The following is a 115,343-nucleotide window of genomic DNA, read 5'->3' on the forward strand; positions in this document are numbered from 1 at the left end:
CAGCGTCTTGGATAGGTTGGACATATCTTCAAAGCTCTTTACCCGCTTCACATAAAGCCAATCAAACAACTGTCCGCCTCGAAATGCGGGCTCTCCGTTGTCTTTCATCCATTGTTGAAGCTGTTCGAGCGTGTAGTCATATATGCATGGTTTCATTTCATCACACCTGTACCTTATAGTAGGGCGGCTCTATGTTCTGAACGCCGCCATCGATTTATTTTACCACAAACGCCCATGTTCAGCCATAAGCGCCGCTTAAGAGCGTTTAATCATCCTTGCAATGTAAAAGCCGTCACTGTCAAAATGCTGAGGAAGCAGCTGTGCTTGTCCTTCGAAATGCTCATCGATCACACCGGCCTTCCTAAGCTGATCCAAGATCGGTTCCGGCCAGCCCGGATCTAATTCAAATTCAGAATGCGCCTGAAGAAAGTCGGCAATCTGCTTCTCGTTCTCGTCTCTCTCAATCGTACAAGTGCTGTACACGAGCACGCCGCCTGGCCGCACTAAATCGCATACTGCATTCAGCAGTCGATGTTGTACAGCAGCAATATCAGAAACATCACCTAACGTTTTGGTCCATTTGATTTCGGGCTTACGTTTAATGACGCCAAAGCCTGAGCACGGCGCGTCCAAAAGCACGGCGTCCATCGAATTCGGCTTAAAGCGATCCGCAAGCTTCAGCGCATCCTCGGTAATCGCCTCTACGTTGCGAAGCTTAAGACGTTCGGATTGCGTGACGATCAAATCTCGTTTATGAGCATGCAAATCATTCGCCCATACCTTGCCTTTGCCCTCCATCAGCTCCGCCAAGTGTGTGCTCTTGCCGCCTGGCGCAGCACAGCAGTCCAGCACCTGCATGCCTGCTTTCGGCGCTACAACCTCCGCAACGAGCATGGAGCTCTCATCCTGCACGGACCATAATCCGTCGCGGAATCCGGCTGTATCCGCTAGATTGCCACCGCGTTCAACCGCAATGCCCGCGGGCGCAACAGCCGACGGCTTCGCATCGTAACCGGCTTCCATTAGAAGCGCAATAGCATCCTCGCGGCTTCCCTTTAACGAATTGACACGCACGCTTGAATGAGGATGCGCATTGCCTGCAGCGCATATCCGTTCGGCTTGGTCTGCACCATATGCGGATACCCAGCGGCTTACCAGCCATTCCGGATAAGAATGGCGCAATGCGATTTGGACAATTGGATCGGCGTGCTTAATCGCAGACGCCTGAAGCTCGTCCCGGCCTCGGTCAATGCTGCGAAGCACGCCATTCACCATGCCGGAAATCCCGGAGTGGCCGCGCTTCTTCGCAATTGTAACCGCCTCGTTAACCGCGGCATGCGCAGGTATCCTATCCAAATACAGAAGCTGATAAGCACTCATTCGGAGCAGCTGGTGAACCCAAGGCTCAAGCTTGTTCAAGCCTTTGGAAACAAACCGGCCAAGCCAGTAATCGAGTGTGGCTTGACGCTGGATTGTCCCGTATACGAGCTCTGTGACGAGCCCGGCATCTGCTCGCTGCAGTCCCGCGTCCTGAAGGGTGCGGTTCAACTGCAGATTGCTGTAAGCTCCTGTCTGCGCAACCTTGACCAGCGTATCCATAGCCAGCTCCCGCGGGGATTTCGCCTTGCGGCTGCCCGCCTGCTGCGAGGCTTGTACGGCCTGAGCCGGTTTGTTCCCGGAAATAGGACGCTTATGTCCGTTTTTCGCCTTCGGCTTGGCGTTTGCAGACTGACTGCCCTGATGATTCAGGTTCTTTTTATGTGTTCCACTATCCGTCATGCCGCACCTCCGCGCCTAACAAAGTGTCCGTTTCAAGACGCGCGCCCTTCAACCACTCTGCGGCATTCATCACTCGCTTGCCTGCTGGCTGAATCTCCTTCAATAAAAGAACGCCATCGCCAGTCTGGACATGAATGCCCTGGCTGTCTGCTGCAAGCACAGCTCCGGGTGCTGCCGATCTAATCGGAGTCTGAGATTCCGCTTCGGCGCACGCCCATATTTTGAATACCTCGCCGTTCAAATAAGTGAAGGCGCCTGCCATCGGAGACAAGCCGCGAACCTGATTGAAAACCTCACGAGCTGATTTGGCCCAATCGATAAGCTCGTCCTCACGCGTTAGGTTTGGCGCATAAGTTGCCTGTTCATGCTGCTGCGGAATAGCTTTCGCCTCTCCCGACATGATAGACGGCAGCGTTTCTCTCAGCAGCTCTGCGCCAGCGAGACTTAGCTTCTCGAACATCGTACCGGAAGTATCCTCATCCGTAATCGGAAGCTCGACGACACTAATCATATCGCCGGTATCCAGACCTTCGGCCATATACATAATTGTAACGCCTGTAGAGCTTTCTCCATTAATGATGGATCTCTGGATAGGCGCTCCGCCGCGATATTTCGGAAGCAAGGAGCCATGCACATTAATGCAGCCAAGCCGCGGGATATCGAGCAGTGCCTTAGGTAAAATTTGACCATAGGCCGCCGTTACGATCAAATCCGGCTTCAGCTCCGCGATTGCAGCAACAGCATCCGCATTGCGCATTCGCTCCGGCTGCAGCACAGGCAGATTGAACGACAACGCCGCTTCCTTTACAGGCGGCGGCGTGAGCGTTTTTTTGCGGCCCTTCGGCCGATCAGGCTGCGTGACAACGGCAACGACATTGTACTGCTGCTCAAGAAGCAGCTTTAAAGAGGGAACGGCAAAATCCGGCGTTCCCATAAATACGATACGCATGAAGCTATTCGCCGCCTTTTCTAGCTCTTTCCGAAATGTCGTAGATGCTCTCCGCCAAATCGGTAAACAAAATGCCGTTCAAATGGTCGACCTCATGCTGGAAAGCACGCGCAAAATAACCTGTTGCCTCGACCGTAAACGACTGACCGCTGCTGTCTTGGCCTGTAACTACGATACGGTCCGCACGCAATACGTCACCGTTAAGATTCGGAATGCTCAAGCAGCCTTCTGGACCAAGCTGTTCGCCTTCCTGCTCCACAATAACAGGATTGACCATTTCCACCAATCCATTCTCATCGCCGACATCTACCACGATAACCCGCTTCGAGATGCCGATTTGAGGCGCGGCAAGGCCTACTCCCTCTGCGTCGTACATCGTCTCTGCCATATCTTTAAGCAACTTCTGCAAATTTGCGTTGAACTTCGTTACTTCCTTTGCCAGTTCCCGCAATACCGGGTCCGGCTCTTTCACAATTATACGGATACTCATTGTATTCCCTTCCTTTACGATCATTAAAATAGTAATAGCTATTTATAATATAACTTGTGGATCCACGTCAATACTGAATTGCACAAGACGCTGCGGCGGTCCGCCCGTGAATGGCAAGAGTGCTTTACGGACAAGCGCGGAAGCATCGATGCTCCCCCGATATTTTATCACACATTGAAAACGGTAGCGATCTTTGATTCTTGAAATCGGCGACGCCACTGGACCAAGCACTTCGAGCGCTCTCCCAAAGCCGCTGCTAAGCGAAATCAGAACCCCTTCATTCTCGGCAATCTCACGCAGCTCAGATGCAAAGCCCTCGCTGACGGTAGACAGCAGCGGCAGCTGCTCATGCGACATCGTGACAAGAATCAGCCTGCAGTATGGCGGATATCCCATTGCGCTGCGATGGCGAAGCTCCTCGCTTACGAATGCTGCATAATCATGCTGCTGCGCTGTAACGACGGCATAATGCTCAGGCACGTAGGTTTGAATAACGACCTCGCCGGGCAAATGATGCCTCCCCGCCCGTCCGGCAACCTGGGTGAGCAATTGAAACGTGCGCTCGGCTGCGCGGAAATCAGGCAGATTAAGGGATGTATCCGCTGCGATAACGCCGACAAGCGTGACGTAAGGGAAATCAAGACCTTTTGCCACCATTTGCGTGCCTAGCAATACATCTGCCTTCCGGTCGCCGAACTGCTTCAGCAGCTTCTCATGCGAATTTTTTTCGGTCGTGGTATCCACATCCATCCGAATGACCCTAATGCCAGGAAAAAGCTTGGAGAGCTCCTCCTCTACCCGCTGGGTTCCGGTTCCGAAATAGCGGATATGCTCGCTTTGGCAGGAAGGACAAGTCGCCGGCGCCTGCTCTGCATGGCCGCAATAGTGGCAGCGCAGCGCACGCGATTTCTGATGATAGGTTAGCGAAATATCGCAATGCGGACAAGCTGCCGTGTAGCCGCAAGAGCGGCACATCACAAAGGTCGAATACCCTCTTCGATTAAGCAGCAGCACAGATTGCTCACCTCGCTCCAGCCTATCGGCAAGCGAGCTGTGAAGCAAGCGGCTGAACATGGAACGATTGCCTTCCTTCAGCTCCTCGCGCATATCGATGACCGTGACAGGCGGCAGCGGCCTCCCGCCTACACGCACTGGCATAGGAAGCAGAGCCGGCTCACGTCCTTCATCCTTAGCTGTCAACGGCCTGCTTGCCGCTGCGAATGACTCCAGGGAAGGCGTCGCGGAGCCGAGTACTACCGCAGCCCCGTGCTGTCTTGCCCTACGAACGGCAACGTCGCGCGCATGATATTTCGGACTCTCCTCCTGTTTGTAGGAAGATTCATGCTCCTCGTCAATTATAATAAGCCCAATGCGCTCAAAGGGTGCAAATATAGCTGATCGCGCCCCAATCGCGACCTGCACCTGACGGCTGCGGATTTTACGCCACTCGTCGTAACGCTCCCCGTTAGAGAGCCTGCTGTGGAGCACAGCCACAGCATCGCCGAAACGTCCCTTGAAACGTTCCACCATCTGGGGGGTTAAGGAGATTTCCGGAACCAATACGATCGCTTGCTTTTCCTGCTCCAAACAAAATTGGATGGACTGCAAATAAACCTCAGTCTTCCCACTCCCCGTTACGCCATGCAGCAGCATCGTCTTCGGCTCGCCCGCATCAACGGCTCTTATGATACGGTCATATACCTCGTTCTGACCCTCGGTCAATGCAAGCGGCATCGTTCGATCAAATTCCCTCCCTGCATAAGGGTCGCGCTGCTGCTCAACCTCTCTCAATTCAAGCAGTCCTTTCTCAGCCAGCGAGCGGACGCTTGCTGCCGAGCCTCCCGCTTCAGCAAGAAGCTGCTGAAGCACCATTGGCTCTCCTCGCTCCAGCATAAAAGCAAGAACTTCGCGTTGCTTACCCGCACGCGCCGGCAATGCCGCTAATTGTGTACGGACCTTCCCTACATCATCGGGCAAATAAACGGTGAGCACCTTGCGAATAGCCAGCCGATCCCGCACCTTCGTATGCTCAACCAGTACCCCTTCACGCAGCGCGGACTTCACTGACTTTGCGTACTCAGGGAAACGCTCGAGCAGCACATCCAGCTTAACCAGCTGGCTGCCCATCCACTCAGTCATGGCAAGCGGCAAATCCTCGCTAGCCGATTCCGCGTCTTGAATGCACACGAGCCTTTCCGCCTTGCCCTTCAAGGCTCCCGGTATCATTGCCTGCAGCGCTGTTGTCCAGGAGCAGCAATATTTCTCGCTCATCCATTTCGCCAACTCGATCAAGTCAGGAAGCAGCGGGGGCACATGATCGAGCAGCTCGGCAATCGGCTTCAGCCGCTTCGAATCGAAATCCGACGTATCGGCCAGCTCAGTCACGAATCCTTGCAGCACGCGCCCTCCGAAGGGTACGCCGACACGGCTGCCTACCTCGATCCAGTCGGCAAATGCAGCAGGCACCTCATAATCAAACGGCCGATCCGTCTGGCGGCTCGGCACGTCTACAATGACTTTGGCAATCATTTGCTGCTCCCTCCAGCAGCGTTCATCCGCGCTTCGATCAGCTCAAGCAAGCGGGTCGCAACCTCGCGCTTCGACAGCAGCGGCATTGAATCCACTAGCCCCTCCGAGCTGTATACTTGAACGATGTTCGTATCACCGTTGAAGCCAGCTCCGTCCTTGGCTACATCATTGGCTACGATAAGGTCGCAATTCTTACGTCGAAGCTTGTCCATTGCATACCGCTCCACTTGGTCCGTTTCCGCCGCAAAGCCGACTAAAAATTGATGCTGCTTCCGCTGTCCCAGCGTTTCAAGAATGTCGACCGTACGTTCAAGCTCCAGTACGAGCTTTTCGCCCGTTTTTTTCAGCTTCTGACCACTGATCTGAGCTGCCCTGTAATCCGCGACCGCCGCAGCTTTGATGACGATATCCATATCCGCGAACCTGCCAGTCACTGCCTCCAGCATTTCCTGCGCCGATTCTACGCGTATTACGTTCACCCCTGAAGGAACAGCAGCCGTTGTTCTTCCTGCAATTAGCGTTACATCCGCTCCCATCAGCTGCGCGGCTTCCGCAATCGCAAATCCCATTTTGCCTGACGAGTCGTTTGTCAGAAACCGGACCGGATCCAGTCTCTCCATTGTACCGCCAGCAGTAACGAGTACGCGTTTGCCTTTCAGCTTGGCTCCTCTGCTGAACCAAGAGCCGATTGCTGCCACAATATCCTCGGGTTCTGCAAGCCGGCCTTTGGCTACATAGCCGCAAGCGAGCTGACCTGTTCCCGGCTCAACAAACATCACCCCGCGTGCTGCCAGCAGCTCTAAATTGCTGACAACCGCAGGATGCTCATACATATGTACATTCATAGCCGGAGCAATAAGTACAGGACTTGTTGCTGCCAGAAGCGTCGTGCTCAGCATATCATCGGCATGGCCTCCGGCCAGCTTGGCAATGGCATTGGCAGTAGCCGGAGCAATTACGATTAGATCTGCGTGGTCGGCCAAATGAATATGCGAGACGACAGCAGGGTCACGCTCGTCAAACGTATCGATATGGACGGTATTGCGAGACAACGTTTGCAAAGTAAGCGGCGTGATGAACTTCGTTGCCGATTCGGTCATAATGACATGCACGATTGCTCCTGCCTGAACCAGCTTGCTGCAGAGCGCCGCTCCCTTGTATGCCGCGATTCCGCCTGTGATGCCAAGTATAATCGTTTTTCCTTTTAGCATGGAGTATCTCCTATCAAGCGTAAACGGCTAAAAGCCACTTTGAATACATAAGTCCGTTCCGCATTAAACTGACGAGCCCGCTAGGAAGCTGGCTTATCATTTGTTATTTTAAAAGGGCAAATTCGTCTAAGCCAGGCGGCATCGCTCACCAATCCTTGCGCTCTCTCAAGCTCGTGATTTGCGCAACGTGATGCTTGCCGTGCCAAGCTACGTACCCTAAGAAGTAAGCTAAGCCGATCTGGCTTCCCTTCTCTGGGTGGTAGAACATTTTATCAAAGTCGGCCGTCTCCAACGAGCGCAGCAAAAGCACCAAGCGTGCATGAATGCCTTCCACGATTGAAAGGCTGATTGCAGATGACGCTTGGAGGCTGTCGGCGGTTTCGGCCCAGCGCTCTTCATTAAAAGGCTTGATCGTCGGATTATTCTCCGTAAGTGCGAGCTTGAAGCGTGAAAAATAATTCATCGATGCATCCGCAAGATGATGTGCGACCTGCCTAACGCTCCAGCTGCCGCTCCGATAAGAAGTATCCAGCTGTTCATCGTCCAATTCCGCTAAAGCAGCGCTGAGCTGACCAGGCAGTCTCTCGATGTCGATAATCCACTGTTCACGATGTTTATTGGTCATTCCCTCGAACGAGTACCTGCCAATCGGATAACGTAATTTGTCCATTCCGTTCCCTCCTGTTCATTCGTCCATGATACGCAATTCCCATCAACTATCATAACATAAGCGGCATCAAAATCTAACCAAACCCCATCGTTTTCGAACAAAAAAAAGCGGGAGGCTCCGCATTCCAAATCGGCTGCGCCCCTCCTATGCGTGCTTCAACCGGTGTGCCATCGCATAAAGCTCAGCAATATCAAAACGCCCGATTTCCTCAAACCTTCTTACAGCTTCGTCGATCGATACCACTACTACAATTGCAACCTGCTCGCCATCCGGCGGGTTTAGCGGCTTTCCTGTTAGCTTGACCTCACCGTACCCAACCAACCTAACGAAATTCGGATGCGGAATATGCGGCCGATAAGGCTCGTTTGCTGAGGAATGACAATTGAAGCACCCAAACAGCGTATAATCCGTCAGTTCTGCTCCCAGCTCCTCCAGCACCTCTCTCACCAATGCATCATGATGATGCTCGCCCGGCTCGAGCGTTCCCCCTGCAAGCTCCCATCGTCCGTCCTCGAGCTGCATGACGACATACCCGTCTCCAACCGTTGGTATAATACTAATATTGCTAACCAGCGCAATGTCCACCTCATAATTTTGCGAAAAGCAGTTTTCGACTGCTCCCCAAACGATGCACTTGGATAATGCAGGTGCATTTTCTATAGCAGCATGTTCATTCATGTATCTCAACTTCCTTTTTTCAAATTACAGCTTCTAAATTATCGCTGCTGAATATCGTTAATCTGATTATGACATTCCCTTAGTTTATCAAATCTGAAGCCGATATTCATAATTATACATGTGAAAAAGAAAAAAGAGCGGCTCGGCTATAAATGCCGAGCGGCTCTTTCGTTGCGCTGATCATTATTCTCCAATCAGCATTGCTGTAATTTCCTCTGCTTGCGCTAGAATCGACACGGGATCAAAGTACCAGAAACGGTCAGCGGCCAGTTCGTGAACACGGTTGTTTTTTACAGCAGCCAGCGAGTTCCATATTTCTGTTTTCTTAAACTCGTCGTTGCCGGTCTCTGAGAACAGCAGAATATGGTCGCCTGCATAATCAGGAAGCAATTCGAGCGAAAGCTCCTTCCACTGCGTATCGCCGAACAGCTCGCTGCGAATGCGTTCAGTCGGCTGAAGCTGCAATGCGCCGTATATGGCTTGTCCGCCCCTGCCAAAGTTATCACCGAACGTATATGTCGTTTTTCCGCCTGATTCAAAAATGGAGAACGTTTCATCCTTGCTTACTTTTCCAGAAAGTTTGCCTCTAAGCTCCTCTATCTTCCCATCGTAAGCCGTTAACCAAGCTTCAGCTTCCGCCTGTTTGCCGAGCAGCTCCGCAATTCCTCTCATCTCGGCATGCACGCCCTTGAACGTGGCATTCGTGCCGAATGGAATCGCGACAGTAGGGGCAATTTTGGAAAGCTGGTCGTAGACATTCGCATCCTCTGTCGCCGTAATGATTAGGTCGGGCTCAAGCGATACGACTTTCTCCAGGTTAATAGCGCTTCTTTCGCCAATTCCTTCAATTCCCGCTGCCAAGTCCTTTGTGTAAGGATTATCTATATAATATTGGTCTGCACCGACAGGCTTTACGCCAAGCGCGAGCATCGTCTGCAAATATTGATCCGCTACAATTCGCTTAGGGCTCGCCGGTATTTCCACGTCACCGTTAATCGACTTGTATATCCGTGTGGCATTCTCATCCACAGCCTCTGTCGGGCTAGCGGATGGCGATGGCGATACGGCAGCATTGTTTGTTTGGTTTGGCGCCTCATTTGTACCTGCATTATTCCCGCCGCAGGCCGCCAATAAGGTAATCAATGAAAGTACAATCGTCCCCAGTCCTAATCTCTTTCTCAAGCTTTGCATCCTTCAGTTCCTCTTTCCATCTGTTATTTTGATGCGAATGATTACCATTCTCATGCAATAACAGTAACAGCTCGCGAAGTTATGCGTCCATAGCTAAATGTGATGTTCTCACGACCACTACGAGGTGCTCTTTGAAATAACATGGACGATGTCCTTTAGCTGCTTCTCTGTCGAGGCCGGATCAAATCCATAAAAGGCATGTCCGTCAATGCTATAAATATGATTGTTTTGATAAGCGGGAAGCAGCTGCCAGCAGCGGCGGTTTATGATATTTTGTACTTTGCGCCGTTCCTTAAGATCCTTAGGCAGGACGATGAACATATGATCAGCTGCAAAAGAATGAACCTCCTCCGTTGGCGCCTCCACATATCCAATTCGGTGTGAGCCGTTCTCCATCATACTAAGCGGCGGTGCAAACTGCAAAGCATCGTATAATAGATGGGACGCCCTTCCCCACTTGTCACCAAACACATAGCTGGTTTCGGCTCCAAGCTCGATCACGACCGCCGTCCCCCGTTTGCCAAGGCAATGATCCAATTCACGACTCGCGTGGCCTGCAAGCTCTTCAAGCCGCTTCAGGCAATCCTTGGCTGCGATAGAGCGGTCAACAATCTCTGCAATACGCATAAACTGCTCATCCCAATTCATTTGTTCAAATGGCAGCGACACTAGCGGAGAAATACGCCGCAGCTCCTCCGAGCTTTCCTCGTTCGAAACATAATTCAAAATCAAATCAGGAGATGTCGGGTTAATCGCCGCATACAAATTTTTCGGTACATTCTGGAATAAATGAATCTTGCTTCTTGCAGCTTCCTGTCCGAACAGGTCTAGAGTCCAATTGGAGATAACGGCTAGAGAAGGCATGACACCAAGCGTAAACAGACTAGCCGAATAGTTGTAGGATAACGTGGCGATTCGTTTGGGACGTTTCAAATAAATAGTCGGAGCGTCCCCTGTTATCTGCTTAAAGCGGCGGCTCAAATAGAAGCCATCCTTGTATCCCACGCTCAGCGCAGTCTCATACAAGTCTTTTTTGGAAGTGAACAGCTGCTCCTGAGCGGCACGGATACGAAGCTCGGTCACATACTCTTTAAACGTCTTCCCTGTATGGCGCTTGAACACACGCGAGAAATGCTCCGGACTCACACACGCTCGCTTCGCTTCCGCAGCCCTAGTCATCTCTCCAGCGTAATTCTTTTTAATATAGTCCAGCGCCTTTTCTATCCATTCCGACCCTGCAGCTTCTTTCTCTATCCCTGAATTTGGAATTGCCTGCCTTTCACTCGGACTTCCATCCTCACCTAAAAAGCGCAGCGATTCAGGCATGATTCCCGCACGCAGCTGCTTTCTCCATTGCTCAGCTGCTTCCAGCGTCAATTCACCGATATTCGCAACCAATCGATGCTTCGGTTTGCCGTTCACATCGCGGTAGGATTCAACAATTTTATAGTAGTCATGCTGCTGCTTACTATTTTTCCGCTTTAACGGGACTTTTTTCAAAAACAAGATTCGTCCTCCTCTGATAGGACTACAGACTTGCCAAGACCAAGCCTAACTATCGTCCCCGCTATACATGTTTTCCTTGGAATGCGATGAAGCCCGCTCACAATTGATAACTATTATCAATTATAAAGCAAGAGGCCGCTGCGGGGAAGCGGCATTTATGATTCGGAAATTAATGACTAATAAACTGAAATATGCCAATAAACAGGAGGATACCTATAAACACAATAACAAAAGCAATGGCAAAGCTTGCCATGCCTGAACGACTGCCCTTGGGTTGTGATTTTAACAGCTCCACCTGCTCCTCAAGCTTCTCCAAGGATCGCTTCATTTCTTGAATTTCCTTTTCACTCGCCATTCCGCATTCCTCCTATCCCATTAAGAGCAACATTAAACTACACGCGCTTGTCCACGATATGCTTACTATTTTGGATATCTTTTCTGAGCAGCCTCATTTCCTCGTTAAGCTCCACCATTTGTTTGGTTAGCTTGGAAGAATCAATCGCTCCGCGAATAACAACGGACAATAGCAGCATCGACACAACCAAAAAAATAATAGCAATTAGCAAGGGTTCCATATTTACCTCCTATGTATCATTTTTAGACGAACATGCGTGAAGCTTGTTTCCACTATTTTAACAAAAGTCATTGAATACGAGAAGTTATCGCGCTGTAATAAACAGAAAAGGAGCGCATACTGTCACCAGTAAGCGCCCCTGCCCTAAATAAAGATTATTTAAAAACTGCTGTCTAGTCCTCTTTTGTAGCGAGGTTTTCCACTTGGAGAATGTCGCCGTAAATTTCTTCTAGCGCAACGCCAACATACTTGCGGGACCGCGGATTTTTCAATTCCGATTTGTCTCCGTTACGAAGCATGCGAGCACGTCTGGAAGCTGCTACCACTAGCGTGTATTTACTGTCAACCTTTTTCACCATTTCATCAATGGACGGATATAACATCGTTCATTCTCCTCACTCATGCTTTCTCAATTGCGGCGACCATACCTGAAACGTACGGTAAATATCTTTCTCTTCGGCAATGCTCGGCTATCATGATGCTGCGAATACGATCGCATGCAGCATCTATCTCATCATTCAATACCGCATAATCATAGTGGCCAAGCAAGTTCATTTCATCGACCGCTACAGACATGCGATTATTGATCGTATCCAAAGATTCGGTACCACGGCCCGTTATACGCTGCTTCAGCTCATCCAAGGATGGTGGCAATAAAAATACGAAAATGCCCTCAGGGAACTTTTGCTTCACCTTCAGCGCACCTTGAACTTCGATTTCCAGAATGACATCCTTGCCGCTTGCTAGCGTACGCTCCACGAAATCTCGCGGCGTTCCGTAGTAATTACCAACATATTCAGCATGCTCAAGAAGTGCGTCACGCGCAATCATATCTTGAAACTGCTCACGGCTTTTGAAAAAATAATTGACTCCATCCACTTCACCCTGACGCGGCAATCTAGTCGTAGCCGACACGGAATACACCAGCTCAGGTACCTTATTACGAAGAACGGAACATACCGTCCCTTTGCCAACCCCAGAGGGGCCTGACAGTACAATTAACAATCCCTTATCCATATGACTCCCCGTACTATTCGTCGTTATCGTCGTCCTTAGTGGATAAGCGGTGCGCAACCGTTTCGGGCTGAACAGCCGACAATATCACATGATCGCTATCCGTAATAATAACAGCTCGCGTGCGTCGTCCATATGTAGCATCAATAAGCATATGACGGTCGCGGGCTTCTTGAATGATTCGTTTAATCGGAGCTGATTCCGGGCTTACGATTGAAATAATGCGGTTTGCAGATACAATATTGCCGAATCCGATATTAATGAGTTTAATAGCCAAGCCTGGTTTCCTCCCCCGCCTACGGTCTACCCTGTGCATCTGTCTGCAAGTGTGTAATGACTAGTATATATTTAGAAAATGTGAATACGACAAGTTTGCGTTCTTGCCAAATACCGACAGAACTACTGCACTATTGTTGACGAAAAAAGCGCCTTGCATACTTCCCCGCTTAGACGAATGCACCTACCGCTGCCGTTTGTAAACGGCCTGTCCTTGCCATGCTATGAAAGTGTGGCAACTGTATCCTTGCTTTATTTTAATTGATTTTTCGTCAACGAACAAGCGAAAATGCGAAAACAAGCAAAAAAGGCTCGTTTTCGCATCATTTCTTCACAATTTAGCTACATACGCTCTGTTTTCTGCCAAACATACTGTGTAAGCTGTACGCCCATATCATAAAACATAAACGGAGTAATTAAATAAATGCCTTTGAAATGCGGCAAAGCAGCATCAAGCAGCTCCTTGGCAATCTGAACGCCTTCCGCTCTGCCAGCTTCTCCTTCAAGTCCTGCCATTCTAGCGCGGACCTCGTCCGACAGCTGAATTCCCGGCACCTCGTTGTGGAGGTATTCGGCATTTCGTCCGCTTGCAAGCGGCATAATGCCGATAAATACGGGGACGGACAAATGTTTCGTCGATTCCGCTATTCGCTCGATAAGTGCCGGATCATATACGGGCTGCGTCATAATATAGTCCGCGCCCGATTTGATTTTGCGCTCGAGCCGCTGAACAGCCTTGTCCAAATGCTTCACATTCGGATTAAAAGCAGCTCCCACGACGAATTTGGCTTTCTGCTTCAACGGCTTGCCGGAGAAAGCCGTTCCGTCGTTCAACTGTTTGATCATCCGAATCATCTCGAAGGAGGTCAAGTCATACACGGAGCTTGAATCCGGCAAATCGCCAAATCGAGCCGGATCACCGGTCACCGCGAGCACATGATCTATATCGAGCGCATCAAGCCCCATCATATGGGACTGCGTTCCGATCAAGTTGCGATCGCGGCAAGCGATATGCACGAGCGGCCTAATGCCGACCTTCTCCTGTAAAAGCGCAGCAAGCGCGATGTTGCTCATTCGGGTTACGGCAAGCGAATTATCGGCCATCGTGACCGCATCCGCCTTCGCTTCTTTGAGCGCGGCTGCTCCGTCCATAAACTTGCGAATATCCAAATCACGCGGTGGATCAAGCTCCACGATAACCGTATGACGCTTATTAACAAGATCTACAATGGAGGGTTCCTGTATGGCTTGTTTGCTAGGAATGACGTCCAATTCAGCCAGCTTCTCAGCAGGCTTCACAATAATCTTTTCGAAAACAGGCAATGGTGCTGGCGGTTGTCCAATTTGCGGAACATAGTTGTCAAGTGCAGCGGCAATCGCTTGGATATGCTCCGGCGTCGTTCCGCAGCAGCCTCCAATTAATCGTGCACCGCGATCAGCAAAGCGCAGAGCGGATTCTGCAAAATATTCCGGGCCGGCGGAATACGTATATTTGCCGTCAATGTAATCTGGAATGCCCGCGTTCGGATATACGGACAATGGCAAGCCTATAGGGCCTGTTATCGAATCGATCGCTCGCATAATACCGTTGGGACCGCTTCGGCAGTTAAAGCCGACGACATCGGCGCCTTCTTCCTGCAATTGGTCGAAAGCGCTCTTCATGCCATTGCCTTCCTGTGTCCGGCCAACGTCCTCCACGGCAAATTGGCAAATAACAGGCACGTTCGAAGCCGCTCTTGCGATGCGAAGCGCAAGCAGCATCTCATCAAGGTCATAGAACGTTTCGAGCAGCAACCCGTCAACGCCTTCTTCAAGCAATGCATGCATTTGGCGCTGATAGGCTTCGATTACTTTTGCGGTACGCAGGTTTTTAAGCTTCCCGTCGCGAATGGAGCCGACGGCGCCAACGACGTAGGCATCCTCGCCAATCGCAGCGCGGGCAACACGCACGCCAGCGCGGTTGATGGCATCCATCTCGTGCTCCAAGCCGTATTTGGAAAGCTTCTCATTATTAGCTGAAAACGTATTCGTCTCGATAACGCGTGCACCAGCCTCATAATAGCGGCGGTGGATATTCTCAATCACATCTGGACGAATCGTATTGAATTCTTCATAAGAAACGCCGACAGGGAACCCCATCTGATACAGATAGGTTCCCATCGCGCCGTCCCCGGTCAAGATACGCTGCTGGAGCGCTTCCCTTAAATCCGGTTTCATTTTATTCATTCCACCCATCTTACGTTGCTCTTAGATACTGCCACGGTATGATACAGCCGCAGGGCCAGACATATAAACATGGTTATCCGATTCATTCCATTCAATGAGAAGATCTCCGCCTTTTAGGGATACAGTAGCGGTGCGATCTGTCGCGCCATTCAGCACCGAAGCCACGACCGTTGCGCAAGCGCCTGTGCCGCAAGCAAGCGTCGGACCTGCTCCGCGCTCCCATACGCGCATGTCCGTATGCGTACGAGAATTGACCGTTACGAATTCTACGTTAATTTTGCGCGGGAATAACGGATGTGTCTCTAGCTTAGGGCCCCACGTATTCAGATCGAAGCTGGCTGCATCTTCCACATAAATGACACAGTGGGGATTGCCCATGGACACCGCGGTGAAACGGAATTCGCGACCGTCTACCTCGATTGGATGTTCGATTACGCGTTCAGCGTCAATCGTTGTCGGCACCTGCAGCCCGTTCAGGATAGGCTCGCCCATATCGACGCGGACAGAGGCTACCTCGCCGTTATCAACGGTAAGCTGAACCTTCTGCGCGCCTGCTCCCAACGTTTCAATCGTAATCTCTTTTTTATCGGTTAGTCCATTATCATATACATATTTGGCCACACATCGAATGGCATTGCCGCATTGCTCAGCTTCGGAACCGTCGGAATTAATAATGCGCATCCGGAAGTCCGCGATTTCCGAAGGAAGGATATAAACAAGGCCGTCTGCCCCGATACCGAAAAACCGGTTGCAAAGCCTAACAGCCAAATCGGCTACATCCGCTGGCAGCTGCTGCTCGCCTGCGATGACTACGAAATCGTTTCCTAAACCGTTCATTTTTGTGAAATTCATATGAATGCCCTCTCCTTGCCACATCTCTTGGTATGTTATTGCTATGATTTATTCTTCATAGCATACCGCAAAGCAAGGAGAAAGGCTATTCATAATTTGTTTAATGATTTGTATTTATTTGCTATCTTGCCGCGGTTTGAGGCCCGATCGGCCATTTCGTTTTGTTCTTCTTTTTGCTTGAAGTACCGAGCACGCTACCAATTCCCATTAGGAACGTCGGAATTCCTGCTGCGACAAATACGAGACACCATTCACGGAAGTTAAGCGGAACCGTTTTGAATATGGGCTGCAGCGCTTCGATATAAAGGACCCCGATCATAAGAAGCAGCGAGGACAGCACGGCCAACACCAAATATTTATTTTGAAACGGATTCCGATGAAAAATCGAGCGTGAGCTCCGGCAGTCGAACACATGTATTAGCTGTGCCATGACTAACGTTGCGAACGCGACAGTCTGTGCTTTCATAAGCTGCGCGGCGCTGCCAGGCGCATCATGCAGCGTTATCCAAAATGCGCCAAGCGTGCAGACACCGATGAGAATACCGCGGCTAATGATTTTCCAGCCCAATCTGCGGGAGAAAATACTCTCTTTAGCCGAGCGGGGCTTTTGCTGCATAAGATCCTTCTCAGCCTGGTCAACGCCGAGCGCCATCGCCGGCAAGCCATCCGTAACGAGGTTAACCCACAAAATTTGGATGGGGACCAGCGGAAGCGGAAGCCCGGCCATCATTGCTAGGAACATAACGAGAATTTCCCCTACATTGGAAGCCAGCAAATAACGAATGAATTTACGGATATTCTCATAGATTCCCCGCCCCTCCTCAATTGCCGCAACAATCGTAGAGAAGTTGTCGTCGCTCAGCACGAGCGCTGAGGCTTCCTTCGTAACATCCGTGCCTGTAATCCCCATTGCAATGCCAATATCCGCCGCTTTGATGGCTGGCGCGTCATTCACGCCGTCCCCAGTCATCGCAACGACATGACCTTGGCGCTGAAGCGCTTTGACAATCCGCAATTTATGCTCAGGAGAAACTCTTGCGTAGACATAAATATTGTCGACTAAACGATCAAGCTGCTCATCGTCCATCGCTTCAAGCTGCCTGCCGCTCATCGCAATGCCTCCGCGCGGCATAATGCCGAGCTGCCCGGCGATTGCTTCAGCCGTTAATTGATGGTCTCCTGTGATCATCACCGTTTTGATCCCGGCTCGTCTGCAGGTCGCGATCGCTTCCTTTACCTCGCGGCGCGGAGGGTCGATCATTCCGGTCAATCCGACGAATACGAGCTGACACTCCGCATCCTCTTCCGTCTCGCAAGCATCGCCAGCCCGTAAATCACGATAGGCAAGCCCCAGAACACGAAGCGCTGACTGTGCCATCTGTTCGCCAGCCTCGGCGCATTTCCGTTTAAGCGTAGAGGTAAACGGAACGACCTTCCCTTCCCACAGCACATAAGCGCAATGATCCATTAGCAGGTCGGGAGCGCCTTTCGTGCAGATGAGCCGGCCGCCTTGGTGCGATACAACGACGGACATTCTTTTTCTTTCGGAATCGAAAGGAAACTCCTTCTCCCGTTTGTACAGCTGCTCAAGCGACTTTGCTGAAGAGCCAAGCTTAGCGGAAAGCACCGCCAATGCACCTTCCGTCGGATCGCCTTTAAGCATCCATTCCTCTTTGACTTCTTTGCTCTTGCGCTTGCCTGTTTCAACGGCCTCTACCTTGACGATTTGAGCGTTGTTGCAAAGCGCGCTTACTTGAAGAAGCCGTTTAATCGCTTGATCATGCTTGATGTCGAGCGCATTGCCCGCTTCATAGATAGCGCCAGTCGGATCATAGCCTTCGCCGCTTACCTCAAGCTGCCTGCCTCCCAGCCATACATGCGTGACGGTCATTTTATTTTGCGTCAGGGTGCCTGTTTTGTCCGAACAAATAACCGAGGCGCAGCCGAGCGTCTCCACCGATGGCAGCTTGCGCACGATAGCCTTCCGTTTAATCATTCGCTGAACGCCAAGCGCAAGCGCGATCGTAACGATTGCCGGAAGGCCTTCGGGGATAGCAGCTACGGCCAAGCTGACGCCCGCAAGGAACATGCCGTAAGCAGGCTGTCCATGAAGAATGCCCGCAATGACGACCATGATGGTCAAGCCGATCGCCACGACTATCAAAATTTTGCCCAGCTGTTCCAAACGATGCTGAAGCGGCGTCTCCATCGACTCCGTCTGTTGGATAAGTCCAGCGATCTTGCCCATTTCCGTTTCCATGCCTGTACGAATGACAACGGCCTTTGCCGTTCCCCTCGTAAGCATCGTACCCATGAAGCCCATATTTCGCTGATCGCCAAGCGGCAGGTCCTCATCTGCAATCGCCGCGGAATGCTTGCCAACCGGAACCGATTCCCCCGTCAGAGCCGACTCCTCTACATAACAGCTATTCGCTTCGAGAAGCCGTACATCCGCAGGAATCCGGTCCCCGCTTTCCAAATAAATGAGATCGCCTGCGACAAGTTCCTTGGCAGGAACCGTCTGTAATTCCCCGCTTCTGTATACCTTTGCTGTCGGCGCCGAAAGCTCCTTGAGCGCTCGCAGGGAACGCTCTGCCCTGAATTCTTGCACAAAGCCAAGCACCGCATTGAGACCGATAATGGCTACGATTGTGATGGCGTCCAAGTACTCGCCGAGAAGTCCTGAAATTAAAGTTGCTCCCATCAGCACAAGCACCATGAAATCTTTAAATTGATTGAGGAAAAGCAAAATCGGGGAAACCCGCTTGCCCTCTGTCAATTCATTATGTCCATTCTTCTCCAGCCGCTGCGCCGCTTCCGACGTCGTCAGCCCCTGATTCGGGGAGCTGACTAACACGTCAATCAGCTCACTCGTTCCCATTTGATGCCATTTCATTTGTTCCATGGAATAACTCCCTCCCGTAATATGCCGAGCCAAGGCAGACAAGAGCCCATCGGACAGCCTTCTAGGGTAAATGTATTCGGACAGCCTATAAAATATCCCTGAAAAGACTTAAGTTTTTGGCTCAACTATGGCATGATAGAGAAAGACTTACCAAGAAAGCGAGGAACTTACACCATGGCTTTAGACGGCATCGTCACCCATGCCATTACGCAAGACCTGCAGCGCTGCATTGGCGCGCGTATACATAAAATCCACCAACCTACCAATCACGAGCTCGTATTCAGCATTCGGGGAGCAGGCATGCAGGGCAAGCTTCTGCTTTCTGCCAACCCTACTTATCCCCGCGTACACTGGACGACAGGCACGTACGTCAACCCGATGGAAGCGCCTATGTTCTGTATGCTGCTTCGGAAACACTGCGAGGGCGGACTCATTGAATCGATTCGACAAGTGGGTCGCGAACGCATTATTCATATTGAGGTCAAGCATCGGGATGAGCTGGGCGACTTATCGAACAAAACGATCATCGTCGAGATTATGGGTCGTCACAGCAACATTATTCTGATGGATCCGGCTACGGGCATGATTCATGACGGCATCCACCATGTTACGCCTGCCATCAGCAGCCATCGGATCGTATTGCCCGGCAGTACCTACACATCTCCACCGGAGCAGGGGAAGATCGATCCCCTAACGATTGAGACCGAGCAAGCCTTTCTGGATGCGCTGAGCGACAGTGACGAGGAAGCGCCCTTGTACAAAAGGCTGGTAGAGAAGCTTAGCGGATTTAGTCCTTTGCTGGCAAAGGAGCTTGTGCATCGCGCGCATGCTGATCAAGATGAAGACGCTCCTCATACGCTGACCGAGCTGTGGAACAGCTACAATGATTTCATTCAGCAAGTGAAGAGCAACCAATTCACGCCGACTATAAAAACCAATTCGGATACAGGAAAATCGTTTTTCTCCATTACAGAGCTGACGCATATAGAGGGCGAAGCCGAACTATTCCCAGATATCAGCGCCTGCCTTGAAGGCTTCTATGGCAACAAAGCCGAGCGCGATACGGTTAAGCAGCGGGCAGCGGATCTTATTCGCTTCGTTCAGAATGAGAAAGCAAAAAACATCACCAAAATCAAGAAGCTTGAAGATACGCTTGTAGAGGCAAAGGATGCCGAAAAATTCAGAGTGCTGGGCGAGCTCCTTACAGCCTACATGCATCAAATCAAACGAGGGGATACCTTCATTGAGCTGATCAATTTCTATGATGAAGAACAGGCAGTCGTGAAGATCGATCTTGATCCGCAGCTCACCCCGTCGGATAATGCACAGCGTTATTTCCGCCGATATACCAAGCACAAAAATAGCTTGTCTATCGTAGCCGAGCAAATGGAGCTTGCACGCACCGAAATTGCCTATTTCGAATCGCTGCTTCAGCAGGTCGATAACGCTTCGCTTGGCGATATAGGTGAAATTCGGGACGAGCTTGTAGAGCAGGGCTACATGAAAGAGCGCGGACGACGCGGACCGAAGAAGAAAAAAGTGCTGAAGCCAACTTTGTTATGCTTCACGTCCTCCGAAGGCGCCGCAATATTTGTGGGCAAGAACAACACCCAAAACGAATATTTGACCAATCGGCTCGCTTCCCCCTCGGATACATGGCTGCATACCAAGGATATTCCAGGTTCACATGTGGTCATAAGAGGCGGCGACTTCGGCAACGCTACCCTCGAGGAAGCCGCAATGCTTTCCGCACATTACAGCCAGGCACGCGATTCCAGCTCAATACCGGTCGATTACACAACGATTCGACATGTGCGCAAGCCAAACGGAGCAAAGCCCGGCTTTGTGATTTACGACAATCAGAAAACCTTATTCGTTACACCGGATGAGCGGCGCATTAAATCGCTTCCTTGTGTATTGAAATAGCATCCTTTTATTCCTCCAACGCAAAAACACGGCGGCTTATTCCCAAGGAATAAGCCGCCGTGTTTTACTATCGGAACACCTTCGTCAACTTTCGATTTCAGCTATTGCAAACGTATGAATACCCCGCTGGAATGCCGCGATAGCCGTTGCACATCCCATATGGCTGAACAACTTCATAGCGTGTCTCCCCATTGCGGATAAGCTGGGGAGACACGCTTGCGCTTGGACGCTTCTTCTATCGTATAGGCCTAGATGTCCTCCCGCGCGCTCATCCAAGATGGCTGTAGCTGCCTAAGCACATCTGCGCTTACAGTACGGCTGCCTACTGCACCATGAAAAATGATACCCTCTCGGGAACCATGGAAGTCTGACCCGCCTGTAACGATCAACTGATAGCGGTCTGCTAGCTCTGCATATCGGCGCTCATCCTGAGGACCATGGTCTGAGTGATATACCTCTATGCCTTGAGCCCCATACTGTATGATCTCCTCAACCAATGCATCATTTCCATACAAGACCGGATGCGCAATTACGCTCGTACCGCCTGCCTCTCGTATCCAATCGATCGCCTCGAATGGTTGCAATCTCGGCAGATTGACGTAAGCTGCGGCTCCAGCGGCCAAATAACGATCGAATGCTTCTCTCATATTCGATACTGCTCCTTTGGCAATAAGCGCTGCCGCGATATGAGGACGGCCAATGCTGACAGCAGCGGATTGCAGCTCGCTTCTCGTGCGATCACCATGCGCTGCAGTTATCACATCCTCCATAGTAACAGCAATACCGAGCTCTCTCAGCCTGTCCACGATCATTACATTTCGACGGTCTCTCAGTCCACGCAAGCTCGCAAGCCGCGAAAGCCATGATTGATCTTCATTATTCGTATAATAACCCAATATATGAATATCAACGCCAGCAGCAACCGTGCTCACCTCAACGCCGGGAACAACGGTGATGCCGAGCCTTTCGCCTTCGGCAACAGCTTCCTCGACGCCAGCAACCGTATCGTGATCCGTAATTGCAATCGCCGCAAGCCCAGCTTCCTTTGCCAGCCGCACGTTTGAAGCAGGAGCATGCATTCCGTCCGACGCTGTCGTATGCGTATGCAAATCGGCAAGTCCATTTGCTATAGCCATTGTTGAAGATCCCTCTCTCTCAAAAAGGACAAAAAGGTTACGGCTGAAATTGGCAAAATGGCAGATTTCAAATAAATGGAATAAAATTGTCTTTGGAATTTCGAGTCCGATACTTTAATCATTCGAATTAAATCGAGTGCAACCTCATGCTTGACCGATGAGGAAGAAATAATCGAAATGCCTAAGCCCGCTTCAACCGCTGATTTCACGGCTCCCGTACTGCCAAGCTCCATTACGATTTTCATCGACGCCGGGTCTATATTTTTATTTCTTAATTGCTCTTCCATAACAAGTCTTGTTCCAGAACCTTGCTCGCGCAGAACGAAGGGATAAGCCATCGCCTCCTCCAATGTAACCGATTCCCGCTCCGACAGCGGATGAGACTTAGACACGATCAGTCGCAGTTCATCGCTCATCACAGCTTCCATATGCATATCAGGATGGTTAATCGGCGCTTCAATTAGCCCAAAGTTAAGCTGGTGACTAAGTATATCTTCCATAATTTGCGAGGTGTTCATCACCTTCATGCTAATCGAAATATGAGGATATTCCTGTCCGAAAGGCCCGAGCAGCCTTGGTAATATATATTCGCCGATTGTCAGGCTTGAACCAAGCTGAAGCCTGCCCTTCAATTGTTTCGTGAATGCGGACATCGCTTGATCTGTATCTCTTATCAGATCGATGCTTCTCTGCGCATATGGCATCAGTGCCCGTCCTGCTTCAGTGAGGTCGATTCGTTTCGTCGAGCGTTGAAGCAGCTTGGTGCCGAAATAATCCTCCAGCGACTGCACCTGCATCGTAACTGCCGGCTGAGTCATATGTAAAGATTGAGCCGCAGCCGAAAAACTGCCACGTTCTGCAACCGTACAAAAAATGTGCAGCTGATGAAAATTAAGCGCCATGTGTCGACCATCCTTTCTTCTGGTAATTATTATACTACAAACCCTGTATACAATCTGCCAAGATCAACAAAAAGCATGCAATCTTTTTATGATTGCATGCTCGAATATGATATCATCAGCCTTCATTATTTGCGTTTTCTGCTGCTTTTTACAAGCGTCATGCGCCGAGAGTGGCGGAGCCACGAATAGTATGATTTCAGATCTCTAAGCTCAATGGTCTCAGACATGCGGCCCAGGAAAGTTACGATGATCATCTTATGTAAGGGAGTGCCGGTAATGTCCGTTTCCGTCATCGATTCCGCGAATTCAGCAACAAATACGAGGTCATCGTCAATTAAATAAACATCCTGCTCGTTGCGGTAATAAGATTCGATACGACCTTGCTTCAAGCATTCCCACAAAAACTCGGCAATATCTTCGAAGCCGGTTTTCTCGCTTTCAATCCGATCCAGCCAGCGGCTCTTGGCGTGGTTTGTGATGACGATATCTGCTACTTTCTTATCACCGAGGTCAATATAAAACGACTCATAGGTACTCCATCTTCTCGTCATTCTATCTTTCACTTCGCATCGCACTCCTTCCCAGGACCCAGGTCTTTTATACCATGAATTTAATTCCATTCTATCACGATTGTCCGAGATTTCAACAATAAAATAAAGTCCGACCATATTTTACAGTTTTTGGTGTAAAAATTATAAAAAAGACACTTCTCCATGTTTATGAACACGGAGAAGCGTCTTTTATAACAATGAATAAAATATTTACCTTATTGCATGACCACTCTGAATGCTGCAGCATGCAGACACTATTATTTAGAGGCTATAGAATCTCGTTTTGTCTTCACTGTCCTTGCTGTATTCGGTCTTGATTTCGTTGCGATAGGAGCGTTCAATCTTCCTTACGTAAGTAAGCTTGCCCATCTGCCGCACAGCCTCTTCCGATCGTTCGGCATTCATATACATCACGACGTAATGCATCTTGCGAGACATATAATGGACGGTGCCAAATCTCTCTAACGACCTTGCTGCTTTCAAATCGCTTACCCACACAATGTAACCTGTTCGTTCCGGTAGCATCCTTTCCCTCCTAAAAGGTTTGCATCGCAAACCTGCATCAATCGCTTTTGCTTCCTAATAATAAGATGCTTGGAAATTAGCTGCAGCCGCCACTGCCGCAGCTGCAAGAACCACCGCTGCCGCAGCTTCCGCCGCCGCCAGCTTTTTCATTGCCAGGGACCTTTATATTGTCCGACACCGACTCTGCGATCGTACGGGAAACCTCATACAGCATTTCATCTACGACCTGCTCGGCAGCCTTGAAGCGGCGAACGCTCTCAATTTCACTGAGCTCGCGTTCAATTAGCTTCACTTTATCCTTGGCTTCGTTATAATCAGGATGAAAGCGCCCAAAACGCTCACACTCGACAAAGAGCTCTTTCGCTTTAGCGAAGCGTCTCGTAACCTGCTTGACTTGCTCGTCTTCGTTTACAGCGGTCTTCCAATATAAATACTCGGCAACTTCCGCCGATTGATTGATCCAATCTCCAAGCTCATAGGCGCAAAGCAGCAGCGATGCCATATCGAGAGAAGTAACGCCGCCTTGCGGTTGCTCCAACTGAATAGCCGTTAAACCTTCAGCAGTTGGCATTCGTCCACCTCATTTCATTTCACTACATTCTACACTATCATATCATAACCACTTAACCAATAGATAGAAATTATATTGGGCTTTCCTGACCAGGTATAAGCAGCCTCATTTCTTCCCACATGTCCGGTGTCAACCGAACAGACTCTCTTGGCTCGTCTCTCAGCAAGCCTATAACTGCCCATTCATTGCCTTGCTGTTCAAGCTTCTCAGGGACAAAGGCACACAGTCCTCGGTCCATGCGCAGTTGGATCGGCGTTTGCCATTGCAGCGCCTGTTCAATAAGTTCCCTTCTAGTAGAGTGATGATATGCGCGCAGCTGCTTGGTCCACATGGCTGGGACTCTGTCCAGCTGTGACCAAGCGTGCAGCGATTCTTTCTCCAGATGAGCGTTAAGCTCAAAATGATGAAGCGGATACGGCTCATATATAAATAACGTTGCTTCATCGTATCGTTCTTCTGCCAAAGAATAGCCACCTTCTGGATCATGCTCCAGATCCTCCGTAAAAGCAGGGTAAGCTTGCAATCCCGCATCTTGACCCTTCTCGGATATCAATGCTTTGCGCGCCGGGTAGCCCGCCTTTTGAAGCAGACGCCTGAGTTCGCTCAATTGAGATTGCTCCACGATAAAATCCTTTAATCCAAGCTTTTGCTTTAGAAATGGAGCCAATTGCCTATCGTTTGAAAGATGTTCCGCAACCTGCTCGTCCTCGCATCGAAGCAGCAAAACCTCGGCGAAACCCGTACGGCCTGCTCGGCTAGACCAGGTTTCGAGCAATGCTTCAACGGTAGGAGGTAATTTCCCCCCGCCTGAAGCCGCTTCAAGAAAACGCTGAATGGACGCGCGCGTCCTGCCTCGCTCTACTGCTCGCGCAATGGATGCCGCTTCAAGCCGGTAAACCGCTGCCTGCTCCTCTGATTTTTTTTCTGCGATAAGTTCAAGCTCCCACCTGACCTTGAATGAGCATTCTGGGTCAGCTATGATTTCACCGCTCGGCAGTACGGACAAGCATGCTTCGTCTTCTAAAGTTTGCTCCAATTGGTGAAATCGCAAAGGTGCTTCTTCCTTCCAGCGGAAAAACAGCTCGGTGCCGTTCGATCGCCGGCTTTCCACAACGTCAAGCCACCCCAAGCTGTGCCATAGCTTGCACCATTCTACCGACGCCGGCGCAAGCTCGCTCCCCGCAAGCCATCTGTCCAAACTCAAATTCGAGTACCATACCCCTGGCTGCAAATCCAGCATGGCTGCGGCGCAATTAGCACTCCCTCCTCCTGCAGGGAGCAGCAGCTCTATGCACCAATTCATCAGCTGGCCTTCGCGAGATGCCCTGCTCAGCTCAAACCATTGCCGAAGCTTACCGGTATTCCAGTTCATGCTGCCGTTTTCGATGGATAATAAGTCTAACGCGGCGCCTGCCTGCAAAAGGAAGGCAACTGGAAGCGGATATGCATCCGGATGTGCCCATTTCAGCTGAAAAGCGGCAAGCGCACGTTCTTCAATGGATACGGTCTGCTCCAGCTTGGCCACTATCTTCTTAGGCAGCACGCCCTGTACAGTAAGACCTAATCCGCTTCTTCCAAGCTCAGCGAAAGCACCGAGCAGCTGAATGCAGAATGGTCGTCGATAGGCATACATGCTGCCATCAACTAATCGCTCCTTTTCCTCCGTGCTCAGCGGCTGCGGCTTATAAGGAAATAAAACCGTCTGCCAGACCGTGAAACATTCTGCCGCCATAAAATAGTGGCTCTCACCCCATACTTTCTTAACAGACAATAGGATGCCCGCTTCCTCAAGCTCGCTAATGCCCAGCTGACATTCCGCACCGGATAACGAGGTGCCTGCGCGCAGCATTTTGACGAGCTGCTCCCGTTCCACAGGAACTGCTGCATATTGGCGGACAAAGAGCTTGATAACCTCTAACCCGTAATCTGTCAGTCTTCCAGTTGCTTCTTGAATGGCTTCTTGACTAACCGCTGCTATCTGCCATGCGATGCCCTTATGTCTTGCTTCTATCCACACCGGCGTTTGAAGATATCCTTCCAGCCGATCAGGGGAAAGCTTGGATAATAGCTGCTTCATCCTCATTGGGCGGCTGCCTCCTCATGCGTGTCTATCATTTCCGGATAGAGCAGCCGTTCATAGGGATAGCCCTGCTCCAGCATAAACAGCTGCCGTTTCATAGCGAATTCCATCTCTTTTGTCTCGTCTGTTACAAGCGTGAAAAACCATGCTTTATTCATTCCTGCTTTTGGACGCAGCAGCCTTCCAATCCTTTGTGCCTCCTCCTGCCTAGAGCCAAAACTTCCCGAAAGCTGAATCGCTACGGAAGCATCAGGCAAATCTACGGCAAAGTTAGCGATCTTAGACACAATAAGCACAGGGAGCTCCCCCGCTCTGAATCGGTCATAGAGCAGCTGGCGCTCCTGTTGCGGGACTTCTCCGGTAAGCAAAGGTACACCAAGCTTAGCCGATAACGCATGAAGCTGATTTAAATATTGTCCAATGATAAGGGTAGGTTTACCCGCATGCTCCCTTAGCAGCTGCTCAACAATCGAAAATTTAGCCGGATTCTCGGCCGCCAGACGCAGCTTGGATCTCGCGCTTGCTTGTGCATATGCTGCAGTTGATCTCCTGTGCAAAGGCACCCTTATTTCCGTACACGCCACTGCAGCGATGTGAGACGCTGCTTCAGCCGTTTTCCATTGCATATCATATTGTTTGGGCCCAATTAGAGAATAAACATCCTCCGCGCAACCGTCCTCACGCACAAGCGTTGCGGTCAGCCCAAGCCTTCTGGTCGCTTGTATATCCGCAGTCATACGGAACACGGGCGCCGGAAGCAGATGTACCTCGTCGTAAATAATGAGCCCCCAATCGCGTTCGGTGAACAGCTTCATATGAGTAAAGGGCATTTCCTTTGATTTGCGGTGTGTCAATATTTGATAAGTCGCAATGGTAACCGGCCGAACCTGTTTCAGCATTCCCCCATATTGACCAACCTCAGCATCCTGCAAGGACGTTTTATCCAGCAGCTCGTCCTTCCACTGTTTCACCGAGGTCGAATTGGAAGTAAGAATGAGCGTCGCTCTCCCTAAGCGGGCCAGAGCTGCAATTCCAACTATCGTTTTGCCAGCCCCGCAGGGCAGAACAATAACGCCGCTCCCGCCCTGAACGGTTCCTTCTTTGTAGAACTGCTCTACGGCAGCCTGCTGGTAGTCCCTAATATCAAATCTCCTGTCGCCAAGCGTGCGCTCCCTAAGCTGAACCACGAGCTCCTCACCGGCATGATAACCAGCCAAATCTATGACCGGGTACCCAAGGCGCGTCAGCTCCTGCTTCAGCGTCCCTCGACAATACTCAACTAGCAGCCATCGTCCATCAGACAAAGGCTCCTTAATAAGCGGCACGATAGAGGCATGCTGGTACAGCTCATTCATAATCGCCATGTCGCCTTGCAGCACGAGCTTTCCCGAATCGTTAGACAACCAAAGCTTGCCGTACCTGCCCATCAGGCGCCGAATCAATGATTCCGCTTGATAGGGCAGTCCGAATCTGCTGTAAGTCGTAAGGAAACTTACGATGCCCTCGGCCTCCATCCCGGCAGACGCTGCATTCCAAAGCGTTAATGGGGTCATTTGATAAGTATGAATATCACCAGACCTGCGAACAGCATCCATAAAGAGGACGAGCTTCTCTCTGGCTTTTTGGGCATCAGGTTTCCGCTCATCAAGCAGCACCATGAGATCCGATTGGACAATTAACGGCTTATCGTTAGATTCCTGCATCCTAGTCTTCCTCCTCTGAACATAGCTCTCCTCATCCTAGTATGCAAAAATTAACACTTTTTTATGCTCGATTCACTGCCTCGTGAGCGCTATATTATACGGCGAAATGTGTTATAGTAAATAAGAAGTTCTTATATTCACCGCAAATCGGGCTGGAGGTAACATCTATGAAAAGAATTATAATCATTCTCCTCATGCTCATTTGCATGCCGCTAGCCGGTTGCTCGGCCATTTCCGGCATTTCCTCGAATGCTGTTCAAGTGAATCATTGGTATCAAGTAACTGACTTTATAGATGGTGATACCTTCAAGATCCAAGCAGGCTCCGAAGAAACGACGATTCGATTGCTGTATGTGGATACACCGGAAACACATACGCCGAACAACGAGCCTGAAGCTTTTGGCCTTGAGGCTTCAGCATTTACAAAGGATCTCCTATCCGAATCGCAGGAGATTAAGCTAACCTTCGACAAAGAGCAGAAGGACCGCTTCGAGCGTACACTTGCAGTTGTTGAGCTTAAGGATGGCCGCATTTTAAATGAACTGTTGCTGGAAAGCGGACTCGCAAAGGTCCTCATCGTTGAACCTAATGTCAAGATGGAAAACGCATACAAGCAGCTGGAGCAGCAAGCCAAGCAAAACAAAAAGGGAATTTGGAGCAGCTCATCCGAGATTGCACATACAGAATTCCCTGTCAAAAAGGCAGCAAGAAGCGGAGTCATTGTCGAGGTGGACAAACAAGCCGAACTTGTTACCATAACCAATACAACCAGCGATGACATTCAAATGAACGGGTGGAAGCTCGTCAGTGTGCGCGGCAACCAAACGTATCCCTTCGGTGCTTATTTGCTAGAGGCGAAGCAGACCGTTGTCATTACCTCTGCAGACGTTTTAAGCCCGTCCGAATACGACTTGCTTCAGTGGGGAGCCACAAATATTTGGAATAATAAGCAATCCGATCCAGCGGAGCTGTACAATCAATATAATGAGCTCGTGTCCGTATGGGAGGATAATTAGCTTCATAGCATAACCAACAAGCGTAAACGGCTGTCGCCGTCGTCTGTGGCAAAAGCAGTCGTTTCGCGGAGATATATAAGCATATTTATAGGTGAAAACATATAAATTCTTATATACAAAAAGACTGCCGAATGGTGTGTATACACGCCTCCGGCAGCCTTTTTTGGTTAAACATTCATTTCCATGCTGTTCGCGTAATCCTCCGCCAATCCGATCAACAGTCTGGCTGCACGCTTCATTGCCCTCTCGTCGATATCGAACTTGGGATGGTGATGGGCATAGGTAGCGCCGCAGCTCTCGTTGCCCGCTCCTACGAACATAAAGCATCCCGGCACCTTTTCAAGGTAATAGGAGAAATCCTCCGCAACGGTGATCGCCTCGGAACGAACGACCGCCGCCTCGCCAAACAACCGCTCACCGACCTTAAAGAAGCGCTCAGCCTCCCTGTCGTCATTGACAACAGGCGGGTATCCAACTCGCATGTGATACTCGTATTCCGCGCCATGCATTCGGCAAACATGCTTGACAATCGATTCAAGCCGGTCATGAATCATCCATCTCGTCTTATCATCGAAGGATCGAACCGTTCCTTTAAGCCTGCAGCGCTCCGCAATGACATTATTGGTCGAGCCGGCTTGAAAGGAACCGATAGTCACGACTGCAGGATGTAGTGGATTGACATTACGACTGACGATCGATTGTACCGCCTGTACGAGGCTTGTTCCGACCAGAATGGCGTCTACAGCTTGATGAGGCAAGCCGCCATGACCGCCTTGTCCGATAATTTCGATGACGAACTCATCAGCAGCAGCCATAAAAGGACCCGGCTTTGACGCAATTAATCCATGCGCAAGCGGCGTCCACAGATGGACGCCGTAAATCACATCTGCGCCGTCCAGCGCTCCATCCTCAATCATTGGTTTTGCTCCGCCAGGCGTTACCTCTTCGGCTGGCTGGAACAGCAGCCTGCGCTCCCCGATTATATTGGAACGATTAGATGCGAAATACGTCGCGATGGCCAGCATCGTGGCTGTATGCGCGTCATGTCCGCACGCGTGCATCACGTTCGGTACCTTTGAAGCATATTCGCACTTTTTCTCGTCTTGTATCGGCAGCGCATCGATATCAGCCCTCAACGCGATAACCGGTCCTGGCTTTTCGCCTTTTATGACTGCAATAAGGCCATGACCGCCAACACCTGTCTGAACCTCAATGCCAAGCTCTTTCATTTGGCTGGCAATCCAGCTTGAAGTTACCCGCTCATGAAAAGAAAGCTCGGGATATTGATGCAAATGCCTGCGCCATTTAATCATAGTAGGCAACAGCTTCTCTAACTCTAGATCTACGATATCCTCTGTCTGCAAATCGCAAACCCCCTTACCATTTTTGAAACGACATTGCTGCCTTGCCCCTACCCTGTCACGTCACCACCCTCACAGGATCATGCTTCCAAGTGTAAGATATCCATACAGCTAGTTTAACAGAAGATCGGCATTATTAGGAAGCATGAGCGCTTTCGAATCACCGGGAATGTTACTTTTCTTCAAAATGTCACTTTTGGCAAGCCGAAGCGGAGGGAGTAAGGGTTGCGCTTGCTGGGGAAACATACTATCATGAGAAAAGAATGTACAACTCTGTCTTTTGAAATGGAAGCATATGCTTGCAAAGTCAGTTTTGCTTCACAAAACCTTTGGGAGGAACTACCATGATTATTGAAAATACCGGATTAAACGGTGTTAAAAGCGAACTTGACCACTTAGACGAATCCGCTGAAAAGGTTGGCTTTGTCCGTTGGCAGTGGGAATATTATCGCGCTACATACGACTTGAAACTAGAGGATCGCGCCAGCGGTTCCGATTATTACTTGAGAATTACTACTCGCGCAATCGAAGGTAAGCTTGAATCGCCTCATGCCGTGTTGATTATTGAATCCGTCTACATCGGCCGCTCTACTTTCCCGCATGGTCTTGAATATGAGTCTCCGGTGCCTCAGCCGATCATGAACACGGCAACACAACGACTTCAGCAATTGAAGCAACTGCTAGCGTAACGGCGGGCACATGAAAGCCACGCAGAACGGTAGCCGTGGAAGACCGGACTTTCTGCTTCTCATTTTAACCCTTCTGCTCGTTGGCTTCGGGCTTGTCATGGTGTTCAGCGCAAGCTCCGGCGTAGCAAAGGTATCGTATGATGATTCACTGTACTTTATTAAGCGCCAGTTCATATGGGCTGGCCTCGGTACATTCATGATGCTTTTCATGATGAATCTGCGTTACCAGGTGTTTAAGAAATCATTTATGCTGTTGTTTATTCCGGTTATCATTTTGCTGATGATCGTTCCTTTTAGTCAATCCGTTAATGGCGCGCGCAGCTGGTTCAACATCGGTTCAGTCGGTATTCAACCGACTGAGGCTGCTAAGCTCGCGCTCATTCTGTATCTAGGCGCATTGATCTCCAAAAAGGATGAAAAGTTCCGCGATTTCAAAAAAGGGCTTTTGCCCGTCATCGTCATCGTTGGTTTCATATGCATGCTGATTATGTTGCAGCCGGACTTAGGTTCTTGCCTCGTGATCGCATCATGTGCCGGCATTATGATATTGGCAGGCGGCGCGAACTTAAAGCATATCTTCTTATCCGGCACGGTAATTGCCGTACTGGGCGCCGTTATCGTTAGCATCTGGATGGCTATAAAACCTAAAAGCTGGCAGTACAGAATCGACCGATTCACTGCCTTTACCGATCCGCTTGCCGATCCGTTAGGCTCTGGATGGCAAATGGTTGCGTCGCTGCAAGCACTTGGACATGGTGGGTTAACCGGGGCAGGCTTCGGTGAAAGCGTCCAGAAGCTGCATTATTTAAAGTATGCATACAACGATTTCATCTTTTCCATCATCGGCGAAGAATTCGGCTTTATTGGTAGCACATTGTTTCTGCTATTCTACTTATTGTTTTTGTGGCGCGGTCTTATCGTCGCGCTGCGCTGCCCCGACCAGTATGGCACGATCGTTGGCGTCGGTATTGTTGGCCTATTTGCAATTCAAGCGTTTATTAATATTGGCGGCGTTACGAAAGCCATTCCTATGACGGGCGTTACGCTTCCATTCATAAGCTACGGCGGCTCATCGCTGCTTATTTGCCTCATGTGCATGGGCGTATTGTTAAGCGTATCCAGGGAATCGAACAAGGCAGACAGTAAAAGCACGAGTACGGGCAATAACCGCCGCGTGCCGTCCACAACTAAAAGGACCTCTTCGTTATAGAGAGGTCCTTTTTGTTGTGGATGCACGTTCAAATCGGCTATTTCAGGCGCTGCTGCTGAACTTCATCGATTTCTTCCTCTTTGAAGGCCACGCCTTCCACTTTCACATTCACTTCTACCACATGCAGACCTGTCATATTCTCAACCGATTCGCGTACGTTCAGCTGAAGCTGACGGCAAACCTCTTGAATGGGAATTCCATAATGGACAATAATACGAAGATCGATAGCCGCCTCTGTCGTCCCTACCTCGACAGATACGCCCTTCTGCACGTTTTTGCCGCTCAAGCGTTTAGCGAGTCCTTCGGAAATGCCGCCTGACATAGCCGCTATGCCCGGTGTTTCAAGTGCTGCGAGTCCAGCTATCGTTGCTACTACATCATCAGAAATTCGGATAAGACCTGTTTGAAGTTCTTCGGTCATGTGACTCACTCCTCATTTTGCCATATAGGCTTATTATAGCAGACGGACAATATCACAGCAAAGCGGAGTCATAAAAAGCTTTTGTGAAACGGTGCTTCATCCGATTATGGTTTCAAAAATGAGCAGAATGGTAAAGTTTACATGAATGGTCATTTCCGCTATAGTATTATCAGGTTTTTAGCATATCAAAAAAGAGGTGATTGGGTTGAATCAAAAATTGTTTTTTTCTGGGCTTATTGCGATGTTCCTGCTGAGCGCGATTGGTCATTTTGCCCATTTCAACAACACGGCACAGTTCATCATTTCTGCAATTGCCATTATCTTCGTGGCAGGCTTTCTGGGGAAAGCTACGGAGAGCGTCGCTCATTATGCGGGTCAGAGACTTGGCGGTTTTTTGAATGCCACCTTCGGCAACGCTGCCGAGCTCATTATCGCCATATTTCTAATAAAGGAACAGCAATTCGCTATGGTAAAAGCCAGCTTGACCGGTGCGATTATCGGAAACCTCTTGCTTGTTCTCGGACTTAGCATCTTGCTTGGCGGGTTGAAATACAAGGAGCAGCGTTTCAACAGCAGACTTGCGGATCACAATTCCACGCTTATGATTATGGCGGTCATCGGTCTTTTTGTACCTGCCGTATTCGTCGTGTCTGAAAAGTTCACCTTCGATAAGGATCAGTTCCTAAGCCTGGCTGTAGCCGGCATACTCATCGTATCTTATATTCTGTGGCTCGTATTCTCTATGGTTACGCACAAGGATATGCTTGCAGACGAGGTTATGAACGCGGATCATGGCGAGAAGCCGGCTTGGTCCAAAGGGAAGTCTATTTTCTTCCTCCTCCTAGCAACGGTTATGGTCGCTTTCGTGAGTGAGTGGCTCGTTCATACGCTCGATGCATTCAGCGCGCAATTTGGGCTGTCTGAACTGTTTATAGGGGCATTTGTCATTGCTATCGTCGGTAATGCTGCAGAGCACAGCGCGGCTGTTATCTTGGCCATGAAAAACAAGATCGGCGCAGCGGTGGAAATCGCCATTGGAAGCAGCTTGCAGATCGCGTTGTTTGTTGCTCCGGTGCTCATCCTTATAAGTGCTTTGTTCGGCAACACGATGGATATCGTCTTTACGCCTATTGAATTAACCGCTATCGGCGTATCGGTATTCATTGCCAAATCCGTCTCGCGTGACGGGCAAACAAACTGGTATGAAGGCGTGCTGCTCATAATGGTTTACATCATACTCGGAATCGCCTTTTACCTCGTTTAACCAATCGTTCGAAAGATTAGAATAAAAAAAGTAGCCTCCGTTAGGATGCTACTCTTTTTTTTCCAATGCTTCGTATAACATAGCCAAATTTCGCTCCAGCCTGCTTACGATTTCTTTGCCGGCCATCTCTGCAATAAGTCCGGCACGAACAGCAAAGTCGACCTCTCGCGAGAATCCATACATTTGCGTATCTAGCACTTCTTCGTACAGCGGGCATTGACGTGTAGTCAAATTTTCCATCTGGACTTCGATTAGCTTTTCTATTTTACTCGCATCTTCCTGAAGGAGACGAAGCGCTTTCTCATGCAATTGTACCGTAATTTCCGGTGAAGACATCGTTTTCCCCCCTATGCGCGTATCCGCCGTCTTCTATACCTTTATATTAGACGAAATAGAGGGATTATACAAGGTCAAAACAGAAAAGCGCCCCTTCAATAGTGAAGGAGCGCTTATTCAATAACTTAATAATCCTACTAATCCGTAATTACGTTAACGTTTAGGTTATGCTTGGCAAATACGTTGGCCATTGCTGTCTTTGCTTCTTCAGCATCTGGACCGTGTACATGCAATTCGTATGCATGGCCGCCTACTAATGTTGTGAATAATCCGAGGATGCTTTTTACATCGATATATTTGCTCTCGGCTTGCAGAACGATGGATGAAGTGAATTGGCTAGCCGTTTGGGAAATTTCTACGATAGCTGCATTGTTGGACATGGGAGATCCCTCCAGTTAAATTAGTAAAGCTTACCTTTGTCACCATGATAACCTGAAAAGAAGTATCCAGCAAGAGGTAAAATGAAAAACGCTTTATTTTCCATTTATTACATAGGAAACCGATGACAGAACCGCTGTTTATTTTAAATTTTCCGCATTTAATCCCAAAAGCTCGGGAACTACGAATATTCCGTCCTTCCGAATAAGAACATCATCGAAATAAATTTCCCCACCCCCATATTCTGGGCGTTGAATAAGTACGAGATCCCAGTGGACAGCAGAGCGATTCCCGTTGTCTGTCTCTTCATAGGCTTGTCCCGGTGTAAAATGAAAACTGCCTGCAATTTTCTCGTCGAACAAAATGTCATTCATCGGATGCAGGATGTGAGGATTAAAACCAATTGCAAATTCTCCAATATATCTCGCGCCCTCATCCATGTCTAGAATCTCATTCAGACGTAGCGAATCATTGCTTTCTGCTTTTACGATTTTCCCGTTTTCAAACGTGAAGGAAACATTTTGAAACGTTACGCCGGAATACACGCTAGGCGCGTTATATGTAATACGGCCTTGAACCGAATCGCGTACCGGTGCTGAGAAGACCTCTCCATCGGGAATATTGCGGTGGCCTGAGCACTTTTTGGCGCCGATTCCTTTGATAGAGAAGCTTAAATCCGTGCCTGGCGATACGATTCTAACTCGATCCGTTTTATCCATTAATGCTTTAAGCGGGTCCATAGCCTTATCCATTTTGGCATAGTCTAAATTGCAAACGTCAAAATAAAAATCTTCAAACGCTTCCGTGCTCATATTGGCAAGCTGAGCCATTGACGGATTGGGATAACGCAATACGACCCATTTCGTTTTTTTGACTCGCTGCTCCGAATGCACGGGGTTGCGATAAATTTGATCATATAGACGCATATTGGCATCGGGAATACCGGCGAGCTCATTTGCATTATCTCCAGCACGTACCGCGATATAGCCCTGCATATTTTTCATCCGCTCAACGTCCAGCTTGGACCAAAGCTCCATTTGCTCCTTTGTGGCATGCTTTAGCAAAGTGCGTAGAACGGAACGGTCGCTCGTCTCAACAAACGGTCTGCCGCCTCGCGCCGCCACTTCTTCAATTAGACATTTAGTAAGCTCCCGGTCCGTGCCGATCATATCCAGCAGGACATTCTCTCCTGGTTGAACATCGATGGAATATTCGACTAAATTCCGAGCTAGCTTTTGCAATCTTGGGTCGCGCATTTGGCATTACCTCTCCTTCATACTTTCCACTGAATCCTTAGTTCAGAGTTAATCTATCGTAACATGTTTTCGTTTATGCTGAACAGTATCGCTCGAATCCCCGTTAAATGATTGAAAACGAACGGTCGTGTGGCGGGATTCAGAGAAAGGATGCCCTTTATGCTTGTAACGGAAGAGAGTCTCTTCCTCCATCTTAAGCGGCAGCAGCCGATCCCTGTCTATGACCAGCTCATATTCCGTGGACGCCTCCAGCGTATCAAGCATAGCTTCCAGCTCCTCGCGAGAGCTGCTCAGCACCTTCGACCATTTCTGAAAATATGGCTGTTCCTTGGCTGGCCTATTTGCGCCAAGCTGATCTACCTGCTGAAGCAGCCGCTGCTGCCATCTTTCTTTGGACAGATGCGCAGATTCCTTAATGACGAGCTTCACCATATCTGGATCTGTATTGTCGTCCGCTATTCGCACCTCCTCATTGCTTTGATTCAGTGCTTCCAGCACCTGTACCGGATTCCAATGAAGCGGATCTGTACTGCTCGTCTGCAGCGTTAATTGTTGGTGATCCACAACCTTTCCATCGAATATTTCGGGTTTGAATGCTATTCCCTCGTCCGTCTTGATGCTCATCGAGCCTGTAAATGCGTATTGATCGGTTGCTGCCAGTCCAGAGTAGGATAAAGACAGCCACTCTTCAGGCGTTCTCTGCTTGCCTGTGCTGCTGCAGCCCGTCATGAAACTCACGCTTATCAAAAATATTAAAGCCGCTCCTGCAGCCTGCCTTTGCATCTATTAGCACCTCCCACACCAGCTATTCGGTAATATCCTCCCTTTTCGTCAAGCTCCTTATTCCTAATTGGTCAAAAAGAAAGAGGATGCCTGCTTCGGCATCCCCCACTCGATTTAACTTTATAGCGTGCTCCGTTAGCTTTGTCCTACGAAAATACAGTTGCGGCCATTATGCTTCGCTTCGTAAAGCGCCATATCAGCACGATAAAACAATGATTCGACGCTAATTTTCTCGTCCTCGAACGTCCATTCCGACACACCGCAGGATACGGTTACGACGGGATCTGTTTCTTGCTCGACATGCTGCCTGATCCGTTCAGCGATACGATACGCCTGCTCCGATCTTATGCCCGGCAAATAAACCGCAAGCTCCTCACCGCCCCAACGCGCTGCGATGTCGCCTTGCCTTATCGAACTTCTTATTATATCGCTTACCTGGATTAGAATTCGATCGCCAACCTGATGCCCGTACGTATCATTGACGCGTTTAAACAAATCAATGTCCACCAGAATTAACGACCCAAACGGGTCCTTCCGCTGCTTATTCTGAATTTGTTCATTGAGGTAATGCCGAGCATGCAGACCTGTCAGATTGTCGGTAATCACCATTCTGCGTACTTCGGCATGCAAGGAAGCGTTTGTGACAGCAAGTCCGATGTGCGTGCTCATTACTTGAAGAAGCTTATAGTTGTCGTAAGAGAAGAAGTTCGGTGCCTTATGCGTCACCAGGATGACACCGACAACCTCTCCCTCTACCATAATCGGCGAAGCGATTAGCGACCTTGAGCCCGTGTTGTCCATGAGCTTGGAGGTTACGACCCGCGTATGCCAATAATCGGATATGATCAATGGCTCCTTCGTTCGGTAAACCATGCCGCAAAAACCGTAATCAGGCGAAAACTGTTCGCTTGTAAGTGCCGGGAAATTGCTCGACATAACAATAAACTGATTTTTATCTTTGTTCAGTTGCAACACGCAGCAATAATCCGCATCGAATATGGTCAAAAGCTCACTAGTCGCAAATTGAAATATTTCTTTTAGTCTCAGCGACTGATTTAAACGCTTCGTTAGCTCGTTAATGAGCCGAAGTTCATTGATGAGCAAATTTGACTGCTCGTACAACTTGGCGTTCTCGAAGGCAGAGCCGGAAGTATCCGCCAGCAGCAAAAATGCAGGAAGATCTGCCTCATCCCAAAGGCCAGGACCAATCGACATGCACAATACGCCATATGCTGCCTGCTTGCCGGTCATTGGTACGGCAAGCCGCAACGTACCGTCACGATCATGCTCCGTAACTGATTTACCATTTAGAAATGCTTTTGCAACCAGATCATGTTCTGCGTTTTTGAAAACGAGCGGTTTAACACGAGCATCGCCATTCAAGTGGTCCTGCGACAAGTACAAGTGCACCTCGGAGCTCGGATACAGCTGCTCCAAGCTTCGCAGCAGCTCCGAAAGCACGGATGCCACATCTATTTGATCGTAAAGTCGCTTCGCCGCCTGAAACAAAGCATCTTTTCTTTTGGCATCCTGCTCCGAGCGCTGCTGCTGAAGCAGCAAATCTTTCACGTAGATTTGCTCGAACTTATGGTAAAAACAACTGCGGAAGTGCAAGCCGCACTGGTGCAGCAGCTCGAGCTTCTCCTTAGTGTCGCCTTTCGAAAGGTAAGCAAGAACACAAAAAACAGCGCCATCCTTACGCCTGGTTAAAGGCATTGCCGCCACATATCCAACCTCTGATTCATTCATTGTTACAATTCCGGTGCTGATCGCATCTCGTATAATGGAAGCGAGAGTTCCCTCCGCCGTTTCGGCCGCCTCAGTCAATTGCTTGCCAGAGCCGGCAACGATTGCTGCTTCTTTATTGAAAAGAAGAAATTGCCCCGCTCCGAACAATGCCTGTCCAGCAGCTTCAATCAGCCACTGCGCAAAGCTTTCCCTGAACAAGGGGGCCAATAATGGCTCGTCCGCATCGCTGATATCTTCATGCATAAACCAGACTGATTGTATTTCCGCAGACGTATCTTCAATTGCTGATCTATTGCGATATGCAAAATTGCTATTTATTTGATCAACCATGCAGCCCCAACCCTTCCATCAGTCAATCAAGGTGATGAGCTTCCCATTTACGCTTCATAATACAACCATCATACTCCATCCTTAAGAAATTTGCACTACAAAGTGTTCGAAAAATAGGACTTTCGATGTGCTTTTTACAACATTAAAATTCATGTACAAACCTTGACAACACCTATATATTTCATATATTATTTATTGATGAATAGATGGGCGTACGGTTTTGTGTCACCCTCATGAAATACGTTCACTGTAGGCCAGCGGCTGACTAGCCTCACAGGGACGAGCATGCTCGGACGATGAACGTATTCGGCGAAACACAACCCCATTCACAAATTTATTTGATGAAGGAGTTAATATTACGTATGTCACGTTATACAGGACCTAAATTTAAACTAAGCCGTCGCCTTGGAATCTCTTTGAGCGGCACAGGTAAAGAACTTGCAAAACGCGCATTTCCACCAGGTCAACACGGCCCTAACCAACGCAAAAAAATGAGCGGTTATGGCGTTCAATTGCAAGAGAAACAAAAGCTTCGTCACATGTACGGCTTGAACGAAAAACAATTCCGCAACTTGTTTGACAAAGCGGCTAAAATGAAAGGTAAAGCCGGTGAAAACTTCATGGGCCTCCTTGAAAGCCGTCTTGACAACCTCGTTTACCGTCTTGGCCTTTCCAACTCCCGCGCAGGTGCTCGTCAGTTGGTTTCCCACGGTCACGTAACAGTAAACGGCAAGAAAGTGGATATCGCTTCTTATAGCGTTTCGATCGGCGATGTAATTGGCTTGCGTGAACGCAGCCGCAGCCTTAGAACAATTAAAGAAGCTATGGAAGGCCGTCATCACCTTCCGAACTACTTGGAGTTCAACGATCAAGCATTGGAAGGTAAATTCCTTCGTCTGCCTGACCGCGGTGAGCTTTCCCAAGATATCGACGAGAAACAAATCGTCGAATTCTACAGCCGTTAATAAACAAAAAAACCTTGAACCCACCGGTTCAAGGTTTTTTTTCTATACCGATTGATCTGGCAGCTTTGGAGCTATCTGGGCTGGCGCGATATCTGCAGGCCGACTTAGACTTGCCGATGATTGTACAGCTTTCGAGGTCAAACCTTTTATTAAAGCATTCACATCAATGCCGGATACGCTTTTCAGCATTTCTGGCGCCGTGGACATTAATGAAGTCACGTAATTGCTAAGCCTTGCCGCACCTTCACCGTTTCCAGTGTCGACTACAGTCAGCTTATCGATATTGCTAATTGGCTCCGCGACCTTGCCTGCAAGCTCAGGCAGCATTTTTACGATAATATCGAGCACAGCAGCCTCTCCGAACTTCTCGAAGGCTTCTGCCAGCTTCTCCTTCGCCTCCGCTTCCGCTAATCCGCGCAGACGTATAACGTCGGCTTCTGCCGTTCCTTTGGCTCTCTCCGCTTCGGCAACCGCCAAGCCGTCCAATCGCTTCTGAGCTGCATGCGCCTTGGCTTCAGCTTCAATTCGGTATTGAACCGCATCGGCTTCTCGTAACAGCTTTGCTTTATTAGCTTCTGCTGCTTGCTCTACTGCATACCTGTCTGCATCGGCTTTTTTCTTAACCTCAGCATCATATTGTTTCTCGCGGCGTAAAATCTCTTTGCCTTCCAAATCGATCTCCCGCTCTTTGCGAACGAGCTCTACTTTCATTTGTTCCTCTACGACGCTTTGCTTTGCGCGGGCTTCTTGGATCGAATACGCCTGATCCGCCTCTGCCTTCGCTGTATCCTGATCCCTTTTAAAGGAAGCGACCTTCATTTCTTTCTCTTTTTCTGCTTCCGCAATATTAGTATCGCGCACAAGTTCGGCCTTCTGTCCGGCTTCGGCAGCGAGCGCTTTCTGAATTCTTGCATCCCTGACCGCTTCAGCTTCCGCAATTTCGGCATCACGCTTGACTGCAGCAATTCTCGGTTTACCTAACGCGTCTAAGTAGCCATGCTTATCCCGCAAATCTTTGATCGTGAAGGAGACGATTTGCAGTCCCATTTTCTTTAAATCCTTAGCTGCAACACCCTGTACTTCTTGGGCGAACTTATCGCGGTTGCGGTAAACCTCTTCAACGGTCATGGAGCCTAGTATGGCACGCAAATGCCCTTCTAGAACCTCTTGCGCCTCACCTTTGAGAGCTTCGGTCGGTTTTCCAAGGAATTGCTCCGCCGCTGTTGCGACATCTTCGACAGCACCGCCAATTTTTATAATGGCTACGCCGTCAGCCATGACCGGTACGCCTTGCTCTGTATAAACCTCTGGTGTTGATACGTCAAGCTTATGTGACAAAAGAGACAAAAATTCAGCCTTTTGGAATATGGGCAGTATAAAAGCGCCGCCGCCTCGTATGATTTTCACTTTCCGGCCCGACTCGTCCGTGCTCGCATTGCGCGTCCCAAGAAACGATCCGGTAACGAGCATTGCCTCATCCGGGCTTACCGTCTTGTAGCGAGCCCAGAACGCAAGACCTAAGACAACAAGTACTCCAACAACAATAGCGGGTATAATGAAAACATCTGACATGGAATCTCCCCTTTAGCTTTTGAATGATGGCAAATGGATTTCGGATACAAAAAGAGTGCTGTCCTTTACTTCCACAACAACAATCCTGGAACCGCCCGGAATCTCTACACCATCAAAACTTGCAGCGGTTTGATTAGTGAAGCCAGCACCTACCTTGACGAGGACCTCTCCATAACCATTTGCCGGAATCGGAACCAATACTTCACCGAGCATGCCCGACATTCCATCTCGTGAGAACGCAATGGAATTTTCACTTTGTTCCATCGGCTTAATGTAAAGAAAAAACATGCCCATCCCTACGATAATGGCAGTAAGTATGGCAACCGTTACGATTGCTGCCGAGCCAAACCCAGTATATCGCTGTAGCATAAGTCCAGCACCGCCGAAAACCGTTATGCTCCCTACAAGCGCAGTTGGCGACAGCCATGAATGACCGTCCAGCGATAAGAAATCGAGCGCACCGTCAAAAGCCTGACCGAGCCAATCCCCAAATACGACGCTTACGAGTGCATATAGAATTCCTCCGACAAGACAGGACAAAAATAGCGTCTCCAACCTTTTCCCCCTTTCGTATCATCCAAAACCTGTTAATGCTTCCGTTATTTATTACGCGAAAAACACCAAAATGTTTCCAAAAAAATAAAGCTTGTTGAATGTTATCGATTCAACAAGCTTTAATAGAACGATTATAATATTTTAATTTTTGCGAATTTACGCTTTCCTACTTGGAGCACATCTCCATCCTTCGGCGCTACGTCAGTAAGGATATCCGTCACCTTTTCTTCGTTAATGCGAACGGCTCCTTGCTGTACGCTTCTCCTGGCCTCACTGCTGGTAGGCTGCAGCCCAAGTACGGTTAACAGCTTTATGATACGAATTTGACCGTTGGTCAGATCATCGTTTGAAAGCACGACTTCTTCAATATCTTCTGGCAGAGCACGCTGCTGAAATACAGTAATAAAGTGGTTTTCTGCCGCTTTCGCAGCTGTCTCACCGTGATACATGCCAACAAAGGTTGCAGCAAGCTGCATTTTAACATCCCGAGGATGCAAAGTCCCTTCAGCCAAGCCTTTTCTTAACGACTCAATCTCGCCATTCGATAAGTCAGTGGCAAGCTCATAGTATTTAAACATGAGCTCATCGGGAATAGACATCGATTTCCCGTAGATTTGATTAGGCTCCTCGTCGATACCGATGTAATTGCCTAAGCTTTTGCTCATTTTGTTAACGCCGTCAAGCCCCTCAATCAATGGCGTCGTAATAACAACCTGCGTTGGTTTGTTGTATTCCTTCTGCAATGTTCTGCCCATCAACAGATTGAAGGTCTGATCCGTCCCTCCCAGCTCCACATCGGATTCAAGTGCAACCGAATCATAGCCCTGCATTAGCGGGTAAAAAAATTCATGGATGCTGATCGGTTGCCCGGACGTATAGCGTTTCGTGAAATCATCGCGCTCCATCACACGTGCGACCGTTACTTTCGCAGCCAAGTTCACCACATCTGCAAAGTTTAAAGGCGAGAGCCATTCCGAATTGTAATAAAGCTTCGTTTTTTCCGGATCCAAAATTTTGTAGATTTGTTTCTGGTACGTTTCCGCGTTGCGCTTAACATCCTCCTCGCTAAGCTGCTTCCGTGTTTCAGACTTGCCGGTAGGGTCTCCGATTCTTCCAGTGAAATCACCGATCAATAGCTGGATTTGATGTCCGAATTCCTGAAACTGCCGCAGCTTGTGAAGCACAACCGTATGTCCAATATGAATATCCGGTGCGGACGGATCAAGGCCGAGCTTCACTTTCAAAGGTATGCCTGTAACGACCGCATTCGCTATTTTATTCCTCAACTCGTCTAACGGAACGATCTCTACGACTCCGCGGCTAATAACGGCAAGCTGGCGTTCCACCTCTGCTTGCTGGTCCTGCGATAAACTTTCCCATTTCACCATACAACTTTTCCTCCCTCGTATGCGTCTATATAGACATAAAAAATCCTTCCAGCCCCAAGGGACGAGAAGGATTAGCTCGCGGTACCACCCTCGTTAGAGTACAAATTATTCATAACGATGTACTCTCACTTCGTTGTTGATAACGGAGACGGTCTCCGAAGCGAACTACTGCGGCCGGTCAATAGCGGTTAAATCTCAAGGAGATCTATACGCGCTTGTCATCCGTTCCGGTTCCTTCGCTTTGCTCCAGGCGGTAATTCAACATGCGGCGCATACCGGTTTACACCACCCACCGGCTCTCTGCAAATACGATTCGCTGTCTACTGATGCCCTTCAAAGCTTTGTTTGTATCAAACTTTATTAGAATTTATACCACAGCAACTTCGGGAAGTCAATGTTGTTAAAAAATGCGTTACTTTGGTGATTTATGTTATAATAGGTGTGCTATTTGGAGGAGGAGTCAAAAGAATGCAAGAGGATCGTCAACAAGCGCCAACCAAAAGAAGCGGATGGCGTACTTTCGGAATCGTAACTTTTATAACAGTCAAATGGATCGTATATTTCGGGATATTCATTGGTTTGCTTGCAGGAGGCGCATTGACCGGGTATGTTGCAGCACTCGTGAAAAATGAAGAAGTACGCCCACGTACTGTTATTGAAGAAAAGATGAGCGAAAATGCAATTACCGGATTCGTCTATTTCAATGATGAATCACTTGTCGGACAATTAAGAACGTCTGAGGACCGGATGATTATTACATACGATGATTTACCGCCGCAGGTAATCAATGCCGTACTCGGTATTGAAGACAATAATTTCGAGAAGCACAAAGGCGTAGACATCAACGGACTTGGACGCGCAGTGAAGCAGAAGCTGCTCAACGAGGATATTCAGACAGGCGGGAGCACGCTGACCCAGCAGGTTGCACGCCGCGTATTCCTAAGCTTGGACAAAACGGACAGCCGTAAAATCAAAGAAATCTTTTTGGCTTTGCGTATGGAGCGTTACTTGACGAAGGAAGAAATATTAGCGGCTTACCTCAACAAGGTGCCATTCGGCAATGGTTCGACCGGATACAATCTATTCGGAATAAAAGCTGCCGCCAAAGGCATCTTCAATATATCGGATTTAAACCAGTTGAATATCGCGCAATCTGCTTACCTGGCCGGCCTTCCGCAAAGGCCTTCTGCTTATACTGCTTTTACAGGGAAAGGCCAATTCAATCAAGGTGGCTTTGAACTTGCCTTGGGTCGGCAAAAAACGGTTTTGATGCGTATGTTCGAAACGGGTCGCATCACCCAGCAGGAATACGATGAGGCTCTTAAGTTCGACATTAAGAAGACGCTAGCCAAACCATCTGAGAAGGCCTATACGACTTACCCTTACCTTATGCTCGAAGCTGAGCGGCAAGCCGCTGAAACGATGCTCATGCAGCAAGACCCTACATTAACGAAAGCGGACCTGCGCAAAAAAGAAAACGCACCGCTCATCGAGGAAGCGCGCGATCATCTGCTGCGCGGCGGGTACCATGTCTATACTACGATTGACAAAGAAATTTATCAGCTTATGCGCGAAATAGGCACGAATGACGAGAATTTCACGCCTTATAGCGAAGAAAAAGGGCTTGAACAGATCGCAGCAATCATGTTGGACCACAAGACCGGCGCAATAGTTGGCATGCTAGAAGGCCGTGACTTCTACGAGGAGCAGTTGAACTACGCGACTCAAATGACCAGACAGCCTGGATCAACCATGAAAACGTTGGCTGCTTACCTGCCTGCCATCGAAATGGGAATCATACAGCCAGCAAGCATCATTGATGATGCGCCTTTGGTCCTTAAAGATGGTCAGAAAGGCTTTCATATTCCAATGAACGTTAACCGCAAATTCGCCGGTCTCGTCACTGCGCGTGACGCGCTTAACCGTTCATTGAATTTGCCGGCGTTGAAGATTTTTAACGAGGAAGTTAAAATCGAAAATGCATGGGCATTTGTCAAAAAGCTCGGAATCACCACACTGCAGCCAGAGGATTCCTACGCACAGACAGGTGTAATTGGAGGATTAAGCATCGGAGTATCCGTCGAGGAACTTACGAACGCTTACGGTTCTATTCCTAACAAAGGCGTATTCAACGATTCTTATATGATTTCTCGAATTACAGATGCCAACGGTAAAATCGTATTTGAACATAAACAAGAGCCGAAACGTGTATTCTCGGAGCAAAGCGCATTTTTGATGACCGACATGCTCTCGACCGTTATTTCAAGCAAAAGCGGCTCCGCTAACAAGTTGAAATCACAGTTCAAGAAGTATGGCGAAATTCCAATCGCGGGTAAAACCGGATCGACGCAAAGCTACGGAGACGTATGGTTCATGGGCTTCTCTCCTGACATCACATTAGGGGTATGGGCCGGTTACGAGGAACAAATCAACTCATTGACTGAGAATGGTAAGGCTCGTGCCCGCTCCATTTGGGCGTTAATCATGAATGAAATGGCAGAGAAAAAACCAGAGGTTTTCGCAACTGACAAGTTCGAGCGTCCGACAGGTATCGTCAAGGCAACGGTATCGAGTGCAAGCGGGTTGCTCCCTAGCCAATTGACAAAGGAAGCCGGGATGCTGGTAACCGATTGGTTCAATAAAAAGGATATACCGAAGAAAACAGATGATGCATTGGTGAAAATGGCCTATATTACGTACGAAGGCGTCAATTATGTACCTAATCCAGCCACGCCAAGCGAGTTTGTGAAAGAACAAATCGTTATTAAACGCAAAAAGCCGCTTGATGCCCTGATGGATGAAATCAGAGCCGCACAAGCCAAATTGCCTGCAAAGAGCCGAAGACCGATGGGAGTCTATTTGCCTGCTGATGCAGAGAACAACGCCCCTTCTAAGCCTGATCCACGGGTCGATGACGGTGCGGCTCCATCACCGCCTTCTAGCGTCAAGCTGCAATCAACAGGTGGAGCACTTATCCTGACATTCAGCGAAAGCAGTGCAAAGGATGTCGTTGGTTACCGCGTTTACAAATCGGTTAACCAAGGCGCTTACCAGAAGGAAGGAAGCTCTATTATTGCAGGCTCCGAGAAGCGTATGAAGCTTTACAGTTCAAGCTCGCAAAGCTATACCTTCTATGTCACTTCCGTTGATGTAGCAGGCAAGGAATCTGCACCTAGTCCGCTTGTTAATTATGGCACCACTGTCGTTACCCCGCCTCCTGTTGGCGGGGATACTGGCGGCGGGGATACGCCTCCTGTGAACGATCCGGATGCCATTTCTGCTCCATCCGTTCCGACGGGACTCCAGGCCGTGAAATCCGATCTAAGCGTCAGCTTAAGCTGGGCAGCTAACAGTGTTTCGGATCAAATTACGCAATATCATGTATATTACAGTCCAAATAGCGACAGCAAGTATACAAGAATCGGCTCTACGTCAGAAACAAGCTTTGAGTACGTCGCACCGCTAGTTACCGGCTCTTTCTTCGTCACTGCTGAGAATGCAAAAGGCGAGTCTGGACCATCCACCTATCAAAATGTGAAATAGAAAACAGCAGCCACTTGTTGGCTGCTGTTTTTCTATCTATTTGGCACTTTGAACGGTTAGATCACGTAGGATGAGTCTGTTTCGAATAACCTGCTGATTTGCTCATAGTCTTCTCGAGATAAGGACCATTTCGCTGCTGCGGCATTCTCCTTTATTTGCTTAGGAGTTCTTACACCTGTGATTACACTAGATATTTCTTTACGGTACAATAGCCAGTTGATCGCAACTTCATTTATTGGCTTTCCTAGCGAACGGGCAATCCCCGTAAAGGTCTCGATAATAACGAGGTTTTTAATAAATTGTTTTTCCGAGTATAAGGGATTCAGCTGTGCGCGTACATCCGTTTTTGGCAATCTCGTTAAATAATTGAACTTCCCTGCCAACAGCCCTTGCGCGAGTGGGCTGTAAGGTATAAAGCCAATGTTTTGTTGCTTCGTATAAGGCAGCGATGCATGCTCTACATCCCGTTGAAACAAATTATATGGCTGCTGCAGCGACACAATCGAACTTACGGATTGTGCGGCTACAAGCTGCTGTACACTGAAATTCGACACACCGATATATCTGATTTTCGCGTCTGCAACCAATTGATTCAAAGCATCAAAGGTCTCCTCTACCGGTGTTTTACCCGATGGGTCGGGCCAATTAACCTGATAAAGATCAATATAATCCGTGTTCAGCCGCTTCAGACTTTCCTCGGCTTCACGAATGATATTCGCCTTTGTTACATTAACGCTCCATTGTCCCTGATCATTCCATACGAGCCCTGTTTTGGTTGCTAGAATGATATGCTGCCGTATGGGCTTAAGCACTCTGCCAAGCAGCTCTTCTGAGTGTCCGTGACCGTATACAGGGGCTGTATCATAAAAGGTTATGCCCAAATCAAACGCTTGTCGGATCGCAGCCTCCGTCTCGCTATCATCAACATCACCCCAGCCTGTTCTTCCCGCAGCCCAAGCACCAAAGCCCAATATGGACGGATTTAGATCACTATTGCCTAAATTTCTCGTTTGCACGAAGCAGCCTCCTTATACAATAATTCCTACCCGTTTACTCGGAACTAACATAATTATAATTCCCTACCCCTGAAGGTCAACCCATTTTTTACAAATTCATTTCTGGGCGGTTTCACGTATCCGATAAAGTCTACTTGACATTAGTTGGCTCGCTCCTTAAGATATAGTTTGATTATTGAAACGATTTCTTAGCTAAATACACTTGAGGGGGACCCATGCTTATGACGAAAAAAAGAATCGACCATATTGGCGTTATGGTGAAAGATATGGAGAGTGCGATACGTTTTTATACTGAAATCATCGGATTCGAGCTCAGAGGACGAGTACCGCATTCGAACGGCATTATTGAACTTGCATTTTTAGGTTTTGGGCATTCCGAAGAAACCGAGCTGGAGCTGATAGCAGGCTATAATGACAAGCTTCCTACAGAAGGCAAGGTTCATCATTTTGCAGTTGCAGTTGAAGATGTCCGTGCGGAATTCAGCCGATTGAAGCAGCTAGAAGTAAACTTCATTGACAATGAGATTACAACCTTGCCTAATGGGTATCAATATTTTTTTATAAGCGGGCCAGAGGGTGAATGGGTTGAATTATTTCAGCGTTAATACATAGTGATATCGAAAAAAAACGTCAAAAAGCGGATGCCCGCTCAATGAGCAGGCATCCGCTTTTCTATTTGTTGACCAAGCCGGTTATTAATCTTCAATGGTTGATAAATCGCCTGTAGGAAGGTTTAGCTCCCAAGCCTTTAACACTCGGCGCATAATTTTGCCGCTTCTTGTTTTGGGAAGCTTGTCTTTGAATTCAATTTCCCTTGGTGCTGCATGGGCTGACAAACCGATTTTCACAAACTGCGAAATTTCCTGTTTCAGCTCATCAGATGCTTCAAATCCTTCGCGCAGCGCGATAAAGGCTTTAATGATTTCTCCGCGCATAGGATCAGGCTTGCCAATAACACCTGCCTCCGCTACTGCCGGATGCTCTACGAGCTTGCTCTCCACCTCGAACGGACCTACACGCTCTCCCGCTGTATTAATTACATCATCAATACGCCCTTGAAACCAAAAATAACCATCCTCATCGCGATAAGCAGAATCTCCGGAAATATACCAGCCCTTTAGATAGAAATACTCCTCGTATTTGGATGGATTATTCCAAACCTTGCGCATCATCGACGGCCAAGCGGTCTGAATGGCTAAATTGCCCATTCGGTAAGGAGGCACCTCATTGCCGCTATCATCGATAATCGCTGCTTTGACGCCTGGCAAAGGTTTACCCATTGAACCCGGCTTAATATCCATGCTTGGATAATTGCAGATAAGCTGGCCGCCGGTTTCTGTCATCCACCAGGTGTCATGAATCCTTTGACCATATACCTTAAGTCCCCAGCGGACAACCTCAGGGTTTAAGGGTTCACCTACGCTTAGCACATGCCTGAGGCTGGTCAGATCAAAGCTATTCGAAATATCATCGCCAGCACCCATTAGCATACGGAATGCCGTAGGGGCACTGTACCATACCGTCACGCCATATTTCTGGATTACGCCATACCAATCGCTTGGACTAAAGCGGCCGCCTCGGATAACGTTTGTAGCCCCATTAAGCCATGGAGCAAAAATACCGTACGAGGTGCCTGTTACCCAACCCGGGTCTGCCGTGCACCAATAGATATCATTCTCTTTCAAATCGAGTACGATTTGACCGGTATATAAATGCTGAATCATCGCGTTTTGAACATGATAGACGCCTTTAGGCTTTCCAGTCGATCCTGACGTATAGTGCAGAATAAGGCCATCCTCGCGGTCTAGCCACTCAATCTCTGCTTCATCGGATACCGCAGCCATTTCTTCTGAATAATCAATGATGCCCTCTTCCTTTGGCACATCCTTACCGAATACGATAATATGCTTAAGACCAGGAAGCTCCTCTCTCTTGATTCTCTTCAATAGCGCCGGAGTCGTTACAATCGCAATGGCTTCACTATCCAGAAGCCTGTCCTTAACTGCCGTTTCCATAAAAGCTTCAAATAGCGGCCCTACCACGGCTCCTACTTTCAATGCCCCTAACGCGCTGAAATAAAGCTCCGGCGTCCTAGGCATGAAGATAAAGACGCGTTCACCCTTTGAAATGCCGAGCTTTCTCAAAACATTCGCGAAGCGGTTCGATTGCTTGCTCATCTGTTCAAAGGTATACGATTCGTCACGTTCACTGTCACTATAGAAAAGGGCAACTTTATCCCCTTTGCCTTGTTCAACATGACGGTCAATGGCTTCATAAGCCATATTAACCTTCCCAGTCTCAGACCAGCTGAACTGACTTTCAATTTGATTCCAATCAAATGAGCTCACTGCTTCTTCATAGTTTTGTAAATTCGGATTTGTTGCCGTTGCTGGAATTCGTTCTTGATGTAAGTTGATCATTCTATCACTCTCCCATCAAATCTATGAGTCTGTAACATAAGAATACGCTTACAAAATTGAGTCAATGCTTGAGGCAAACAAGCAGACCTCTGCTATAGCTTCCTATGAACTGAACCGCCAAGCTTATTATAGCATATCTTTTTTCTATTCGACTACGCTTTTCATTTGCTTAAATCTTTGTTATAAAGAGTAATAGAGGATGTAGGATAGGCACGTTTTTCACAGCAAAGGAGGATATGCCTTGGAGCATCGAAAGCGGTTGCAGCGAGAAACTGTCGCTCTAGACGAAGGCCGTGAGCTTATATTGGAAGGACCCGTACCCCCCAACCGACTTGCTGAAATGGCGATGCATGAAGCATTGGATGCATTCCGAAGACCAAATGAGCAGCATAAGGCATTAATCGAAATCGCTGGTCTGGAAGAAGGAAGAATTCTATTGGCACGCGAAGGCAGCAGAATTGTCGGTTATGTGACCTTTCATTATGCCGATGAGCTCGAACGTTGGTCAGAAGGCGGCATGACGGATCTAATCGAGCTTGGAGCGATAGAAGTCGCGGATGACTATCGCGGCTGCGGCTTAGGCAAAAAAATGATTGAGCTTGCTTTTGCTGAGGACCAACTGGAAAATATGATCGTTTTTACGACGGAATATTATTGGCATTGGGACCTTGAAGGGACGAAACTTAACGTATGGGATTATCGAAAAATGATGGAAAAGCTCATGCAGTCCGTTGGCATGGTCTGGTTTGCAACGGATGATCCGGAAATTTGTTCGCATCCCGCGAACTGCCTAATGGTTCGCATCGGCAAGGAAGTGCCGCTTAGCTCCGTCGAGCATTTTGACCGAGTCCGTTTCCGACAGCGCTTCATGTATTAACCACATGCTTAAATAGTAGGTTTGCTTCGCAAACCTTAGCCCATGCTTACGAAGTAGGTTTGCTTCGCAAACCTTAGCTCATGCTTACGAAGTAGGTTTGCTTCGCAAACCTTTTAGGAGGATTAGAATGGCTGCTGATGCTGTTTTCATACATCATTCGGATTCCAGCGGATATAAATTTGATGAAGAACATCCATTTGATCCGCTGCGGTTAACGCTCACGATAGACCTGCTCAAGGATGTGAAGGCCTTGACGGAGGATCAATTGACTACTCCACCACCCTATTCCGATGATGAGCTCTTGTCACTCGTACATCGAACAGATTATTTGACTGCCGTCAAAAAACTGAGCGAAGACACGCTAACGGATGATAGCCGCATCCTCGCTCAGCAATACGGACTGCATACCGAGGACACTCCTGTTTTCCCTGGCATGCATAAAGCGGCTATGACCATTGTTAGAGGCTCTTTAGCTGCGGCAGAGGCTGTCATGACAGGCCAGGTGAAACACGCCTTCCATCTTGCCGGCGGGCTGCATCACGCGTTCCCAGACCGCGCATCAGGTTTCTGCGTATATAACGATGCCGCTGTTGCGATCAAATATATTCGGCAATCATTTGGCGCGCGCGTATTATATATCGATACGGATGTTCATCATGGCGATGGCGTGCAGTGGGTTTTTTATGATGACCCTGATGTCTGTACATACTCCATTCATGAGACGGGAAAGTTTCTATTCCCAGGCACGGGCTTTGTGCATGAAAAAGGCACAGATCATGGATTCGGAGCTTGCTTTAATGTGCCGTTGGAGCCATATACCGAGGATGAATCATGGCTTGAGAGCTTTAACGTCACCTTAAGAAAGGTAATCGAGGCATTCAAGCCGGATGTAATTATAAGCCAGCATGGCTGCGATGCTCATGCGTATGATCCTCTCTCTCACATTCATTGCAGCATGCGGATCTACAGTGAAATTCCCGCTATCATTCATGAATTGGCACATGCGTATACGGATGGCCGTTGGATCGCGCTGGGCGGTGGCGGCTATGACATTTTCAGGGTCGTTCCGAGAGCTTGGGCGCTCGTTTGGCTTACGATGATTGAGCATCCGATCGCGCAGCGAATAGCCGCTGGAGAAATCGTTGAGCTTCCGGACAGCTGGCTTGAACGGTGGTCGTTATTGAGTCCGAATAAGCTCCCCCCCTACTGGATGGATGATTTGTCCGAAATTGAAGCCATGCCTAGACGCCAGGAAATAGCTGAGAAGAATAGAATGGTTCAAAGCATCGCAATCCAGGATCTCTAGCCCGATCGGCTTTGGCACATTTAAAAAAGAAAAAGCCGCGATGCTGGCCATCGCGGCTTTTTCATAGTGAACGGCAATTATTAAATATGCTTTACAATATCGTCGATGATCTGATAAGAATGATTCGATGCTGTTACCGTAAACTCTGAGAAATTCACGTGAGCTGAACCATCTGCTTTGTCTGACATCGAACGGATGATGACAAACGGGGTTTCATTCATATCACAAACCTGTGCGACAGAAGCGCCTTCCATCTCGGCACAAGCGCCATGAAGGGTCTCATGGAGCAACTTGACCGTGTCGCGGCTAGCTATGAACTGGTCGCCGGAGAGCACGACGCCTTGGAGGCTGCGACCCGGAAATAAGCGATTGCTTGCAGAGGAAGCAAGCTCAACCAAGCGCTCATCCGCCACAAATTCCGACTTCGGGTGGAATGGAATCGTTCCACGGGCAAAACCTAGCGGCGAGCAATCCATATCATGTTGAATACAGCTCGTAGAAACCACAATATCGCCGATGTTCAATTGTGGGTCAACCGCACCAGCGACACCTGTGAACAATACGCAATCCGCGCCAAGATCCAACAAAATTTGCGTACAAACTGCGGCGTTAACTTTACCAACGCCTGATTTGCAATAAATAACTGTCTTGCCATGAAGTGTTCCTTCGAAATACGTAATTCCGGCCTTCGTGATCTGAGACGCAATGCTTACGTGCTCATGCAGCAATTCAATTTCTTCTGCCATTGCGCCGATAATTCCTATTTTGTTAAACGACATATTGATTATATTCCTCCAACCGATTGTCGCACGACAATTTCATGCGGCAGTACTACTTTGGATTGATCTACGTTTTCTTTCTTCATAAGCTTCGTCAACAAGCGCATGGATACAGCACCAATATCATACATGGGCTGTGCCACTGCTGTAAGCTGCGGACGAACCATCGATGCCATCCGGCTGTTGTCTACACTGATGATGGAAATGTCGTCGGGTACTCGCAATCCAGAATCCTGGATGCTATGAATGGCGCCGATTGCCATTTCATCCGTTGCAGAGAATACGGCTGTTGGACGCTCGTCCAATTCAATGAAATACTTCATCGCTTCCGCACCAGACTCATAACGGTAATTGCCGATTCGTACCAATGTATCATCGTATGCGATACCCGCAGTCTCAAGCGCACGCTTGTACCCTTGGAACCTTGCGTAGCCGATCGATGGGTCTTGCAGCGTCCCGCTAATCATCGCAATGCGCTTATGGCCTTGCTCCAGCAGCTTCTGAACAGCATCATAAGCTGCGTCTTCGTGATTAATATCGACAGATGGAATTTGTCCGCTCTCATCTGATGTTGCGCATAATACGATAGGAACATTTGCTGTTTTGAAAGCTTGCAGATGCTCTTCGGTTACGGCTCCGCCCATAAATAGCAAACCGTCAACTTGTTTCTCCAATAACGTATTGATAACGCGGATTTCTTTATCTTTCTTCTTATCCGCATTGCACAAAATAATATTATAATGATACATATTAGCAATATCTTCGATTCCACGAGCTACTTCCGCAAAAATAGCGTTTGAAATATCGGGAATGACGACGCCGACAGTCGTTGTTTTCTTGCTCGCAAGGCCTCTTGCCACAGCGTTTGGACGATACCCAAGGCGTTCAATTGCTTCAAATACTTTCTTCCGCGTTGCAGGCTTTACGTTGGGATTGTTATTCACAACCCGGGAAACCGTAGCCATCGACACTCCTGCTTCTCTTGCTACATCATAAATGGTTACCGTCACAGTGGTCCTCTCCATTAGCTCAAATTTTAATTTTCGTACGACCAATATTAAGGTAATCATAGCACAAAGAAATGAGCAACGCAAAACAAAAGACGGCAAAAACCTTGCTGTTTCGTGCTTTCATTGCGTTTTCAAAATAAAAATCCGCTTTCAGTTTTGTTCGTTAACGCTTGCTAACACGCAGCAGCCGCCTTGTTATTTGTAAGGATAATCAATCTATTTTCTTCCTTTCCTAGCAGCTTCATGCTTCCATTCTGATACCCGTAGCATCAGGAAGAACCAGCATAAAACAAAAAAGAGCCGAGATAAATCTCAGCCCGCATAACAATCAACGCTATTGCAGATAACCCGCTCTCTTCTCTCGCCTATCCACTAAAAGTAATTTGATTATGCACAAGCACGACAAATCCAAGCAGCTATGTAAGCAGCGTACGACGGCTAATTTGCTCAAGCCTTTTCTCTAAATCGCTAATCCACGCCTCATCATTCAGCGTCTGGGCAAGCAGATACAAATCAAGCAATTGGTTGATCCTGTGCTCAATCATTCTCTCAAATGCGATTTGGTCTGTTTGCAGCTTCTCTGCTTTTGCTTCGACGAGCAAATTAGCCCATTCGTTGCATTCATTGAATAAAAAGGTTTGTTTATCTGGCTGAGCACCCAATTGAGCGATTAATCCAGTCAAGTCCGGCTTCACATCGGGAAATACTTCACTGCGATTGCAGGTTGTGCATGAGAAAATAGGAACGTTATCAATCTCTACTTTCCCTGAATAAATGACTGTGCGCAGTTTCATCTTCATGATGTCACCACAATGACACCTCTTATGCAAAGCGGTCCACTCCTTCTTAGTAGCAGCTATTCTCAATAGGCATAGCTTTCAGAGTTACAATATATAATTGATTCGACCAAATTCGCGAAAATTCCTGCTTTCACAGTCTTGTAATTTTTACTACTAAAACGGTGCTTTGCATCACATATGCAAGCGCTCATGGGGCTGCTTTTCTCCATCTTTTCCGAATCCATGGCACCGCTGCTAGAGCTGTCCATATCGCTGCTCCAATCAAATCATTGCGCACGTCCATTGCGTCCGGCATCCTGCCTCCGACAAAAGATTGATGGTATTCATCGGTCACGCCGTACAGCCCGCACAGCACAACGATAATGACCTTCATCCAGAGGCGGTCCGCTGTTTTGCCTATTCCGTAATCAATAGTGAGTGCAAGTATGAAGTAAGAGACAAAATGTCCCCAATCAAAGCCCTCCATGAACGGAAAAAAGGTTTGAAAGAACGGAAGAAAGGTATTGATCTCGTCACTCGTTCTCGATGACAAAACAAAAATCACTGTCATCCAAATAACTGCCGGCAGGAAACGTAAGAGTCTCGTAAATGAGAAACCTTTTGATACCTGATTCATTTGCTTCATTGATGCTCCTTCGTTACAATAATAGAGATCATTCATAGATGGAGGGGAAAAGATGTCCTTACAAAACAAAACCGTCATCTGCTTGCTAGACGACGAATTCGAGGATTTGGAATTGTGGTATCCGGTCTACCGCGCCCGGGAGGCAGGCGCAACGGTTCTATACGCCGGCCCTGAAAAAGGCAAAAAGCATATTGGCAAGTATGGCGTGCCTGCCGTTGCCGACTTGTCTTTCGACGAAGTAAACAGTGAAGATATCATTGGACTGCTCGTTCCGGGCGGCTGGGCGCCTGACAAGCTGCGCAGATACCCGAAAGTGCTTCAGCTCGTTCAAGAGCTTAATGCGCAGGATAAACCGATAGGCCAAATTTGCCATGCCGGGTGGGTATTGATTTCTGCCAAAATACTTGAGGGCCGCAAGGTCACTTCGACGCCAGGCATTCGCGATGATATGGAAAATGCTGGAGCAACGTGGTTTGATGAAGCGGTTGTCGTAGACGGTAACCTCATCTCGGCACGTCGTCCACCTGATCTTCCGCCTTATGCCAAGGCATTTGTAGATGCGCTCGTACAGCGAATGGGCTAACCATTCGCTGTTTTTTTGTCTACCCGCTCCATGAAGGCATTAAGCAGTGCAAGTATCTCCGTACTCGTGCGGCAGCTGTGCAGCTTCTCAAACACCTCTCCGCTCTCTTCCTGAGACGTGCTAAGAAGACGCTGCTTCACTTGCAAGATCGAATGGGAGGACATGCTCAGCTCATCGACATCGAGGCTAAGCCAGATCGGCAAAGCTCTTAAATCACCGGCAAGCTCGCCGCATACGCCAACTGTAATACCCGCTTTTTTCGCTGCTTCCACCGTCATTTTCAGCATACGAATCAATGCTGGATGGTAAGGTTCGTATAAATGGGAAATCTCTTCATTCATTCGATCGACCGCAAGCGTAAACTGGACGAGATCATTCGTGCCAATGCTGAAAAAATCAACTTCTTCTGCTAGAAGATCAGCTATCATAACCGCTGCAGGCACCTCAATCATTATGCCGATTTTCATGCCCTTGTCATACGGAATACCGGCTTCTTCAAGCTCTAGCTTCGCTTCGTTAAGCACCGCATTGGCTGCTCTGACTTCATCAACGGATGATATGAGCGGGTACATCAGCTTCACTGCCCCGTAATGGCTTGCGCGTAGTATGGCACGGAGCTGCGTCTTGAACAAGTCTTTGCGATCAAGAGAAATGCGGATCGCTCTGTAGCCAAGAAATGGGTTGTCTTCCTCTGGCAGCTCAAAGTAATCCAACTGCTTATCTCCGCCGACATCAAGGGTTCGAATGACGAGCGGCTCGCCTGCGAGCCTTTCGGCAACGCTTCGATAAACCTCGAACTGCTCTTCTTCCTTGGGAAAGCGATTTCGGTCCATATACAAAAACTCTGTTCGGAACAAGCCTACGCCATGCGCACCGCTCGACAATGCGATTTCCAGCTCTTTAAAGGAGCTGATATTCGCAGCAAGCTCAAGCCGCTTGCCATCAGGCGTAACGGGCCGATGGTTGGCAATGCCGTGCAGCCGCTGCTTCGCTTCTGTTTGACGATTATGAAGCTCTGTATAGGTTTGAATGATTTCTTGTTCAGGTTCTATAAATACGCTGCCGTCCGTGCCGTCGATGACAAGCGTTTGGCCCGTTTGAATCGGTTCTGCCAGCTTAGTTTCCACACCAACTACTAGCGGTACGCCAAGCGCTCTTGCCATGATGGCTGAATGCGAGGTTGTACTGCCAGCAAGGGTAACAATACCAAGAACATGCTGCGGGTTAATATGCGCCAGCTGTGAGGGGGACAGCTCCTTTGCGATCAGGATAAAGGGCTGCGTGTCGGATGGCAGGGTAATCTCCGGAGCTCCAAGCAAATGCTTCAGCAGCCGGTTTCCTACGTCCTTGATATCCAGTGCCCGCTCCTTCATGTACTCATCGTCCAGCAGATCGAACATGGTGACGAAATGATCAATGGCTTCCTTTACGGCAACCTCAGCTGCTTTGTATTGGCGTTGGATGATGCCCTGGATTTCGTTCATAAAAACAGGATCATCCAGAATCGCGATATGAGCATCGAATATATGCGTCTCTTCAGAACCAACAACATCACGCAGCTCATCTTTGATTTGTTCGATTTCTGACTTGGAGGTGCGGATACCCTCGTATACGCGTTCGAACTCTCTCGCAAAATCAGCCACATCGATCTTCTGTTCAGGCAATTCCCATTCCCAATTCGGAAGCACAAACGATCTCCCAATCGCTATGCCAGCTGACGCCCCAATTCCTTGAATCATTGTGTTTCCCCTCCACCATTTCTCTCTTTAAGAACAACAGACAAAACTGAGGACTGCCCCTTTTTCACCGCTTTGAACGGTGCAAACCGCCAGGAATGGACGAGATCAGAGTTGGTGATTACCATAGGCGTAGCAAGCGACTTGCTTTCCTTACGTACCCGCTGCAAATCAAACTTGATCAGCATCATGCCAGGCGTCACTTCATCCCCTTCTTTAACAAGAGCATTAAAATAGCCTTTTCCTGCTAATCCAGAGGTGTCGATGCCGATATGCAGCAGAACCTCCAGTCCCTCCGGAGTAAGCAAGCCTATCGCGTGCATGGTTGGATAAATATGAATAACCTTCCCTTTGACGGGAGATACCAGCTCTCCTCTATCCGGTATGAAAGCAACGCCTTGTCCTACCAGCTTGCCTGCGAATATCGGGTCGGGTACCTCATCAAGCGGAATCATTCTTCCCTGCATCGGCGAGTGAAACAGCACCTGTGCTTGATCCCGATGAATCGTCTTAATCATCTCTTCGCGAATGAGTTCGGAGTATGTGCCGAATACGACTTGTACCTGCCCCCCGCCAAGCTTGATGACGCCGGCTGCCCCTAGATTTCGAAGCGCATTCACATCCAGCAGCTTGTCATTCGACACTTTAAGCCGCAGCCTGGTGATACAGGATTCCATTTTGACAATATTTTGCTTGCCGCCAATTGCTTGCAGAATAAGCGGTGCCCGGTAAGGAATATCTCCTGCCCACTCATCGAGCTGCGAGCCTTCCTCTCGACCAGGAGTCGGTATACGGAATCTGCGAATTGCCCAGCGGAACAAGAAATAATAAATAAATCCGACAACGATTCCAATTGGAATAATAAGCCAGCCTCTCGTTGCCAAATGCTCATTGATTACAAAATCAATGGCTCCTGCCGAAAAGGAAAAGCCATGCTTGATGCCAAGTTCATAGGTCACCCACATAATAATGCCCGATAGGATGGCATGAACGACGTATAAGTATGGAGCTACGAATAAAAAAGCAAATTCAACAGGCTCGGTAACACCCGTCAAAAAGGAGGCTAACGCAGCGTATAGAAACGTTTTTCTAATCTTGGGCTTCAAGTCTTCGCGAGCTTCGTGAATAATAGCCAAGGCTATTGCCGGCAGAGCGAACATCATTGTTGGATACAATCCAGCCATGAACACCCCTGCCGTTGGATCGCCTGCAAAGAAACGAGGCAGATCGCCATATACCATTTGACCAGCTTCCGTCTCGTAGCCGCCAATCTGGAACCAGAATACATGACTCACAAGATGGTGCAAGCCGAATACGACTAGGATGCGATGTACAAAGCCATACAAGAAAACACCGAAGCCACCGCCTGAAGCAACAATTTCGCCCAGCTCAACAAGCATTTTTTGCAAATACGGCGCTATGTTAATCATGCCGATGGAAAAGAGCAAGCACACAAAGCTGACAAACAGCGGTACGAACCGCGGGCCGCCAAAAAACTGTATGTATTCCGGCAAGCGCAAGCTTTTGAAACGTTCATGGCTTACGCCTGCAATAATGCCGACTAAGGTACCGATCAAGACTGTCGGCTCTATCTGAACCTCAGCCGTGCCGGTTATGCCGCTATATATAATCATTCCTACAAGAGCAGCCATTCCCGCAGCGAGCGCATTTCCCGTCAATCCGAGCGATATGCCTACCGCGAAAATATAAGGTAGAAACGTAAATATCGTCTCGCTGGCAGCGACTAAATAACCTTCCATACCCGGCAAGCCAATATATGCCCATGGCAGCTTGCTTAGGCTTAAAAATATGGCCGCGCCTGGCAATACAATCATCGGCAGCATAAATGCTCTACCGAGTTGCTGCAGGCTCCCAATGAAAACCATTTTACACCTCCTTAAAGTTTTGCGTAGCAAAACTGACTTCGTAAGCATTCACTTAGTTTTGCATAGCAAAACTGACTTCGTAAGCATTCACTTAGTTTTGCGCAGCAAAACTGACTTCGTAAGCATTCACTTAGTTTTGCATAGCAAAACTAACTTCACACGTAAACTCCCAACATTTCTATAACGATGTTAAGCGTTTGCTGCGTTTTTGTCAAAGTAAAACGGCGAGCCTGTAAGGGCCCGCCGATGTTGATGATTCTATTTCTATCATTTTAAAACGATCTTATCGCATACCGCCCGAGTAAGGGGAGTTAGCAGCGCTTTGGGATTGCCAGCCGACATGTGAAATAACCGGACCTGATTGTTGATATGCATTGGTCGCTTCATAGACAGGATGGATCGAAGTGTTCGAATGAGTCGGTGTCATTCCGTATCCATTCTGTTGGTTGGACTGCGCATAACCTCCGAAATTGGATGCGGAGTGCTGTACGTAGTTCGATCCGATGTTTGAAGTTGGCTGGTAATACGATTGCTGATTGTCATATCCAGCTTGATAGCCGACATGTGCGATAACCGGGCCAACGTTGCCAAAAGCCGTAGCTGGCGATTGAGCGTGGCTTTGAACCGGTTGATGCGAAATGAATGAATGATTCGTTCCTACCGGATGAGTCGAGTTCGAATAGCTGTTCGGCGAGAAATGCTGGTTGCCTTGGCTATAAGAATTAGACGCTTGATAACCTCCTGGCACATTCGAAACAATGGAATTCGTTTGTCTGCCAAAAGTTGGTTGGCTAAGCTGACCTTGATAGTGTGATTGCACATTGCCTGTTGGCTCAAAGTGCGTGCCTTGGTTAAGGTAGCTTTGTTGCCCTTGGTAATTACCCGGTTGTTGCGAATATTGATTCACGTCGTGTCCTCCTTGGATTACAAGCATAAAGTCTTCAAGCAAGTAAAGCACTCGCTTATGAAGCCTTCTTATTGTGTAGGAGTGACGACTTTTTTATAACTGTTATGTTTTGGATTTCCCGCCAGGAAGCAAGATGGAATCCTCAACCTTGATGCAACGATCCATAATAACCTCAAGACCGCCGGCAGTCGCTATTTCGGCTGCTTCATCGTTGGAAATGCCAAGCTGCAGCCACAAGGTTTTAGCGCCTATTGCAACTGCCTCTTGAGCGACAGGGGGTGTATGCTCGCTTCTGCGAAATACATTGACTATATCCACAGGCACTGGAATGTCCTTAAGCGATGGATAGCTTTTTTGACCCAATATCGAATCGGCGTTTGGATTAACGGGAATAATCGTATAGCCCTTAGCTTGCATAGCTTCGGATACCATGTACGATACACGATCAGGCTTGTCGGACAATCCGACTACCGCAACCGTCATGCTTCTCTCCAGAATAACCTTAATCTGCTCACGCGAAGGATTTTCAAAAGCCATCCTAAACACCTCTTTTCTTATTTTGAAAAAACCGTTATGGCTTTAAGCACTTATTATGCTTCAATCCACTCCACATTTGCACCCAATGCTTTCAGATGGTCAAAATAAATCGGATAAGATTTGGCGACGTGATGTGCGTCGCGAATACGTATAGGCTGCTTCGCACGCAAGCCGACAACCGTCAACGCCATAATGACACGGTGGTCGTAATGCGCATTAATCTCAACGCCGCCTTCAACGCCTTCTGGGCGTCCGTGGACGATAATTTCCGCCTGCCGTTCTTCCACGTTTGCGCCAGCTTTCCGCAGCTCATTCAGGTAATCCGTAATACGGTCGCATTCTTTGTACCTTAAGTTCTCTACATTGTAGAATCGTGATGTTCCTTCTGCAAAAACGGCTGCAGCTACCATAGCAAGCACCGCATCCGTTGCATGGTCTCCGTCGAACTCGACTGCTTTTAGCTTTCCGTTGCCTTTAACGTGAACGATGCCGTTCTCGTGAGTAAGAGGAACCTCCATCATCTGAAGCACATCGACTACAGCACGTTCTCCTTGCTTGCTGCGCTCTTCCAATCGATGAACAATGACATCCGACTGCGTTACCGCAGCAGCTGCCAGAATCGCTGCGGAGCCCGGGTAATCTCCTTGGACCGAATACGTTTTCGCTGCATAGCTTTGGCCGCCAGGAACACGGAAGCGCATATAATCGTCATCGGCATGAATGACTATTCCGGCTTGTTCCAATACTTCTAGCGTCTGACCGACGACAACCTTCGATTTCAGATCATGAAGCACTTCAATCTCGCTGTCCTCCGGCAATAAAGGTGTAAGAAACAGAAGCGCGCTTAAAAATTGCGAGCTAATATTTCCTGAAACTTGAATTTTACCGCCTTTTGGAGCCCCGCCTTGAATGCGAATAGGTAATTTGCCATCATTATGAGTAATGGTAACTCCCATAGCGCTTAGAGAATCAATAAGGTCGCTATGTGGTCTTTTGCCAAGCGAGTCCGGATATCGGTTAATGAAGGTTACATCTGGGCACAAAGCGGCAATCGCCATCAAGAAACGCAATACTGCGCCTGCATTTCCCACATCAAGCTGCTCTACTGGCTTTGGGTTTCTGCCAAAGCCTGTAATAACGATTTTTTCTTCGTCCTCTTCAACGGTCGCGCCAAGATCACGGATACAACGGCGCATCGCATCGCTATCCTCGCTATGGGCAGGGAAATAAATGGTACTTGTCCCTTCTGCAAGCGCTGCAACCAACAAATAACGTGTTGTGTAATTTTTTGATGAAAGGGCTTGAAGCTCTCCTTCAAGCTTAGGCGTTGGTGTCACTAAAACGTCCATAGTTCGTATGATCTCCCTTTTTATTCATATATACACTTTAGATGGTGTCGAAGCCAAATAAAATGATGATTCATCTATGCTTGCTTTAATCGCGATTGCTCCAAGATTGCAGCAACGACCTCTTCCGCGGACAAGCTCGTCGTGTCAATCGTCAAATGTGCGAAATCATAAGCTTCCTTGCGCTGCTCCAGCAGCAGGTTTACGCGGTCTTCTGCATCACCGTACAGCAGCGGACGAGCAGTATCCGTCTTCACACGGGCCAAAATTTGGTCATGGCTTGCTTTGAGTGCAACGACAAATCCATTCCCGAGCATGAGCTGGCGATTCGTTTCGCGAAGAACGGCGCCTCCTCCGGTTGCAACAACGCAGCAATCCTCATCCGCCAAAATATGATGAAGCACCTTCGTTTCAATATCCCGGAAGCCTGCTTCTCCATCGGATGCAAATATTTCGGAAATTTGCCGGTTTTCATGCTTCTCGATTTCCTCGTCGCCATCGACCCGCTTCCAGCCTAGCTTCTCTGCAAGCAGCCTGCTGACAGTAGATTTACCGGTTCCCATAAACCCGATCAGCACTAATTTATTACCACGTTGCTCTTCCATCGTGAACGATTCACCCTTTTCATTCATCCTAAACCATTTTTTCTACAACATCATATCATTTTTTTATTATTCTAGGGTATAAAAAAGTTGCATATGTCGTATGGATGATAATGATGTTATTTCAAGAACAGGAGTGACGCTAGCGATGACCAGTGATCAACCATTGCAAGATCTCCATCCGACGCAAAAGCGTATTCATCGTATTCTTGATCCTGATCATCCCCTCTGCCGGGAGGATGTCGTCTGGATGCTTGAATATATTAAAAAAAAGGTGGCTGACGAGGATCCAGCTTTACTGGATCTTTCGCAGCCACGTTTATTACAGAACTTTCGTTTTTTTGCGGAAGCGGCCATGTCCCTTATTCATCGGAGGCATTGCTCTGATCAAGAAGCGGACCGGCTGCGCGAGTGGCTGCGTCAAGCAACTTTCGGCTTGCACAACGTCAATCCTCGCGAGCCAAAGCCGTAAAAGCTAATTGGTATTATGACTGCATCCAGTTGAAGTGGAAGCTTCCTTCTTTGTCCAAGCGTTTGAACGTATGCGCACCGAAATAGTCGCGTTGCGCTTGTAGAAGGTTAGCAGGCAAACGCTCTGTACGGTAGCTGTCATAATAAGCAATCGCGCTTGAGAAAGCCGGAACCGGTACACCGTTAGTAACAGCTGCTGCAATCACTTCACGCCATGCGCCTTGATAAGACTCAACGATGTTTTGGAAGTAGGAATCGAGCAACAGGTTGCGCAGGTTAGGATCACGGTCGTAAGCGTCTTTGATGTTCTGCAGGAAGCGTGCACGGATAATGCAGCCGCCGCGGAAAATCATAGCGATCTCGCCGTAGCTCAGATCCCAGTTGAATTCTTCGGAAGCAGCACGCATTTGGGCAAAGCCTTGTGCGTACGAACAAATTTTGCTTGCGAACAGCGCTTTGCGGACGGACTCGATGAATGCTGCTCTGTCGCCTGTGAAAGGCACTTTTGCGGGACCGTTAAGCACTTTGCTTGCTGCAACGCGTTCTTCCTTCATAGCGGACAAGAAGCGAGTGAATACCGATTCCGTAATAATAGAAAGCGGTACGCCTAGATCAAGCGAGCTTTGGCTTGTCCATTTGCCAGTTCCTTTTTGGCCAGCGGAATCCAAGATCACATCGACCATTGGCTTGCCTGTCTCAGGATCGTATTTGGAGAAAATATCTCTTGTGATCTCAATAAGGTAGCTGTCCAGCTCGCCTTTGTTCCACTCTGAGAAAATTTCGTGAAGCTCTTCCGCGCTAACGTCCAGCACGTTTTTGAGAAGATCATATGCTTCGCAAATAAGCTGCATGTCACCGTACTCAATGCCGTTATGCACCATTTTCACGTAGTGGCCAGCACCGTCTGGTCCGATATATGTACAGCAAGCATCATCGCCAACTTTAGCGGATATCGCTTTAAGGATAGGTTCAACAAGCTCATAAGCGGATTTCTGGCCGCCTGGCATAATCGAAGGGCCTTTCAATGCGCCTTCTTCGCCGCCGGAAACGCCGGTACCGATGAAACGGAAGCCTTTCGCTTCCAAATCTTTGCTGCGACGAACCGTATCAGGGAAATAAGCGTTGCCGCCATCAATGATGATATCGCCTTCAGCCAAATGAGGAACAAGTGAATCGATTGTTGCATCTGTGCCAGCGCCTGCTTGTACCATGATTAGAATTTTGCGCGGAACTTCAAGAGATTGTACGAATTCTTCGATGCTGTATGTTGGAACAAGGTTTTTGCCTGCTGCTTCTTGTACGAGGTCGTCTGTCTTTTCGCGGGAACGGTTGAACACCGATACCGTGAAGCCTCTGCTTTCAATGTTAAGAGCAAGGTTTTTGCCCATTACGGCCAATCCGATTACGCCAATTTGCTGTTTTGACATCTGGTTTCTTCCATCCTTCATCATCTATTTTGGGTCACAATAGTTTTATTTTACTCTTTTTATCCCAAGAAGAAAACTGTCTAAGCGGAAAAATGTCGAATAAGCGGCATTAGAATTATTGACCGATTCAAAAAGTTTATCTTATATTTGTCTTAATTGCTCCTTTTTGCTCGATGGAACAACCGTAAATTCCAACTTTCGCACAACCTAAAAACGACCAATTGCTGAAGGGATTCACAGCGATTGATCGTTTTTAGGTTTTCATGGGGGAATCAGCATCTATCATCAGAGTTCCAGTTGCAGCATTTCCGAGCGAAGTGCCATCAATCGCTCTTTTGACTCCGAAACCGCATCCTCATCCGTGCCCTGCAGCGCGTCAAACAGCATCGACAACTCGTAGTCAAGCTCATAGCGGAGCACGATGGCTCTCTCTTCTGCCCGCTTCGATTGGAAGGCTCTAATCATTTCTTCTATTGTAACGAAAGGCTTCTTCTGATAAATAATCCGATGTTCCATACCGGACACCTCCACAAGTCGTATAATCTCACCGAACATGATACTCTCAATGACGATTTGACGATCTTTGATACGCTTCACAACCGCATGTCCACGTGTGTCATTAATCAGCTTTTCAATCAACTCTGACAGCTTCTCGTCTTTAATAATGTAGTCTCCGACGATTTTGTATCGGTTCTTCATTCGTTGGAATTGGAGCTTCACCAGCTTGCGGCCGGTCCGGATCGAAACTAGAAATTGTCCCTCCGTCTCACTCCAATACAAGGAATAACCCTCCTGAATAAGATCGCGGATGAGATTTTGGATTTGCCGGCGGTCAAATCGCAGTTCCAAATTGCAATATTCGACTTCATGGCTTTTGTTCACGGCAATCCCTCCCTTACCTCAGTATAGTTGACGAAATGTTCTGATAATTTATTCTTACTTTTATCTTATACTCCATCTTATGTTCTGGCAACTTGGATTATTGACTAAATTTACGCTGAAAGGCTACTTTACTTAAAAAAGGGCGCGGCTGCCTCCAAATGAAGACAGCTCGTACCCTTTATGTGCTTATATTTTATAGGCGCTCGCGGATATTTTTAATTCAGAATTGCTTTTGTGCAGAGGCCCGCCTTGCATTAATATTCTGCTCCGGTCGCAAAAACCAATGCTTCCTCAAGGCCCAATTGCTGCACCTCGCCGGTTTTTCTTGTTTTCAGTTCCACGATTCCTTCTGCAGCCTGCTTGCCAATCACGATTCTCAGCGGAATGCCAATGAGGTCTGAATCCTTGAATTTAACGCCTGGCCGCTCATCTCGATCATCCATGAGCACCTCTACTCCAGCCTCACTAAGCCTAGACGTAATATGTGCAGCCAAGTCCATCTGCACCGTATCCTTAACGGATACAGGAACGACATGAACCTGATACGGAGCAATCGCACGCGGCCATATAATGCCATTATTATCAGAATGCTGTTCAAGTACAGCAGACAAAAGCCTGGATACGCCGATTCCATAACATCCCATGATAAAAGGCTGTTCCCTGCCTGATGCATTCAAATAGGTCGCATGCAAAGCCTCGCTGTACTTCGTGCCCAGCTTGAAAACGTGACCGACCTCAATGCCACGGTGAAAGGCTAATCGGCCTTCCTCGCAGCGAGGGCAATGATCTCCCGCTTCTGCGTTGCGGAAATCACCCGCTGCCGCCTGCGAGAGATGAATGAGCGGCTTGACGTTGCCCAGATGATAGTCAGCCTCATTCGCTCCCGCAATTCCGCTTTCCATGGCAAGTACCGCGTCATCTACGAGAATCGGAATCTGAAGTCCTATTGGGCCGGCGAAGCCCGTCGGTGCTCCCGTGACGCGTTCTGCAGTGGTTTGATCCGCAAGCTCAACATGCGCTGCAGACAGCTTGTTTTTCACTTTTATTTCGTTGACCTCATGATCTCCCCGTACGACAACGGCCACAGGCTTGCCATCTACCGCGTAAATTAATGTTTTGATAAAAGCCGCTGCTTCGAGCTCGAACGCCTGTGAAAGCTGCTCGATCGTTTTAATATTCGGCGTATGATGCCGGACAAGCTCCGCCTCATGCTCATCCCTTACAGACGATTCTTCGCTCGCAGCCTGCTCCTTGCCTCCGTATTCCGCTTTTTCCAAATTCGCCGCATAGCTGCAGGAATCGCATACCGCTATCGTATCCTCGCCAATATCGGCAAGAGCCATGAACTCATGCGTTCCTCCTTCTCCGCCAATCGAACCTGCATCCGCCTCAACTGAGCGGAAATAAAGCCCGCAGCGCGTAAATATCCGGTGATAAGCCTCATACATGCTGGTATAGCTGCGATGAAGCCCTTCCCAATCGGCATCGAAGGAGTAGGCATCCTTCATCAGGAACTCTCTGCCGCGCAGCAAGCCGTAGCGGGGCCGCTTCTCATCGCGAAACTTCGTCTGGATTTGATACAACGTAAGAGGAAGCTGCCTGTAAGAGCTCACCTCGCCGCGTACGAGACTCGTAATGACTTCCTCATGTGTCGGACCAAGGGTGAATTCCCGATCATGGCGGTCGCGCAGGCGCATGAGCTCCGGGCCGTATACCTCGTAACGCCCTGATTCCTTCCATAGCTCTGCAGGCTGCATGGCCGGCATCAATACTTCCTGAGCTCCTGCCAGATCCATCTCCTCGCGTACAATTTGCTCCAATTTTCTTAGTACCCGCCTGCCTAACGGCAAATACGTATATATGCCTGCCGCGAGCTGTCTGATTAACCCGGCTCGCAGCATCCATTGATGGCTTGCTGCTTCTGCTTCAGAAGGCGACTCACGCAGGGTTGGCATTAATAGCTGGCTTTGTCTCATCGTAATCAACACTCCCATTCATTCGAGTTTCCCTTTTCCAGATGCAAAAAGAACGCATTCGAAAGGGACGAATGCGTTCGTGGTACCACCCTAAATATAGCTGCGGTCAAGCAAGTGCGGCTCTTATTCGATAACGGAATGAAAGTTCCGGCAGCAGCAGGCTTCTCGGCTTGCTTCCGCAGCTCGCAAGATAGGATTTGATCAACGTTTATGGAAGCCTTGCAGCCGCGGGCTTCCTCTCTGTCATAAACGTGGGCTGATCAACATAGTCTTGGTCAAAGCTGTTGTTCTGTCATTAACTTTTGACAAATTTACAATACAAATGTGATGAAGTCAAGAGCATATTCCAATCGTCCGCTAGTTCATGTTAGCTGGTACGGTTAGGCCGCAGCACAACGGATCCGAAGGTGATCAGTACTGCCGCGAATAGAAGCAGAATCAACAGCTGCATGCCTATATCAGAAAAGCTGTAACCTCCGCCTAACCGGTCAATCGCTTGAATCGCCCACTTTTGGGGAGTGAAATTAGCCAGCTTCTGCATGAAATCGGGCATGATCGAAAGTGGAAAAAAACAGCCGCTGATGAGGCAGGACGGAATGATAAGAAGATTGTTGATTTGCGACAGCTGCGTGCTGCTGCGAACTAGACCTGCTATGGCAGAGGTGAGTCCCACTGCTGCAAGCAGATAGCATTCCAGAACAAGAAGCAGCGAGCCAAACGGAATGCCCAGAGAATAACCAAATGCGTAGTAAAGCAAGCTCAGCACAATTAGGAGTTGAATCGTGCCTACCAGCATGCTTCCCATAAAATTGCCGAAGGCAATATCAAAAGCTCTCAATGGCGCTGTGTACATTCTAGCCATCGTTCGCGTATCTCGATCTTCCATAACAAATCCGATCGATTGGCTGACAAGAAGCAACAGAAACATGAGGATAAGTCCAATCATCATCGGATTAGATACAACTTGCCCTAGCTTCATTTCTGATTGGATGGCAGTAATTGTTGGTGCTGCTTGCGCTTCAAGCAGCGCTGCAAGCCGTGATGGTTCGGCTGCATATGCCTCATTTCCCCTCATAAGTTCTACAGTCGCGTAGAGCCTATCTGACTCAACAGCTAGCATAGCCGAGAGCGAGGCATTCCATAATTGTTCGTTCATCTGGTATACGATAGCCTTGGAGTGCGTCCCGCTCAGCATCTGTGAAGTGAAATCAGCCGGTACATACACAGCAGCATCCGCTTCACCGTCGCTTACAAGCGCCTTTAGCTCTTCCTCTGTCAGATTTGAATGTTTTTGTATCGCGTAAAGCGGTTCCTTCTCTAGTGTAGAAGCGAGGTAAGCTCCCAGGCTGCCTCTATCCGCAATATTTACGACGATAACCGGCTTACTGTCCAACAAACCGGAAAGCAAGCCTCCCATCATGGATAAAATAATAGCTGGAAGCAGGACATTCATAATCAATCCGCGCCGCGAACCCATCGTCCGACGAATGAGATGGGCGGCTATGTGCAAGCTAGGCATGCGGTTTCACCACCTTTGGCAATCTAATGATTGCGATAATAAGAAGACAGAGCGCAAACAATGCCAGAACGCCGATCTCCTGCCAGGCTTCCGTTTGCCCAGTCCCCGTCATGACAGCTCTAAGACTCGTGCTTGCCCAATGGTTGATGGTTAACTTATTCGCTCCGCCTACCATTTTCTCAATTCCAGTCATCATGCCGCCGCTCAAAAAAGTCATACTGAACACGATGATTGAAAAAAACGTTTGCGTCGTCTTTTTATTCTGGGCAAATGAGGCGATCGTAATCCCCAACCCGATTCCCGCTGCGGCTGTTAAAAAGCAAATTAACGCAATGATTTCGTATTGACCGCCCCAATTCACGTCGTACACAAAACTCGTAAATACTACGATGACTATCGCTTGCAAAGCAGCAAGCATGCCCGATCCGCAGATAACGCCTAGCGTCGTCATGCGAAAGGAAGAAGGATTCGTATACATGCGCTGCAGCGTGCCGCTCTCGCGTTGATTGATCAACGCAATAGCTGCCGCCATTCCGCCGTACAGTAGAAACATGATCAAGTACGCTGCCGAATAGTACTGGATTGCGGACGTCTCTCCGAAAATCTCGCTATCTCCCATGCCTAAATTATGGACAACGATGGAATCTTCAGCTGAAGGCTCCTTTAGAATGTCACCCGCATTCATCACACCTAGAATCTGGACAGCTGCAATCTGCAAGTTAACAGTGGAAAGATAGCGATTGACCACAGCATCCGCTGCTATATTTTTCTCTTCGTATCGACCGGCATAGGTCAGCCATTCTGCAGCTTTTCCTGTCTCTACCTGCAATGAGAAATCGCTGGGAATACTCACTCCATAATCTACTGTTCCCTCGCGCACCCAATCTTGCACCTCGCTCGCGGATTTCGCTTGCAATACCTTAATATATGGACCTGCGGCTGCCTCTTCCCAGAATAATGTTATGCCATCTCTCATATTCCCGTGGTCAGCATTGAAGACTGCAACCTTTGCGGGCTTGATATCCGTATTGAACGCACTGCCTAACAGCAAGATCAATAACAGCGGCAGCCCAATAAGGATAACAAGCAACGAACGCATCCGGCTGTATTTCACGCATTCATAATAAACGGTCGTCCACCAAGCTCTCATCGCTTAATTCCTCCTATTCGTCTCGCAAAGTGCGTCCGGTCATTTGCAGAAAAAGCGACTCCAGATTCGGCTCGACCCTGGTCAACTTTCGGAGATTAATGCCGTGCTTCTGAATGATGAACAATAAATCCTGAAGGATCGACGGTGACTCTTTCACCGTAGCCGTAAGCTTTAATCCCAAATCACTTTCATCCAATTGCTGCATGCCAGGATGCTCTGAGATTTCTCTCAGCATGTCAACCGAATTGCGATCGATTTCGAAGATCAGCTTCTCGCCTTGACCGACTTGGCGCTTTAATTCATCCTTCGTGCCGCAAGCAATCAATTTGCCTTGATCGAGGATGCCAATTCTCGTACATATCGCCTCGACCTCCTCCATATAATGGCTCGTGTATATCACTGTAGATCCGAGCTTGTTCAATGACCTTACTGATTCCAAGATGTGATTCCTAGACTGCGGATCAATGCCGACAGTCGGCTCATCCATAATGATCAGCTTTGGACGATGCATGATTGCGCAAGCAATATTAAGTCTCCGCTTCATACCGCCCGAGAAAGTAGAGGGCTTATCCTTCGCCTTTTCAAGCAAACCAACGAATTGCAAGGCTTCGTCGACGCGGTCTCGAAGAAGTGAGCCTCGAAGTCCATATAGCTTCGCAAAAAAAGTAACGTTCTCTCGGGCAGTCAGCATTTCGTAAATCGCGAGCTCCTGCGGGACGAGCCCAATTCTCTTTTTCACCTCGATTGGCTGCTTGCGAATGGAATAGCCGTCCACTAGAATATCTCCTCCGCTTGGCGCAAGCAAGCCGGACAGCATATGGATACTCGTGCTCTTGCCTGCGCCGTTAGGTCCAAGCAAGCCGAAAATCTCTCCTTCACCGATTGAAAAGTTAAGATGATTAACGGTTATTGTCGTATCGTATTTTTTAACGACCTCGCGAAATGCAACTAGACTCATCTCTGCTTCAACTCCCTGCTTCGTTTCTGATAATCCCATTGTATGCTTTTCGCTCGCTTGAAACAGGTCTATAAAGTCATAACCTCGAGGTGACAAAAGTCATCTCCTCGGCATCGGTCATAGAGCGGCATGAAGGTTGCATGAAATAAACCAACCTGCTCGTTCGGGCCTATCTGATTATGCTATAATGAAGCAAATTCAGCAGCGGGAGCTTCTATCAAATGAATATACTGCTAAACCGAATTCGGACACTGCTAGTTGCGGTCCCATCGGTCCTGAGCGTCGCGAACGTTGCACCCAGCCACTATGCCATATACACAGCCTGTGTGCTGTTTGCGCTGCTGCTCATAAGATCAGGCTCGCTTTTTCCTAAATTCCGCAATCTATCGCTGCTGGCAGAGCTCATCTGCTTTTCATGGCTAGCTCATTCGTACGGCGGTGTACTGTTTCTATTGCTCTTCTCAACCCTTATCGCGTCTTGCCGAAACAGGCCAGAGCGCGCGACCAGCATCATCTGGTCGATAGCTGGATTAGTTGCCTTGCTCTCTGCAATGCAGGACAGTCAACAAGCGTTGTTGCTTTCTGCTTCGCTGCTTTGGCTCACGACGGCTGCCATTCTTTATGCCGCAAATGAATATGAGAATAAGCAGCTTCAGATTGAGGACTTGTATGAGGCGTTATCTGCAAGCCACGCCGAGCTTGACGCCGCTAGGCGCCGCATGCACGATTATGCGCTGCAAGTCGAGCAGCAGGCTCAGATCGAGGAACGAAACCGCATTGCCAAAGACATTCACGACGATTTGGGCCACCGGCTTATACGCGTCAAGATGATGTCGGAAGCAGCGCTGCATTTGTTTGATGCCGACGCAGACCGAGCAAGATTGACCGTCGAGCAAATACGCGATCAGCTGCAAGACAGCATGGAACTCATGCGCCGAACCGTCAGAAGGATCGCTTCTGACCAAGAATCGGATGTTAGACGGTATGCACTGGATCGCCTGGTGGAAGAGTCGGCAGCCGCTATGGGGATAGCGGTAAGCTTCCGAATTACGGGCCACGCACGCCCGATTTATCCGAGCATGGAGCTCATACTCTTTAAAAATGCGCAGGAGGCGATTACGAATGCCGTCCGGCATGGGAGAGCGACGTCCATTACGGTTAATCTGGCTTTTGATGCGGCGCATGTCGCACTCACGATTGCAAATGACGGGATCATCCCGAGTGAGCCCATTGAAGCCGGTCTTGGCTTGAAAGGCATGAAAGAGCGAATAGCATTGGTTGGGGGTCAGATCGAATGGGAGCGTGGAGCTCGTTTCTCCATTACGACTACCCTCCCCCTTCTTGGCGGCTAGCGAATTTTAAGCGCATGCAGAAATGGAGTTGCCTTATGATTAGAGTGCTTGTGGTAGACGATGATCCTTTTATTCGCGAGAGCATGAAGGTCATCTTAGATCTCGATAACGATTTACATGTGGCTGGGATATGTGGGAACGGCCATGATGCAGTAACGTTTGTCCGTCAATCGGCTGTTGATGTCGTGTTGATGGATATTCGAATGCCTGTCTGTGACGGCGTGGAAGGAACTAAGCTGCTGCGAGCGCTTGAAGCCCCGCCTGCCGTGCTAATACTGACGACCTTTGATGACGATGAATATATCGCTCAGGCGATACGGAATGGCGCGAACGGCTATTTGCTCAAAAACGTGCCGCCAAGCCGCATCATCAGCGGCATTAAAACAGTGTATGAGGGCAACGTCCTCATTCATCCGGACATTGCCCGCAAGCTGGCAGGCATGCTGGAGACGCCGCGCCCCGAGCCGGGCAAAGCATTAACGATCAGCGGTCTAACGCCTGCCGAGGTTCAGATCGTTCAATTAATTGCAGACGGTCAATCAAACAAGGAAATGGCAGCTTCCTTATTTTTGAGTGAAGGCACGGTCAAAAATTATATTACCGAAATATTAAACAAGCTCGAGCTTCGAGATCGAACGCAAATCGCCATTTTTTATTTGAAATTAATCCACCAATAATGGTTTATTCATGAAGGAGACCACGACGATGACATCACAGACTACAACTTCCAAGTTTGACGGGTTCACACAAGCCGATTTCGAAGTGTTCAACCTAGTTGGACTTGAAGAGCGAATGGCAGCAATCCAGAATCAAATTCAGCCGAAATTTCACGCAATTGGCGGGCAGCTTACAGTAGATGCGGCCGTGCATGCAGGCAATGAAATGTATTTGCACGTTGCTCGGCATGCTCGCCGCAAGGTCAACCCGCCCAAGGATACTTGGCTTGCGATCTGCAGCAACAAACGCGGCTATAAAGCACATCCACATTTCCAGCTCGGCTTGTTTGACGATCATTTATTCCTATGGATGGCGCTTATTTACGAGGTTCCGAACAAATCCAATATCGCTACCGCTTTCCTCAATCAAATCGATGACGTTATCGCTGTTGTGCCGCAGGACTATGTCCTCTCGCTCGACCATATGAAAAAGGAATCGACCCCTATCGCCGCGATGACCAAGCAAGACTGGAAGGACGCGCTTATCCGTTTCCGTGACGTCCAGAAAGCCGAGCTGCTGATCGGAAGACATGTCAAGGCTGGAGACCCTATCCTTCGCGACGGCGATGCGCTGCTCGCCTTTGCTTCTTCCACATATGAGACGCTCATGCCGCTTTATCGCATGGCTAACCTCTAAAATTGAAATGTACGCGAACAAGCGCGTTTTCTGCAACGGTTAGTATGGCGAAAAAAATGGCTGAACAGGCAAAGCTCCCTGTTCAGCCATTTCTCTATTATTCAAGCCCTACGATGCCGAACATCGCTTGGCAATCAGTCGTTCCGTTCCTATCATTTATGCCTGATTCGTCGCAGCTGCTTCAGCTTGCGCATTAGCCGCATATGCCCTTCTTTGTTTCCGCGAGACTTTGAAAAACAATAATTCATAGACACACGGGACAATAATTAGGGTTAACAGCGTAGCCGCTACCAAGCCGCCAATGACGACGATAGCCAAGCTTTGCGACACGATGCTGCCGGATTCATGTGAGCCGAATACCAAAGGCAGCATAGCCGACACGGTAGCTACAGCCGTCATAATAATCGGGCGCATACGCGTAGTGGCAGCTTCGATTAGCGACTCGCGTATCGACATGGATTGCTCATTCTGCTTCACGCGATCAATGAGCACGATCGCATTGGTCACGACAATGCCGATGAGCATCAACGCGCCGAACATAGCCGTGAAATCAGGGGTGACTCCTGAGATGAGCAGGCCGGTCACGGCTCCGATAGCAGCTAGCGGCAACGAGATCATGATCGCAAGTGGCGCGCGGAGCGTCTTGAACGTCAGCACCATAATCAGATATACGAGACCGATTGAAATTAATGCCGTTAATCCTAAATCTGCAAAATCACTGGATTGTTCAGCCGATGCGCCACCGACTGCGATTGCAACACCTTCCGGCAATTGAATCGCTGCAGCTGCTTTGTTAATCTCTGTGCCAACGACAGAAAGCTCTTTCGGTTCAGCGCTCGCTGTCACGCGAAGATAGGTTTTCCCATCTTTATGGTAGAATAACGCCGGTTCCTCCGTTCGAATCAGCTCTGCCACCTCTGAGATGGAGATCGGGCCCGCTTCTGTCATAACAGTGAGCTTCTCAAGCTCAGCTTTGGAATTTGCATGGACAACTGGCTGCAGCAAAACCTGGGTATCGCTTGATTCTATCTGGATGGAACCGATTGGCAGCGGGTTCAACATGCTTTGCAGCTGCATGGCAACCTCTTGGCCTTTTGCCAAAGTAGGGTCAATTTTGAAAGAATAAACCGATTTCTTTTCTTCTTGATTGCTTTCCACTTTTTGAACACCGTCAATCGGCTGAATAGCCGCAATCAGCTTCTCTGCCGTTTGCGTGAGTTCTTCCGCATTATCGCCTGTTACGTCAATAAAAATTTGCGAGGAGCCGCCTCCCATAATGAGATCAGAAGCGTCTGCAGTCAGCTCGGCGTCTTTAAAGCTTTCTTTATGCGATTTTACTTTCTCCATAAACACTTCAGCATCTACGCCATCCTTCAGGTCGATCATATAAGTGATTAGCGTAGGAGAGGATACAGAACCATATTGGGCAGCATCGGAGCTGTTGCCGAGCATCATCATGACCCATTCAATATCTTGGTCGGCAGTCAGAATGCTTTCGAACTTCTTCCCTTCCTCTTGGACTAGCTCGGCCGGTGTCTCGCTCGGATATTGCAGCGTTACATTAATGTTCTCCGCGCTAGAAGAATCAAGCGCTCCTTTAGGCATGAATACGTAAGCGCTGATCGAACCTGCGAATAAAACGACGGCAATCAGAAGCGGCACCCATTTATGTGCGAGATTCCAGCGAATGAACGCGGCGAACTTGGGTGAACCCGCATGCTCCTTCTCCTTCGTCCCTTTCAGTAATACGGCGCTCAGGAGCGGTACGACAGTTAATGCGACTAACAAGGAAGCAAGCAGCGAATATGCAACCGTAAGAGCGAACGGCAGCAGGAATGCTTGCAAGGAGCCGCGCAGGAGACCCATTGGTAAAAATACCGCAACCGTTACAAGCGTTGACGAAGTGATAGCAGAAGCAACCTCTTTCGTTGCATCCGTAATCAACTTAACGGAGAACGACTCTTTCTGAAGCCTTCTGTAGATATTTTCAATCACGACGATACTGTCATCGACAAGGCGGCCTACCGCGACTGCAACGCCTCCGAGTGTAATAATATTTAGAGAAACGCCTGACAGCTGCAGGAGATATAAAGTAATGCCAAGTGACAATGGAATGGATACGATCGTTACGATCGTTGCTCTGAAATTACGCATGAACAATAAGATGACGATAGTTGCGAATAAGGCTCCCAGCAAAACTTCACGAAGCATGCTGTTGACTGAAGAAACCACTGAATCCGAAGTACTCAAAATGATAGAGGCCTCGATGCCTTTCATGTCCGCATTCAAGCGTTCAACCGTTTTTTCGATGCCATTGCCAACTGTGACGGCGTTCGCATCCGCCGATTTCGAAATGGTGTACATAATGGCATCTTTTCCGTTCATTCTGCTGATGCTCTCTTGGTCTTTGGATAGCTCGACAGCCGCGACATCTGCTAGCCTAACGCCCGCACCTATTGGAAGCTTGCGAAGCGTCTCCAATCCTGTAACTTGGTCAAATACATTAATATTGCCCGCAGCCCCATCGATCGTTCTCTCTCCGATCGAAACGGAAGCTCCTCTGCCCTGCAATACACCCATTAAAGCTTGTATGGGGATACCCTTTTCAGCTAGCTTAGCCGTATCCGGAATGACATGTACGGCTGGCGTTGATTTGCCGCTTATGCTGACCGCGCCGGCACCTTCTGATTTCTGCAGCTCAGACGTGACTTCCTCCAGCTTCACTTCCTTCTCTTGCTCACTCATTCCTTCGTCAAAAGTAAGCGTTACCCAAGCGATAGGAATCATCGATGTGTTGAATTGAACGACAAACGGCTTCATTACATTCGATGGCAGCTGAACTTGCCCGACTATGCGCTCAATTTCGGCCTTCGTTTCTTTCATGTTTGTTTTGGAGTCGAAGTTCAGATTGATTTGCGCATATCCGTCTCCCGATGTCGAGAGCATGCTCGTCTTTCCTTTCACGAGCATAACAGCCGCTTCTAACGGATTGGTCACTTTCTGCTCCATCGACTTTGCGTCATTTCCTGGACCGATTGCCGTAATCATGACTTGCGGATTGTCAGCGGCAGGCAGGAACTCCATTGGCAGCCTTAAGTAGCTGATTACCCCCATAACTAAAGCCATGATGACGATTAGGATAATGGCCGCCTTGTTTCGGAAAGACCATTCTGTTAATTTACTCATTTAATTCCGACTCCTTTTCCCTCTACGGTTTTCTATTTGTTTTGTCTTTTCTAATCATAATGGGAAGAAAAGGCATGCAAAAACGTCCAGAGAATGGCTTTCACTCTCGCCCAAGGTCGTAATACGTCTACACCTGAAGACTGAGATTGTTTTTTAGCAAAAGAGTATAACCTCCCTTTAACTTGCATACATTTCGACTTATAATAGAGTGAGTACTTACTCATTTTTGAAAGGGAGTATGTTGAAATGAGGTCTATGTCCGATGTATCGCAAATCTGTCCTGCCATCGAGCTCCAAGACATTTCACGCGCCTTTGGCAAGCGTAAAGTGCTTTCCGGCATTACCCTCACCATACCCAAAGGCGAGCTTTTCGGCTTGCTTGGTCCATCAGGCTCAGGGAAAACAACACTCGTCAAGATAATGACAGGAATTGATCGGGCAGATTCCGGGACGGTTCATATGCTCGGCGAAACCATGCCTCAACTCAAAATGCTGCAGACATTCGGCTATATGGCACAGTCTGACGCGCTATACAATGAATTGACAGGCAAACAAAATTTAGCATTCTTTGGTGCGATGTTTGGTCTGAAGGGCAGAGCGCTTGAATCCAGAATTCAGTATGCGGCGGGGCTCGTCTCTTTAAACGAGCACCTGAATGTGCAAACCTCCGCTTATTCCGGAGGTATGAAGCGTCGGCTCTCGCTAGCCATAGCTTTGCTGCATGAGCCGAAGCTGCTCGTGCTAGACGAGCCGACGGTAGGTATCGACCCTGTGCTGCGAAAATCGATTTGGAGGGAACTCGTACATTTAACCAAGCAAGGGATCACGATTATACTAACCACGCATGTCATGGACGAGGCTGAGAAATGCGATCGGCTCGGACTGATCCAGAACGGAAAGCTGATTGCCCTGAATACCCCGGAAGCCATAAAGCTGAATACGGGAAGCAGTACGCTTGAGGATGCGTTTATCGCTCTTGGTGAACGGGCAGGTGAACGGGAATGAGAGTACGCGCACTTGCTGTCCGTATTGTCAATCAGTTTCTAAGAGACAAACGGACACTCGCTTTACTATTTCTTGCTCCTCTGCTCATTCTTAGTTTAATGAAGCTTGTGTTTGGCGGCCAAGCCATATCTCCAGTAATCGGAATCATTGATGCCCCAGCTGCTCTTACGGATAAATTCGAGCAATTAAATGCAGAAGCTGAAATTGTTCTGTATGACAACTACGATATAGCGAAGGCAGCTCTGCAAGCAGGCGAGCTTGATGCCGTTCTCCAAGCTGGCAGCGGAATACCCGAGCTCATGCTTGAGGGAAGCGACCCTTCGGTTAATAGAGCGATTTTATTGCTGGTACAGAACGCCACACGAATAGAAGGCGGCCATAATGCGCCAGTAGTCAACTATTTGCATGGCGGGCCTGATCTGGCTCCTTTCGATGCATTTGGCCCTGTCCTTATTGGTTTCTTCTCTTTCTTCTTCGTTTTTCTGCTCGCAGGCGTTTCCTTCCTGCGAGAACGAACAAGCGGGACCTTGGAGCGCTTGCTTGCTACCCCGATTAGAAGAAGCGAGATTGTGGCCGGCTATTTGGCAGGGTTCGGCATATTCACTTTGCTGCAAGCTACATTAATCGCTTGGTATTCGGTTCATGTACTGGGATTGCATATGGCTGGAAGCATTGGATCTATGCTGCTCATCAATGTTTTGTTGTCTTTAACAGCATTAACTCTCGGAACGCTGCTGTCTTCCTTTGCGAGCAGTGAATTTCAGATCATTCAATTTATCCCTATCGTCATCGTGCCGCAAGCCTTTTTCTCCGGCCTATTCAATCTGGATGCGATGAATCCTTGGCTTCAAAAGCTAAGCTTGATCATGCCGCTCACTTACGGCGCAGATGCTATGCAGGGCATTATGCTGCGTGGAGAAGGCTGGTCTGACCTGCAACTGGATGTTTATGTGCTGATAGGCTTCTCCGTCTTGTTTGCGCTCATGAATGTCGTAGCGCTCAAAAAGCATCGCCGTATGTAGGTAAACCGAGCATTTGCTATAATGGACAGAATGGTGTTGTGTGAAGGAGTGGCTTACATGCAGGTATCCGCTGATCAATGGCTCGAAGAGTTATTGAAGCTAGACAACGACGAAACCAAAATGACTGAAAAACAAATAAAAATCGTACAGGCGGCTTCCGAAATATTCGCGGAGAAAGGTTTTGCCGCTTCGTCGACGAGTGAAATCGCTCAGCGGGCAGGTGTTGCAGAGGGAACGATATTTCGCCATTACAAAACAAAAAAAGAGCTGCTGCTTTCCATCGTTGCGCCTGTGATGGCCAAGCTTGTTGCCCCATTTGTGCTGCGAGATTTTTATAAAGTGCTCGACGGCAGCTTTGACAGCTACGATGCGCTGCTGCGTGCAATCATCGAGAACCGCATCGCATTCCTTGAGAAGCATATGCAGGTGTTCAAAATTTTCATTCAAGAGATTCCATTCCATCCGGACCTCCAGGAGCAGTTCCAGAAGCTTATCCTCTCCAAGGTGCTTGATAAACTCAGTATCAGCGTCCGAAAGTTTCAACAGCAGGGCAGTATTATTGACTGGTCTCCCGTTACCGTTATCCGATTAACTGCATCTGCATTGATTGGTTATGTGCTTTGCCGTTCCTTCTCTATCCATGCTTCGGACTCGACATGGCAAGACGATACGGAAAGAGAAGCGACAATCACTTTTATACTGAAGGGACTGACTCCATAATCCGCATCAAAAAAGCCGATTATCCGCTGAATACGGACAATCGGCTTATTCTCACTTCACAGCTTGTGCTTCCCGTTCCATCCTGCCGGACTTGTCCAACTGGCGGAAGCGAAGCAGCAGCAGCAATGCGGCTAGGCATAGAATCCCGCCTAGCAAATAAGGCAAACCCATTTGAATCGTAAAAAACAACGAACCTAGCAGCGGTCCAGCAATACGGCCTAAGCTGTCCATTGAAGAGCTGAGTCCAGATGCAACACCTTGGCCTACGGTTGTCTTTTGCGTAATAAGAGAAGTGACACAAGGTCTGATCAAGGAATTGCCGATACCGAACACAGCCAAGGACAATGTAGCCCACCAGAGCGAATGCGCGCCGAGAAGCAAGAAAAAGCCGAGCGCTGAGATGACCAAGCCAATTGCAATATACTTCGGCTCCTCGCCTTTCTTAATACGGCGACGCACAATTCCACCCTGTACGAGTGCCCCCACAAAACCGCAAACAAAAAACAATATGCCGACCTGCAGCGGTGTTACATCGAATCGCCTCATGCCGAAAAACTGAAGCGTAGCTTCCATGCCTGCTAGTGTGAAGGTTACGAAAAAGGCAAGGATGTACAAGTACTTAAGCGGTCCGGTAAATGCCGCCCATCTTGAAACCTTTTTCTCCGTGCCCATTCTCCGCTGCTCCTGCGGAAGTGATTCTTTGAGCTTCCAAACAGCAAGCACAAAGGTAATAAGAGCTAGAACAGACGCCGTATAAAATGGAGTTTCAAGTGAGATTACGCTCAGCAATCCGCCAACGCCAGGTCCAATCGTAAACCCGAGACCAATCGACATCCCAACAAGCCCCATGCCCTTGGTTCTCTCTTCTGGCGGCGTAATGTCAGCGACATAGGCTACAATGACGGATGCGACTGCCCCGGAGAACAACCCGCCAAGCACTCTTGAAAGATACATTAGCGTCAAGTTGCCTGATGACAAGCCGAACAGCAGAAAGCTTGCCGCAAAGCCCAGCACGCCGATTAGAATAATCGGTCTCCTGCCGATGCGGTCGGATAAGCCGCCCCAAAAAGGGGATAAGAAAAAGGAAACGGCTGAATAAATAGCCAGCATTCGTCCAGTATGCAGTTCCGCTTTATTCGGATCTGCCGCTTGAATAATTTCCGGCATAACCGGGATGATAATCCCAAATCCTATAAATGTCGTCATTAGTATTGCCATTACGATAAGTATTCGTTTATCCTTCATGCTGCAACCCCTCCACCAACCTATGTTACCATATCCATTTATCAACGATGTATGAACAATTGAAGAACAAATCGGCTTGCATCAAGCTCTTCATAAAATTGAAGCTTGCATTCCCCCCTGTATTTGCTATACTCAACTTTGTTTGTAACCTCTAATGAAAGGCAGGGATGAGAGCGATGGATCATAATAAAACTCCGCTATTCACCGCGCTTCGCCGTCATGCGGAGCAGGATCCCGTACAATTCCATATTCCTGGACATAAAAAAGGATTGGGCAGCGATTCGGAATTCCGTGAATTTATCGGCGATAACGCGTTGTCGATCGATTTAATCAATATAGCACCGCTCGATGACCTGCATCAGCCAACAGGCGTTATTGAAGAAGCGCAGAAGCTAGCCGCCGATGCCTTCGGATCGGATTATACTTATTTCTCCGTGCAAGGAACAAGCGGAGCCATCATGACCATGATTCTAACCGTATGCGCACCAGGAGACAAAATTATTGTTCCGCGCAATGTTCATAAATCGATTATGGCTGCCATTATATTCGCGGGAGCCAGACCTGTATTCATTTCTCCAGCACGGGACAACAATCTTGGAATCGATCACGGCATAACGACACGTTCCGTTCGCAAAGCCCTGGAGCGCCACCCGGATGCCAAGGCTGTTCTTGTTATCAATCCAACCTATTTCGGCATTTGCGCAAACCTAAAGGAAATCGTCGATCTCGTACATAGCTTCGATATTCCCGTACTCGTCGACGAGGCGCATGGCGTGCTTATCCATTTCCATGAGAAGCTTCCGATGTCAGCGATGCAGGCAGGCGCGGATATGGCCGCAACAAGCGTCCACAAGCTTGGCGGTTCCATGACGCAAAGCTCTGTTCTCAACGTTCGCAAAGGCAGAGTTAATCCGCACAGAATTCAAACGGTCATCAGTATGCTGACAACTACGTCTACTTCATACATTTTGCTAGGTTCGCTCGATACGTCAAGACGCAATCTCGCTCTGAATGGACATGCTATCGCAGAACGCGCCATCGAACATGCACAATACGCACGCAAGCAAATCAATGAAATTCCTGGTCTCTACTGCTTCGGCGAGGAGATCCTTGGCGATGAAGCAACCTATGATTACGATCCGACCAAGGTTTCCATTCACGTTCGCCACCTTGGCATTACTGGATATGAAACGGAAAACTGGCTTCGCGACAATTATAATGTTGAGATTGAAATGAGCGATATGTATAACATTCTTTGCCTAGTTACGCCTGGTGATACCTCTGATTCCATTTCTAAATTGCTGGTATCGCTTCGCGGACTGTCTGAGAGGTTCCATGAAGGCGCTGAAGCACGAGAACTTGTCGTCAAAATCCCTGATATCCCTCAGCTATCGCTAACGCCGCGCGACGCTTTCTATGGAGAGACAGAAGTGCTTCCATTCAAAGAATCTGCCGGAAGAATCATTGCCGAATTTATTTATGTATACCCGCCAGGAATTCCGATTCTACTGCCCGGCGAGGTTATTACGCAAAAAAATATCGATTATATCGTCGATCATGTGCAAGTTGGTCTTCCGGTTAAAGGTCCTGAAGACCGCAGCATTGAATTTGTTAAAGTCATCGTTGAAGAAACTGCGATTTCATAATCGCGGTTGCAGAAAGGAGCTGCTCCGAAAGTCATGAGGATGACTTAGGACAGCTCCTTTCTGCATAATCTCTGCCACCATTACACTTATTGTCAACCTAAATTTGGCGTGCTATGATGTTGTGAGAGGTGAGTTGCGATGAGTCAAAGCGCTTACATAAAATTCGTGCAAGGTTCTGTCGTTGATAAACTTGATGTAGCGGGAATTAAGAACCAGCTCGTGCATTACTGTGAGCAAACCGCCCTTACGGGCTCTCAGCTAGATTGGAATTATGCTGAGGCTGCCTTTCCGTACACGATAGAAGAGAAGCAGGATGACCGTTGGTTTTACTTAAAGGGCATCAATCCGCTATACAAACATATCCTATTCGGTCCCAGCATGGCGGCAAGTGTTTCAGGCAGCGTCGTCCCCTGCATTCAGGTCGTTGTACCCGACGAAGCCACGCACGGTGATAAAGCGAAGGCCAATGAACTGTGCAAATATATAGCCGGCCGGCTGAAAGCGGAGCTGACCATGTTCAATGGGCGGACGATTTATTTTAATCCGAGGAAATAATAGCATAGCTGAGGCATGGAACACAAAAACGACCGGCAAGCTTCGCTAGCCGATCGTTTTTTCATTTGCTGCTTACTTGGATTCGAAGCTGGATTACTTCTCTTCGCTCTCCGTACGAGCAATTTCCTCATAAATCGCAGTAACACGATCCCACTCTGCATCGTCTTCAATACCGACTAGGAAGGACTCGTCGTTTTCTTCTTCAATACGGAAAATCACGCCGTCTGCTTCTGGATCATTGCGATCCAACAGGACCGCATATACATTGTTTTCCGATTCAAACGTATAAACCATGACCATTTCACGTTCCTGGCCCTCGTCGTCAGTCACGATAAAGACATGCTCTTCATGCTCGTGATCTTCACCACATCCGCAATCATCGCTATGCTGATGCTCGCTCATGTTATTACCCCATTTCAATAATGTTTACAGACTATCGTATAGTAACATGACATTCTATCAATGGTCAAACGAAAACGCTCCTTATGGAAACGGAGCGTCCGGATGTCTGTCTACTGCAATTAAAGGGAAGAAATTAATTTCTCGGAAACGACAGTCCATTCATCCGAACCTTTCAGCTTTAGAAAGAACCGAATGGGGTACTTGCCGCTGGCTTCGAATTTATATTCGATCTCATCTGTCGCATACCAGAAATTGTCTTTGGAAGTATTCACGCTCTCCGTTTGAATCACTTTTTCTTTCCCGTTCGGATCGAATATCGATACTTTAACGGCTGTTACATCTGTTTTTAAATTATCAATTTGTGCAAAAACTTTAAACTTTCCTTGATAGCCTTTGGCTACGTTTCCGAATACCGCATTATTCTGGAATAAGAACATATGGACATTTGGCTTATATACCGTAGCCCTTTTGCTTTGATTATCCCATTCGACGATTGCTTGCATCGAATTAGCTAGTTGACGAAGCGGCAAGTAGGTTTTGTTCTCTGCAATTAATCCGCCGTCATCCTGCTCTGTTCCGTTAATAATGACGCGTACCTTCTGAGATGCTGAATCCGCAAACATCATTGTACCACCCCATACTGACAACAGCAGCAGCAGAATTCCAACTTTTCTGAGTTTCATAGTTGTAAGCCCTCCATCCGATAGCCTGGATGAAAGGTTATACTCAGAAATTCAAGCAAAGTTGCGCAGGATAACAAACTATTTTGCCGTAGTACTAGAGGACCAACACTGTCAAAAGTTGTTGAAACCTGCGCTTGCCTGGGAAATACATCTGATTATTTCTCTTCATTACCCGTAGGTTCTCGTCAGTACACATGGGATGCCTTTCCCGAGTGAGCCAGCCGTTCTCATTCTGGCTAAATAATTCATGCCTCTTGCACAGGGCGTTTTGCAAACCGCACACGTATCCGAGAGAACAAGCTTGTAATTGTATTGTTTCCGATCGCTTGCAGGCTGTTTTTTCTTAGCTACTTTACCTTTTCCTTTGCTCATCATTCATTCGCCTCCACTATGCGTATCGCTTTAGCATTGTATGTAATGAAGGGCGAATGTGCATCAGCAATTGTCAGGAGCATGAAAAATTTGGTACATTAAACATGTGGAATGATGAGGAGGTACTAGCATGAACATAACAATGATTGGAACAGGCAGTGCTTTTGCCAAAAAATACGATAATAACAATGCGCTTATTGAAGTGAACGATTTTCGGCTGCTTGTAGATTGCGGCATTACGCTGCCGAAGGCTTTGCATCAGCAAGGCATTTCTTTTCAGGAGCTTGACGGGGTGTTGATCAGCCATATTCATGGAGACCATGTCGGTGGGTTGGAGGAATATGCCTTTCAGATGATGTTCAAATATAATCGCAAACCTGTTCTCTATATTGCGGAATCGCTGGTCGAACCCCTTTGGGAGCAGACCTTGCGCGGCGGATTAACGCAAGGGCCTCTCGAGTGTCTCGAAGATTTCTTTGAGGTCCGTCCGATAAAACCAGATATTGAAACCGAGCTAAGTCCTGGACTTAAAGTTAAACTGATCCAAACCAAGCATATACCTAACAAGCCGAGCTACTCCATCATTTTTAACGGAAGCTTCTTTTATACGGCAGATATGCGATTTGATCCAGAACTCCTCCAGCAATTGGTTGATGAGGGCGTGTCAACGATTTACCACGACTGTCAGCTAGAAGCCCCTGGTGTCGTTCATGCCACACTGGATGAACTACTTAGTCTTCCTGATGCAATCCAGCAGAAAACCTGGCTGATGCATTATGGAGACGCGATTGATCAGCACGCAGGTCGTACAGGCTCCATGCGTGTCGTCGAACAACATGTCACTTACAAACTCACTTAAACGAAAAAAAAGACGCCGCATCGATGCATGCTGGCGCCCTTTTTTTGTGGAGTTGCGTTTCTATATTTAACAGCATTAATTACTCCCTTAGAAAAGAGGAAGCTGGTCCAGATTATTAGTTGGATCTCCATCTGCGTCGCCTCGGATATAAAACTCTCCATCCCTGCCTTTAAACGTATTCACACCTGCAATATTGCCGGCTTGTACTTCTTGAAGAGCTGTTCCATAATCAAGAACTCTCCCGCTGTTTGTTTTAAAGGCTGTAAGATCTCCGTCTCCATCCTTTTGCACAGCTACAATATACTCTCTCGAATTTTGCCCGCCATTCAAATCGTCCATCGTGAATACCTCACTTCTATTCAAGTTGTTGAAGCCAATTTATATTGTTCCCATTCGTATCGGATTATTATGCGCGAAACGAATAAAAAACCGGCTAGCCTTTTTTGGAGGCGTATGCCGGTTCCTTTGTTTTATTTCCTTTTCATTGCATCTGCCGGAAGCCGCCTTCTCCATACGAATTGCTCGTCATGCGATAACGAATCCTCCATGGCAAACTTCGCCACAGCACCGATAACTATTCCGATAATGCCAAACATCCCTAATAGCCAAAGGGCTAAATAGGCATACTCTGCAGCCAACAGAAACCGCCTCCTGCGCGCTTTCTTTAAAGGTATGCCGACATTTTCGTCTTTAGTATACGCAAACAAGCTCGAGATCGTAAAAACGCCTTTATTTGAATCTTACATGTAAAAAAGTTCCTGCTTCATGCCGATAACTTAAATAGGAGGTGTGAAATGGATATCGCAGCAGCATCTATTGTCATGAATCAAAACAGCCTAGCACTTGCAGCCAACATCCAAGTGTTATCTCTAGCGAAAGAACAAGCGACACAGCAAGGTCAAGATATTGTGAACATGCTAAAAAGCGCTCAGCCAAACCTAGGACAAACGATTGATATTCGCATCTAAATTTCATCTGCTCGAAGCAAAACCCAATTGGGTTTTGCTATTATTTCCTTAAAGTTACAGATCAGACATTCTGAAGTTGTTTCAGAATAGTCTAAACCGTGTAGTTAATCTAATACGAAGGCTGCAAACTAGCGCAATGTTCGAAAAACTAACATTAATCTAATTGCATTTTGGAAAAATTCTAACAACCTTCGTTTATTCTTGTCTTAACAGATGAAAAGTTGGAGGGATTGTCATGGAACACGGTTTTTATCAGCAAAAAATTGAAGAACTAAGAGCAGAAATGATCAGATTATTTGAAGCCTGTAACAATTTCACCGATCAAGCAGTCGTCAAGATCAGCCAGGAGCTGGATCGTCTCCTCAATGAGTATTCCTGGGTATTGGCAAATAATAAGTGTTGACTTCTCTTCTTTACCCTGATATATTATTAATTGTCGCTAATATGATCTGGTAGCTCAGCTGGGAGAGCACTATCTTGACAGGGTAGGGGTCACAGGTTCGAACCCTGTTCAGATCATCGAAATGAAAGCCCGCAAGTCCTTGTAACACAAAGGATTGCGGGTTTTTTCGTTCTTGTGAAGTCTATGCTCTAACTGTCTTTTATGAATTTGGTGCGGATTTGGTGCGGATTTGGTGCGGATCGTTTTTTAGATATCAAACAATCGACTTCTTGTTATAAAACATTTCTCCAAAAGCATCCGCAGTTTCCCTTTGCATGTGCGGTGTCACATGTGCATATCGATCGAGCATCTTAACACTTGACCATCCAAGCCGCTCTGCTATCCTTTTGTTGTTCTCCCTCATCTTCAATAACAATACTACATGGGTATGGCGCATATCATGAAACCGAATTTTTGTAACTTCCGCTTGTCCAATTAACCGATAAAAGGAACGATTTAGATTTCGTGGAGAAAGTGGCGTACCGAGTTGTGTAGAGATTACAAGATCGTTGTCCTCGTATTTGTCGCGGTGTTCCATCTTCTCCCTCATCACTCTACGTCGTAGCTTCTCCAATTCTAAGGTTGTCGTTTTATCAATCCCAATAGCCCTCACACCTGAAACTGTCTTAGCTCCGACATCAAATGTCTTTCCATCATGATTAAGAATTTGCCTAACTGATATTGTACGATTAACTAAATCGACATCCTGCCAGCGAAGCCCCAGGATTTCTCCTTGTCGCATTCCGGTTGATAAAGCTAGATGGAAAGCTGAGTAATAACGATCTTCTCTAGCAATATGGAGAAATTTATGCGACTCATCGTCGGACCAATAAAGCATTTCTTTTATTTCCGCCTTTGGCCGATCAACAGCAAGTGCTGGATCTCGTGTAATCATGTTCCAAGCTGCAGCTTTGTTAAGTGATTCCTTCACGATGGTATGAATCTTCTGTATGTTTTCTCCAGAAAGCTGTTTGTTCTCAAATAACGAGTTGTACAGATTCTGGATGTTCCGTGGAGAAATCTCACCAAGAGTCAAATCACCGAGTTTTGGTAGGATATGTTTCTTTATCATAGTTGTATAGGTTGCCAGTGTGCTGGGCTTAACCTATAGCTTCTTGTCCTGAATACAATCTTTCATAAATTCGCAATAAGGAGTCTTTCCAGCGTTCAAATTCAAACCCTGCTGAATCTCATTCAACATAGCTCTTTCAGCTGTTTCTGCATCTTTCTTCGTCCTAAATCCACGTCGTTTTATGCGTCCTTGTCCGCCACTACTTCCAAGTTCGATTGTAAAATACCATAGCGCCCGCGCCCCAGCCTTTGACTTCGATCTCAAAGCGGTCATCCTTTTTATCGATCGCAGCCGTTATAACTTTCACTTCTGCCGGAACTTCAAAATACGGTTCACGGCGAGCTGCCAGCGTCTTCTCTTTAACACCTTTTTGTTTTGTCTCCCAAGGTTCACCGAGGACAGTATTTATAAAAAACTTAAGCTTGTCTATGCCTTCTCTTTTTGCAACAAAAAAAGCTTTCGCAACCTCGCGCCAATCTGACCACGGGCTGGAAAGCTGATTGATGTGGAAGCCGCGCCGGCTAGTGTGCTCTTTTCGAGCGATCCATGCACCCTCACCGTGCTTCCATTCCTTCTCTGTGCCAAGTACGCCGCAGTAAACACAGCGATGCTCAGCCTCTGTCACGACTATTTCGCCGCTTTCTGAAACATAATGCTCATATACGATGCCATCCTTTAAGCGCAGCGCCTGCAGCTCGTTGCAGTGCGGGCAAGGAAGGCACCATTGTTCCATTATGCTATCTTCGTAACTTATCAACTGGCGTTGAGACAAACAAATGACGCCGCTTGTGACGGAGCGTCTTCGTCCGCGCAGTCGCGAGTGAAATATGGTCACCCTCTTTACCTCCAGAAACAGGAAACCGATCCACTTCATCGCATAGCACAACCTGGACTGGCCTAGATGATAATCCAGATGGAGCATTTGCCCCTACGATCGTCACGTACCCACCAGGAAAGGACTTTTCTTCAATCGTGTTCCCACTGTCGCGAGATTTGGCGACACCGATCTTATTTCGAAGCAGCCATGTTCAACAAAACAGCCATCATAGCTAGACAAAACGGTGAAACGTATGACTTTGGCGGAGTGATCGAAAAACATGATGACCACACCGTCACGATTCTTGGAATGCACTATGTGAAAGCCGCTTGCGAATTTAAGATTCGCTAAGCGGCTCTTTTTTATCGAAATGACCTTTATACAAATCATCAAGTAGCTGGTTAATAACAATCTGCTTTGCGATACGCATAAGCGAAATATCTTCTTACTCGTCCTTGTTCTGTTCCAATTTAAGCTTAAGTTGATCGGCTCGATTCTCCAAATACTCAATCAACATTTGTCGATCAATGTTCAAGGCTTGCGCCCTCAATATCACGAATCATAAACCATTCACCATCAACCATGAACCGATTCTGTAGCTGATCCACGCGATCAACCACACCAGAGACTTCTAATTCCTCCGTCTCATGAAACATTAAAAGCTTGATCAGCTGCCGGTGCTTTAGGGATGCTTCAACGAGCTGCGAGATGATAGCCCATTCTTGCTCATCAAGCTGATGCGCTGTCGCTTCTTCTCTTCTTCTGCAAGTTGATTTATTCGCACCTTATGCTCAGGAAGCATCATCCTGCTGCTTTCCCACATTCCATTTCCATCGAGTTTTTTCCTCGATCCTGTCGTTATATAGAACACCGTCCCACATTAAATGATGTCCTTATTATATGCGAACAAACGTTCGATATTCAAGAGAAAAGAAATGACATTTGATGCAATTTACATCTGCACCTGAAGCATGCTATTTGTCAGTGCTATATACAGAGCATCTGTAAAAGAAAACAAATTGAAATACAATCCCATCAAATCTGAAATCAAACTATCTCACTTAAGGTCATTTTATTATTAGAAGTGATTGAAGGTTTTAACAACTTCATATGATCCCGGATCAAACTTTGCAATTTCTAATGCTTCTTGAAAAAATGGAAGTGGTCTTGGATCATCTCGCATTTCCAGATAAGCATCCATGCTTTCCCACTGCGCATACATAGTTACTTTAGTTCCATCCAAACTCCGATGCAGACTACTAGAGATAAAACCTGGTGCGTATTGAACTGACCCTTCAGTTGCTTGAGTAAGCAATTCCACTAGCCGTAATTGATTTTCAGGATCGACCGTAAACACATTGATAAAAGTTAAAACTTGATGATCCGGAGATATTTGTGTCATTTTAAAACTCCTTTATGTTTTATAAACGCTTTTTGATATGATTCCCTATTCATCTACACCTATGTGAAGGGTAGGGGTCACAGGTTCGAACCCTGTTCAGATCATTGAAATGACCCCCCACAATCCCCTTTACTATAAGGGATTGCAGGGGTTTTTCTATGTAATCGAGAACCAACGAATTATAGTATTCTAAAAAGAATGATACGAATTTGTTGCAACCATGCGGCACGAGCTATGAATGATATCCATCTTTTTTCATATCACATAAAAAGCAATTGCATCCAAACAAAAGCAGTATTCAGATAAAAAGCCCATTATCGGATAAATGCTTTGAAATCTCGAAATTATATACATATCAATGCATGATTCTCCATGATTATTTTTAGAATGAAAACGAGCTGCTTTCAACAAATCCGAGTCTCTGTTTCATCTTTTTAACAATCATTGCAACCATTCTTCGATACATAACGTCAAATAATTAGCTATAGCAAATAAAAAAATGAGGTGACCACATGAAAAAAAGATCCCTATTGATCGTAACCCTAGTTGCGATGATGCTTTTCACTCTGGGACAAACCGTTTGGGCATTCAAGGATGTGCAAAATGATCCGAATGAGCAAAAGATCGCGGAGCTTAAAAAGCTGGGCATACTAAGCGGCGATAAGCAGGATAAGTACAATCCAAAGGATAAGCTTACTTACGCCCAAGGCGTGTCATTGATTGTCAAAGGTTTGGATTTGAATATCGACCATATCCGCTTTATCAAAGCGCCAGAAGTAAAGGATTACTTTACGAATCTCAAAAATGATGCTTGGTACGCAGACGCATTTATCATCGCGAGTCTAAACGGCCTTGAAATACCAAAAACGGTAAAAGCCAATGATGTGATGACCCGTGAACAGTTCGCTCACCATTTGTTCAAAGCGATGCTTACGAAAGGCGACTATGCTTTCATTGAAATCTTCATGCTGCTTGAAGACGAAGCAGACGTAAATAAAGATTACATGGACAGCATTCAGAAGCTAATCATCAGCAAAGTGGTTACATTGGACAAATCCAATAAGTTCTATCCTAAGAAAGCCGTTACACGCAGCGAAGCAGCAGGCTGGCTATATGGTGCCATCCAATTCACAAAGGAGAATACGCCTATCCCAGAACAGCCTGAGCAGCCCCAGCAGCCCGCAATCGATCCTAAGCTAAACGTTACGGCCGTAAATGCTGACATCAACAAAGTAACCATTACCGCACAAATGCCGCATCCTGGATATGGACTGCGGATCGCTTCAATCGCTTTCGAAGGTGACCAAGCGATTATTCACCTAGAGACGGTGCTTCCGAATCCAGACACCATGTATCCACAAGTGATAACGGACGTTTCGATATCCACTTACATCGACAGCAAGCTCAAACCAGTACTGGCAGGCGGAAGTCAATCGTCTCCAGGATCATCTGGTTCAGCTAGTTCGGGTATCATCGCGCAATAACAAATTTAAAAAGGCTTCTCTGCTCTTCCGAACCTTGGTTCGAAGAAACGGAGAAGCCTTTTTTTTTATGTGTGAATGAGCTCAGACAACTTTGGAATTGACCAATCTATCGGTTCTCTCCCGACACTCTCAAGAAACGCATTAGCCCTCGAGAACGGCCTGCTCCCGAAAAATCCTTTGCGCGCCGCAAAGGGGCTTGGATGTGGGGAAGATATAATCAAATGCTTTTCCGTATTTATGGCAGCCGCTTTGGCCTCCGCATTTTTTCCCCAGAGAATGAACACAACCGGCTCTTCTCTCTCGTTTAAGGCGTCAATAACGGCATCGGTAAATTTCTCCCATCCCCATCCCTGATGTGTGTTCGGCTTCCCTGCTTCCACAGTAAGCACCGTATTCAGAAGCAGCACGCCTTGTCTGGCCCACGCTTCAAGACTTCCATGATCAGGCGCCTGTACGCCTAAGTCTGATTCCAGCTCTTTATAAATGTTCTTAAGTGAAGGCGGCACCTTCATACCCGGCTGCACAGAGAAGCTTAGCCCGTGTGCCTGCTGCGGTCCATGATAAGGGTCTTGTCCCAAGATCACCGCTTTTGTTTGTTCATAAGATGTAATATGTAGGGCATTGAATATTGCGGACTTTTCTGGATATACCGTTGTGCTCTCATACAAATCATCAAGCCTGTCAATCAGCTCGCGCATATAAGGCGCCCCAAGCTCACCATTTAACCGCTGTAGCCAACCATTGCTTAACTGTATCGACATTTTTAAACATCCCTTCCCGTACGCCTCAAACAAAAATCTCCTTCATGCGAACCTGATCACTCAGATCCAAACGAAGGAGCCTTCTTCAAGCTAATTATTTATATGATTAAGCAATATTTTAGCATAGTGGGGCAGCTTACTACAACAGCTTAAGCGGATGTGCAGCATCCGTGGATTGGCGTACGATAAGCTCTGTTCGAAGCGAAACGCGTTGATGGACCAGATCCCCATGTTCAAACTGCCTGAGAAGCAAATCGACAGCAGCTTCCCCCAATTGATTCATAGGCTGCGCTATCGAGGTCAACGGCGGATTAGTAACGGAAGCCAAGATGGTATTGTCAAAGCTGACAACGGATAACTCCGACGGCACGTGAACATTGGACTCCTTGGCTGCCTGCAGCGCTCCAACCGCGAGAAGATCATTGAAGCAAAATAGACCAGAAGGCCGATTTCCCCCTCTAAGCAGCTTCACGACTCGCGCCTTGCTATCCTCTAGAACATGGCCGCAAGCGATGATGCTGTCATCTGGAAGCGCATACCCAGCATCTTCAATGGCATCCTGAAAGCCTCGGAGCCTGTCCCTGCTGCTGCTAATGAGCAGGCTTTCGGCCAAGACTGCCATTCGCACATGTCCAAGGGCAAGCAAATGCTCAGCTGCGAGCCGTCCGCCCCGATAATCATCTGCAACTACAGTAGGAACATCCAATGGAGTAACCTCACGCCCAATAACGACGATTGGTATGATGGAGCGCAGCTCCTCCAGCATCGCATGATTTTCAAGACCCGTTCCGATAATTATGCCATCCACTTGTTTTTGCTTCAGAACGGTCATGTATCTCTCGATACGCTCATCCTTGTTATCCGTACTGCAGATGATGACGCAATAGCCAAATTGATGACCTCGATCCTCTACGGCACGGGCAACCTCGGCAAAGAAAGGATTCGCAATGTCCGGAATAAGCAGACCTAATGTGTAGGTATGCTTGCCCGTGAGAGCTGATGCGATCGCGCTTGGCTGATATTGAAGCCTCTGCATGATCGAAAGTATTTGATTGCGGCGCGCAGCGCTGATTTTCCCTTTGTCATTCATCACCTTGGAAACGGTTGCAATAGAAACGCCCGCTTCTCTAGCAATATCATAAATGGTTGCTTTCATTCACATTCCTCGCTCGCAAAAGTCGCTTTACCTCTATTATGCTCAGAGCTTCTGGAAATTGGCAATCATTTCTTTGTCCGTTATCGTTACGCCATTGGCATATGTCTATTATTATTCATATACTCCTTCATACGGCCAATCTCGACACCCGCAAGCATCATGATTCCTATGCCGTGATTATCATTAAGGACAGTTCTTAGATCGTACATATAGTAATCTGGGGAATATGAATATCGTGAGCCGCTGCAAACACCGTATACGTTGCCTTGCTTATCAATCGCACAACCCGTTAATCCCTGCCATGCTCGCAATGCTGTATCCCGATAATAATCTCGCCGCTTTAACCACCCGAATCTTACTCCGCGAGCCATTGCATAAGCAAACATCGCGGTACAAGATGCTTCCTCATAGGCATCCGAGCGGTTCAATACCTGCCGCCAAAGACCTGATTCGCTCTGCACGGCTGCAACGCCAGCGCACATCTCCTCGAAAAATGTCTCTAGCGCTGGCCGATCGCCATGATCAAGCGGAAGCCTTTCAAGCAGTTCCGATAAAGAAAATAAACACCAGCCATTGCCTCGTCCCCAAGGAACGAGAGTAGCTTTCCCGTATTTGAAATCGAATACATGAGACATTAATGCCTCATCCGACATGAACAAATAGCTTTTGTACAAAAGAAACTGTCTTGCAGCTTCATTCAACGGGGCGCTATTGCCTGTTGCAGCTGCATATCGAATTAAAAAAGGCGCACTCATATACAAGTCATCCGCCCACATCGTATTTGCCGAATAATCGCCGTCGCATAGTCTGTAGAAGGCTCCGTCATCCTTGCGTTCCAGCTTTTGTAGCATAAAATCGGCTATTCGGTCTGCAATCCTCAGGAACGTTGCGTCTTCAGTCTGCCCGTACGCTTCTAGCATCGCGGAACCGAATGAACCGCAATTATCGAGCATGCGCATCATAACAAGCTGATGGTTCAGGGATGGGAACCCATAAGCTTCCTTGTCCCACATGGAATAATCATATAGATCCGTGCAGGTGCGAATATGGCTAAGCGTATACTCCATTAAATCTTTTCGCTCCAGCTCTTTTGCAGTTCTCAGAAGGCCGTACATTGTGACGCCGAGCGGATAATCCCAGCGTCCATAATTTGTCGCATTGCCCGTCGTCCATTTGTTGCTCAGCATCGCATTCTCATAATAAGGCCGAAGGCGTGTTTGCGGTGCGTCTACCGACCAATAGGTGCTTCCAGCAAGCTCTCCTTCTCCGTTAATCACGTTAAATAATTGTGAAGTTAAACAAACGTCAGACGGCAGCAGGTTCTGGTCGGGATCAAGCGGACCTGCGTACAGCCACGCACCGTCATAACCGTGGATATGGACCGGAGCTTGGAAATTGAGCGGGCCCCCTTCTTCTAGCTGCGCGCTTAACGCAAAGCCCCAGCCAGCAGTGCTGCTGATTGTATGCACAAGCAATTCGTTACTACCGGCGGAGGCTGTTGCTTTGATCGAGAATGCTCCCGCTTCCGCAAGCGATGCCACCAGATGTCCGTCCAGCCAAATTTGTGTAGAACCGCGGGTGCTGCCTTCTAGAAGAATCTCAGCATCCCCAGCAGGCAGGCATAGCGACGTCCAACCGTACGCGGCAGAACGACAGGAAGGAGTACCGAATATGCGCTCGCAATTAGACATCTCTAACTGTTCTGCTTCCCATCTCATACGTGGCAACCAGCTACGCTCGTCTCCCGCCTCCGTCCCGCTGAAGTCCATTATGCTGCCATCCTTCTGAACCAGTGATTCCAATACCGGCTCGGAGTATACCCAACCTGCACTTCCCTCCCGTTCAGCAAAGGGAGCCAAAACCTGCATAATGCGAACCTTCGCTTCATCTGCGCCGAAGCAGCAGCCAAATCCGGCAACGGTACAGCGCGCTTCAATCAACAAACGGTTCCACCCTTTGCGAAACAACAAAGGAATGACCGCTTGCGCCTTTGGCTTCAGCTCCTCCACAACGGATGATCGATAGATCATCTCTTCATTTAGAAACAGCTTCACTGGCCCAAATGGCTCAACGATACTATCAATGGAGCGTTCATCGTCGCTCCAGACTAATCCATAGACATAAGCATATTGCCCAATCCGAGCATCAGGCAGCTTCTCAGCCAAGTTCATTTCGTATAATCCTGCTTCAGTTTGCAGGATGCCCGCATGGGAGAACGTACGCATGGCAAACGGAACTGCGGGATTCGCTCCGACATAACGTCCTGCCAGCACCTCCAGTATCCGTTTGTCATCCTCGCCATACCAGTATCGGCTGCTCTCGCGTGCTTCAATATATGCGCTCATCCTATCAGCTCCCTATCAGCCGCTTCGTCTTCCTTCATTTTTTTAGGCGATAGCTTAATGTCAAAGGTTTTGCGGTATGGCGTCATCAAATTGACAATAAGCGCCTTACAGCCTGACGGTACGCTTGTATTTCTCAACGTTTTGACAAGATGTTCATGCGCCCCGCTATCCATTTCAATCCAATCGTCTCCAGCGGCATAATGGGCTGTTCCCTGCTTCCAGAAGTTGATATCGGCTTCAGGGACGATACCATCTCCGGTAAGCTTACCTTCTTCGCCAAATACAAATATAACCTGAGTCATCAAACTCTCCGGCTCGTCGCAGCTTATCGTAAGCTGCCAGCCAAGCTCGCTTTTCATAAGCTTTGCCTCGACATGATGCTGCTGCAAATGGGTGGTTTCTCTCAAATGATGCGGAAGCAAATACCATGGGCTTACTGGCGAGCTAGCCGATTGCGGCAAATCTTTTTTCTTAATAGGTCCGTAGTATCCTTTGGATTCAACAGCTGTCAATCGGTAGCCATGCTCCAACACTTCTAGATCGTTCATCTTGACAAACCCAGGCTCGAAAGAGGTTCCGATTTGTACAGCTAGCAGCCTCGCTTGACCATGCCGAAGCGCAAACATGGAGCTGGACTCTGTCATAACAGTTAAGCTCGTCTGTCCATCCCGTTCACGAGCGACCGGTGCGCCGAAATCAGGATGCAACCGGCTGTGATAGATGATGCCATGATGCCCGGCACCCTCCATCTCACCTAAATAACGTTCACGCTCAAAATCACGATTTACTACGACTCGGTAGTTCGTTAGAAGCTCTGCAGGCGGAATGGGTTGCTCGCGCAGCTCGGGTCGCAACAAATAGCTTATCATCGCGTTGTTAGGCAGCCATCCCGGATGCTTCAAAGTTTGACCGGCAAGCTCCGCAATCGCTTCAAAGTGAGGATCCTGATCGTGGACGGCCATTAACCTGCTGACGAGAAAATAGCTGTCCATCGTGAAGCTGTTGCCGAAATCCTGGCGTCCGGAATAATCTGTAACGACTTCGCCATTTGGATGGATCATATAAGCCATCATTTTCAAATTCCGACGAACCGGCTCAAGCAGCTCCTTTTTATCCAGAAGCTCAGCCGCATGAAATAACATCACATCGCTGACTGAATTGTAAATCCCGTTGCTGCGCTCGGTCCATTCGCCATCTTCCGTGCAATCCATTCCTTCTGCAAGCCATTCGTTCGCTCTCACCTTCAGCGCCTCGTTGCCAGACAGCTTATACAGGAATCCAAGTGCAGCGCTCAGTACCCAGCGGTGATTCGGCGTATGGCAGCCGCCTGTTAATAGCGCCGGTATTGTCCGCTCTAGAAATAGCAGCGTATTCGAGGCTGCTTTTTGCAGCGGCTCCCACTCATCCATCTTCAGCAGCTCATAAGCTTGAGCCAGCCCCACTACAACAAATGCTGTATCAGGCGGAGAATGCATATTCGTCCAGCCGGGAGAAATCGTACCGTCAGCATGCTGCGAACGAAGCATAAATTCACTTCCTAGCTCCAGCCTTAAAGCCAGCTCATTATTATGATAATATTTCGAATCCTTATTCACGAGAGCCGCAATCCACAGTGCCATAATCATTGGAGTGCCGCCATGGCTTGGCCAAGCAATCCCATTCTCCGAATCTGCTACACCGCCATAATAGCGGCTCGTTGAATCCATAATTTGGCGTCCAGCGCCTTCTTGCGCCCATTCGTCATTAATCTTTACTAGCGTGCTATACATCCGCGTCATTCCTTCCATCTCATATGATCCCGATTACAACTGTCTATCCCTTAACCGCGCCTAGCATTACACCGCTTACAAAGTAACGCTGCAGCCATGGGTATACGATAAGAATCGGCACTGTCGCGAATATAACGCTTGCGGCTTTCAAGCTTTCAGGCACGACCGTAGCCATTTGCGAGCCTTCCATCTGTATGAGCTCACTGACCATATTGTTCTGAATAAGCTGGTACAGCTTGAGCTGAAGCGGATAAAGCGACGGGCTATTGATATACATGAGCGTATCCGTAAACCCATTCCAACGCCCTACGGCATAGAACAAGCTGAGCGTCGTAATGACAGGCAGCGACAATGGTATCATAATGCTCAGCAAAGTCCGGAAATGGCTGCTGCCATCGATTTCGGCCGATTCCTCCAAACTTTCAGGGATGTTATTGAAGAAAGAAATCAGAATAATCAGATAAAAAGGATTAACAAGTCCCGGCAGCACGAGCGCCCATATGGAATCAAGCAATCCCAAATTTTTGATCAAAATGTATTCAGGAATGATACCGCCGCTGAAAAACATCGTAATGACAACAACAAACATAAACAGTTTACGGCCCTTCAGTTTCTTTTTCGCCAAAGGATATCCCATAGCGATTGTCAAAACCATGCACATAACGGTGAAAATCACAGTTAGCAGGATTGTGAAGAAAAGGGAGCGAATCATCGCAGGATCTGTAAAAACCTTCGTATAGGCTTCAAAATTCAAATCGATTGGAATTAAGCTTACTAGGCCAGCTTGAATGGGTTTAACCGAGCTTAGCGAGATTGCCAATATATGAAGAAATGGAGCCAGACAAATCAGTGTGCACAAGAATAACACTATAAAATTAATCGTATCAAATACACGGTTAGCGGTTTGTTCTCTCATAACGTCCGCTCCTTTCAAATAGTCGCATGCTAGAATTGAACGCATATTGCGAAAAAATTACAGGATGCTCTCATCCGTTAGTTTCTTGGAAACATAATTGGAGCCGAGTACAAAAACGAGACCTACAACAGCTTGGAATAAGCCTATTACCGTTGCCAACGTATACTGCCCGGACTGAATGCCAATCCGATAGACAAACGTACTTAACACATCTGAATACTCCCGAACCGCTAAGTTCCCAATGACATATGGTCGTTCAAATCCGATCGAAATCATATGCCCGAGGTTGATAATGAGCAAAACAATAATCGTAGGCTTGAGACCCGGAAGCGTAATATGCCAAATTCGTTTCAGCCTTCCCGCTCCATCAATTCCTGCCGCTTCGAATAGCTCCTTATTAATGCCTGTGAGCGCGGCCAAATAAATAATCGTTCCCCAGCCGGCGCTTTGCCACACGCCAACAAGCAAATAGGTAATGAGCCAATCATTTTTATCTGTTAGAAACGGAATCGCATCTACACCGAAAGAAGACAATATATTATTAATCATGCCGGATTGTGTACCGAATACTTGATAGACGATTCCGCCAATAATGACCCAAGAAATAAAATGCGGAATATAAAGAATCGTCTGAGACAGCTTTTTGAACCAAGCCGTTTTCAATTCATACAGCATGATCGCCAATATAAGCGGAGCCGGAAATGATACGATCAAATCAAGGAAATTCAACATTAGCGTATTACGCAGCGTTAAATAGAAATCACGCATGGCGAATACCTCTTTAAACGCCTCGAAACCAATCCATTCACTGCCATTGATGCCTTGGAATAAATTGAAATCCTTAAATGCAATTTGTATGCCGTATATTGGTCCGTATTTGAAAATAATGAAATATGACAGCGGCAATACAAGCAGCGCATATAGCTGCCAATATCTGCGAAAATAAACACCCATGCTCACAGCGGTCGCCTCCTCTTTTGAATAGGAGCCTGTGCAGGAATTCAGCATGAGCCGATTCCTGCACATGTTCCAACTTGTTCGCTTTATTTCGATTTCATTTCATTGTAAGCTGCAATTCTCTCGTCCAAAATCGCTTGACCGCCGCTAGCCATGTAATCTTTAAGCATCGTTGTGTAGATGCTCTCGAACTGGTCCGGTTTCGCCATTGTCGTTTTTACAATAATCTCATTGAACTTATCGAGCAAAGTTGTAGCATATTTGGTTTGTGCTTCAATTGGTCTGTCCAGCATGACAAGTGGGATAGTATCCGCGTATGCAATCTCTTGTGCAATCGCAAGCTGTTCTTGGAATTGCTTGGGCATCGAAAGGGCTCTTGCTTGGAGATTTTTCTCAAGGCTGCCAAGCTGTTTACCATTGGATATGATCGCCAAATCACCTGAATTGAACAAGCGGTTTTTGGCCTCTTCTGTCGGGTTCTCATTGGCTACTGGAATACCGTCCACCAACGAATAGTTTTCATCCAATACACCATTTTGGAGATTGAACAAATTGTCATCTGAAGCCATCCAATTCAGATATTTAACCGCTTCTACTGCATTTTTGCTAGACTTCGGAACCATAATGTAAAGACCGTTTGGTGCGTACTGCGGTTTAGCATGCTTGCCTTGGTCATTCGTATACACATCAACCGCTGAAAGCACAGCACCTTCTACCGTTTTTTGCAGCAAATCATAGGTTCCGTCTTTATAGTAGATGTTAATGTCATCTTCGCTGAAGAAACCTACTTTACCCGTTTGAATATCTTCGCTCATTTTCTTTTTGTCTTTATCTAGTCCAAAATCTTTGCTGATTAGGCCTTCGTTGTACAGCTTATTCATAAATTGAAGCCCATCCTTGAAGCCTGGCAGCAGGATTGGATAATCATTCGATCCAAGCTGCTGGGTAAGCGTATATTGCTGCTCTTCTGTCATCGTCTGAATGAATGACCAGAGCAAAGGCTCATACTGTGCAGATGCGATCGTCATGCCAAGCGGAATAACTTGTCCGCCCGTTTGCCCAGGGTCTTTTTCTTTGAATGCTTTCAACGTTTCATAAAGCTCGGCTGTTGTTTGTGGAACTGGCATGTTTAGCTTGGTCAGCCAATCCTCACGTATAAAGGAAGCATATTTGCCTGTATTGGAGCGTTTAGCCGGAATCGCATATTGTGTACCTTCAAATTTGCCATACTGGAGTACTTCATCACCTAAAAATGTTTTCAATGTTTGTCCGTGCGCTTCAAGCAATGGACCTAAGTCAGTAAGTCCACCTTGTTTGGCATAACGGTTGAACGTATTCGGATCATAAGTAAACACAATATCCGGAACATCACTTCCGCTAGCCATCAATACGTTAAGCTTCGCTACTTCTTCGGAACGCGGTACAGGTACGTATTCGACTTTCACATTGTTGGTATCTCCGAATTTCTCTTGAACCAATTTCGATAAGTAGTTTTCTGTGATCGTAGAACCAGCTGGGGCGTTGCCCCGATCGAAAATCTCTACTTTAAGCGTAACCTTTTTACCTTCTGCCGCTTTACCATTGTTACTGCCGTTTGCTGCCGGCTCTGATTTAGATGAGCATGCCGTGAATACCATGGTGCTAACTACTAATAAAGCAAGCATTGATGTTTTCGAAGCAATGAACCGTTTCTTTGTTGTGATTCCAGTCATCGTTCCAACCCCTTCATCCTATCGAGTAGTTTTCAATCCGGGCTGCAGGGATTGTTAGGCAGCGCTTTCATTCCCTTGCTTGCAGTCCGTATCGGAATGACCAAAGTATGCCATGCCATTCGAACAGTCTGCAATAAACTAGTTTCTTAATCATAAACCTCAGCAAAAATTCCCACATTATGGATTGTTAAACTTTGCTCGCATACTAAACATTTTTCACAAACCCGCGTTGTTACTGGGTTTTCCGGGTTTTAACTTCAATCTTCTAAAGTCCCCCGGCGTTACACCGCTTACTTTCTTAAATACGCGTCCGAATGTAATCGAATTGGCATAACCAACTTGCAGAGCAATGCTCTGCACGGAATCCTCCGTTTCTGCGAGCAGCACTTCCGCGTGTTCCATACGGAGCTGTACGATGAAATCCACAAACTTCATATTGAATTCTTCTTTAAAGAGATAACTTGCGTATTTTCCCGAGATATGAAAACGATCGCTCAAATGCTTCAAGGAAAGATCTGGATTCGCAAAATTTTGTTCGATATACGTTTTCATTTCGGTAATCATCGCATGATGGTTTTTCGTTTCACAGAAAGCAACATAATGATGGTACAGCTCCGTTAGATGATCCAAAACCAAGCCATTCAGCTCCGTGAGTGACATGGTATGATCAACGTTCTGTTTCCATCTCTCCGCGCTTTCAGCTGTAAAATGCTCATGCAATACTTCTGCAACACTGCTTAGCTCCGTACCTAACATATCCATTAAGGTCTGAAGCAGCATCCTCACATCTTCATCCTTTAAACAATCCGCTTCCAATGACTTGAACAGCTTCTCCAAATGCTCGCGCCAGTTGCCTGTCGACAATCTAAATTCCCGTACCAAATCAGCTGCCATTTGCAAATATTTATACGACATGTTACCAGCTTGTCCCGGCAGATCATCACTCATTACAACTGCATCCTTGTTAAGCGATAGTTTATGAAGCATCGCATCCACTGCCGCTTGATAAGAAACATGAATCGGTGCCCAATCCTCTACTATTGGGCCTATCCCAAAGGTTAATGCCATCCTTAGATTATCTGATACCCAAACGCCGCCTTTTTCTGCAAATCGACGAATATGCTCTTTTAGTTCCAGCTTTTCATTGTCAGCTCCGACTATGATGCCCATCCGGCTCTCGCCGATCCATTCTGCCCAGGCAAACATTCCCTCATCCTGAGCGAGCTCTTGCAGCACATTAGACAAAGCAAATTTAAGTGTATGCTGATCCATGACAGAAAAACCGCTGCTGAAATGTCCATACTGACCAATTTCAACGACGATAAATGAAAATTGCCCTAGCTTTGTTCCTGCTGATAGCAGCTTCAACTTCAGAATTCTTTCTTCAGCGCTGGCTGCTCCTTCCCCTCGAATAAGGTCAAAAAAGAGCTGCCTTCTACCCGCCAAAATATGATCCTGCTGCTGTTTTTCGAAATCGGACGCTTGCTGAATCAAATTCTCGAGCGTATGGTCGATCAATGACAGCTCGTCCATCTTCCCAGCGCCCATCCCTTCGCTTCGAAGCTGAATTGATTCAATCCTATTCATCATTAAACGGATAGGCTTGTAGTTTTTTCGTGTTATATACAAAATATAAATAATGGCAAACAGTACCGTCAGCACACCGATGACGACCCACACGTAAGAAATGACCGAAACCCACAAAAAGAGCTGTCCCGCTTTTATGCCGCTTTCGAAGGTCCATCCTAGGACTCCCATATCAACATGGTTAAGAACTTTGCCGCCTTCTTCACCTGGAGACATGGTTGAGAATAGTAATTGACCATCCTTGTCTCGGATATGCAAAAACGTAACTGAGTCATTTTTCATGGATTGAATCAATCGTTCGACGGCATAGAAATTAACGTTAATGACAACAAGACCATCCGTTCCAAAGGGCAGCGGCTCACGCTTGTACATAGAGATGACTTTTTTGTCGGTTTCCATACTCAACTCATGATAAGGACGAATGGCGGACCAGCCTTGATATGATGATTGCTCAAGTGCTTGCTCTAGAAACTTCTTGTCTGCAAAATCATCCCAAGACACAAGCCCAATTCGCGTCAATACCTGTTTATCCTTGATACGATACACATACATGGAATCGATTAAGCTGTCGTTGGCAATTAATCCACGCATACTATCTACAACCTCAAAGGTGACATCATGATTTTCCGATGTCCGCTCAACATTCATAAATTGACGGTAATAGTTGTTCTTTTCAATTTCCTCCAATACGTCCGTTTCAATTCCTCTCAAGGATCTTGATAAAGTATCTATAATATAGCCTGTAGATATGCGGTCAGCTTTGACCGTTTCATTATTCGAGAGTTCATTAACCATCAAGAAAGATAAAAAGGTCAGCATCGTTATCGTGAATAAAAAAATAGGGAAATACGAAAGCAGCATTCGGCGGTACCAGCTTTTTTTCATAACAATCGCTCCTCATATTGGCTTACCGGCAATCAGTCAAAGTTCTATAAAATAATGATTCCATTATCTTTATCATCGTAGGGTAAGCGCTTTCTCTATTCATTCTAAAAGATTCATTCTAGCAAAGCAATCATTTAGACTTGCTAATTAAACAAACGAATAGCCAGAGCCAGGCACCTGTTATCGATGACTTGCTCTGGCTATTTGGTTTCATAAACGTTTCAACCTTAGTTCTGCTGCTTGTCAAACCAATTATAGAAATATTGATTCATATATTGACCGGCCAGCAGGAACGGCAGTGTATCTTCTTCCTGAAATGACTCTTTCCCTTGGATCGTAAAATACAACCACAAGGCCAGCCCTTCAGCAAAAGCGCCTGAGTGATAATCCGTTCCATTCAGAAGCTTAGCGATTGCTGCCATACAGTCCTCAAATAAGGCTTCGCTTGCAGGATAGAGTGCTTGTAGCTTTAAATGAAGATACGAATAAACGTAAGGAAATTCCTTGCTCCCTGCCAAGGCTGTGCTGAATAGAGCGGTCGAGACCGCTGCAGTCATGATGCAGACCTTCCACTGCTCCGCATGCTCCTTGAGCGAAGCATCCTCTGGAAAGCGCTCAAGGAGGTCATTGTAAAGCGTATCCTTTATGGAGAAAATCTCTGCATATAAACGACGCGAGTTTTGTTTAAGCGAAGCTTCTCCGTTTTTGCGATCGATCATATCATTCCCCGCCTTCCATTGCTTTGGCGACGTTCCGTCTACTCTAGTTTACTTCATTTAAATTCAAGAAAGCAAAAGTAGAACGAATTACAAACAAAAAAAGCTCACCGCAACTGCTTGCAGCAAGCTCTCTCTTTGCCTTAATCTGCAGAAACGACTTCTGTCCCTGCAATAAAATCATGAATGGCCCGCTTATCCTCGCGCAGTCCAACCATAAAGGCACTGATAATGACTGCTATTCCTAGCGTTAATGAATAAATAAGTCCGCTAACAACATTCCGAAGTAGCATCGTACCGATCCCGGGGCTAGAACCGTCCAGCTTGCGAATGCGGATGCCGCATATCCGTTTGCCAATGGTGTACCCGTTCCAGAAAACCGGAAGCAGCAGGGTGTACAGGAATGATAAGATATCCGTGAAATACTCTCTACCCTCAAGGCCTCCTGTAATGAGCAAAGAAATAATAAACAGCGGCACACCGACAATCAAACCGTCTAACAAGGAAGCGCCTAACCGAATCCAGAAGCCAGCGTTCATGCTTGCACCCCTTCCTGCAGCCTCAATAAATAAGAAACGCCCATAGATCTAGATATATGATCAAGAATGCCGGATAATGACCACCCGCGTGGCCGTTAAGAGTCGAATAGGGGCATGTATGGTTCTCTGCGACAACGTCAAATCGCTAGGCTTGAATAGAATGTCTCACAATGGTTTAAAATCTATGAGAAGACAATTAAACGAATGGTTTCTCATAGGAGGCTCAAAGCATATGAACGCTGCATGGAAAAAGTTAATAGAGAAAGCCTATCATTATCCCAGTACGAGACAGCGTTTATTAAGCAAGGGCAACATGTACCTTTATTGCGATTACTCCGGATTCACAGCTAGCCATAATCACGGTGCAGCCTGCTGTATCATTCATAATCGGCAATTTGAAATCACATCTAAACAGCTTCCTATTAAACGAGATGAAGGCTCCATATATGGAGAGCTGCTAGCAATCGTGCACAGTCTTGATATGCTTGCAATAGCTTTGGCTAAGCATAAACCGAAGCTCGCCGTCATATACACCGACTGCAGCCGAATCCAGCAGCTCCTTGCAAGCAGCTATTTCCCCAATCCGTTTTTCAGACTGGCTCGTGATCAAATATTGTCTGCTATCGAGCAGCTGCAAGTCTCCTATCCAAGCGTAGACGTGAACATAACTTATATGGGCAAACATAAAAAGAACAATCCGCTGCATAGGCTAGCCCATAATGCAGCGCGGCTGGCTGCCCAAGCAAGCTCAGACATGAAGAAAGAGCCAACGATGGATTTCGCAGGCTCTTTCGAATGAGATTTGCATGATTTGCTTATTGAATCGGATTGTTTTGCAAAGACATCGCTGCAGCTTGTGCTTGTTGCAGCTTTTCTTGTGCTTTCTGAACGTCCTGATGCTCCTGCTTCACAAGCTGCTGCGCTTGCAGCACTTGCTGCGTCTCTGCTTGCAGCATCAGCTCCGCCTCGAGCAGCTCCTCATTTTGTTCCTGCAGCTGTCGATGAGCCGTCAGCACTTCCTGCTGCGCTTGCTCCAGCTTTTGATTTTCTTGCAGATCGGCAGCGATTTGCTGTAAATTTCTGTTTACCATTTTGAAAGCCTCCATCTCACTCATTTTGTCAAAACGACCAACGTTTATCGTGCTCTAAATAGTGAGGTTTTATGCTGTTCAATCCTATGTGCAATGAAAAAACCTCCTTTGTTGTACCTGAACAAGTCAGATGCTACAAAAGAGGTTTATCCGCTTCTACGTGAATCCTGTGTACTTCATTTAAACACACAGGACTTACATAAATATAAAGCTTATGTACTTCGTGAAAACCATTGACTCATCAAGGTTTTCTAGGTATGCCGAGGACGGGAATCGAACCCGTACGGTGGTCACCCACCGCAGGATTTTAAGTCCTGTGCGTCTGCCAGTTCCGCCACCCCGGCATGTTGTGAAGGTTTGCTATGGTGGGCCCTGAGGGACTCGAACCCCCGACCAATCGGTTATGAGCCGACCGCTCTAACCAACTGAGCTAAGGGCCCTCGAAAAACGTATATTTCAACGTATTCATCGAAAGGTTGGTTGCGGGGGCAGGATTTGAACCTGCGGCCTTCGGGTTATGAGCCCGACGAGCTACCGGGCTGCTCCACCCCGCGACGTATATCCATTTGAGCAATGCTTCTTGAAATGGCGACATAAAATAATATACTATAGTTGTATGTTTTAAGTCAAGCAAAATATTCTAATTTATTTTCAGTCCTTTTTTACGGTATAAATCTAACGCCAAATCGACCTTTCCGCGAGCGAAATACTTCGACTTCACGCGGGCTTTCATAGCCATAAACCCACCAGTCGTCTTCCATTCTTCTTACCAAGCACCCCGCCTGAAACTTTGTCTCGTATAGGCGAACCCAATACACCCACCTCATGCGAACCCCTCCACTGCGATTAAGATGTCTAGCGGTATGCTAGCCGCTTCAATAAAGGTTGTAGCCCTTAGAATACCCCAAAATTGGAATAATACAATAAATCAATGCGATTTTCCTCATCACAATCACCGGCATGTCATGTGACTTCATGGAACGAGGAAACTCCAATTCTGTTTCTTAATTTATATGCAAATCGGGTATACTCAAATAAGATCATTGCGAAGGAGCTGAGATCCATGTTGTACGGTATCGTTGTGTTTCCGGAAAAGCATGTGCAGGATTACGCAAACAGCTTGCGAAGAAGGCATGACCCTCACTATTCGGCAATTCCTGCGCATCTAACGGTGAGAGAAGCAGAAGAATGGACGATTGAACAGCTGCAGATGGCTGTTGCCCATTTGGAGCAAATCACCTCCATGCTGCCGTCATTCTCGATTCACCTAAACAGGGTATCCACCTTCTATCCTGTCAATCATGTGCTATACCTTGCCCTGCAAGACACGGTCTCCATGCAACAGCTTCACGAGCAGCTATGCAGCGGACCACTCGCTGTAGAGGCTCCTACTTACGTATTCACGCCGCATCTTACGATCGGACAAGAGCTGTCTGCTGATGAGCTCCATGATTTGTACGGCAACCTCCGCATGCAGGAGATTGATCTATCAACAACGATAGACCGCGTCCACCTTCTCTATCAGACGGATAACGGCTCCTGGACCGCGTATCAATCCTTTCTTCTTCGCGGATAACCTAAGGACATAATTAAAGCCCGGAAGCGGTTAGAAACCGCTCTCGGGCTTTTTAAATGGTCCGTTATCTACGATCATTCATTATCTAGGCACTGGCAAAATACCGATACCGCCGCCTCCGCCGTCCATTCCTCCGTTAGGATTCGTTTTCAGCTTCTCAAGTACTGCGTTGCCGCGAGTTTCCCACTCGGCAAGTGCTTCTTTGGCCGTTTTGGTCTTTTTAATCACCTCTTGGAACAGCTCGTAGCCTGGTGATTGAGCTTCCCAAATACCTGGTTTTTCACGGAAAATTTTCTCGGAATCCGTGCTTGTTGGAGGAAGCGGCTTAAGTGTTGTAAAAGCGTCCATATTGTATTGCATGCCGCCAATTGGCTTCAAAAACTCTTTGCGCGCAACCATTTCATAAAGGCTTCTCGACTTCAGCTTCGCCCATTCCTTGCTGTTGGAAAATTTAATGAACTCCCAAGCATCTTTATCATTTTGTGCTTTGTTGTTAATACCCATCAATTGGCTCAGCATAATGCTGCCGCCTACCTCAGGATCATTCGGGTGAACCGGCACGGTAACGACTTCCCAATCTACTGGTACGAAATCTTTAATTTTGGCAGCATTGTCTGATGCTTTCTTCAGTTCATTGATATAGCCGTATTCACCGATCGTCATTGCTACTTTGCCTTTGATAAACAAATCGCCATAGAACGGATCATTGCCGTTTCCGCCGTCAGCGACTGCTTTTTCATTTAATTTGTTAATGAACTCTTGAGTAGGAATAATTTCTTCTTGATAGAGGGATGAGACCGTGTTCCATACGCTCTCCCATTGCTCGCTGTTCACGAGCATTTTCTCGCCCTTGTCATCCCACATTTTTAATTGAAGCGCTTGGCTGTATACTTGCGTGTCGTTAAAGCCGTCAGACGGCCAGCGGTTGAATGAGAAACCGAAGTTGCGGTCTTCGCCTTCGCCTTTAGCCACTTGGCGCGCTAGGTTAAGCACGTCTGCCCACTGCATTTTATCAGTCGGTGGCGTTACACCAGCATCAGCAAACAGCTTCTTGTTGTAATAAAGAGCGGATGAGCTGAATGTAGGCGTCAACGCATACAAGTTTCCGTCGCCTGCGGATTTGATTCCTTCAATAACAGTCGGAACATAATCGGTAAGGTCGAACTTATCCTGTGCGACTAACGGATCAAGCGGTTGAAGCAAGTTGTCCTGCGTCATGCGGCGAAGCATGTTGTAATCAAGCACAACAACATCCACCGGGTTCGAGCCGTTCAGCATTTCCGTCATTTTCTCGTACGGATCAGGCTGTGTCGTCGGCTTCGCAGGGTCTGACTGCTCAAAACGTTGATCATCGTAATTAATTGCGCCTACGATCTCGAATTCAATGTTAGGATGAGACATTTCGAACATATCGGTGTACTGCTGGCGGAAATAAGGCTCGTTGTCCGAACCGCCGTACAAGACGCCAATTCGAAGCACGCGCTTTTCGGTCGATTCTTCTGAGCTGCCGCTGCATGCTGCAAGCAAACCGATCAGCAAAGCAAGCGTTAAGCTAACCAATGTAATTTTGCGAATACCCATACCAGTAAAACGTTTCTTGTTCATTCCAATTAACCCCCTAGTGATTTCGGCGGAGTAATGACAATCCGCTCGCCGTCAAATTCCATCGTCGCTTTGTCCTTAATATTTAAAGCTGTTAAATATTCCTTCGGAACCTGCAACCGCCCAACGCGGTCTACCACGACATACGCTTCATGGACAGCCTGCAGCCCTGCTGCAACGGCAGGTAGCTCTGCCTCACTCCCATCAGGATTGATGTTCGGATTCCGTTTGATAAACTCTGTGCTCGTTAAACCATCACGGATCGCTACCACACGATCGACTTTACCCGCAAGCGTTAGATCATGCGTAACAATGACTATGGTGATGCCAATCTCGCGATTAAGTCTGCGAAAAATATCCATAATCAAATCGGAAGTAGCCGTATCTACGGAGCCCGTAGGCTCATCGGCTAACAACAGCTTGGGCCGGTTCGAGAGCGAGATCGCAATGGCAACCCGTTGCTGCTCTCCTCCGGAAAGCTGATGGAGCTTGTTGTGCATACGCTCTTTAAGTCCCACCCATTCGAGTAGCTGCTTCGCGTAGGCACGGTCAACCTTGCCCGACAGCATCATCGGCATCTCTACATTCTCAAGCGCCGATAGATAAGGCAGCAGGTTGCGGGCGTTATTCTGCCATATAAAGCCTACTGTCTCTCGCTTGTACTTCACAAGATCCTCTTCGGTAATCTTAAGAAGATCCCATGGGCCTACATGCACCTGACCGGCAGAGGGGCGGTCAAGACCGCCCAGCGTGTTCAGCAGCGTCGATTTCCCGCTGCCGCTGTTGCCGATGATTGCCATTAGCTCGCCTTCGTTTACTTTCAAGTTGAGGCCTTGAAGCGCGACGACTTCCAGATCGTCGGTTTTGTAAATCTTCACCAAGCCTTCGCAATCGATCATCGCTGTTGTCATCGTTCCTCTCCCATCTTGACCGCTTGATGCACTTTAAGCCTTCTAATATGAAGGAAGAGCAGCATCGCGCCAATAAACATCATCACTCCGACTACGATGAACAATTGATTCGTATCATTCGAATCGAAAATAACCCGGAACGGAGGCACTGTTTCTGCAACATTCTCTGCGGTCTGAAGAAATGGCAGGAAGAGCAGACTGACCGTCTTCCCGATAAGAACACCGAGTCCGATTGCAAGCCCCGCAGTAAACAGCTGCTCCAAGAGAAGCATGCCGGTAAGCTGCTTCCGGGATAAACCCATCGCGCGCAGGACGCCGAATTGGACGACACGGCCCGATAGATTAAAGAACCAGAATAGGACATATCCAGCTAGCGTGATTACGACTGATACGAGAAAGCCTAAGCTCAATATCCCGAACACGCCTCCGCGCGTAGGAAGCTTCGATTGCGCGATCAGCTCGCTTCTAACATCTTTAACTGAGGCAAGCTCGATCCCCGCCTTCTGGAGCTCGGTAACGATCGGCGCTACTTTGGCATCCGGCTTCATCTTGAGCCATACTTCATAAGGTATAAGCGGAAGCTGGTCATAAATATAATCCAAATTCGTAATAATAAATGGCGATTTATCCGGATACTGGCTAGGCCAATACGGTAAAATGCCCACAACAACAAAATCCACCTTTCCTTCCGCAAAGCCAACCGAAACCGGATCGCCAAGCTTCAGCTGATATTTCTCGGCTACTTTGGAAGGAATTAATGCCGCTTGCTCATACAAGCCTAAGTTATTCAAATAGTTAAATGGATGTACCGGGTACAAGTCATTGCGGAACCAGCCCACTTTGGAAAAATCGACGTTATCGATTCCCATTACGGTGCCTTGACCAATGGACTTGCCTGATATGACGACGCTCCCTTTCGCTTGAAGGACGCGAGCTGCTGCTTCAACGCCTTCTAAAGAACGGAACAGTTCAAATGGCGGCTCTGTATACATGATCTTGGTCGGCACGCTTTGGCCGCCGCCTCCTCCACCGCCAGAGCCTCCACCCGCGCCTCCTCCAGACCCGCCGCCGCTTCCGCCTCCGCTGCCTGAGCCGCCCCCGCTTCCGCCGGAACCGCCATTGCCAGGTGTCGTTGTTAGCTCAGCTGAGCCTTCCCAAACGGTTTGAATCGTTACGTCTGCACCATACTTATACAGCGTGCGCTCCGTTGAGTTCAAATCGATCGTTCGTGCCGCCGATGCGTTGTACACGCCGAGTCCCAGTGTAAGAACAAGCAGTATCATCAATGGATAATAGCCTTTGGAAGACCTTGACAGCTGCATAAGCGTCAAATAAAGCGGTACAGGTAAAAATTTGCGTCCAAGCCATGTAAAGCACTTGAGCAGCCACGGGAATAGCCTTAAAAAGAATAACCCAAGCGCAAAAATGGACAGCGCCGGCACGAAAAATAGAAACGGCTGCACATTTAATTGATCCGTTGTCATGCCCGTCTGGAATGTGAGCATTTGACGCTCGTTAAACATATACCAGCCATAGCCCGCTGCCCCGATTAGCAAAACGTCCAAATACCAGCGCTGCCAGCTTGGCTTGCGGTCTGAACGAGCCAGATCCTGCTTATAGCTGACGATGGACGATCTTGCATAGATAACAGCCGGAATAATCGTTGCCAGAAGCGCGAGCAGCACAGCTGCCCCGCCTGCAATGATTGCTTCCGTAGAGAATCCAACGGGAATCGACTTCCGGTTAACGAAGGATAAGAAGCCATTGGCCGATCCGATGCTCTTCGCCATAAACCAGCCGATAAAGGGGCCGCTCGCCAGTGCAATGCCTCCGAGCAGCAGACCTTCAAGCAAATAAATCCATATAATTTGCCGAGTACCTGCGCCGCGGCTTCGAAGCACGGCGATGTCGCTGCGCTGCTTATCAAGCGACTGACGTGCATTCATTGCAATAAAGAAAAAGACCATTGCCAGCATTGGTGCAGCAAGCGTAAAGAGAAGCGTCTGCAGCTGCAAGCTTTGTTTTTTGAACTCAGCAAGGGTCGACGCAAAGGATATTTCAACCCTTGTATCCTTTAGGCGCTGATATAATTCGATATTCAATCGCTCAAGCGTCTTCCCAAGCGGCGTTAGTTGACTCGTCTGAATCTCCGATAAATCAAAGGCATAATACCAACTCGCATTATGAAGCGGTATGCCTTTCTTAGCGAGCAGCATTTTATCAAATGCAGCCTCACTAATCTGAAGCGAGCTTAATAAGCTTTCCATACCTTGATACCAGTAAGAGCTCGTATCCGAAAGCGGTTTGACTGCTCCGACGATTTTGACCTTTAAAGTTAGATCAAGCCCGCCATATATCGGGTATTCAAACACATCGCCGATATGTATATCATTGCGATACATCGCTTCCTCGAACATAACGGCTTCGATTAACTCACCGTCACCCTCAGCATTTATGAACCATCTGCCTTGAGTAAGCTCTGTGTTTTTATCAAGTCCTGACATCGTCATCATCGTAAGCTGACGATTGCGTCCTGCATCCACTTTAGTCGGATCCTCAGGTACAACCTCTGAGCCTCGAATCGAATAACTATTGACGTACGTGTTGAAAGGAAATCCAATTTCCTTAGGGACCCCGTCCCTAATATACCGTTGAAGCTCAGATAACGACGTGATGTCCGTTTTGCCCCCTGCAGGAGATTGATACCTCATTAGCAAGGAGCCAGCCGGCAATCCGGTGCTTTTCTGCTGCAGCGACTCCGCTACCACTCTTTTGAGAGCGCCATCCGCGTACATGGGTATGCTCGTTGCAAAAGCAACCGCCAGTGTCAGTCCTGCTAGCGTGCTCAACGTTAGCCAGCGCGTGTTCCACATTTTGCGGAACAAAAAACGAAACAGCGGAATTCCCATTGGCTATCGACCTACAACTTTCTGACCTGGCTTCAACCCCTGCAGAATCTCAATCTGAGTAGAGGTTTGCTGACCAACCTCAACGTCTACCTCGCGTTTGCCTTCGGCATCAATAACCTGCACATAAGTACGGGAACCGATCGAACGAAGCGTAGAAGGAGGAATGACTATGGCATTTTCAGTGCGCTTCGTAATAATGTTGATGGATAATGGCGTTCCACGGTTTAAGTTTTTCGGCAAGTCCTTTAGTTCAACGATCATGAAGTCCTCTGGTCTCTCCGGTTTCGTCTCACCAGGCGTTCCGCCCGTGCCACCGCCAGCATTTGGATCGTCCGCTTTAACCGGAAGCAGCTTGACTTTCCCTTTAAACGTGCCGACATTGCTGATATTGGCAACGACCTCAAGTCCAACAGCTATTTTCTCAATCTCCGTTTTGGTAAGCTTGGCCGCTGCCGTAATTTTACTTGTGTCCGCTACGATTGCAATCGGCGCGTAAGCTTTGATCAAATCGCCTTTCTGCACGTTCAGCGTAACAATCGTACCGCTAAATGGCGCAGTCAGTGTCGCCTTGCCAATCTCCTCTTCCATGTCTACCAGCTTCTGCTTGCGTTCTTCAAACGCAATGGACTTCTCCTCGAACTCGATCGGATCCATCTCGTCACGCATGCGAAGTGTTTCCTTCATCGCAATTTCTTCTTTTTTGAATGCGAGCCGTTCCATGCGCAGCGTCTTCACCAGATCATCGACATCAAGCTGTCCAATGGTTTGACCCGCTTTAATCTGCTGACCGGCTTTCACGCTCAGCTCTTTCAAATGCTTGCCGTCCAAAGTGAAGAACAACGTCTCTTCTTCCAATGAAATCAGCTTGCCGATAACCTGCACCTTCGTTTCCAAAGTAGCCGTCGTGACTTCATATTCTGGCTTTTTCGAGATTTGGGGCGGTGCAATTTCTGGTAATACCTCTTCTTCACCTTCTGCCGGGAGCAGCGAGCACCCGCTTGCAAAAATTAGGGAAACGCTCATTGCCACAACAAATGAACGCTTAAATAAATTTCCCGTCCACCATTTCATAGACATGGTCGGCAACCTCCAAAATCGTAGGATCATGTGTAGTCATGCAAATAGAAACTTGTTCAGTGCGAATAATGTCTTGGAATACCGCCATTATCTGAGCCGACATGCCTGAGTCCAGCTCTGCAGTTGGTTCATCTGCCAGAAGCAGCATCGGCTTATGGGCAATGGCTTTGGCAATGGCGACACGCTGCTGCTCCCCACCGGAGAGCTCGAACGGTCTATGGTTCATCCGTCGTTCAAGGCCGACTAGCTCCAAGCACTGGACAACCCTGTCTTTCCATTCCGCTCGAGGAATGCCAGCCATGCGAAGGGAAAGCTCTACGTTCTCCCGAGCGGACAAAAGCGGCATAAGCGCAAAAGCTTGGAAGATAAAGCCCAT

The 115,343-nt window shown here is 47.8% G+C and carries 108 protein-coding genes, 4 tRNA genes, 2 pseudogenes and 1 other annotated feature (2 of these 115 only partly in view); of the genes and pseudogenes, 27 read left to right on the forward strand and 87 right to left on the reverse strand.

What is annotated here, in order from left to right; all coding sequences use genetic code 11:
• The 18 genes from rlmN to FHS16_RS11140 form a co-directional block, all read right to left on the reverse strand.
• A protein-coding gene (gene rlmN / locus FHS16_RS11055; protein WP_183561896.1) for a dual-specificity RNA methyltransferase RlmN crosses the window boundary here: on the reverse strand, nt 1-156 show its 5' end (the start). Its footprint begins 891 nt before the window's first position; the window shows 156 of its 1,047 coding nt (coding positions 1-156); it begins with the start codon at nt 154-156; the stop codon falls past the left edge of the window.
• Between the two features lie 99 nt (nt 157-255).
• Complete coding sequence (gene rsmB, locus FHS16_RS11060) at nt 256-1,779, reverse strand: 16S rRNA (cytosine(967)-C(5))-methyltransferase RsmB (RefSeq protein ID WP_183561899.1); 1,524 nt, start codon at nt 1,777-1,779, stop codon at nt 256-258.
• Nucleotides 1,769-2,728 (reverse strand): methionyl-tRNA formyltransferase, encoded by a 960-nt coding sequence (gene fmt, locus FHS16_RS11065; RefSeq protein WP_183561901.1) that lies wholly within the window; start codon nt 2,726-2,728, stop codon nt 1,769-1,771. The genes rsmB and fmt overlap by 11 nt, the downstream gene beginning before the upstream one ends.
• Nucleotides 2,729-2,732: 4 nt before the next feature.
• Complete coding sequence (gene def, locus FHS16_RS11070; protein ID WP_221226315.1) at nt 2,733-3,218, reverse strand: peptide deformylase; 486 nt, start codon at nt 3,216-3,218, stop codon at nt 2,733-2,735.
• A gap of 42 nt (nt 3,219-3,260) precedes the next feature.
• A complete protein-coding gene (gene priA, locus FHS16_RS11075) occupies nt 3,261-5,747 on the reverse strand; it encodes a primosomal protein N' (protein ID WP_183561905.1) in 2,487 nt (828 codons plus the stop codon).
• Nucleotides 5,744-6,958, reverse strand: a complete 1,215-nt coding sequence (gene coaBC / locus FHS16_RS11080; protein WP_183561907.1) for a bifunctional phosphopantothenoylcysteine decarboxylase/phosphopantothenate--cysteine ligase CoaBC — start codon at nt 6,956-6,958, stop codon at nt 5,744-5,746. The genes priA and coaBC overlap by 4 nt, the downstream gene beginning before the upstream one ends.
• A 145-nt stretch (nt 6,959-7,103) precedes the next feature.
• A complete protein-coding gene (locus FHS16_RS11085) occupies nt 7,104-7,628 on the reverse strand; it encodes a YfiT family bacillithiol transferase (protein ID WP_183561909.1) in 525 nt (174 codons plus the stop codon).
• Between the two features lie 144 nt (nt 7,629-7,772).
• Nucleotides 7,773-8,306 carry an NUDIX domain-containing protein gene (locus tag FHS16_RS11090; protein ID WP_183561911.1) on the reverse strand — a complete coding sequence of 178 codons (534 nt, stop codon included), beginning with the start codon at nt 8,304-8,306 and terminating at the stop codon, nt 7,773-7,775.
• Nucleotides 8,307-8,489: 183 nt separating this feature from the next.
• Nucleotides 8,490-9,497, reverse strand: a complete 1,008-nt coding sequence (locus FHS16_RS11095; protein WP_183561913.1) for an iron-hydroxamate ABC transporter substrate-binding protein — start codon at nt 9,495-9,497, stop codon at nt 8,490-8,492.
• Nucleotides 9,498-9,614: 117 nt separating this feature from the next.
• A complete protein-coding gene (locus FHS16_RS11100) occupies nt 9,615-11,003 on the reverse strand; it encodes an AraC family transcriptional regulator (protein WP_183561915.1) in 1,389 nt (462 codons plus the stop codon).
• Nucleotides 11,004-11,172: 169 nt separating this feature from the next.
• Nucleotides 11,173-11,358: a hypothetical protein gene (locus FHS16_RS11105; RefSeq protein WP_183561917.1), complete on the reverse strand. Its 186-nt coding sequence runs from the start codon at nt 11,356-11,358 to the stop codon at nt 11,173-11,175.
• A gap of 37 nt (nt 11,359-11,395) precedes the next feature.
• Nucleotides 11,396-11,578 (reverse strand): hypothetical protein, encoded by a 183-nt coding sequence (locus FHS16_RS11110; RefSeq protein ID WP_183561919.1) that lies wholly within the window; start codon nt 11,576-11,578, stop codon nt 11,396-11,398.
• Nucleotides 11,579-11,750: 172 nt separating this feature from the next.
• Nucleotides 11,751-11,960, reverse strand: coding sequence for a DNA-directed RNA polymerase subunit omega (gene rpoZ, locus FHS16_RS11115; protein ID WP_053375625.1), 210 nt, complete (start codon nt 11,958-11,960; stop codon nt 11,751-11,753).
• Nucleotides 11,961-11,976: 16 nt separating this feature from the next.
• Nucleotides 11,977-12,594: a guanylate kinase gene (gene gmk, locus FHS16_RS11120; protein ID WP_183561921.1), complete on the reverse strand. Its 618-nt coding sequence runs from the start codon at nt 12,592-12,594 to the stop codon at nt 11,977-11,979.
• A 13-nt stretch (nt 12,595-12,607) separates the two neighbouring features.
• Nucleotides 12,608-12,868, reverse strand: a complete 261-nt coding sequence (gene remA / locus FHS16_RS11125; protein ID WP_005548256.1) for an extracellular matrix/biofilm regulator RemA — start codon at nt 12,866-12,868, stop codon at nt 12,608-12,610.
• Between the two features lie 341 nt (nt 12,869-13,209).
• Complete coding sequence (locus FHS16_RS11130) at nt 13,210-15,084, reverse strand: bifunctional homocysteine S-methyltransferase/methylenetetrahydrofolate reductase (protein WP_183561923.1); 1,875 nt, start codon at nt 15,082-15,084, stop codon at nt 13,210-13,212.
• A 30-nt stretch (nt 15,085-15,114) separates the two neighbouring features.
• Nucleotides 15,115-15,945 (reverse strand): diaminopimelate epimerase, encoded by an 831-nt coding sequence (gene dapF, locus FHS16_RS11135; RefSeq protein WP_183561925.1) that lies wholly within the window; start codon nt 15,943-15,945, stop codon nt 15,115-15,117.
• A gap of 121 nt (nt 15,946-16,066) precedes the next feature.
• Entirely contained in the window at nt 16,067-18,850 is a 2,784-nt protein-coding gene (locus tag FHS16_RS11140) for a calcium-translocating P-type ATPase, SERCA-type (RefSeq protein WP_183561927.1), read from the reverse strand.
• A gap of 174 nt (nt 18,851-19,024) precedes the next feature.
• Here FHS16_RS11140 and FHS16_RS11145 point away from each other — a divergent pair, with 174 nt between their 5' ends.
• Nucleotides 19,025-20,776 (forward strand): Rqc2 family fibronectin-binding protein, encoded by a 1,752-nt coding sequence (locus FHS16_RS11145; RefSeq protein WP_183561929.1) that lies wholly within the window; start codon nt 19,025-19,027, stop codon nt 20,774-20,776.
• Nucleotides 20,777-21,024: 248 nt separating this feature from the next.
• Here FHS16_RS11145 and FHS16_RS11150 read toward each other — a convergent pair whose 3' ends face one another.
• From FHS16_RS11150 to FHS16_RS11180, 7 genes are all read right to left on the reverse strand, one after another.
• Complete coding sequence (locus FHS16_RS11150; protein ID WP_183561931.1) at nt 21,025-21,912, reverse strand: PHP domain-containing protein; 888 nt, start codon at nt 21,910-21,912, stop codon at nt 21,025-21,027.
• The gene (locus FHS16_RS11155; protein ID WP_183561933.1) at nt 21,903-22,814 is read right to left on the reverse strand and encodes a selenium metabolism-associated LysR family transcriptional regulator; all 912 of its coding nucleotides are present in this window, start codon (nt 22,812-22,814) and stop codon (nt 21,903-21,905) included. The genes FHS16_RS11150 and FHS16_RS11155 overlap by 10 nt, the downstream gene beginning before the upstream one ends.
• Before the next feature lie 125 nt (nt 22,815-22,939).
• Nucleotides 22,940-23,365, reverse strand: a complete 426-nt coding sequence (locus FHS16_RS11160) for a hypothetical protein (RefSeq protein ID WP_246431717.1) — start codon at nt 23,363-23,365, stop codon at nt 22,940-22,942.
• 261 nt (nt 23,366-23,626) lie between these two features.
• Nucleotides 23,627-23,890, reverse strand: coding sequence for a YlbG family protein (locus FHS16_RS11165; protein WP_183561937.1), 264 nt, complete (start codon nt 23,888-23,890; stop codon nt 23,627-23,629).
• 76 nt (nt 23,891-23,966) lie between these two features.
• Nucleotides 23,967-24,461, reverse strand: a complete 495-nt coding sequence (locus FHS16_RS11170) for a YlbF/YmcA family competence regulator (RefSeq protein WP_183561940.1) — start codon at nt 24,459-24,461, stop codon at nt 23,967-23,969.
• 70 nt (nt 24,462-24,531) lie between these two features.
• Nucleotides 24,532-26,544 carry a helicase-associated domain-containing protein gene (locus FHS16_RS11175; RefSeq protein ID WP_183561942.1) on the reverse strand — a complete coding sequence of 671 codons (2,013 nt, stop codon included), beginning with the start codon at nt 26,542-26,544 and terminating at the stop codon, nt 24,532-24,534.
• A complete protein-coding gene (locus FHS16_RS11180) occupies nt 26,541-28,244 on the reverse strand; it encodes a DNA repair helicase XPB (protein ID WP_183561944.1) in 1,704 nt (567 codons plus the stop codon). The genes FHS16_RS11175 and FHS16_RS11180 overlap by 4 nt, the downstream gene beginning before the upstream one ends.
• Nucleotides 28,245-28,411: 167 nt before the next feature.
• Here FHS16_RS11180 and FHS16_RS11185 point away from each other — a divergent pair, with 167 nt between their 5' ends.
• A complete protein-coding gene (locus FHS16_RS11185; RefSeq protein WP_183561946.1) occupies nt 28,412-29,260 on the forward strand; it encodes a thermonuclease family protein in 849 nt (282 codons plus the stop codon).
• 167 nt (nt 29,261-29,427) lie between these two features.
• Here FHS16_RS11185 and FHS16_RS11190 read toward each other — a convergent pair whose 3' ends face one another.
• Nucleotides 29,428-30,624 carry a M20 family metallopeptidase gene (locus FHS16_RS11190; protein WP_312890846.1) on the reverse strand — a complete coding sequence of 399 codons (1,197 nt, stop codon included), beginning with the start codon at nt 30,622-30,624 and terminating at the stop codon, nt 29,428-29,430.
• Between the two features lie 341 nt (nt 30,625-30,965).
• Here FHS16_RS11190 and FHS16_RS11195 point away from each other — a divergent pair, with 341 nt between their 5' ends.
• Both FHS16_RS11195 and ftsW read left to right on the forward strand, forming a co-directional pair.
• A complete protein-coding gene (locus tag FHS16_RS11195; protein WP_183561949.1) occupies nt 30,966-31,310 on the forward strand; it encodes a YugN family protein in 345 nt (114 codons plus the stop codon).
• Between the two features lie 10 nt (nt 31,311-31,320).
• Nucleotides 31,321-32,520, forward strand: a complete 1,200-nt coding sequence (gene ftsW, locus FHS16_RS11200; protein ID WP_183561951.1) for a putative lipid II flippase FtsW — start codon at nt 31,321-31,323, stop codon at nt 32,518-32,520.
• Between the two features lie 37 nt (nt 32,521-32,557).
• Here the strand turns inward: ftsW and FHS16_RS11205 are convergent, their stop codons facing one another.
• Nucleotides 32,558-32,941 carry an Asp23/Gls24 family envelope stress response protein gene (locus FHS16_RS11205; RefSeq protein ID WP_138751706.1) on the reverse strand — a complete coding sequence of 128 codons (384 nt, stop codon included), beginning with the start codon at nt 32,939-32,941 and terminating at the stop codon, nt 32,558-32,560.
• Between the two features lie 205 nt (nt 32,942-33,146).
• On the opposite strand from FHS16_RS11205, the gene cax reads away from it, so the two are divergent.
• Nucleotides 33,147-34,205, forward strand: a complete 1,059-nt coding sequence (gene cax, locus FHS16_RS11210; RefSeq protein ID WP_183561953.1) for a calcium/proton exchanger — start codon at nt 33,147-33,149, stop codon at nt 34,203-34,205.
• Nucleotides 34,206-34,253: 48 nt separating this feature from the next.
• On the opposite strand, the gene FHS16_RS11215 is transcribed toward cax, so the two are convergent.
• From FHS16_RS11215 to FHS16_RS11235, 5 genes are all read right to left on the reverse strand, one after another.
• Nucleotides 34,254-34,541, reverse strand: a complete 288-nt coding sequence (locus FHS16_RS11215; RefSeq protein WP_183561955.1) for an Fpa/YlaN family protein — start codon at nt 34,539-34,541, stop codon at nt 34,254-34,256.
• 137 nt (nt 34,542-34,678) lie between these two features.
• Nucleotides 34,679-34,921, reverse strand: a complete 243-nt coding sequence (locus FHS16_RS11220; RefSeq protein ID WP_183561958.1) for an HPr family phosphocarrier protein — start codon at nt 34,919-34,921, stop codon at nt 34,679-34,681.
• Nucleotides 34,922-35,059: 138 nt separating this feature from the next.
• A complete protein-coding gene (locus FHS16_RS11225) occupies nt 35,060-36,175 on the reverse strand; it encodes an aminopeptidase (protein WP_183561960.1) in 1,116 nt (371 codons plus the stop codon).
• Between the two features lie 48 nt (nt 36,176-36,223).
• On the reverse strand, nt 36,224-36,958 hold the full coding sequence (locus tag FHS16_RS11230; protein ID WP_183561962.1) for a hypothetical protein: 735 nt from the start codon (nt 36,956-36,958) through the stop codon (nt 36,224-36,226).
• Nucleotides 36,959-37,093: 135 nt separating this feature from the next.
• Nucleotides 37,094-39,037, reverse strand: a complete 1,944-nt coding sequence (locus FHS16_RS11235; RefSeq protein ID WP_183561964.1) for a sensor domain-containing diguanylate cyclase — start codon at nt 39,035-39,037, stop codon at nt 37,094-37,096.
• Between the two features lie 362 nt (nt 39,038-39,399).
• On the opposite strand from FHS16_RS11235, the gene rpsD reads away from it, so the two are divergent.
• Nucleotides 39,400-40,002, forward strand: coding sequence for a 30S ribosomal protein S4 (gene rpsD / locus FHS16_RS11240; RefSeq protein ID WP_183561967.1), 603 nt, complete (start codon nt 39,400-39,402; stop codon nt 40,000-40,002).
• Nucleotides 40,003-40,044: 42 nt separating this feature from the next.
• Here the strand turns inward: rpsD and floT are convergent, their stop codons facing one another.
• The 3 genes from floT to tyrS form a co-directional block, all read right to left on the reverse strand.
• Nucleotides 40,045-41,574 carry a flotillin lipid rafts scaffold protein FloT gene (gene floT / locus FHS16_RS11245; RefSeq protein ID WP_183561969.1) on the reverse strand — a complete coding sequence of 510 codons (1,530 nt, stop codon included), beginning with the start codon at nt 41,572-41,574 and terminating at the stop codon, nt 40,045-40,047.
• 12 nt (nt 41,575-41,586) lie between these two features.
• The gene (locus tag FHS16_RS11250; RefSeq protein WP_183561972.1) at nt 41,587-42,129 is read right to left on the reverse strand and encodes an NfeD family membrane protein; all 543 of its coding nucleotides are present in this window, start codon (nt 42,127-42,129) and stop codon (nt 41,587-41,589) included.
• Between the two features lie 131 nt (nt 42,130-42,260).
• Entirely contained in the window at nt 42,261-43,514 is a 1,254-nt protein-coding gene (gene tyrS / locus FHS16_RS11255) for a tyrosine--tRNA ligase (protein ID WP_183562160.1), read from the reverse strand.
• A gap of 57 nt (nt 43,515-43,571) precedes the next feature.
• Nucleotides 43,572-43,863, reverse strand: a binding site (T-box leader).
• 122 nt (nt 43,864-43,985) lie between these two features.
• Here tyrS and FHS16_RS11260 point away from each other — a divergent pair.
• Complete coding sequence (locus FHS16_RS11260; protein ID WP_183561974.1) at nt 43,986-47,060, forward strand: penicillin-binding protein 1A; 3,075 nt, start codon at nt 43,986-43,988, stop codon at nt 47,058-47,060.
• 56 nt (nt 47,061-47,116) lie between these two features.
• Here FHS16_RS11260 and FHS16_RS11265 read toward each other — a convergent pair whose 3' ends face one another.
• Nucleotides 47,117-48,076, reverse strand: a complete 960-nt coding sequence (locus FHS16_RS11265) for an aldo/keto reductase (protein ID WP_183561976.1) — start codon at nt 48,074-48,076, stop codon at nt 47,117-47,119.
• 221 nt (nt 48,077-48,297) lie between these two features.
• Here FHS16_RS11265 and FHS16_RS11270 point away from each other — a divergent pair, with 221 nt between their 5' ends.
• The gene (locus FHS16_RS11270; RefSeq protein WP_183561978.1) at nt 48,298-48,681 is read left to right on the forward strand and encodes a VOC family protein; all 384 of its coding nucleotides are present in this window, start codon (nt 48,298-48,300) and stop codon (nt 48,679-48,681) included.
• A 90-nt stretch (nt 48,682-48,771) separates the two neighbouring features.
• Here the strand turns inward: FHS16_RS11270 and acsA are convergent, their stop codons facing one another.
• Nucleotides 48,772-50,496, reverse strand: coding sequence for an acetate--CoA ligase (gene acsA / locus FHS16_RS11275; RefSeq protein ID WP_183561980.1), 1,725 nt, complete (start codon nt 50,494-50,496; stop codon nt 48,772-48,774).
• A gap of 241 nt (nt 50,497-50,737) precedes the next feature.
• On the opposite strand from acsA, the gene FHS16_RS11280 reads away from it, so the two are divergent.
• Nucleotides 50,738-51,373, forward strand: coding sequence for a GNAT family N-acetyltransferase (locus FHS16_RS11280; RefSeq protein WP_246431706.1), 636 nt, complete (start codon nt 50,738-50,740; stop codon nt 51,371-51,373).
• Nucleotides 51,374-51,500: 127 nt separating this feature from the next.
• A complete protein-coding gene (locus FHS16_RS11285; RefSeq protein WP_183561982.1) occupies nt 51,501-52,679 on the forward strand; it encodes an acetoin utilization protein AcuC in 1,179 nt (392 codons plus the stop codon).
• Between the two features lie 80 nt (nt 52,680-52,759).
• Here the strand turns inward: FHS16_RS11285 and FHS16_RS11290 are convergent, their stop codons facing one another.
• The 4 genes from FHS16_RS11290 to FHS16_RS11305 form a co-directional block, all read right to left on the reverse strand.
• The gene (locus tag FHS16_RS11290; protein WP_183561984.1) at nt 52,760-53,458 is read right to left on the reverse strand and encodes a 5'-methylthioadenosine/adenosylhomocysteine nucleosidase; all 699 of its coding nucleotides are present in this window, start codon (nt 53,456-53,458) and stop codon (nt 52,760-52,762) included.
• Between the two features lie 5 nt (nt 53,459-53,463).
• The gene (ccpA, locus tag FHS16_RS11295) at nt 53,464-54,468 is read right to left on the reverse strand and encodes a catabolite control protein A (RefSeq protein WP_183561986.1); all 1,005 of its coding nucleotides are present in this window, start codon (nt 54,466-54,468) and stop codon (nt 53,464-53,466) included.
• 416 nt (nt 54,469-54,884) lie between these two features.
• Nucleotides 54,885-55,268 carry a hypothetical protein gene (locus FHS16_RS11300; protein ID WP_312890847.1) on the reverse strand — a complete coding sequence of 128 codons (384 nt, stop codon included), beginning with the start codon at nt 55,266-55,268 and terminating at the stop codon, nt 54,885-54,887.
• Between the two features lie 187 nt (nt 55,269-55,455).
• Nucleotides 55,456-55,884: a VanZ family protein gene (locus FHS16_RS11305; protein WP_183561990.1), complete on the reverse strand. Its 429-nt coding sequence runs from the start codon at nt 55,882-55,884 to the stop codon at nt 55,456-55,458.
• A gap of 61 nt (nt 55,885-55,945) precedes the next feature.
• On the opposite strand from FHS16_RS11305, the gene FHS16_RS11310 reads away from it, so the two are divergent.
• On the forward strand, nt 55,946-56,476 hold the full coding sequence (locus tag FHS16_RS11310; protein ID WP_183561992.1) for a type 1 glutamine amidotransferase domain-containing protein: 531 nt from the start codon (nt 55,946-55,948) through the stop codon (nt 56,474-56,476).
• Here the strand turns inward: FHS16_RS11310 and ptsP are convergent.
• The 6 genes from ptsP to FHS16_RS11340 form a co-directional block, all read right to left on the reverse strand.
• The gene (ptsP, locus tag FHS16_RS11315) at nt 56,473-58,215 is read right to left on the reverse strand and encodes a phosphoenolpyruvate--protein phosphotransferase (protein WP_183561994.1); all 1,743 of its coding nucleotides are present in this window, start codon (nt 58,213-58,215) and stop codon (nt 56,473-56,475) included. The two genes, FHS16_RS11310 and ptsP, sit on opposite strands and share 4 nt — an antisense overlap.
• Complete coding sequence (locus FHS16_RS11320) at nt 58,212-60,098, reverse strand: glucose PTS transporter subunit IIA (protein WP_183561996.1); 1,887 nt, start codon at nt 60,096-60,098, stop codon at nt 58,212-58,214. The genes ptsP and FHS16_RS11320 overlap by 4 nt, the downstream gene beginning before the upstream one ends.
• Before the next feature lie 283 nt (nt 60,099-60,381).
• Complete coding sequence (locus tag FHS16_RS11325; RefSeq protein WP_183561998.1) at nt 60,382-61,005, reverse strand: hypothetical protein; 624 nt, start codon at nt 61,003-61,005, stop codon at nt 60,382-60,384.
• 102 nt (nt 61,006-61,107) lie between these two features.
• Complete coding sequence (locus FHS16_RS11330) at nt 61,108-61,542, reverse strand: CoA-binding protein (RefSeq protein ID WP_183562000.1); 435 nt, start codon at nt 61,540-61,542, stop codon at nt 61,108-61,110.
• A 53-nt stretch (nt 61,543-61,595) separates the two neighbouring features.
• A complete protein-coding gene (gene aroA / locus FHS16_RS11335; protein WP_183562002.1) occupies nt 61,596-62,891 on the reverse strand; it encodes a 3-phosphoshikimate 1-carboxyvinyltransferase in 1,296 nt (431 codons plus the stop codon).
• 74 nt (nt 62,892-62,965) lie between these two features.
• The gene (locus FHS16_RS11340; protein WP_183562004.1) at nt 62,966-63,493 is read right to left on the reverse strand and encodes a shikimate kinase; all 528 of its coding nucleotides are present in this window, start codon (nt 63,491-63,493) and stop codon (nt 62,966-62,968) included.
• Between the two features lie 145 nt (nt 63,494-63,638).
• Here FHS16_RS11340 and FHS16_RS11345 point away from each other — a divergent pair, with 145 nt between their 5' ends.
• Entirely contained in the window at nt 63,639-63,962 is a 324-nt protein-coding gene (locus tag FHS16_RS11345; protein WP_183562006.1) for a hypothetical protein, read from the forward strand.
• Between the two features lie 13 nt (nt 63,963-63,975).
• Here the strand turns inward: FHS16_RS11345 and gnd are convergent, their stop codons facing one another.
• The 6 genes from gnd to FHS16_RS11375 form a co-directional block, all read right to left on the reverse strand.
• Nucleotides 63,976-65,388 carry an NADP-dependent phosphogluconate dehydrogenase gene (gene gnd, locus FHS16_RS11350; protein ID WP_183562008.1) on the reverse strand — a complete coding sequence of 471 codons (1,413 nt, stop codon included), beginning with the start codon at nt 65,386-65,388 and terminating at the stop codon, nt 63,976-63,978.
• A 285-nt stretch (nt 65,389-65,673) separates the two neighbouring features.
• Nucleotides 65,674-66,270, reverse strand: coding sequence for a YkzI domain-containing protein (locus FHS16_RS11355; protein WP_183562010.1), 597 nt, complete (start codon nt 66,268-66,270; stop codon nt 65,674-65,676).
• 254 nt (nt 66,271-66,524) lie between these two features.
• Nucleotides 66,525-68,246, reverse strand: coding sequence for a proline--tRNA ligase (locus FHS16_RS11360; RefSeq protein ID WP_183562012.1), 1,722 nt, complete (start codon nt 68,244-68,246; stop codon nt 66,525-66,527).
• Nucleotides 68,247-68,613: 367 nt separating this feature from the next.
• The gene (locus tag FHS16_RS11365) at nt 68,614-69,765 is read right to left on the reverse strand and encodes an ABC transporter permease (RefSeq protein WP_183562014.1); all 1,152 of its coding nucleotides are present in this window, start codon (nt 69,763-69,765) and stop codon (nt 68,614-68,616) included.
• Entirely contained in the window at nt 69,758-70,915 is a 1,158-nt protein-coding gene (locus tag FHS16_RS11370; protein WP_183562016.1) for an ABC transporter permease, read from the reverse strand. Before FHS16_RS11370 ends, FHS16_RS11365 begins: the two co-directional genes overlap by 8 nt.
• Before the next feature lie 13 nt (nt 70,916-70,928).
• The gene (locus tag FHS16_RS11375; RefSeq protein WP_183562164.1) at nt 70,929-71,873 is read right to left on the reverse strand and encodes an ABC transporter ATP-binding protein; all 945 of its coding nucleotides are present in this window, start codon (nt 71,871-71,873) and stop codon (nt 70,929-70,931) included.
• Between the two features lie 221 nt (nt 71,874-72,094).
• Between FHS16_RS11375 and FHS16_RS11380 the strand changes: the two genes are divergently transcribed.
• From FHS16_RS11380 to FHS16_RS11390, 3 genes are read left to right on the forward strand one after another with little or no spacing between them, the layout of a single operon-like run.
• Nucleotides 72,095-73,225, forward strand: a complete 1,131-nt coding sequence (locus FHS16_RS11380; RefSeq protein WP_183562018.1) for a sensor histidine kinase — start codon at nt 72,095-72,097, stop codon at nt 73,223-73,225.
• Between the two features lie 35 nt (nt 73,226-73,260).
• Nucleotides 73,261-73,902: a response regulator gene (locus FHS16_RS11385; RefSeq protein WP_183562020.1), complete on the forward strand. Its 642-nt coding sequence runs from the start codon at nt 73,261-73,263 to the stop codon at nt 73,900-73,902.
• Between the two features lie 28 nt (nt 73,903-73,930).
• Nucleotides 73,931-74,578 (forward strand): DUF1054 domain-containing protein, encoded by a 648-nt coding sequence (locus tag FHS16_RS11390; RefSeq protein WP_183562023.1) that lies wholly within the window; start codon nt 73,931-73,933, stop codon nt 74,576-74,578.
• 156 nt (nt 74,579-74,734) lie between these two features.
• Here FHS16_RS11390 and FHS16_RS11395 read toward each other — a convergent pair whose 3' ends face one another.
• Nucleotides 74,735-77,764: an efflux RND transporter permease subunit gene (locus FHS16_RS11395; RefSeq protein ID WP_183562025.1), complete on the reverse strand. Its 3,030-nt coding sequence runs from the start codon at nt 77,762-77,764 to the stop codon at nt 74,735-74,737.
• Nucleotides 77,765-78,019: 255 nt separating this feature from the next.
• Between FHS16_RS11395 and FHS16_RS11400 the strand changes: the two genes are divergently transcribed.
• From FHS16_RS11400 to FHS16_RS11410, 3 genes are read left to right on the forward strand one after another with little or no spacing between them, the layout of a single operon-like run.
• The gene (locus tag FHS16_RS11400; RefSeq protein ID WP_183562166.1) at nt 78,020-78,769 is read left to right on the forward strand and encodes an ABC transporter ATP-binding protein; all 750 of its coding nucleotides are present in this window, start codon (nt 78,020-78,022) and stop codon (nt 78,767-78,769) included.
• Complete coding sequence (locus FHS16_RS11405) at nt 78,766-79,791, forward strand: ABC transporter permease (protein WP_183562027.1); 1,026 nt, start codon at nt 78,766-78,768, stop codon at nt 79,789-79,791. Before FHS16_RS11400 ends, FHS16_RS11405 begins: the two co-directional genes overlap by 4 nt.
• Before the next feature lie 57 nt (nt 79,792-79,848).
• Nucleotides 79,849-80,511, forward strand: coding sequence for a TetR/AcrR family transcriptional regulator (locus FHS16_RS11410; protein WP_183562029.1), 663 nt, complete (start codon nt 79,849-79,851; stop codon nt 80,509-80,511).
• A gap of 51 nt (nt 80,512-80,562) precedes the next feature.
• Here FHS16_RS11410 and FHS16_RS11415 read toward each other — a convergent pair whose 3' ends face one another.
• Nucleotides 80,563-81,756 (reverse strand): MFS transporter, encoded by a 1,194-nt coding sequence (locus tag FHS16_RS11415; RefSeq protein WP_183562031.1) that lies wholly within the window; start codon nt 81,754-81,756, stop codon nt 80,563-80,565.
• 176 nt (nt 81,757-81,932) lie between these two features.
• Between FHS16_RS11415 and FHS16_RS11420 the strand changes: the two genes are divergently transcribed.
• On the forward strand, nt 81,933-83,402 hold the full coding sequence (locus FHS16_RS11420; RefSeq protein ID WP_183562033.1) for an aminotransferase class I/II-fold pyridoxal phosphate-dependent enzyme: 1,470 nt from the start codon (nt 81,933-81,935) through the stop codon (nt 83,400-83,402).
• 138 nt (nt 83,403-83,540) lie between these two features.
• Nucleotides 83,541-83,957 carry a DUF1885 family protein gene (locus FHS16_RS11425; RefSeq protein WP_183562035.1) on the forward strand — a complete coding sequence of 139 codons (417 nt, stop codon included), beginning with the start codon at nt 83,541-83,543 and terminating at the stop codon, nt 83,955-83,957.
• Nucleotides 83,958-84,050: 93 nt separating this feature from the next.
• On the opposite strand, the gene FHS16_RS11430 is transcribed toward FHS16_RS11425, so the two are convergent.
• From FHS16_RS11430 to FHS16_RS11440, 3 genes are all read right to left on the reverse strand, one after another.
• Nucleotides 84,051-84,359 (reverse strand): DUF1292 domain-containing protein, encoded by a 309-nt coding sequence (locus tag FHS16_RS11430; protein WP_183562037.1) that lies wholly within the window; start codon nt 84,357-84,359, stop codon nt 84,051-84,053.
• 119 nt (nt 84,360-84,478) lie between these two features.
• Nucleotides 84,479-85,042, reverse strand: a complete 564-nt coding sequence (locus FHS16_RS11435; protein WP_183562039.1) for a stalk domain-containing protein — start codon at nt 85,040-85,042, stop codon at nt 84,479-84,481.
• 168 nt (nt 85,043-85,210) lie between these two features.
• Entirely contained in the window at nt 85,211-85,417 is a 207-nt protein-coding gene (locus tag FHS16_RS11440; protein WP_312890850.1) for a hypothetical protein, read from the reverse strand.
• 127 nt (nt 85,418-85,544) lie between these two features.
• Here FHS16_RS11440 and FHS16_RS11445 point away from each other — a divergent pair, with 127 nt between their 5' ends.
• Complete coding sequence (locus FHS16_RS11445; protein ID WP_183562041.1) at nt 85,545-86,273, forward strand: MBL fold metallo-hydrolase; 729 nt, start codon at nt 85,545-85,547, stop codon at nt 86,271-86,273.
• An 87-nt stretch (nt 86,274-86,360) separates the two neighbouring features.
• Here FHS16_RS11445 and FHS16_RS11450 read toward each other — a convergent pair whose 3' ends face one another.
• Together FHS16_RS11450 and FHS16_RS11455 are read right to left on the reverse strand one after the other, a co-directional pair.
• A complete protein-coding gene (locus FHS16_RS11450; RefSeq protein WP_183562043.1) occupies nt 86,361-86,612 on the reverse strand; it encodes a DUF3892 domain-containing protein in 252 nt (83 codons plus the stop codon).
• A 131-nt stretch (nt 86,613-86,743) separates the two neighbouring features.
• On the reverse strand, nt 86,744-86,911 hold the full coding sequence (locus tag FHS16_RS11455) for a hypothetical protein (RefSeq protein WP_183562045.1): 168 nt from the start codon (nt 86,909-86,911) through the stop codon (nt 86,744-86,746).
• Between the two features lie 156 nt (nt 86,912-87,067).
• Here FHS16_RS11455 and FHS16_RS11460 point away from each other — a divergent pair, with 156 nt between their 5' ends.
• The 3 genes from FHS16_RS11460 (at nt 87,068) to FHS16_RS11470 (ending at nt 87,760) form a co-directional block, all read left to right on the forward strand.
• Nucleotides 87,068-87,241 (forward strand): YjfB family protein, encoded by a 174-nt coding sequence (locus tag FHS16_RS11460; protein ID WP_183562047.1) that lies wholly within the window; start codon nt 87,068-87,070, stop codon nt 87,239-87,241.
• 235 nt (nt 87,242-87,476) lie between these two features.
• On the forward strand, nt 87,477-87,644 hold the full coding sequence (locus FHS16_RS11465; protein ID WP_183562050.1) for an aspartyl-phosphate phosphatase Spo0E family protein: 168 nt from the start codon (nt 87,477-87,479) through the stop codon (nt 87,642-87,644).
• A gap of 43 nt (nt 87,645-87,687) precedes the next feature.
• Nucleotides 87,688-87,760, forward strand: a tRNA-Val gene (locus tag FHS16_RS11470).
• A gap of 137 nt (nt 87,761-87,897) precedes the next feature.
• On the opposite strand, the gene FHS16_RS11475 is transcribed toward FHS16_RS11470, so the two are convergent.
• The 7 genes and pseudogenes from FHS16_RS11475 to FHS16_RS11495 all read right to left on the reverse strand — a co-directional run bounded on the left by FHS16_RS11475 (nt 87,898) and on the right by FHS16_RS11495 (nt 90,974).
• Nucleotides 87,898-88,578: a tyrosine-type recombinase/integrase gene (locus FHS16_RS11475; RefSeq protein WP_312890857.1), complete on the reverse strand. Its 681-nt coding sequence runs from the start codon at nt 88,576-88,578 to the stop codon at nt 87,898-87,900.
• A gap of 99 nt (nt 88,579-88,677) precedes the next feature.
• A pseudogene (locus FHS16_RS32430) lies at nt 88,678-88,776 on the reverse strand (tyrosine-type recombinase/integrase); the annotation flags it as partial.
• A gap of 12 nt (nt 88,777-88,788) precedes the next feature.
• A complete protein-coding gene (locus FHS16_RS32590; RefSeq protein WP_376769662.1) occupies nt 88,789-89,028 on the reverse strand; it encodes an Arm DNA-binding domain-containing protein in 240 nt (79 codons plus the stop codon).
• Nucleotides 88,955-89,380 (reverse strand): terminase gpA endonuclease subunit, encoded by a 426-nt coding sequence (locus tag FHS16_RS11485; protein WP_376769664.1) that lies wholly within the window; start codon nt 89,378-89,380, stop codon nt 88,955-88,957. Before FHS16_RS11485 ends, FHS16_RS32590 begins: the two co-directional genes overlap by 74 nt.
• Nucleotides 89,360-89,777, reverse strand: a pseudogene (locus FHS16_RS32595) (phage terminase large subunit family protein); the annotation flags it as partial. The pseudogene FHS16_RS32595 and the gene FHS16_RS11485, both read right to left, overlap by 21 nt.
• Before the next feature lie 319 nt (nt 89,778-90,096).
• Nucleotides 90,097-90,285, reverse strand: a complete 189-nt coding sequence (locus tag FHS16_RS31700; RefSeq protein ID WP_312890858.1) for a hypothetical protein — start codon at nt 90,283-90,285, stop codon at nt 90,097-90,099.
• Between the two features lie 365 nt (nt 90,286-90,650).
• Nucleotides 90,651-90,974, reverse strand: a complete 324-nt coding sequence (locus FHS16_RS11495) for an antibiotic biosynthesis monooxygenase family protein (RefSeq protein WP_183562058.1) — start codon at nt 90,972-90,974, stop codon at nt 90,651-90,653.
• A 512-nt stretch (nt 90,975-91,486) separates the two neighbouring features.
• On the opposite strand from FHS16_RS11495, the gene FHS16_RS11500 reads away from it, so the two are divergent.
• Nucleotides 91,487-92,458, forward strand: a complete 972-nt coding sequence (locus FHS16_RS11500; RefSeq protein ID WP_183562060.1) for an S-layer homology domain-containing protein — start codon at nt 91,487-91,489, stop codon at nt 92,456-92,458.
• 65 nt (nt 92,459-92,523) lie between these two features.
• Here the strand turns inward: FHS16_RS11500 and FHS16_RS11505 are convergent, their stop codons facing one another.
• From FHS16_RS11505 to FHS16_RS11550, 10 genes are all read right to left on the reverse strand, one after another.
• The gene (locus FHS16_RS11505) at nt 92,524-93,219 is read right to left on the reverse strand and encodes a uracil-DNA glycosylase (RefSeq protein ID WP_183562062.1); all 696 of its coding nucleotides are present in this window, start codon (nt 93,217-93,219) and stop codon (nt 92,524-92,526) included.
• Between the two features lie 139 nt (nt 93,220-93,358).
• Nucleotides 93,359-94,375 carry a LacI family DNA-binding transcriptional regulator gene (locus tag FHS16_RS11510; protein ID WP_183562064.1) on the reverse strand — a complete coding sequence of 339 codons (1,017 nt, stop codon included), beginning with the start codon at nt 94,373-94,375 and terminating at the stop codon, nt 93,359-93,361.
• 86 nt (nt 94,376-94,461) lie between these two features.
• Nucleotides 94,462-96,720, reverse strand: coding sequence for a glycoside hydrolase family 88/105 protein (locus tag FHS16_RS11515; RefSeq protein ID WP_183562066.1), 2,259 nt, complete (start codon nt 96,718-96,720; stop codon nt 94,462-94,464).
• A complete protein-coding gene (locus FHS16_RS11520; protein WP_312890851.1) occupies nt 96,717-98,507 on the reverse strand; it encodes a hypothetical protein in 1,791 nt (596 codons plus the stop codon). Before FHS16_RS11520 ends, FHS16_RS11515 begins: the two co-directional genes overlap by 4 nt.
• 25 nt (nt 98,508-98,532) lie before the next feature.
• Nucleotides 98,533-99,405 carry a carbohydrate ABC transporter permease gene (locus FHS16_RS11525; protein WP_183562068.1) on the reverse strand — a complete coding sequence of 291 codons (873 nt, stop codon included), beginning with the start codon at nt 99,403-99,405 and terminating at the stop codon, nt 98,533-98,535.
• 57 nt (nt 99,406-99,462) lie between these two features.
• Nucleotides 99,463-100,359 (reverse strand): ABC transporter permease, encoded by an 897-nt coding sequence (locus tag FHS16_RS11530; protein WP_183562172.1) that lies wholly within the window; start codon nt 100,357-100,359, stop codon nt 99,463-99,465.
• An 89-nt stretch (nt 100,360-100,448) separates the two neighbouring features.
• A complete protein-coding gene (locus FHS16_RS11535) occupies nt 100,449-102,074 on the reverse strand; it encodes an extracellular solute-binding protein (protein WP_183562070.1) in 1,626 nt (541 codons plus the stop codon).
• A gap of 216 nt (nt 102,075-102,290) precedes the next feature.
• Nucleotides 102,291-104,546, reverse strand: coding sequence for a helix-turn-helix domain-containing protein (locus tag FHS16_RS11540; RefSeq protein ID WP_183562072.1), 2,256 nt, complete (start codon nt 104,544-104,546; stop codon nt 102,291-102,293).
• Nucleotides 104,547-104,773: 227 nt separating this feature from the next.
• Complete coding sequence (locus tag FHS16_RS11545) at nt 104,774-105,265, reverse strand: hypothetical protein (protein ID WP_183562075.1); 492 nt, start codon at nt 105,263-105,265, stop codon at nt 104,774-104,776.
• 140 nt (nt 105,266-105,405) lie between these two features.
• Complete coding sequence (locus tag FHS16_RS11550) at nt 105,406-105,801, reverse strand: RDD family protein (protein ID WP_183562077.1); 396 nt, start codon at nt 105,799-105,801, stop codon at nt 105,406-105,408.
• Nucleotides 105,802-106,033: 232 nt separating this feature from the next.
• Between FHS16_RS11550 and FHS16_RS11555 the strand changes: the two genes are divergently transcribed.
• Nucleotides 106,034-106,600, forward strand: a complete 567-nt coding sequence (locus FHS16_RS11555; RefSeq protein WP_183562079.1) for a hypothetical protein — start codon at nt 106,034-106,036, stop codon at nt 106,598-106,600.
• 16 nt (nt 106,601-106,616) lie between these two features.
• On the opposite strand, the gene FHS16_RS11560 is transcribed toward FHS16_RS11555, so the two are convergent.
• From FHS16_RS11560 to FHS16_RS11580, 5 genes are all read right to left on the reverse strand, one after another.
• On the reverse strand, nt 106,617-106,892 hold the full coding sequence (locus FHS16_RS11560) for a hypothetical protein (RefSeq protein WP_183562081.1): 276 nt from the start codon (nt 106,890-106,892) through the stop codon (nt 106,617-106,619).
• 258 nt (nt 106,893-107,150) lie between these two features.
• Nucleotides 107,151-107,236 (reverse strand) — tRNA-Leu (locus FHS16_RS11565).
• A gap of 19 nt (nt 107,237-107,255) precedes the next feature.
• Nucleotides 107,256-107,332, reverse strand: a tRNA-Ile gene (locus FHS16_RS11570).
• Between the two features lie 37 nt (nt 107,333-107,369).
• Nucleotides 107,370-107,446: transfer RNA gene (locus tag FHS16_RS11575), tRNA-Met, on the reverse strand.
• Between the two features lie 108 nt (nt 107,447-107,554).
• Nucleotides 107,555-107,719: a hypothetical protein gene (locus FHS16_RS11580; RefSeq protein WP_183562083.1), complete on the reverse strand. Its 165-nt coding sequence runs from the start codon at nt 107,717-107,719 to the stop codon at nt 107,555-107,557.
• A 236-nt stretch (nt 107,720-107,955) separates the two neighbouring features.
• On the opposite strand from FHS16_RS11580, the gene FHS16_RS11585 reads away from it, so the two are divergent.
• The gene (locus FHS16_RS11585; RefSeq protein ID WP_183562085.1) at nt 107,956-108,468 is read left to right on the forward strand and encodes a 2'-5' RNA ligase family protein; all 513 of its coding nucleotides are present in this window, start codon (nt 107,956-107,958) and stop codon (nt 108,466-108,468) included.
• 81 nt (nt 108,469-108,549) lie between these two features.
• Here FHS16_RS11585 and FHS16_RS11590 read toward each other — a convergent pair whose 3' ends face one another.
• The 5 genes in view from FHS16_RS11590 to FHS16_RS11610 are tightly spaced (at most 8 nt apart) and all read right to left on the reverse strand, a layout consistent with a single transcriptional unit that may run on beyond the window.
• Entirely contained in the window at nt 108,550-110,073 is a 1,524-nt protein-coding gene (locus tag FHS16_RS11590) for an ABC transporter substrate-binding protein (protein ID WP_183562087.1), read from the reverse strand.
• A 5-nt stretch (nt 110,074-110,078) separates the two neighbouring features.
• Entirely contained in the window at nt 110,079-110,969 is an 891-nt protein-coding gene (locus FHS16_RS11595) for an ABC transporter ATP-binding protein (RefSeq protein WP_183562174.1), read from the reverse strand.
• Nucleotides 110,970-110,977: 8 nt separating this feature from the next.
• Entirely contained in the window at nt 110,978-113,890 is a 2,913-nt protein-coding gene (locus FHS16_RS11600; protein WP_183562090.1) for an ABC transporter permease, read from the reverse strand.
• 3 nt (nt 113,891-113,893) lie between these two features.
• Nucleotides 113,894-114,967, reverse strand: coding sequence for an efflux RND transporter periplasmic adaptor subunit (locus FHS16_RS11605; protein ID WP_183562092.1), 1,074 nt, complete (start codon nt 114,965-114,967; stop codon nt 113,894-113,896).
• A protein-coding gene (locus FHS16_RS11610; protein WP_183562094.1) for an ABC transporter ATP-binding protein crosses the window boundary here: on the reverse strand, nt 114,933-115,343 show its 3' portion. Its footprint extends 321 nt past the window's final position; the window shows 411 of its 732 coding nt (coding positions 322-732); its start codon lies off the right edge, out of view — the gene reads right to left on this strand; it ends in the stop codon at nt 114,933-114,935. Before FHS16_RS11610 ends, FHS16_RS11605 begins: the two co-directional genes overlap by 35 nt.

Origin of the sequence: Paenibacillus endophyticus, from assembly GCF_014192395.1 — a bacterium.
Taxonomy (GTDB): Bacteria; Bacillota; Bacilli; order Paenibacillales; family Paenibacillaceae; genus Pristimantibacillus; species Pristimantibacillus endophyticus.

What these genes read in the sequence shown, in the direction of transcription:
- rsmB (WP_183561899.1), bottom strand. Translation starts at nt 1,779, where the DNA reads ATGACGGATAGTGGAACACATAAAAAGAACCTGAATCATCAGGGCAGT.
- fmt (WP_183561901.1), bottom strand. Translation starts at nt 2,728, where the DNA reads ATGCGTATCGTATTTATGGGAACGCCGGATTTTGCCGTTCCCTCTTTA.
- def (WP_221226315.1), bottom strand. Translation starts at nt 3,218, where the DNA reads ATGAGTATCCGTATAATTGTGAAAGAGCCGGACCCGGTATTGCGGGAA.
- priA (WP_183561905.1), bottom strand. Translation starts at nt 5,747, where the DNA reads ATGATTGCCAAAGTCATTGTAGACGTGCCGAGCCGCCAGACGGATCGG.
- coaBC (WP_183561907.1), bottom strand. Translation starts at nt 6,958, where the DNA reads ATGCTAAAAGGAAAAACGATTATACTTGGCATCACAGGCGGAATCGCG.
- FHS16_RS11085 (WP_183561909.1), bottom strand. Translation starts at nt 7,628, where the DNA reads ATGGACAAATTACGTTATCCGATTGGCAGGTACTCGTTCGAGGGAATG.
- FHS16_RS11090 (WP_183561911.1), bottom strand. Translation starts at nt 8,306, where the DNA reads ATGAATGAACATGCTGCTATAGAAAATGCACCTGCATTATCCAAGTGC.
- FHS16_RS11095 (WP_183561913.1), bottom strand. Translation starts at nt 9,497, where the DNA reads ATGCAAAGCTTGAGAAAGAGATTAGGACTGGGGACGATTGTACTTTCA.
- FHS16_RS11105 (WP_183561917.1), bottom strand. Translation starts at nt 11,358, where the DNA reads ATGGCGAGTGAAAAGGAAATTCAAGAAATGAAGCGATCCTTGGAGAAG.
- FHS16_RS11110 (WP_183561919.1), bottom strand. Translation starts at nt 11,578, where the DNA reads ATGGAACCCTTGCTAATTGCTATTATTTTTTTGGTTGTGTCGATGCTG.
- rpoZ (WP_053375625.1), bottom strand. Translation starts at nt 11,960, where the DNA reads ATGTTATATCCGTCCATTGATGAAATGGTGAAAAAGGTTGACAGTAAA.
- gmk (WP_183561921.1), bottom strand. Translation starts at nt 12,594, where the DNA reads ATGGATAAGGGATTGTTAATTGTACTGTCAGGCCCCTCTGGGGTTGGC.
- FHS16_RS11130 (WP_183561923.1), bottom strand. Translation starts at nt 15,084, where the DNA reads ATGAAACCGGATTTAAGGGAAGCGCTCCAGCAGCGTATCTTGACCGGG.
- dapF (WP_183561925.1), bottom strand. Translation starts at nt 15,945, where the DNA reads ATGAATTTCACAAAAATGAACGGTTTAGGAAACGATTTCGTAGTCATC.
- FHS16_RS11140 (WP_183561927.1), bottom strand. Translation starts at nt 18,850, where the DNA reads ATGGAACAAATGAAATGGCATCAAATGGGAACGAGTGAGCTGATTGAC.
- FHS16_RS11145 (WP_183561929.1), top strand. Translation starts at nt 19,025, where the DNA reads ATGGCTTTAGACGGCATCGTCACCCATGCCATTACGCAAGACCTGCAG.
- FHS16_RS11150 (WP_183561931.1), bottom strand. Translation starts at nt 21,912, where the DNA reads ATGGCTATAGCAAATGGACTTGCCGATTTGCATACGCATACGACAGCG.
- FHS16_RS11155 (WP_183561933.1), bottom strand. Translation starts at nt 22,814, where the DNA reads ATGGCGCTTAATTTTCATCAGCTGCACATTTTTTGTACGGTTGCAGAA.
- FHS16_RS11160 (WP_246431717.1), bottom strand. Translation starts at nt 23,365, where the DNA reads ATGACGAGAAGATGGAGTACCTATGAGTCGTTTTATATTGACCTCGGT.
- FHS16_RS11165 (WP_183561937.1), bottom strand. Translation starts at nt 23,890, where the DNA reads ATGCTACCGGAACGAACAGGTTACATTGTGTGGGTAAGCGATTTGAAA.
- FHS16_RS11170 (WP_183561940.1), bottom strand. Translation starts at nt 24,461, where the DNA reads ATGCCAACTGCTGAAGGTTTAACGGCTATTCAGTTGGAGCAACCGCAA.
- FHS16_RS11175 (WP_183561942.1), bottom strand. Translation starts at nt 26,544, where the DNA reads ATGAGGATGAAGCAGCTATTATCCAAGCTTTCCCCTGATCGGCTGGAA.
- FHS16_RS11180 (WP_183561944.1), bottom strand. Translation starts at nt 28,244, where the DNA reads ATGCAGGAATCTAACGATAAGCCGTTAATTGTCCAATCGGATCTCATG.
- FHS16_RS11185 (WP_183561946.1), top strand. Translation starts at nt 28,412, where the DNA reads ATGAAAAGAATTATAATCATTCTCCTCATGCTCATTTGCATGCCGCTA.
- FHS16_RS11195 (WP_183561949.1), top strand. Translation starts at nt 30,966, where the DNA reads ATGATTATTGAAAATACCGGATTAAACGGTGTTAAAAGCGAACTTGAC.
- ftsW (WP_183561951.1), top strand. Translation starts at nt 31,321, where the DNA reads ATGAAAGCCACGCAGAACGGTAGCCGTGGAAGACCGGACTTTCTGCTT.
- FHS16_RS11205 (WP_138751706.1), bottom strand. Translation starts at nt 32,941, where the DNA reads ATGACCGAAGAACTTCAAACAGGTCTTATCCGAATTTCTGATGATGTA.
- FHS16_RS11215 (WP_183561955.1), bottom strand. Translation starts at nt 34,541, where the DNA reads ATGTCTTCACCGGAAATTACGGTACAATTGCATGAGAAAGCGCTTCGT.
- FHS16_RS11220 (WP_183561958.1), bottom strand. Translation starts at nt 34,921, where the DNA reads ATGTCCAACAATGCAGCTATCGTAGAAATTTCCCAAACGGCTAGCCAA.
- FHS16_RS11225 (WP_183561960.1), bottom strand. Translation starts at nt 36,175, where the DNA reads ATGCGCGACCCAAGATTGCAAAAGCTAGCTCGGAATTTAGTCGAATAT.
- FHS16_RS11230 (WP_183561962.1), bottom strand. Translation starts at nt 36,958, where the DNA reads ATGCAAAGGCAGGCTGCAGGAGCGGCTTTAATATTTTTGATAAGCGTG.
- FHS16_RS11235 (WP_183561964.1), bottom strand. Translation starts at nt 39,037, where the DNA reads ATGGTTGATCAAATAAATAGCAATTTTGCATATCGCAATAGATCAGCA.
- rpsD (WP_183561967.1), top strand. Translation starts at nt 39,400, where the DNA reads ATGTCACGTTATACAGGACCTAAATTTAAACTAAGCCGTCGCCTTGGA.
- floT (WP_183561969.1), bottom strand. Translation starts at nt 41,574, where the DNA reads ATGTCAGATGTTTTCATTATACCCGCTATTGTTGTTGGAGTACTTGTT.
- FHS16_RS11260 (WP_183561974.1), top strand. Translation starts at nt 43,986, where the DNA reads ATGCAAGAGGATCGTCAACAAGCGCCAACCAAAAGAAGCGGATGGCGT.
- FHS16_RS11270 (WP_183561978.1), top strand. Translation starts at nt 48,298, where the DNA reads ATGACGAAAAAAAGAATCGACCATATTGGCGTTATGGTGAAAGATATG.
- acsA (WP_183561980.1), bottom strand. Translation starts at nt 50,496, where the DNA reads ATGATCAACTTACATCAAGAACGAATTCCAGCAACGGCAACAAATCCG.
- FHS16_RS11285 (WP_183561982.1), top strand. Translation starts at nt 51,501, where the DNA reads ATGGCTGCTGATGCTGTTTTCATACATCATTCGGATTCCAGCGGATAT.
- FHS16_RS11290 (WP_183561984.1), bottom strand. Translation starts at nt 53,458, where the DNA reads ATGTCGTTTAACAAAATAGGAATTATCGGCGCAATGGCAGAAGAAATT.
- FHS16_RS11300 (WP_312890847.1), bottom strand. Translation starts at nt 55,268, where the DNA reads ATGAAGATGAAACTGCGCACAGTCATTTATTCAGGGAAAGTAGAGATT.
- FHS16_RS11305 (WP_183561990.1), bottom strand. Translation starts at nt 55,884, where the DNA reads ATGAATCAGGTATCAAAAGGTTTCTCATTTACGAGACTCTTACGTTTC.
- FHS16_RS11310 (WP_183561992.1), top strand. Translation starts at nt 55,946, where the DNA reads ATGTCCTTACAAAACAAAACCGTCATCTGCTTGCTAGACGACGAATTC.
- ptsP (WP_183561994.1), bottom strand. Translation starts at nt 58,215, where the DNA reads ATGATTCAAGGAATTGGGGCGTCAGCTGGCATAGCGATTGGGAGATCG.
- FHS16_RS11320 (WP_183561996.1), bottom strand. Translation starts at nt 60,098, where the DNA reads ATGGTTTTCATTGGGAGCCTGCAGCAACTCGGTAGAGCATTTATGCTG.
- FHS16_RS11330 (WP_183562000.1), bottom strand. Translation starts at nt 61,542, where the DNA reads ATGGCTTTTGAAAATCCTTCGCGTGAGCAGATTAAGGTTATTCTGGAG.
- aroA (WP_183562002.1), bottom strand. Translation starts at nt 62,891, where the DNA reads ATGGACGTTTTAGTGACACCAACGCCTAAGCTTGAAGGAGAGCTTCAA.
- FHS16_RS11340 (WP_183562004.1), bottom strand. Translation starts at nt 63,493, where the DNA reads ATGGAAGAGCAACGTGGTAATAAATTAGTGCTGATCGGGTTTATGGGA.
- FHS16_RS11345 (WP_183562006.1), top strand. Translation starts at nt 63,639, where the DNA reads ATGACCAGTGATCAACCATTGCAAGATCTCCATCCGACGCAAAAGCGT.
- gnd (WP_183562008.1), bottom strand. Translation starts at nt 65,388, where the DNA reads ATGTCAAAACAGCAAATTGGCGTAATCGGATTGGCCGTAATGGGCAAA.
- FHS16_RS11360 (WP_183562012.1), bottom strand. Translation starts at nt 68,246, where the DNA reads ATGAGACAAAGCCAGCTATTAATGCCAACCCTGCGTGAGTCGCCTTCT.
- FHS16_RS11365 (WP_183562014.1), bottom strand. Translation starts at nt 69,765, where the DNA reads ATGCCTAGCTTGCACATAGCCGCCCATCTCATTCGTCGGACGATGGGT.
- FHS16_RS11370 (WP_183562016.1), bottom strand. Translation starts at nt 70,915, where the DNA reads ATGAGAGCTTGGTGGACGACCGTTTATTATGAATGCGTGAAATACAGC.
- FHS16_RS11375 (WP_183562164.1), bottom strand. Translation starts at nt 71,873, where the DNA reads ATGAGTCTAGTTGCATTTCGCGAGGTCGTTAAAAAATACGATACGACA.
- FHS16_RS11380 (WP_183562018.1), top strand. Translation starts at nt 72,095, where the DNA reads ATGAATATACTGCTAAACCGAATTCGGACACTGCTAGTTGCGGTCCCA.
- FHS16_RS11385 (WP_183562020.1), top strand. Translation starts at nt 73,261, where the DNA reads ATGATTAGAGTGCTTGTGGTAGACGATGATCCTTTTATTCGCGAGAGC.
- FHS16_RS11390 (WP_183562023.1), top strand. Translation starts at nt 73,931, where the DNA reads ATGACATCACAGACTACAACTTCCAAGTTTGACGGGTTCACACAAGCC.
- FHS16_RS11395 (WP_183562025.1), bottom strand. Translation starts at nt 77,764, where the DNA reads ATGAGTAAATTAACAGAATGGTCTTTCCGAAACAAGGCGGCCATTATC.
- FHS16_RS11400 (WP_183562166.1), top strand. Translation starts at nt 78,020, where the DNA reads ATGTCCGATGTATCGCAAATCTGTCCTGCCATCGAGCTCCAAGACATT.
- FHS16_RS11405 (WP_183562027.1), top strand. Translation starts at nt 78,766, where the DNA reads ATGAGAGTACGCGCACTTGCTGTCCGTATTGTCAATCAGTTTCTAAGA.
- FHS16_RS11410 (WP_183562029.1), top strand. Translation starts at nt 79,849, where the DNA reads ATGCAGGTATCCGCTGATCAATGGCTCGAAGAGTTATTGAAGCTAGAC.
- FHS16_RS11415 (WP_183562031.1), bottom strand. Translation starts at nt 81,756, where the DNA reads ATGAAGGATAAACGAATACTTATCGTAATGGCAATACTAATGACGACA.
- FHS16_RS11420 (WP_183562033.1), top strand. Translation starts at nt 81,933, where the DNA reads ATGGATCATAATAAAACTCCGCTATTCACCGCGCTTCGCCGTCATGCG.
- FHS16_RS11425 (WP_183562035.1), top strand. Translation starts at nt 83,541, where the DNA reads ATGAGTCAAAGCGCTTACATAAAATTCGTGCAAGGTTCTGTCGTTGAT.
- FHS16_RS11430 (WP_183562037.1), bottom strand. Translation starts at nt 84,359, where the DNA reads ATGAGCGAGCATCAGCATAGCGATGATTGCGGATGTGGTGAAGATCAC.
- FHS16_RS11435 (WP_183562039.1), bottom strand. Translation starts at nt 85,042, where the DNA reads ATGAAACTCAGAAAAGTTGGAATTCTGCTGCTGCTGTTGTCAGTATGG.
- FHS16_RS11440 (WP_312890850.1), bottom strand. Translation starts at nt 85,417, where the DNA reads ATGATGAGCAAAGGAAAAGGTAAAGTAGCTAAGAAAAAACAGCCTGCA.
- FHS16_RS11445 (WP_183562041.1), top strand. Translation starts at nt 85,545, where the DNA reads ATGAACATAACAATGATTGGAACAGGCAGTGCTTTTGCCAAAAAATAC.
- FHS16_RS11450 (WP_183562043.1), bottom strand. Translation starts at nt 86,612, where the DNA reads ATGGACGATTTGAATGGCGGGCAAAATTCGAGAGAGTATATTGTAGCT.
- FHS16_RS11460 (WP_183562047.1), top strand. Translation starts at nt 87,068, where the DNA reads ATGGATATCGCAGCAGCATCTATTGTCATGAATCAAAACAGCCTAGCA.
- FHS16_RS11465 (WP_183562050.1), top strand. Translation starts at nt 87,477, where the DNA reads ATGGAACACGGTTTTTATCAGCAAAAAATTGAAGAACTAAGAGCAGAA.
- FHS16_RS11475 (WP_312890857.1), bottom strand. Translation starts at nt 88,578, where the DNA reads ATGATTACACGAGATCCAGCACTTGCTGTTGATCGGCCAAAGGCGGAA.
- FHS16_RS32590 (WP_376769662.1), bottom strand. Translation starts at nt 89,028, where the DNA reads ATGACCGCTTTGAGATCGAAGTCAAAGGCTGGGGCGCGGGCGCTATGG.
- FHS16_RS11495 (WP_183562058.1), bottom strand. Translation starts at nt 90,974, where the DNA reads ATGACACAAATATCTCCGGATCATCAAGTTTTAACTTTTATCAATGTG.
- FHS16_RS11500 (WP_183562060.1), top strand. Translation starts at nt 91,487, where the DNA reads ATGAAAAAAAGATCCCTATTGATCGTAACCCTAGTTGCGATGATGCTT.
- FHS16_RS11505 (WP_183562062.1), bottom strand. Translation starts at nt 93,219, where the DNA reads ATGTCGATACAGTTAAGCAATGGTTGGCTACAGCGGTTAAATGGTGAG.
- FHS16_RS11510 (WP_183562064.1), bottom strand. Translation starts at nt 94,375, where the DNA reads ATGAAAGCAACCATTTATGATATTGCTAGAGAAGCGGGCGTTTCTATT.
- FHS16_RS11515 (WP_183562066.1), bottom strand. Translation starts at nt 96,720, where the DNA reads ATGAGCGCATATATTGAAGCACGCGAGAGCAGCCGATACTGGTATGGC.
- FHS16_RS11520 (WP_312890851.1), bottom strand. Translation starts at nt 98,507, where the DNA reads ATGGAAGGAATGACGCGGATGTATAGCACGCTAGTAAAGATTAATGAC.
- FHS16_RS11525 (WP_183562068.1), bottom strand. Translation starts at nt 99,405, where the DNA reads ATGAGAGAACAAACCGCTAACCGTGTATTTGATACGATTAATTTTATA.
- FHS16_RS11530 (WP_183562172.1), bottom strand. Translation starts at nt 100,359, where the DNA reads ATGGGTGTTTATTTTCGCAGATATTGGCAGCTATATGCGCTGCTTGTA.
- FHS16_RS11535 (WP_183562070.1), bottom strand. Translation starts at nt 102,074, where the DNA reads ATGACTGGAATCACAACAAAGAAACGGTTCATTGCTTCGAAAACATCA.
- FHS16_RS11540 (WP_183562072.1), bottom strand. Translation starts at nt 104,546, where the DNA reads ATGAAAAAAAGCTGGTACCGCCGAATGCTGCTTTCGTATTTCCCTATT.
- FHS16_RS11545 (WP_183562075.1), bottom strand. Translation starts at nt 105,265, where the DNA reads ATGATCGATCGCAAAAACGGAGAAGCTTCGCTTAAACAAAACTCGCGT.
- FHS16_RS11550 (WP_183562077.1), bottom strand. Translation starts at nt 105,801, where the DNA reads ATGAACGCTGGCTTCTGGATTCGGTTAGGCGCTTCCTTGTTAGACGGT.
- FHS16_RS11555 (WP_183562079.1), top strand. Translation starts at nt 106,034, where the DNA reads ATGAACGCTGCATGGAAAAAGTTAATAGAGAAAGCCTATCATTATCCC.
- FHS16_RS11560 (WP_183562081.1), bottom strand. Translation starts at nt 106,892, where the DNA reads ATGGTAAACAGAAATTTACAGCAAATCGCTGCCGATCTGCAAGAAAAT.
- FHS16_RS11580 (WP_183562083.1), bottom strand. Translation starts at nt 107,719, where the DNA reads ATGAGGTGGGTGTATTGGGTTCGCCTATACGAGACAAAGTTTCAGGCG.
- FHS16_RS11585 (WP_183562085.1), top strand. Translation starts at nt 107,956, where the DNA reads ATGTTGTACGGTATCGTTGTGTTTCCGGAAAAGCATGTGCAGGATTAC.
- FHS16_RS11590 (WP_183562087.1), bottom strand. Translation starts at nt 110,073, where the DNA reads ATGAACAAGAAACGTTTTACTGGTATGGGTATTCGCAAAATTACATTG.
- FHS16_RS11595 (WP_183562174.1), bottom strand. Translation starts at nt 110,969, where the DNA reads ATGATCGATTGCGAAGGCTTGGTGAAGATTTACAAAACCGACGATCTG.
- FHS16_RS11600 (WP_183562090.1), bottom strand. Translation starts at nt 113,890, where the DNA reads ATGGGAATTCCGCTGTTTCGTTTTTTGTTCCGCAAAATGTGGAACACG.
- FHS16_RS11605 (WP_183562092.1), bottom strand. Translation starts at nt 114,967, where the DNA reads ATGTCTATGAAATGGTGGACGGGAAATTTATTTAAGCGTTCATTTGTT.